This window comes from Georgenia alba (assembly GCF_042665525.1).
Lineage (GTDB): Bacteria > Actinomycetota > Actinomycetes > Actinomycetales > Actinomycetaceae > Allobogoriella > Allobogoriella alba.
This window is the reverse complement of the sequence record NZ_JBHTCQ010000004.1, coordinates 112,659-227,517: the sequence shown is the minus strand read 5'-3', so window position 1 is coordinate 227,517 and position 114,859 is coordinate 112,659. Positions and strand designations below refer to the sequence as shown.

The 114,859-nt window shown below is 72.1% G+C and carries 99 protein-coding genes and 2 tRNA genes (2 of these 101 only partly in view); 60 read left to right on the top strand and 41 right to left on the bottom strand.

Annotated elements, in window-relative coordinates:
- Positions 1–854: the beginning of an outer membrane protein assembly factor BamB family protein gene (locus ACFQQL_RS17035; RefSeq protein WP_382396355.1), read on the bottom strand. 856 nt of this gene lie to the left of the window's left edge; the window shows 854 of its 1,710 coding nt (coding positions 1–854); the start codon lies at positions 852–854; its stop codon lies off the left edge, out of view.
- A 153-nt stretch (positions 855–1,007) separates the two neighbouring features.
- Positions 1,008–1,096, bottom strand: a tRNA-Leu gene (locus ACFQQL_RS17030).
- 160 nt (positions 1,097–1,256) lie between these two features.
- On the opposite strand from ACFQQL_RS17030, the gene ACFQQL_RS17025 reads away from it, so the two are divergent.
- The 4 genes from ACFQQL_RS17025 to ACFQQL_RS17010 all read left to right on the top strand — a co-directional run bounded on the left by ACFQQL_RS17025 (position 1,257) and on the right by ACFQQL_RS17010 (position 6,565).
- Positions 1,257–3,083, top strand: a complete 1,827-nt coding sequence (locus tag ACFQQL_RS17025) for an outer membrane protein assembly factor BamB family protein (RefSeq protein ID WP_382396354.1) — start codon at positions 1,257–1,259, stop codon at positions 3,081–3,083.
- Positions 3,080–4,846, top strand: coding sequence for a hypothetical protein (locus tag ACFQQL_RS17020; RefSeq protein ID WP_382396353.1), 1,767 nt, complete (start codon positions 3,080–3,082; stop codon positions 4,844–4,846). Before ACFQQL_RS17025 ends, ACFQQL_RS17020 begins: the two co-directional genes overlap by 4 nt.
- Complete coding sequence (locus ACFQQL_RS17015) at positions 4,833–5,906, top strand: GNAT family N-acetyltransferase (RefSeq protein WP_382396352.1); 1,074 nt, start codon at positions 4,833–4,835, stop codon at positions 5,904–5,906. The genes ACFQQL_RS17020 and ACFQQL_RS17015 overlap by 14 nt, the downstream gene beginning before the upstream one ends.
- Before the next feature lie 119 nt (positions 5,907–6,025).
- Positions 6,026–6,565 carry a hypothetical protein gene (locus ACFQQL_RS17010; RefSeq protein WP_382396351.1) on the top strand — a complete coding sequence of 180 codons (540 nt, stop codon included), beginning with the start codon at positions 6,026–6,028 and terminating at the stop codon, positions 6,563–6,565.
- Between the two features lie 104 nt (positions 6,566–6,669).
- On the opposite strand, the gene ACFQQL_RS17005 is transcribed toward ACFQQL_RS17010, so the two are convergent.
- Entirely contained in the window at positions 6,670–7,032 is a 363-nt protein-coding gene (locus ACFQQL_RS17005) for a DoxX family protein (protein WP_382396350.1), read from the bottom strand.
- 91 nt (positions 7,033–7,123) lie between these two features.
- Between ACFQQL_RS17005 and ACFQQL_RS17000 the strand changes: the two genes are divergently transcribed.
- From ACFQQL_RS17000 to ACFQQL_RS16985, 4 genes are all read left to right on the top strand, one after another.
- Positions 7,124–9,250 carry a M3 family metallopeptidase gene (locus ACFQQL_RS17000; RefSeq protein WP_382396349.1) on the top strand — a complete coding sequence of 709 codons (2,127 nt, stop codon included), beginning with the start codon at positions 7,124–7,126 and terminating at the stop codon, positions 9,248–9,250.
- A gap of 61 nt (positions 9,251–9,311) precedes the next feature.
- Positions 9,312–10,094 (top strand): putative hydro-lyase, encoded by a 783-nt coding sequence (locus ACFQQL_RS16995; RefSeq protein ID WP_382396494.1) that lies wholly within the window; start codon positions 9,312–9,314, stop codon positions 10,092–10,094.
- A 53-nt stretch (positions 10,095–10,147) separates the two neighbouring features.
- Positions 10,148–11,023, top strand: coding sequence for an urea carboxylase-associated family protein (locus ACFQQL_RS16990; RefSeq protein ID WP_382396348.1), 876 nt, complete (start codon positions 10,148–10,150; stop codon positions 11,021–11,023).
- A gap of 10 nt (positions 11,024–11,033) precedes the next feature.
- Positions 11,034–12,368 (top strand): M20/M25/M40 family metallo-hydrolase, encoded by a 1,335-nt coding sequence (locus ACFQQL_RS16985; protein WP_382396347.1) that lies wholly within the window; start codon positions 11,034–11,036, stop codon positions 12,366–12,368.
- 1 nt (position 12,369) lies between these two features.
- On the opposite strand, the gene ACFQQL_RS16980 is transcribed toward ACFQQL_RS16985, so the two are convergent.
- On the bottom strand, positions 12,370–12,582 hold the full coding sequence (locus ACFQQL_RS16980) for a DUF5703 family protein (protein ID WP_382396346.1): 213 nt from the start codon (positions 12,580–12,582) through the stop codon (positions 12,370–12,372).
- A 128-nt stretch (positions 12,583–12,710) separates the two neighbouring features.
- Here ACFQQL_RS16980 and ACFQQL_RS16975 point away from each other — a divergent pair, with 128 nt between their 5' ends.
- Complete coding sequence (locus ACFQQL_RS16975) at positions 12,711–12,998, top strand: DNA primase (protein WP_382396345.1); 288 nt, start codon at positions 12,711–12,713, stop codon at positions 12,996–12,998.
- 33 nt (positions 12,999–13,031) lie between these two features.
- Here the strand turns inward: ACFQQL_RS16975 and ACFQQL_RS16970 are convergent, their stop codons facing one another.
- Positions 13,032–13,982 (bottom strand): aldo/keto reductase, encoded by a 951-nt coding sequence (locus ACFQQL_RS16970; RefSeq protein WP_382396344.1) that lies wholly within the window; start codon positions 13,980–13,982, stop codon positions 13,032–13,034.
- A gap of 183 nt (positions 13,983–14,165) precedes the next feature.
- Here ACFQQL_RS16970 and ACFQQL_RS16965 point away from each other — a divergent pair, with 183 nt between their 5' ends.
- Both ACFQQL_RS16965 and mshC read left to right on the top strand, forming a co-directional pair.
- Entirely contained in the window at positions 14,166–15,047 is an 882-nt protein-coding gene (locus ACFQQL_RS16965; RefSeq protein ID WP_382396343.1) for an undecaprenyl-diphosphate phosphatase, read from the top strand.
- A 73-nt stretch (positions 15,048–15,120) separates the two neighbouring features.
- Positions 15,121–16,392, top strand: a complete 1,272-nt coding sequence (mshC, locus tag ACFQQL_RS16960; RefSeq protein ID WP_382396342.1) for a cysteine--1-D-myo-inosityl 2-amino-2-deoxy-alpha-D-glucopyranoside ligase — start codon at positions 15,121–15,123, stop codon at positions 16,390–16,392.
- On the opposite strand, the gene ACFQQL_RS16955 is transcribed toward mshC, so the two are convergent.
- From ACFQQL_RS16955 to ACFQQL_RS16945, 3 genes are all read right to left on the bottom strand, one after another.
- Entirely contained in the window at positions 16,389–16,619 is a 231-nt protein-coding gene (locus ACFQQL_RS16955; protein WP_382396341.1) for a sulfurtransferase TusA family protein, read from the bottom strand. The two genes, mshC and ACFQQL_RS16955, sit on opposite strands and share 4 nt — an antisense overlap.
- Before the next feature lie 25 nt (positions 16,620–16,644).
- Positions 16,645–17,718: a YeeE/YedE family protein gene (locus ACFQQL_RS16950; protein WP_382396340.1), complete on the bottom strand. Its 1,074-nt coding sequence runs from the start codon at positions 17,716–17,718 to the stop codon at positions 16,645–16,647.
- A gap of 333 nt (positions 17,719–18,051) precedes the next feature.
- Complete coding sequence (locus ACFQQL_RS16945) at positions 18,052–18,993, bottom strand: PAC2 family protein (RefSeq protein ID WP_382396339.1); 942 nt, start codon at positions 18,991–18,993, stop codon at positions 18,052–18,054.
- Positions 18,994–19,025: 32 nt separating this feature from the next.
- Here ACFQQL_RS16945 and ACFQQL_RS16940 point away from each other — a divergent pair, with 32 nt between their 5' ends.
- Entirely contained in the window at positions 19,026–19,727 is a 702-nt protein-coding gene (locus tag ACFQQL_RS16940; RefSeq protein ID WP_382396338.1) for an HAD family hydrolase, read from the top strand.
- Between the two features lie 5 nt (positions 19,728–19,732).
- A complete protein-coding gene (locus ACFQQL_RS16935; RefSeq protein ID WP_382396337.1) occupies positions 19,733–20,296 on the top strand; it encodes a pyridoxamine 5'-phosphate oxidase family protein in 564 nt (187 codons plus the stop codon).
- 7 nt (positions 20,297–20,303) lie between these two features.
- Here the strand turns inward: ACFQQL_RS16935 and ACFQQL_RS16930 are convergent, their stop codons facing one another.
- Positions 20,304–21,179 (bottom strand): RecB family exonuclease, encoded by an 876-nt coding sequence (locus ACFQQL_RS16930; protein WP_382396336.1) that lies wholly within the window; start codon positions 21,177–21,179, stop codon positions 20,304–20,306.
- A gap of 79 nt (positions 21,180–21,258) precedes the next feature.
- Complete coding sequence (locus tag ACFQQL_RS16925) at positions 21,259–21,852, bottom strand: LysE/ArgO family amino acid transporter (RefSeq protein WP_382396335.1); 594 nt, start codon at positions 21,850–21,852, stop codon at positions 21,259–21,261.
- Positions 21,853–21,921: 69 nt separating this feature from the next.
- On the opposite strand from ACFQQL_RS16925, the gene ACFQQL_RS16920 reads away from it, so the two are divergent.
- Positions 21,922–22,809 carry a LysR family transcriptional regulator ArgP gene (locus ACFQQL_RS16920; protein WP_382396334.1) on the top strand — a complete coding sequence of 296 codons (888 nt, stop codon included), beginning with the start codon at positions 21,922–21,924 and terminating at the stop codon, positions 22,807–22,809.
- A gap of 11 nt (positions 22,810–22,820) precedes the next feature.
- Here ACFQQL_RS16920 and ACFQQL_RS16915 read toward each other — a convergent pair whose 3' ends face one another.
- The gene (locus tag ACFQQL_RS16915; protein WP_382396333.1) at positions 22,821–23,567 is read right to left on the bottom strand and encodes a FadR/GntR family transcriptional regulator; all 747 of its coding nucleotides are present in this window, start codon (positions 23,565–23,567) and stop codon (positions 22,821–22,823) included.
- A 134-nt stretch (positions 23,568–23,701) separates the two neighbouring features.
- Here ACFQQL_RS16915 and ACFQQL_RS16910 point away from each other — a divergent pair, with 134 nt between their 5' ends.
- From ACFQQL_RS16910 to ACFQQL_RS16865, 10 genes are all read left to right on the top strand, one after another.
- Positions 23,702–24,547, top strand: a complete 846-nt coding sequence (locus tag ACFQQL_RS16910; RefSeq protein WP_382396332.1) for a sugar phosphate isomerase/epimerase family protein — start codon at positions 23,702–23,704, stop codon at positions 24,545–24,547.
- Complete coding sequence (locus ACFQQL_RS16905; protein ID WP_382396331.1) at positions 24,544–25,401, top strand: prephenate dehydrogenase/arogenate dehydrogenase family protein; 858 nt, start codon at positions 24,544–24,546, stop codon at positions 25,399–25,401. The genes ACFQQL_RS16910 and ACFQQL_RS16905 overlap by 4 nt, the downstream gene beginning before the upstream one ends.
- 64 nt (positions 25,402–25,465) lie before the next feature.
- Entirely contained in the window at positions 25,466–26,920 is a 1,455-nt protein-coding gene (locus ACFQQL_RS16900; protein ID WP_382396330.1) for a GntT/GntP/DsdX family permease, read from the top strand.
- A 73-nt stretch (positions 26,921–26,993) separates the two neighbouring features.
- On the top strand, positions 26,994–28,130 hold the full coding sequence (locus tag ACFQQL_RS16895; protein WP_382396329.1) for a site-2 protease family protein: 1,137 nt from the start codon (positions 26,994–26,996) through the stop codon (positions 28,128–28,130).
- A gap of 50 nt (positions 28,131–28,180) precedes the next feature.
- Complete coding sequence (locus ACFQQL_RS16890) at positions 28,181–29,242, top strand: tRNA (adenine-N1)-methyltransferase (protein ID WP_382396493.1); 1,062 nt, start codon at positions 28,181–28,183, stop codon at positions 29,240–29,242.
- Between the two features lie 94 nt (positions 29,243–29,336).
- Positions 29,337–31,031 (top strand): proteasome ATPase, encoded by a 1,695-nt coding sequence (arc, locus tag ACFQQL_RS16885; protein ID WP_382396328.1) that lies wholly within the window; start codon positions 29,337–29,339, stop codon positions 31,029–31,031.
- Between the two features lie 44 nt (positions 31,032–31,075).
- Complete coding sequence (dop, locus tag ACFQQL_RS16880; protein ID WP_382396492.1) at positions 31,076–32,659, top strand: depupylase/deamidase Dop; 1,584 nt, start codon at positions 31,076–31,078, stop codon at positions 32,657–32,659.
- A 25-nt stretch (positions 32,660–32,684) separates the two neighbouring features.
- Positions 32,685–32,876, top strand: a complete 192-nt coding sequence (locus ACFQQL_RS16875; RefSeq protein ID WP_382396327.1) for a ubiquitin-like protein Pup — start codon at positions 32,685–32,687, stop codon at positions 32,874–32,876.
- On the top strand, positions 32,873–34,288 hold the full coding sequence (gene pafA, locus ACFQQL_RS16870) for a Pup--protein ligase (RefSeq protein WP_382396326.1): 1,416 nt from the start codon (positions 32,873–32,875) through the stop codon (positions 34,286–34,288). The genes ACFQQL_RS16875 and pafA overlap by 4 nt, the downstream gene beginning before the upstream one ends.
- 57 nt (positions 34,289–34,345) lie before the next feature.
- Positions 34,346–35,353: an FKBP-type peptidyl-prolyl cis-trans isomerase gene (locus ACFQQL_RS16865; RefSeq protein ID WP_382396491.1), complete on the top strand. Its 1,008-nt coding sequence runs from the start codon at positions 34,346–34,348 to the stop codon at positions 35,351–35,353.
- Between the two features lie 41 nt (positions 35,354–35,394).
- Here ACFQQL_RS16865 and ACFQQL_RS16860 read toward each other — a convergent pair whose 3' ends face one another.
- Both ACFQQL_RS16860 and ACFQQL_RS16855 read right to left on the bottom strand, forming a co-directional pair.
- Complete coding sequence (locus ACFQQL_RS16860) at positions 35,395–35,880, bottom strand: nitroreductase/quinone reductase family protein (protein WP_382396325.1); 486 nt, start codon at positions 35,878–35,880, stop codon at positions 35,395–35,397.
- A gap of 82 nt (positions 35,881–35,962) precedes the next feature.
- Complete coding sequence (locus ACFQQL_RS16855; RefSeq protein ID WP_382396324.1) at positions 35,963–36,550, bottom strand: nucleoside/nucleotide kinase family protein; 588 nt, start codon at positions 36,548–36,550, stop codon at positions 35,963–35,965.
- A gap of 75 nt (positions 36,551–36,625) precedes the next feature.
- Between ACFQQL_RS16855 and hisF the strand changes: the two genes are divergently transcribed.
- Both hisF and ACFQQL_RS16845 read left to right on the top strand, forming a co-directional pair.
- Positions 36,626–37,396 carry an imidazole glycerol phosphate synthase subunit HisF gene (gene hisF, locus ACFQQL_RS16850; RefSeq protein WP_382396323.1) on the top strand — a complete coding sequence of 257 codons (771 nt, stop codon included), beginning with the start codon at positions 36,626–36,628 and terminating at the stop codon, positions 37,394–37,396.
- 513 nt (positions 37,397–37,909) lie between these two features.
- Positions 37,910–40,210 carry an HNH endonuclease signature motif containing protein gene (locus ACFQQL_RS16845; RefSeq protein ID WP_382396322.1) on the top strand — a complete coding sequence of 767 codons (2,301 nt, stop codon included), beginning with the start codon at positions 37,910–37,912 and terminating at the stop codon, positions 40,208–40,210.
- Positions 40,211–40,541: 331 nt separating this feature from the next.
- Here the strand turns inward: ACFQQL_RS16845 and ACFQQL_RS16840 are convergent, their stop codons facing one another.
- Together ACFQQL_RS16840 and ACFQQL_RS16835 are read right to left on the bottom strand one after the other, a co-directional pair.
- Positions 40,542–42,887, bottom strand: coding sequence for a HelD family protein (locus ACFQQL_RS16840; protein WP_382396321.1), 2,346 nt, complete (start codon positions 42,885–42,887; stop codon positions 40,542–40,544).
- An 88-nt stretch (positions 42,888–42,975) separates the two neighbouring features.
- Positions 42,976–43,638 (bottom strand): TIGR03085 family metal-binding protein, encoded by a 663-nt coding sequence (locus ACFQQL_RS16835; protein ID WP_382396320.1) that lies wholly within the window; start codon positions 43,636–43,638, stop codon positions 42,976–42,978.
- Between ACFQQL_RS16835 and hisI the strand changes: the two genes are divergently transcribed.
- From hisI to ACFQQL_RS16760, 15 genes are all read left to right on the top strand, one after another.
- Positions 43,637–44,032: a phosphoribosyl-AMP cyclohydrolase gene (hisI, locus tag ACFQQL_RS16830; RefSeq protein WP_382396319.1), complete on the top strand. Its 396-nt coding sequence runs from the start codon at positions 43,637–43,639 to the stop codon at positions 44,030–44,032. The two genes, ACFQQL_RS16835 and hisI, sit on opposite strands and share 2 nt — an antisense overlap.
- The gene (locus tag ACFQQL_RS16825; protein ID WP_382396318.1) at positions 44,029–45,609 is read left to right on the top strand and encodes an anthranilate synthase component I; all 1,581 of its coding nucleotides are present in this window, start codon (positions 44,029–44,031) and stop codon (positions 45,607–45,609) included. Before hisI ends, ACFQQL_RS16825 begins: the two co-directional genes overlap by 4 nt.
- Before the next feature lie 44 nt (positions 45,610–45,653).
- The gene (locus tag ACFQQL_RS16820; RefSeq protein ID WP_382396317.1) at positions 45,654–46,226 is read left to right on the top strand and encodes a Trp biosynthesis-associated membrane protein; all 573 of its coding nucleotides are present in this window, start codon (positions 45,654–45,656) and stop codon (positions 46,224–46,226) included.
- 66 nt (positions 46,227–46,292) lie between these two features.
- A complete protein-coding gene (locus ACFQQL_RS16815; RefSeq protein WP_382396316.1) occupies positions 46,293–46,571 on the top strand; it encodes an HGxxPAAW family protein in 279 nt (92 codons plus the stop codon).
- A gap of 133 nt (positions 46,572–46,704) precedes the next feature.
- The gene (locus ACFQQL_RS16810; RefSeq protein WP_382396315.1) at positions 46,705–47,208 is read left to right on the top strand and encodes a hypothetical protein; all 504 of its coding nucleotides are present in this window, start codon (positions 46,705–46,707) and stop codon (positions 47,206–47,208) included.
- A gap of 151 nt (positions 47,209–47,359) precedes the next feature.
- Positions 47,360–48,175, top strand: a complete 816-nt coding sequence (trpC, locus tag ACFQQL_RS16805; protein WP_382396314.1) for an indole-3-glycerol phosphate synthase TrpC — start codon at positions 47,360–47,362, stop codon at positions 48,173–48,175.
- Complete coding sequence (gene trpB / locus ACFQQL_RS16800) at positions 48,172–49,521, top strand: tryptophan synthase subunit beta (RefSeq protein ID WP_382396313.1); 1,350 nt, start codon at positions 48,172–48,174, stop codon at positions 49,519–49,521. Before trpC ends, trpB begins: the two co-directional genes overlap by 4 nt.
- Positions 49,518–50,375: a tryptophan synthase subunit alpha gene (gene trpA / locus ACFQQL_RS16795; RefSeq protein WP_382396312.1), complete on the top strand. Its 858-nt coding sequence runs from the start codon at positions 49,518–49,520 to the stop codon at positions 50,373–50,375. The genes trpB and trpA overlap by 4 nt, the downstream gene beginning before the upstream one ends.
- Positions 50,376–50,390: 15 nt before the next feature.
- Positions 50,391–51,341 (top strand): prolipoprotein diacylglyceryl transferase, encoded by a 951-nt coding sequence (lgt, locus tag ACFQQL_RS16790; protein ID WP_382396490.1) that lies wholly within the window; start codon positions 50,391–50,393, stop codon positions 51,339–51,341.
- A gap of 225 nt (positions 51,342–51,566) precedes the next feature.
- Positions 51,567–56,231 (top strand): glutamate synthase large subunit, encoded by a 4,665-nt coding sequence (gene gltB, locus ACFQQL_RS16785; protein ID WP_382396311.1) that lies wholly within the window; start codon positions 51,567–51,569, stop codon positions 56,229–56,231.
- The gene (locus tag ACFQQL_RS16780) at positions 56,224–57,702 is read left to right on the top strand and encodes a glutamate synthase subunit beta (protein WP_382396310.1); all 1,479 of its coding nucleotides are present in this window, start codon (positions 56,224–56,226) and stop codon (positions 57,700–57,702) included. Before gltB ends, ACFQQL_RS16780 begins: the two co-directional genes overlap by 8 nt.
- 44 nt (positions 57,703–57,746) lie before the next feature.
- Positions 57,747–59,177 (top strand): pyruvate kinase, encoded by a 1,431-nt coding sequence (gene pyk / locus ACFQQL_RS16775; RefSeq protein ID WP_382396309.1) that lies wholly within the window; start codon positions 57,747–57,749, stop codon positions 59,175–59,177.
- A gap of 88 nt (positions 59,178–59,265) precedes the next feature.
- Positions 59,266–59,347: transfer RNA gene (locus ACFQQL_RS16770), tRNA-Leu, on the top strand.
- A gap of 257 nt (positions 59,348–59,604) precedes the next feature.
- Positions 59,605–60,222 carry an ANTAR domain-containing response regulator gene (locus tag ACFQQL_RS16765; protein WP_465254071.1) on the top strand — a complete coding sequence of 206 codons (618 nt, stop codon included), beginning with the start codon at positions 59,605–59,607 and terminating at the stop codon, positions 60,220–60,222.
- Between the two features lie 168 nt (positions 60,223–60,390).
- On the top strand, positions 60,391–61,644 hold the full coding sequence (locus tag ACFQQL_RS16760) for an ABC transporter substrate-binding protein (RefSeq protein WP_382396308.1): 1,254 nt from the start codon (positions 60,391–60,393) through the stop codon (positions 61,642–61,644).
- A 255-nt stretch (positions 61,645–61,899) separates the two neighbouring features.
- Here ACFQQL_RS16760 and ACFQQL_RS16755 read toward each other — a convergent pair whose 3' ends face one another.
- The 5 genes from ACFQQL_RS16755 to ACFQQL_RS16735 form a co-directional block, all read right to left on the bottom strand.
- Positions 61,900–62,709: an ABC transporter ATP-binding protein gene (locus tag ACFQQL_RS16755; RefSeq protein WP_382396307.1), complete on the bottom strand. Its 810-nt coding sequence runs from the start codon at positions 62,707–62,709 to the stop codon at positions 61,900–61,902.
- Complete coding sequence (locus tag ACFQQL_RS16750) at positions 62,706–63,602, bottom strand: ABC transporter ATP-binding protein (protein WP_382396306.1); 897 nt, start codon at positions 63,600–63,602, stop codon at positions 62,706–62,708. Before ACFQQL_RS16750 ends, ACFQQL_RS16755 begins: the two co-directional genes overlap by 4 nt.
- Positions 63,592–64,581, bottom strand: coding sequence for a branched-chain amino acid ABC transporter permease (locus ACFQQL_RS16745; RefSeq protein WP_382396305.1), 990 nt, complete (start codon positions 64,579–64,581; stop codon positions 63,592–63,594). The genes ACFQQL_RS16750 and ACFQQL_RS16745 overlap by 11 nt, the downstream gene beginning before the upstream one ends.
- Before the next feature lie 11 nt (positions 64,582–64,592).
- Positions 64,593–66,020, bottom strand: a complete 1,428-nt coding sequence (locus ACFQQL_RS16740; protein ID WP_382396304.1) for a branched-chain amino acid ABC transporter permease — start codon at positions 66,018–66,020, stop codon at positions 64,593–64,595.
- A 207-nt stretch (positions 66,021–66,227) separates the two neighbouring features.
- Positions 66,228–66,680: a PaaI family thioesterase gene (locus tag ACFQQL_RS16735; RefSeq protein WP_382396303.1), complete on the bottom strand. Its 453-nt coding sequence runs from the start codon at positions 66,678–66,680 to the stop codon at positions 66,228–66,230.
- An 18-nt stretch (positions 66,681–66,698) separates the two neighbouring features.
- On the opposite strand from ACFQQL_RS16735, the gene polA reads away from it, so the two are divergent.
- Positions 66,699–69,431: a DNA polymerase I gene (polA, locus tag ACFQQL_RS16730; RefSeq protein WP_382396302.1), complete on the top strand. Its 2,733-nt coding sequence runs from the start codon at positions 66,699–66,701 to the stop codon at positions 69,429–69,431.
- A 142-nt stretch (positions 69,432–69,573) separates the two neighbouring features.
- Here polA and ACFQQL_RS16725 read toward each other — a convergent pair whose 3' ends face one another.
- A complete protein-coding gene (locus ACFQQL_RS16725) occupies positions 69,574–70,014 on the bottom strand; it encodes a TIGR03668 family PPOX class F420-dependent oxidoreductase (protein WP_382396301.1) in 441 nt (146 codons plus the stop codon).
- On the bottom strand, positions 70,014–70,826 hold the full coding sequence (locus tag ACFQQL_RS16720) for a class I SAM-dependent methyltransferase (protein WP_382396300.1): 813 nt from the start codon (positions 70,824–70,826) through the stop codon (positions 70,014–70,016). The genes ACFQQL_RS16725 and ACFQQL_RS16720 overlap by 1 nt, the downstream gene beginning before the upstream one ends.
- Before the next feature lie 102 nt (positions 70,827–70,928).
- Between ACFQQL_RS16720 and ACFQQL_RS16715 the strand changes: the two genes are divergently transcribed.
- From ACFQQL_RS16715 to rpsA, 3 genes are all read left to right on the top strand, one after another.
- Complete coding sequence (locus tag ACFQQL_RS16715) at positions 70,929–72,338, top strand: hypothetical protein (protein ID WP_382396299.1); 1,410 nt, start codon at positions 70,929–70,931, stop codon at positions 72,336–72,338.
- A 46-nt stretch (positions 72,339–72,384) separates the two neighbouring features.
- Entirely contained in the window at positions 72,385–74,190 is a 1,806-nt protein-coding gene (locus tag ACFQQL_RS16710) for a hypothetical protein (RefSeq protein WP_382396298.1), read from the top strand.
- 265 nt (positions 74,191–74,455) lie between these two features.
- Complete coding sequence (gene rpsA, locus ACFQQL_RS16705; RefSeq protein WP_382396297.1) at positions 74,456–75,961, top strand: 30S ribosomal protein S1; 1,506 nt, start codon at positions 74,456–74,458, stop codon at positions 75,959–75,961.
- A 95-nt stretch (positions 75,962–76,056) separates the two neighbouring features.
- Here rpsA and ACFQQL_RS16700 read toward each other — a convergent pair whose 3' ends face one another.
- The gene (locus ACFQQL_RS16700; RefSeq protein ID WP_382396296.1) at positions 76,057–76,875 is read right to left on the bottom strand and encodes a TrmH family RNA methyltransferase; all 819 of its coding nucleotides are present in this window, start codon (positions 76,873–76,875) and stop codon (positions 76,057–76,059) included.
- A 22-nt stretch (positions 76,876–76,897) separates the two neighbouring features.
- Entirely contained in the window at positions 76,898–77,329 is a 432-nt protein-coding gene (locus ACFQQL_RS16695) for an OsmC family peroxiredoxin (protein ID WP_382396295.1), read from the bottom strand.
- 155 nt (positions 77,330–77,484) lie between these two features.
- Between ACFQQL_RS16695 and coaE the strand changes: the two genes are divergently transcribed.
- On the top strand, positions 77,485–78,837 hold the full coding sequence (gene coaE, locus ACFQQL_RS16690) for a dephospho-CoA kinase (RefSeq protein WP_382396294.1): 1,353 nt from the start codon (positions 77,485–77,487) through the stop codon (positions 78,835–78,837).
- On the opposite strand, the gene pntB is transcribed toward coaE, so the two are convergent.
- Both pntB and ACFQQL_RS16680 read right to left on the bottom strand, forming a co-directional pair.
- The gene (gene pntB, locus ACFQQL_RS16685) at positions 78,821–80,227 is read right to left on the bottom strand and encodes a Re/Si-specific NAD(P)(+) transhydrogenase subunit beta (protein ID WP_382396293.1); all 1,407 of its coding nucleotides are present in this window, start codon (positions 80,225–80,227) and stop codon (positions 78,821–78,823) included. The two genes, coaE and pntB, sit on opposite strands and share 17 nt — an antisense overlap.
- Positions 80,224–81,783, bottom strand: a complete 1,560-nt coding sequence (locus ACFQQL_RS16680; RefSeq protein ID WP_382396292.1) for a Re/Si-specific NAD(P)(+) transhydrogenase subunit alpha — start codon at positions 81,781–81,783, stop codon at positions 80,224–80,226. Before ACFQQL_RS16680 ends, pntB begins: the two co-directional genes overlap by 4 nt.
- A 156-nt stretch (positions 81,784–81,939) precedes the next feature.
- On the opposite strand from ACFQQL_RS16680, the gene uvrB reads away from it, so the two are divergent.
- Positions 81,940–84,036 carry an excinuclease ABC subunit UvrB gene (gene uvrB, locus ACFQQL_RS16675; RefSeq protein WP_382396291.1) on the top strand — a complete coding sequence of 699 codons (2,097 nt, stop codon included), beginning with the start codon at positions 81,940–81,942 and terminating at the stop codon, positions 84,034–84,036.
- Positions 84,037–84,276: 240 nt separating this feature from the next.
- Positions 84,277–85,371 carry a TerC family protein gene (locus ACFQQL_RS16670; RefSeq protein ID WP_382396290.1) on the top strand — a complete coding sequence of 365 codons (1,095 nt, stop codon included), beginning with the start codon at positions 84,277–84,279 and terminating at the stop codon, positions 85,369–85,371.
- Positions 85,372–85,511: 140 nt separating this feature from the next.
- Here ACFQQL_RS16670 and ACFQQL_RS16665 read toward each other — a convergent pair whose 3' ends face one another.
- The 7 genes from ACFQQL_RS16665 to ACFQQL_RS16635 form a co-directional block, all read right to left on the bottom strand.
- Entirely contained in the window at positions 85,512–86,696 is a 1,185-nt protein-coding gene (locus ACFQQL_RS16665) for a thiolase family protein (protein ID WP_382396289.1), read from the bottom strand.
- Positions 86,697–86,708: 12 nt separating this feature from the next.
- Complete coding sequence (locus tag ACFQQL_RS16660; protein ID WP_382396288.1) at positions 86,709–87,398, bottom strand: 3-oxoacid CoA-transferase subunit B; 690 nt, start codon at positions 87,396–87,398, stop codon at positions 86,709–86,711.
- A complete protein-coding gene (locus ACFQQL_RS16655; protein ID WP_382396287.1) occupies positions 87,395–88,090 on the bottom strand; it encodes a 3-oxoacid CoA-transferase subunit A in 696 nt (231 codons plus the stop codon). The genes ACFQQL_RS16660 and ACFQQL_RS16655 overlap by 4 nt, the downstream gene beginning before the upstream one ends.
- 80 nt (positions 88,091–88,170) lie before the next feature.
- Positions 88,171–89,151, bottom strand: coding sequence for a bile acid:sodium symporter family protein (locus ACFQQL_RS16650; RefSeq protein WP_382396286.1), 981 nt, complete (start codon positions 89,149–89,151; stop codon positions 88,171–88,173).
- A complete protein-coding gene (locus ACFQQL_RS16645; RefSeq protein ID WP_382396285.1) occupies positions 89,151–89,438 on the bottom strand; it encodes a YciI family protein in 288 nt (95 codons plus the stop codon). Before ACFQQL_RS16645 ends, ACFQQL_RS16650 begins: the two co-directional genes overlap by 1 nt.
- A gap of 32 nt (positions 89,439–89,470) precedes the next feature.
- The gene (gene pcaD / locus ACFQQL_RS16640) at positions 89,471–90,226 is read right to left on the bottom strand and encodes a 3-oxoadipate enol-lactonase (RefSeq protein WP_382396284.1); all 756 of its coding nucleotides are present in this window, start codon (positions 90,224–90,226) and stop codon (positions 89,471–89,473) included.
- Positions 90,227–90,243: 17 nt separating this feature from the next.
- Positions 90,244–90,927 carry an MBL fold metallo-hydrolase gene (locus ACFQQL_RS16635; RefSeq protein WP_382396283.1) on the bottom strand — a complete coding sequence of 228 codons (684 nt, stop codon included), beginning with the start codon at positions 90,925–90,927 and terminating at the stop codon, positions 90,244–90,246.
- Positions 90,928–91,104: 177 nt separating this feature from the next.
- Here ACFQQL_RS16635 and uvrA point away from each other — a divergent pair, with 177 nt between their 5' ends.
- The 12 genes from uvrA (at position 91,105) to ACFQQL_RS16575 (ending at position 106,065) form a co-directional block, all read left to right on the top strand.
- Positions 91,105–93,960 carry an excinuclease ABC subunit UvrA gene (gene uvrA / locus ACFQQL_RS16630; RefSeq protein ID WP_382396282.1) on the top strand — a complete coding sequence of 952 codons (2,856 nt, stop codon included), beginning with the start codon at positions 91,105–91,107 and terminating at the stop codon, positions 93,958–93,960.
- Positions 93,961–94,109: 149 nt separating this feature from the next.
- Positions 94,110–96,407 carry a glycoside hydrolase family 43 protein gene (locus ACFQQL_RS16625; protein ID WP_382396281.1) on the top strand — a complete coding sequence of 766 codons (2,298 nt, stop codon included), beginning with the start codon at positions 94,110–94,112 and terminating at the stop codon, positions 96,405–96,407.
- Between the two features lie 63 nt (positions 96,408–96,470).
- Positions 96,471–96,953 carry an OsmC family protein gene (locus ACFQQL_RS16620; RefSeq protein ID WP_382396280.1) on the top strand — a complete coding sequence of 161 codons (483 nt, stop codon included), beginning with the start codon at positions 96,471–96,473 and terminating at the stop codon, positions 96,951–96,953.
- A 45-nt stretch (positions 96,954–96,998) separates the two neighbouring features.
- Positions 96,999–99,086 carry an excinuclease ABC subunit UvrC gene (gene uvrC, locus ACFQQL_RS16615; RefSeq protein ID WP_382396279.1) on the top strand — a complete coding sequence of 696 codons (2,088 nt, stop codon included), beginning with the start codon at positions 96,999–97,001 and terminating at the stop codon, positions 99,084–99,086.
- Positions 99,087–99,090: 4 nt separating this feature from the next.
- Positions 99,091–100,065 (top strand): RNase adapter RapZ, encoded by a 975-nt coding sequence (rapZ, locus tag ACFQQL_RS16610; RefSeq protein WP_382396278.1) that lies wholly within the window; start codon positions 99,091–99,093, stop codon positions 100,063–100,065.
- Complete coding sequence (locus ACFQQL_RS16605; protein WP_382396277.1) at positions 100,062–101,075, top strand: gluconeogenesis factor YvcK family protein; 1,014 nt, start codon at positions 100,062–100,064, stop codon at positions 101,073–101,075. The genes rapZ and ACFQQL_RS16605 overlap by 4 nt, the downstream gene beginning before the upstream one ends.
- 20 nt (positions 101,076–101,095) lie before the next feature.
- Positions 101,096–102,076 carry a DNA-binding protein WhiA gene (whiA, locus tag ACFQQL_RS16600; protein ID WP_382396276.1) on the top strand — a complete coding sequence of 327 codons (981 nt, stop codon included), beginning with the start codon at positions 101,096–101,098 and terminating at the stop codon, positions 102,074–102,076.
- Between the two features lie 187 nt (positions 102,077–102,263).
- The gene (gene gap, locus ACFQQL_RS16595) at positions 102,264–103,268 is read left to right on the top strand and encodes a type I glyceraldehyde-3-phosphate dehydrogenase (protein ID WP_382396275.1); all 1,005 of its coding nucleotides are present in this window, start codon (positions 102,264–102,266) and stop codon (positions 103,266–103,268) included.
- An 84-nt stretch (positions 103,269–103,352) separates the two neighbouring features.
- Entirely contained in the window at positions 103,353–104,543 is a 1,191-nt protein-coding gene (locus ACFQQL_RS16590; RefSeq protein WP_382396274.1) for a phosphoglycerate kinase, read from the top strand.
- A complete protein-coding gene (gene tpiA / locus ACFQQL_RS16585) occupies positions 104,543–105,340 on the top strand; it encodes a triose-phosphate isomerase (protein WP_382396273.1) in 798 nt (265 codons plus the stop codon). Before ACFQQL_RS16590 ends, tpiA begins: the two co-directional genes overlap by 1 nt.
- Positions 105,341–105,461: 121 nt before the next feature.
- Positions 105,462–105,707 (top strand): preprotein translocase subunit SecG, encoded by a 246-nt coding sequence (secG, locus tag ACFQQL_RS16580; protein WP_382396272.1) that lies wholly within the window; start codon positions 105,462–105,464, stop codon positions 105,705–105,707.
- 10 nt (positions 105,708–105,717) lie between these two features.
- Complete coding sequence (locus ACFQQL_RS16575; RefSeq protein WP_382396271.1) at positions 105,718–106,065, top strand: RNA polymerase-binding protein RbpA; 348 nt, start codon at positions 105,718–105,720, stop codon at positions 106,063–106,065.
- Between the two features lie 132 nt (positions 106,066–106,197).
- Here the strand turns inward: ACFQQL_RS16575 and ACFQQL_RS16570 are convergent, their stop codons facing one another.
- The 8 genes from ACFQQL_RS16570 to ACFQQL_RS16535 all read right to left on the bottom strand — a co-directional run.
- Entirely contained in the window at positions 106,198–108,231 is a 2,034-nt protein-coding gene (locus tag ACFQQL_RS16570; RefSeq protein WP_382396270.1) for an HNH endonuclease signature motif containing protein, read from the bottom strand.
- Positions 108,232–108,362: 131 nt separating this feature from the next.
- On the bottom strand, positions 108,363–109,715 hold the full coding sequence (locus ACFQQL_RS16565; RefSeq protein WP_382396269.1) for an aminomethyl transferase family protein: 1,353 nt from the start codon (positions 109,713–109,715) through the stop codon (positions 108,363–108,365).
- A gap of 78 nt (positions 109,716–109,793) precedes the next feature.
- Complete coding sequence (locus ACFQQL_RS16560) at positions 109,794–110,939, bottom strand: MFS transporter (protein WP_382396268.1); 1,146 nt, start codon at positions 110,937–110,939, stop codon at positions 109,794–109,796.
- Positions 110,940–111,028: 89 nt separating this feature from the next.
- Positions 111,029–111,823 carry an IclR family transcriptional regulator domain-containing protein gene (locus ACFQQL_RS16555; protein ID WP_382396267.1) on the bottom strand — a complete coding sequence of 265 codons (795 nt, stop codon included), beginning with the start codon at positions 111,821–111,823 and terminating at the stop codon, positions 111,029–111,031.
- A 10-nt stretch (positions 111,824–111,833) separates the two neighbouring features.
- Positions 111,834–112,994, bottom strand: coding sequence for a 4-hydroxybenzoate 3-monooxygenase (locus ACFQQL_RS16550; RefSeq protein WP_382396266.1), 1,161 nt, complete (start codon positions 112,992–112,994; stop codon positions 111,834–111,836).
- Positions 112,991–113,866, bottom strand: a complete 876-nt coding sequence (locus ACFQQL_RS16545; RefSeq protein ID WP_382396265.1) for an ABC transporter ATP-binding protein — start codon at positions 113,864–113,866, stop codon at positions 112,991–112,993. The genes ACFQQL_RS16550 and ACFQQL_RS16545 overlap by 4 nt, the downstream gene beginning before the upstream one ends.
- Positions 113,863–114,693, bottom strand: coding sequence for an ABC transporter permease (locus tag ACFQQL_RS16540; protein WP_382396264.1), 831 nt, complete (start codon positions 114,691–114,693; stop codon positions 113,863–113,865). The genes ACFQQL_RS16545 and ACFQQL_RS16540 overlap by 4 nt, the downstream gene beginning before the upstream one ends.
- Positions 114,690–114,859 carry the final stretch of an ABC transporter permease gene (locus ACFQQL_RS16535; RefSeq protein ID WP_382396263.1) on the bottom strand. The gene runs 661 nt beyond the window's last position, so 170 of the gene's 831 nt are visible here — the last part of the coding sequence; the start codon falls outside the window, past its right edge; it ends in the stop codon at positions 114,690–114,692. The genes ACFQQL_RS16540 and ACFQQL_RS16535 overlap by 4 nt, the downstream gene beginning before the upstream one ends.

Here is a 114,859-nt window from a genome sequence, read left to right as displayed (position 1 = left end):
CGGACGTCGCCCGAGTCCGCGCCGAGCACGACCACCCTCGGAGGTGCCGGATGTCGGTCACCGGCCGCGGTGAAGAGGGCAGCGAGAAGACCACCTTCGGCGGAGACGGCCAGCGGGTTGCTGCTGTGCGCGAGGTCGGAGCGTCTCCATTCCCAGCGCCACTCGCCGGAGCCCGGGTCGAGCATCCGGATCCCACCGGGTGCCGCGGCCCCGAGCGCGAGGCCTCCTGAGGTCGCTGCCATCCAGGCACGACCGGCGTCGTGCGAGCCCCCGTAGGGCTGGCTCTGCCAGGCGACGTCCCCGGTGAGGGTGGAGGCGAGGTCTTGTGCCGGGACGGGGGCGCTGACACGGGTGTTGTGCCGGTGGACTCTGTCGTCCGCGTACGCGGGGAGCAGTGTGCCGGCCGCGGCCACGACGCCCACGGCAACGGCGGCCGGCAGGGCGCGGCGCCAGCCGAGCCGCACCGGCGGGCTCCGGTCGTCGGTGCTTCGTGCCGCGAGCACGGTGGTGGCAGCAACGAGCACCGCGCCGGCGGCCAGGAGAGCGGGCGCCATACCGCCGAGCGGTAGGGCGTTCGACATGGGGTCCTCGGTCTCGGGAGGCGCAGGGCGCTGCGTCCACGCGACCACCGCCGCCACACCGAGGACCCCGACGAGGACCCCGCCCACGACGCGCAGGCCGCGTGAGTCCAGCGCCCCGGGTGCCACGAGGCTCGCGAGCAGCGCCACCAGGACCGTCGGGATCGTCCACCGGACGTCCGCCGGCACGCCGTCCGGGGCGCGTCCGGCGAGCCACGCCACGAGTCCGAGGACCGCGGCGCCGGAACCGAGGCCAGCCAGCAGGGAACAGAGCATGGCCGCCCTGAAACGTGGTGCCCCCCGGTCCATGGCAGGGAACTCTAGCGCCGAAGGGGCGTCATCTCGTGATGCGAGTGGTCAGTCCGGGCAATCACGGATGACAGCGCAGGCCGACCATCGCGGTAAGAACCTCCGCGACTCCGATCTGGTTGGTGTCCGAGGGGGGACTTGAACCCCCACGCCCTATAACGGGCACTAGCACCTCAAGCTAGCGCGTCTGCCAATTCCGCCACCCGGACAGGTGGTGCTCCGCCAGGCCGAGAGAGGGTCTGACCGGGCTGGGCAACGCGAAAAAAGATAGCACGCGGACCAGGCGCCACTCGAACGGACCGAGGCACGTGCACACCTACCGTGAGCGAATCCACAGGATGGCCGGTCGGATTCGGCACAATGGCCCGCATGACGGCTGCCGTTGGCAGGCAGGGGGCCCCTTCTCCGGCACGTCGACCGACGTGGTCCGGCCATGCCCGGCCCGCGGTGGTGCGGACGCTCCGAGCGCTCGTCCCGGTCCTCGTCGTCGTCGCCGTGAGCGTCGCGATCTACCCCGCGGCCAGCCCGGCATCACGGAGCACCGAGCTCGTCAGCTACCTTCCGGCGGACAGCCGGGTGGACAGCGTCCGTCAGAGTCCGAGCGGCGAGATCTGGCAGGCCAGCCAGGCGCGAGTGCCGCCCGCCCAAGCCTGGGACGCCCTGGCACCCGACACTCGTGACGCACTCGGGTACCGCGACGACGCGGACGCACCCGAGCTCGCCGGCTCGTGGCTCGTCGTCGACATCCTTCCGCGCGCCGCGGTCGGCGATCTACGAACCACGGGCTTCCACGTCGGCCCGGACGCGATCACCCTGCAGTCGGCGGAGAACGCGCGCTCCTGGTCGGCCTTCAGCCCGGGACTGCCGGTGCTCACCACCGGCATGCTGCGGGGCGAGACCGTGGAGTGGTCCGGCCGGTTCCTGACCGCGCAGCGTGGCGGCGAACCGGCACGTCACCGCGCGACGGCCGAGGTCACGGCCCGTCGCGTACCGGACTCCCACGGTTGCGTCGAGACGAGCGCGAGGCTGGCCTTCCCCGATGGCAGCGTGCAGGACCGCACCCACCGCTGGTGCTCCGGCGCCGGAGCAGGATGGGCCGGCGAGGGCATCCAGGTGGGCTCCCGCGGACCGTCGTTGGTGCGCACCGACGAGCAGACGTCGAGCTCGAAGGACCAGCCCGCGGGTGCGGTGCCCCTGCCGCCCGACCTGACCGGCCGCGTCGCGGACGCCACGTTCTACCGCGAGGTCAACAGCACCTTCTACGTCGACAGCCAGGTCGGCCTCGCCGCGCTCGAGGCGCGGGAGAACATCGTCCTCATCGCGCGTGACGACGGCTGGGTCAGCCGGTGGGACCCCCTGCGCACAGACCAGGACGAGGATTCTGCGCGCTGGCTCGGCTGGCGTGCCATGCCCGGCGGCCACGTGACCGCGCTGGCCTCTGCCGGTCGCATGACCGTCGTCGGGACGACGGCGGATGCAGTGAGCGGGTACACCTCCGACGGCATCCGCCGGTGGCGACAGGCGACGAGCGACGTCGTCACCTGGATCGAGACGACCGACGAGACGGCGGTCGTGATCGACGCGTCCGGCACGGTCCAGCTCCTCGACGCGCGGACCGGTGAGCGCCGCTGGTCCCGGGCCTTCTCCTCCCGTGCGGTCGCCGCCGTCGCCGGCGGCCACGTCGCGGTGCACGACGGCGACGGGTTCACCGTGCTCGCCGCAGCGACGGGTGAACCGCTGTGGAGCCGCGGATCCGGCGACGAGACCTCGGACGTGGGGGTCGAGATGGTCGCCGACCTCGTGGTGACGAAGGCGGACGGCTGGCTCGTCGCCCGCTCCCGGGACGACGGAGCGGTGCGGTGGTGGCGGCGGGTCGACCCGATGGCGACGATCCGTGCGACGGACGAGCAGGTGCTGATCCTCGGGACGTCGTCGGCGGAGATGGTCGGGCCGGACGGCGAGCTCCGGTGGCGGGCCGCGCCGACCCTCGTCGCGCACCTGTCGGGCGAACGCGCCGTGCTCGCCTATCGCGACCACCTCGAGCTGTGGGACCGAGCCGGGCGGGTGGCCTCCTGGGAGTACCCGGCGGAGCTGGAGCAGCCCTCCGCATCCCCGCGCGCGATCGCCCTGACGCACCGCGGTGTCCTCGCCTACCAGACGGGTCTCGCCGGGTCGCGGTGGGTGGAGTACCGATGATCCGGATCGCCTCGGAGATCGTCGTCGAGCTCGTGCGTCACGTGCTCGTCGAGCCGGTGCGCGCCGGTCGGCTGCGCTCAGACGGATGGCCGCCCGGGGTGGCCGGTGTGGTGGCGGTCGGGGCAGCTCTCTACGTCGTCGCGCTGGTCGGGGTCGGGGGCGCGCCGTGGGTGCGAAGCCAGTTGCCGCACGACAACAGCGGCGCCTTCCCGCCGGCCCTGGTCCCGCTGCTCCTGGTCGGGACGGCTGTGGTGCTCGCTCTGCTCGTCACCGCGAGCCTGCACGCGCCCTGGTCGCTGCGTCTGCTGGGCCTGCTCCCCCCGCTGGTGGTGTCCGCCTACGTCACAGGGTGGCACGGCAGCGGGCCGGTCGTCGCCGCGCTCATGCAGCTGGCCTTCTGGCTCGTTCTCGTCGCGTTCGCGGTGTCTCGGTGGCAACGTCCCTTCGCCTGGTGGGAGTTCGCGGTCGTCCAGACGATCGTCGGTGCCGCGCTCGCCGCGGGTGCCTGGACCGGCCTGCGCAGCATGCTCGACGACGGCTTCAGCGACGAGCACGTCACCGCGGTCTACCTGCTGGGAGCGCTGGTGGCCTTCGCGGTGCCCGGACTCACCCTCGTCGGCATGGCGTTGTCCGAGGTGGCGTTCACCTCGTCGATCTGGCTGGTCGAGACCGTGTCCGTCCGCGTGCCGCCGCGCCTGACGAGCGTGCTGACCGCGCTGGTGGCCGTCGTGGCACTGGCGACCGCGGTTGTGCCCTGGTGGCGTGCAGGCGCGCCGGCCGTGCCGCAGCTCCATACCCACCTGACCGCCGCGGCGCTCCTGACACTCACCGGGCTGGGCTGGTGGGCCGTCGACGGGATCGCCGACTCGCGCGTCCCGTCCAGCACCAGGGTTCACCAGCTCGTGCCCCGTGCCAGGGTCGTCGGCGGCGTCGCCGCCGTCCTGGTGACCCTTCCCGTCGTGGCCGCCGTGATCTCGACGGTGGTGGGCAGCGGGACGTACCGCCTTCTCCGGGAGATCGGCGCGTCGGCGCTCGCCAGCTCCGCGGCCGAGAACGCCATCGGTGGCGAATACGCCGCGGATGTGCTCCTCTCGGCAGGGTGTCTCGGCACGGCCGTCGTGCTCCTGGCGTCCGCCGTCGTGATCGCCACCCGGGGTGGCCGCGGAACCGCGGAGCTCCTCATGGTCGTCGCGATCCTGTCCGCGGCGCGCGGCAGCGCGATCCTCGGCTGGCTGCCGGCCCCGTGGACGCTCGACGCCGTGGCCGCGGTCTGCATCGTCGCCGTCCTCGGGCTCGCCGGAGCCTGGCTCGTCCGCGGTCGACTCACCGCCCGGCGGACCGAGGCGGTGGCCGTGGCGCTGTTGATCGGGATCACCGTGAGCCACCGAGAGGTCATCTCCGACCCGGTCGACGTCCTCCTCGGCACCGGCGACTCGAGCGGGCTGCTCGTCCTCGGCCTGCTCTGGTTCACCTTCACCGACTTGGAGCTGGCGAACGGCCACTCGGCGCGCTTCCCTCGTGCCACGCGCGCGATCCTGGTCGTCGGTCTGCTGACCCTGGTCATGATGGTCTTCGCGTTCGACCGACTCACGGTGGACTCCCCGTTCGGCATCGAGGGCTACGTCGAGGTCGGTGCCACCATCCTGGGCACCGGCCTCCTGCTCGCCGGGCTGTGGGCGGTGCTCGGTGCCGCATGGCGCGACGAGGAGGTGATCGAGCCGCGCTCGCGACGCACTACGGTCGGTGCCCATGGAGCCGTATGAACTTCGGTCGGACGACGACGCGGTGCTGCTGTCCGCACCGACCGCCGAGGACGTCGACCGCATCACCGAGATCTGCCAGGACCCGGACATCCAGCGCTGGACCACCGTGCCCAGCCCGTACGCGTGGGCGGACGCCGAGGGCTTCGTCTCGACCGTGGTCCCGGGCGGGTGGCGGGACGGCTCACCGACCTGGGCGATCCGCGTCCCGGACGACGGCGGCACCCGGCTCGTCGGCATGGTCAGTCTCTCCGACGTCGCCGACGGCAAGGGCGAGGTCGGCTACTGGCTCGCACCCGACGCCCGCGGCGCCGGGGTGATGAGTGCCGCCGTCGGGCTGGTTCTCGACGAGGCGTTCGGTTCCCTCGGCCTGGACGTCGTGCAGTGGCGGGCCGACCTCGGCAACTGGGCGTCGTGGCGCGTGGTGTGGCGGCACGGGTTCCGCAAGGAGGGCACGGTGCGCGCGCTCAACCACTCGCGGGGGGAGTGGCTCGACGGCTGGATCGGCACGCTCCGCAAGGAGGACCCGCGTGAGCCCGTGGCACCGTGGGACGGCCCGACGGCGGAGCGCACGACCGGCACCGCAGCGGCGCCGCCCTCGCCCCGCGACCCGGAGGCGCTGGTGCGCCAGTTCCACGACACCTACGCCCTGCCGGTGGTCGAGGACCGGCCCGACGTGGACCGGAGCCGCATCCACATGCGCATGGCCCTGGTCGCCGAGGAGCTCGCGGAGCTCGTCGAGGCCGTCTACGGCGAGCAGGCGGGTGCGGAGATGTCCTCCGCCTTCACCCGCGCCGTCGCCGCGGACGACGGGACACGCGACACCGTCGAGGCAGCCGACGCCCTCGGCGACCTCGTCTACGTCGTCTACGGAATGGCGCTGGAGTGCGGCATCCCGTTGGCCGACGTGCTGGCCGAGATCCAGGCATCGAACCTCTCCAAGCTCGGCGCGGACGGCAGACCGATCTACCGGGAGGACGGCAAGGTCCTGAAGGGCCCGGGCTACTTCCCGCCCGACATCGCCCGCGTGCTCGCCGGCCACGGGCTCCGCCCACGCGGTTGACCCGCTGGGCCGTGGCCGTTGATGAGAGCATTCTCACACGGCGTTCATGCAGGGCTCACGGGTGAGCGCGACGCTCCTGCCGTCAGCGTTCGACACCTCCACACCCCTAGGAGCCCGCCATGTCCAGGATCGTCTCCCTGCTCGCCACCTTCGCGATGGCGATGGGCCTCGTCGTCGCGATGGGCGCGCCGGCCCACGCCGACGACCGCCGCTGTACCGGCACCATCCGCACCGTCAGCATCGACGGTGACGTCAACGTCCCGCGCGGCGCCACCTGCACCCTCGTCGGTACGAGGGTGGACGGCAACGTGAAGGTCAACGCCAACGCGACGCTGGTCGTGCGCGGCGCCAAGGTCGGCGGCAACATCCAGGCCGAGAACCACAACCGGGTGCGCATCCTGCCGCGCGAGGTCTCCGGCGGGATCAGCCGGACCACGGTCGGGGGCAGCATCCAGCTCAAGCAGGGCGGCGGTGGCGAGATCCGCCGCGCCCGGGTCAACGGCGACATCCAGCTGTTCAGCAACACGGACGGCGGCAGGTTCGCGGTCTACGGCAACACCGTCGGCGGCAACCTGCAGTGCAAGTCCAACACCCCGCGCCCCGTCGGTGACAACAACACCGTCAAGGGCAACAAGGAAGGGCAGTGCCGCGGGTTCTGACCCGCCGACCCCACAGGCCCCGTCGAGCTTCCCCCAGGCTCGGCGGGGCTCTGTGGTGCGGGCCGCGGCTGTGGTGAAAACCGGCAGGCCCTGCGAGCTGCTGCTCAGACCAGGAAGCAGAACACGGTTGTCGCCACGCAGATCAGCAGCATCCCGGTGGCGTTGACGAAGAAGTTCCGGCCGAAGTCTCGGGCCCGGACGTGGAACGTCATGGCGACGAGGAAGTAGGCCACCAGGGCGGCCGAGGTGACGAACGCCAGATACGGCACCCAGATCCCGAGGAGGAGACCGGCGGCCGCCGCGAACTTCAGCCATGCCGCCAGGCGCCAGTACCGGCGCGGGAAGTGCACGTCCTCGAAGCACTTCCGGATGAACTCCACCGGCTTGAGGCACATCAGCCCGTCGACCAGCGAGATCAGCGCCAGCACCACCACCGGCCACACGGGGTCCGGTGCGCTCAGATCCATCGTGTCTGCTCCTTCGACGCGGTCCAGTCTCTGTTCTCCAGGACGACGGAGCCACGGAAATTGTCAGTGGCCGCGGGGCACAATGGCGCGCATGTCCTCCGCGCCGGCCGAGACGGCCCCAACCGAGCTCGACCCGACCAACCCGTTCGCCGAGCCGTGGGACCTGCCCTACGGCCTGCCGGACTTCGGCGCGATCGAGCTCGACCACCTCCGGCCGGCCATCGCCGAGGGCCTCGCCCGGCAGCGGGCGGAGTGGGAGGCCGTCGCCTCCGACGCCGAGCTCCCCTCGGTCGCGAACACGCTCGAGGCACTCGAGCGCTCCGGCACGTTGCTGCGCCGTGTCCTCGTCGTCTTCCACACGCTGTCCTCGGCCGTGGGCGGCGATCAGATCGACGCGATCGAGACCGAGATCGCCCCGCAGCTCGCGGCCCACCGCGACGCCCTGTGGCTCGACCGTCGCCTGTTCGCCCGGATCGAGTCCCTCACGAACGCCGCCCCGCTGCTCGACCTCGACGACGAGACCCGCTGGCTGCTCGCCGAGTACCGCAAGCGCTTCGTACGGGCCGGCGTGCTCCTCGACGACGCCGACACCGCGCGGCTCCGGAGCCTCAACGCGCGGATCGTCACGCTCGAGACCGAGTTCAGTCAGCGCGTCGTGCGCGGGATGGAGTCCGGCGCCGTCGCGGTGAGCGACCCGGCGCGCCTCACCGGGCTCGACGAGGGCACGCTCGCCGGTCTCGCCCGCAACGCCGCAGACCGTGGCGCGGCGGACCGCGCCGGCCACCTCCTCACCCTCGGGCTGCCCACCCAGCAGCCGTTGCTCGCCCGCCTCGACGACCCCGACCTGCGGGCCGAGCTCCTCGCCGCGTCCGAGGCCCGGGGGACCGGCGTGGAGGACGCCTCCGACACCCGGGCCACGCTGCTGGAGCTCGCCCGGCTGCGTGCCGAGCGCGCCGCGCTGCTGGGCTACGAGCACCACGCCGCGTACGTCGCCGAGGAGGCCACCGCCGCCACCACCGCAGCGGTGAACGACCTGCTCGGCCGGCTCGCCGGGCCGGCCGCGCGGAACGCCGAGAAGGAGGCGGCCGAGCTGCAGGAGATGCTCGCTGCAGACCCGGCCGCCGGACCGGACGCCAGGCTGCGGGCGGCCGACTGGTCCTTCTACGCCGAGAAGGTCCGCAAGGAGCGCTATGCGGTCGACGACGCCGTGCTGCAGCCCTACCTCGAGCTCGACCGCGTCCTGCGCGACGGCGTCTTCTTCGCCGCGAACCAGCTCTACGGCCTGACCTTCCGCGAGCGCACCGACCTGGCCGGCTACGCGGACGGCGTCCGCGTATGGGAGGTCAGGGAGGATGACGGGACCGGCCTGGGCCTGTTCGTCGGCGACTACTACGCCCGCTCCGGCAAGCGCGGCGGCGCCTGGATGCACCACCTGTCCGACCAGTCCCACCTGCTCGGGACCCAGCCGGTCGTCGTCAACAACCTCAACATCACCGCCCCACCCGCGGGCGAGCCGACCCTGCTGACCTGGGACGAGGTCCGCACCTGCTTCCACGAGTTCGGCCACGCCCTGCACGGGCTGCTCTCGGACGTGCGGTACCCCACCCTGTCGGGGACGTCCGTGCCGCGGGACTTCGTGGAGTACCCCTCCCAGGTCAACGAGATGTGGATGGCGAACCCCGCCGTGGTCGAACGGTTCGCCCGGCACCACGTCACCGGCGAGCCGATGCCCGCCGAGCTCCTCGAGAAGCTGCTCGCGGCCGCCGAGTACGGCGAGGGCTTCGCCACCAGCGAGTACCTCGGCGCGGCCCTGCTGGACCAGGCGTGGCACCAGGTCCGGCCCGAGGAGGTCCCCACCGAGCCGGCCGACGTCGCCCCGTTCGAACAGTCGGCGCTGGAACGGGCCGGCGTCGGGCTGGACCTCGTGCCGCCCCGGTACCGGTCGACCTACTTCAACCACACCTTCGGCGGCGGCTACGACGCCGGCTACTACTCCTACATCTGGTCCGAGGTGCTCGACGCCGACACGGCCGAGTGGTTCACCACCGAGGGCGACATCGCCGGCGACGGCGGACTGAACCGCATGGCGGGCCAGAAGTTCCGCGACCGGCTCCTCTCCCGAGGCAACAGCCAGGACCCGCTGCAGTCCTTCCGCGACCTGCGCGGCCGGGACCCGCGGATCGAGCCGCTCCTGGCGAGGCGCGGCCTGCAGGAGTAGAACCGGAACCGTGGACGCCTCACCCCGGACCGCCCCGCAGAGCTCCGCCCCCGCCGTCCCCGTGGACGTCGCCCGCCTGACGCCCGCCGCGGCGCGTGCGCTCTTCCGGGACGGTCTCGTGCGCCCCACCGCCGGCTGGTGCCGTGGCTGGACCCAGGCGAACCTCATCGCGGTACCCCGGGACCACGCCTTCGACGCCCTGCTGTTCTTCCAGCGCAACCCGAAGCCCTGCCCCGTCCTCGGCGTGCTCGAGCCCGGGCAGGTGAACGGCCCGCTCCTGGCCGGTGGCGACATCCGCACCGACCTCCCCGCCTACACCGTGTACGAGGACGGGCGTCAGGTCGCCGAGGTCACCGACGCGCGGGACGTCTGGCGCGCGGACCTGGTGGCGTTCCTCGTGGGCTGCTCCTTCACGTTCGAGTCGGCCCTGCTCGAGGCCGGCATCCGCATCGCCCACCTCGACCAGGGCCGCAACGTCCCGATGTACCGCACCGCGCGACGCTGCGAGCCCGCCGGTGGGCTGTCCGGCCCGCTCGTGGTCTCCATGCGACCGATCCCCGCGGACCGGGTGGCGGATGTCGTGCGCATCACCGCCCGATACCCCGCGGTGCACGGCGCACCCGTGCACGTCGGCGACCCCGCGGCGCTGGGGATCCGGGACCTGGACGCCCCCGACTTCGGCGATGCCGTGCGCATCGGGCCGGACGAGACCCCGGTGTTCTGGGCGTGCGGCGTCACCCCGCAGGCGGCCGTCATGGAGTCCCGGCCGCCCCTCGCCGTCGGGCATGCGCCCGGACACATGCTGATCACGGACGCGCGGGACTCGGACTACCTGGTTCTGTGACCAGCCCGCGCCGGCCGGCGACCCGCCGCGGCGCCGTGGAGACGAGGAGGACCATGCCTGGCATCGGACGCGAACCCCGCCCCGACCTGACCGCAGCCGCCTACCAGGGCCCCGCGCTCGAGGTCGACCGCACCTTCTACGCGAGTGTCGGGCAGGAGGCCGGCCGCACGCTCGTGGAGTCCTTCGAGATCCCGATCCGCTCCGGTCGGGCCTGGGAGATCCCTGCGGGGCACGTGTGCCGCATCGTCGCGGTGGACGGGCCCCAGGTCGGGGACCTCAACATCTGGCACCGGCACAACCCGCGCGAGCGCTTCTGGGCGGCCCGGACACGGCAGCTCCAGGCGGCGCACGTGACACGGTTCGACCGGCTCTGGTCCACGCTGCCGTACCTGCGGCCGCTCGCCACCATCACCGCCGACACGCTGGAGGACTACGGCGTCGACGGCGAGGGCGGGCGGGTGCACGACACCCTCGGCACGAGGTGCGACCCGTACGTCAACCGGATGCTCACCGGCGAGGACTTCGACTACCACTGCCACTCGAACCTCACCCGCGCGGTGCGGCCTTACGGGCTCACCGAGTACGACGTCCACGACGTCCTCAACGTGTTCCAGTGCACCGGCCTGAACGATCGGGACCAGTACTTCATGAAGGCCTGCCCCGCCCGGCCAGGGGACTTCTTCGAGTTCTTCGCCGAGCTGGATCTCCTCGCGGCCCTGTCCACCTGCCCCGGTGGCGACCTCTCCGTCCCGCTGTGGGGCCCGGACGCCCGCGACCCCCTCGAGGTGTGCCGTCCGCTCGGCGTGGAGGTCTACCGGCTGGAGGACGCCGTGCTGGAGGGCTGGCAGTCGCCGACGGTGTCCGCGTACGCCGGCGCGCACGGTCTGCAGGAAGAGACGTGGCACCAGCGGGCGGGCCGCGCCGGTTAGCCTGCCGCTCATGACGTCAGCCGACCTGCCGCCCGCGTCCGTGCGACCCGAGGAGGAGGTGGTGGAGCTGTGCCGCGACCTCATCCGCATCGACACCTCCAACTACGGCGACGGGTCCGGGCCGGGGGAGCGGGAGGCCGCCGAGTACGTCATGGCGCGGCTGACGGAGGTCGGCTGGGAGCCCGAGCTCCTCGAGACCGAGCCGCGACGCGCGAACGTGGTGCTGCGCATCCCGGGCACCGACCCGTCCCGGCCGGCGCTGGTGCTGCACGGTCACACCGACGTGGTGCCGGCCGCCGCGGACGACTGGTCCGTCGATCCCTTCGCCGCCGAGGTCCGCGACGGCCTCGTGTGGGGCCGCGGCGCCGTCGACATGAAGGACATGGACGCCATGATCCTGGCCGTGGTCCGGGACATGGGCCGCACCGGCTGGCGCCCGCCGCGGGACCTGATCGTCGCGCTGTTCGCGGACGAGGAGAACGGCGGACGGCACGGCGCGCAGCGGCTGGTCCGGGACCGGCCCGACCTCTTCGAGGGAGCGAGCGAGGCCATCAGCGAGGTCGGTGGCTTCTCGGTGCAGATCGACGGCCGCCGCGCCTACCTGCTGCAGACCGCGGAGAAGGGCCTCGCCTGGCTGCGGCTCGTGGCAGACGGGACGGCCGGGCACGGGTCCCAGGTCAACACCGACAACGCCGTGACCGCGCTCGCCGGCGCCGTCCACCGCATCGGCGAGCACGCGTGGCCGCTGCACCTGACCAAGACCGTCACCCAGCTCCTCGACGGCGTCGCAGAGCTGACCGGCACCAGCTACGACCCGGACGACCTGGCCAGCATCGAGCCGCTCGTGGACGCGCTCGGACCCGCCAAGAAGTTCGTCGGGGCGACCCTCCGCACGGGCGCGAACCCCACCCAGCTCGAGGCCGGGTACAAGGCGAACGTCATTCCCGGCCAAGCGGTCGGCGCCCTCGACGTCCGCCCGATCCCGGGGGACGAGCCGCAGGTGATGGAGACCATCGCACGTCTCGCGGGGCCGGACGTCCGGGTGGAGGACATCCATCGGGACACGGGTCTTGAGGTGCCGTTCTCCGGCGACCTCGTCGACGCGATGGTGGGGGCGATCGACGCCGAGGATCCCGGTTCCGTGGTGCTGCCGTACATGCTCTCGGGCGGCACTGACAACAAGTCCCTCTCCCGGCTGGGCATCGCCGGCTACGGCTTCGCGCCGCTGCGCCTGCCCCCGGAGCTGGACTTCGCCGGGATGTTCCACGGCGTGGACGAGCGCGTCCCGGTGGACGCGCTACGGTTCGGCACGCGCGTGCTCGAGAGGCTGCTGCGGACCTGCTGAGCTACAGCGTGCTGGGCACCCGCATCGCCCGCCGCCGCAGCCACACCTTCCGGGTGCCGCCCACGTACAGGCGGGTGCGGGCGAGCTCCCAGCGCCCGTACTCGGCCTCGTCGGTGAGCAGCCGGCGCACGTCGCCGCGGCTGACGTTCCCCGGCAGGGTGACGGTGCGGTACTCGTAGTAGGCGGTGGATGCGCCCGGGCGACGCTTCCTCATGGTGCTCGTGCTGTGCTGACCCGGCATCCCCATATGCTCCCTCGCGTCCGCTCGCTGACCCAAATCGTTCACGTCGGCGCAGGTCAGGCCTGGCTGTGCGGCCGGGGCGGGGACGCTACCCTCGTGCCATGGCTAACGACCCGCGGGCCGCGCTCGACCGACTCATCGCTGCGTTCGAGGCACACTACGACGCAGTCGTCGCCGCGCGTGACAGCGACGCACCGGGTGTCGTCTCCGCGGCGAACACGTTGATGGACGCGTTCGACACCTACGACGACGCGCTCTTCACCGGGTACGGGGTCGACACGCCCTTCGACATCTACACCGATGATGACGACGATGACGACGATGAGGACGACGACGAGGACGACGACGACCTCGAGTTCGACGACGAGGACGACGACCGGCGCGCCTGAGCGCGCACCGTCGGGAGCTGCGCAGAAGACTGCTCAGAAGCGTTCGGGATACCCCAGGTCGAGGGCGGTCACCTCGTCGAGCACCTCCCGGATGGGCCTCGGCAGCTCCAGGTCCGCCGCCTCCAGCGCGCCGCGGAGCTGACCGGCGTGCCGGGCACCGGTGATGGCCGACGTGACGCCGGGAGCATCCCGCGCCCAGGCGAGGGCCACCTCCAGGGCGCTGCGCCCCAGCCCGTCGGCCGCCGTCGCGACGGCCTCCACCACGCCGTGCGAGGCGTCGGTCAGATACGGCTCGACGAAGGCCCGCAGGTGAGAGGACGCCGCCCGGGAGCTGGACGGGACCGTCGAGCGGTACTTGCCGGTCAGCACGCCCCGGCCGAGCGGGGACCAGGCGAGCACGCCCAGGCCCAAAGCCGTGGCGGCCGGCAGCACCTCCCGCTCGACGCCGCGCTGGAGCAGGGAGTACTCGACCTCGACCGCGGCCAGCCCTGGAGCGGGTCCGAGCGCGGTGGCGACCTGTGCCGTCGTCCACGCGGGGAAGTTCGAGATCCCGACGTACCGCGTTCGTCCGCTGCGGACCGCGAGCTCGAGCGCGCCGACCGTCTCCTCGAGCGGCGTGGCCGGATCCGGCCGCTCCACCAGCCACAGGTCCAGGTGGTCGGTGCCGAGGCGCGCCAGCGAGTCGTCGAGGTCGTCCAGCAGCGTGCCGCGTGAGGCGTCCGGGCGGCCGTGCCGCGTGCCGGCCTTGGAGACGAGGACGACGTCGCGGCGGTCGACGCCGGAGCCGAGCAGCCGGCCGAGGACGGCCTCGGCGGCGCCGCCGCCGTAGCTCGCCGACGTGTCGAGAAGCGTCCCGCCGGCGTCGAGGAAGACCTCGAGCTGCTCGGCCGCGTCATGCTCCTCGGTGTCACGTCCCCAGGTCATCGTCCCCAGGCCGATGCTCGAGACCCGAAGCCCCGTCCGGCCCACCCTGCGTTGCTGCATGCCGACCAACGTAGTCGGCCGCGTCCGGCCCACGGCACGCGCTGCGCCGCAGAATCGCCCGCCGGGTCCACCGGAAGGAGCAGGAGGACCAGCGCGGCGTCGTTCCCCGGTGGCACGGCGGGCCGGCACGATCAGCCCGTCGGTGGACGGTGCACGGCCCGTGGTGACCTATCGTTGCCTGCCGTGACCTTGTGGGAAGCGATCGTCCTCGGCCTCGTGCAGGGCCTGACCGAGTTCCTCCCGATCTCCTCCAGCGCGCACCTGAGGATCGTCGGGGAGCTGCTGCCGAGCGGTGCCGACCCCGGCGCGGCCTTCACCGCCATCAGCCAGATCGGCACGGAGACCGCCGTCGTCATCTACTTCCGCAAGGACATCGCGCGGATCATCGCTCGATGGTTCTCCTCGCTGCCGGTCGGGCCATGGAAGAACCGGGTCCCGACCTCCGACCCGGACGCGCGGATGGGCTGGTTCGTCATCGTCGGGTCCATCCCGATCGGCGTGCTGGGGCTGTTCCTCGAGGACCAGATCGACAGCACGTTCCGTAACCTGTGGATCACGGCCGGGATGCTGGCGCTGTTCGCGGTCATTCTCGGGATCGCCGACGCCACGGGGCGCCGGACGTTGACGCTGGACAAGCTGACCTGGCGCCACGCCCTGCTGTACGGCGGTGCCCAGGCGCTGGCGCTCATCCCGGGCGTCTCCCGGTCCGGCGGCACCATTACCGCGGGCCTGTTCATGGGCTACAGCCGCGAGTCCGCGGCCCGGTACGCCTTCCTGCTGGCCATCCCCGCCGTCATGGCGTCGGGCTTCTACAAGCTCTTCGACGACGTGATCCTCGGCAACGCCGAAACCTCCGGGCAGATGGCAGGAACCCACCTCGTGCTCGCGACGGCGATCGCGTTCGCCGTCGGCTACGCCACGATCGCCTGGCTGCTGCGGTACGTGTCCACGCACAGCTACGCACCGTTCGTCATCTACCGCCTCGTGCTCGCCGCCGTCATCGTGGTGCTCCTGCTCACCGGAGTGGTCGACGCCAACCCGGCCGGGCCGGTGGCCGGAGCCTGACCCGCCGCCTCCGGCGTACCGGGTGGTGGCCCCGCGACATACCGGACCTCGCGCGCCGGTTAGAGTCAGGAGCGTGCAGTCCTGGCCCGCCCCCGACCTCCCGTCGTTGCCCGGTCGTGGTGAGGTGGTGCATCTGCGGGACACCGCGGCAGCCGCCCTGGCACCGACGCGGGACCTCGCGGACGACGCCACGCTCTACGTCTGCGGCATCACCCCGTACGACGCCACCCACCTCGGCCACGCGAACACCTACGTCGCCTACGACCTGCTCGTCAGAGCGTGGCGGGACGCCGGCCGGCGGGTGACCTACGTGCAGAACGTCACCGACGTGGACGACCCGCTGCTGGAGCGTGCCACGCAGACCGGCGTCGACTGGCGCACCCTCGCGGAGGACCAGACGGACCTCTTCCGTGCGGACATGACGGCCCTGCGGACGCTCCCGCCCGACAGCTACATCGGCGTCGTGGAGGCGGTCGACATCGTCGCGGCGGCCGTCGAGCACATGCTCGAGGAGGGAACCGCCTACCGCGTCCCGCTGCCCGAGGGCGCCGGCGGCGACGCCCCGGAGCTCGGTGACGTCTACGCGGACCTGAGCGCCGACCCGCTGTTCGGGACGACGGCGCGGATGGACCACGAGGAGATGCTGCGCGTCTTCGCCGAGAACGGCGGGGACCCGGGACGGACCGGCAAGCGGGAGGCCCTCGACCCGCTGCTGTGGCGCCGCACCCGCCCCGGCGAGCCGGACTGGGACGGCGGTGTGCTCGGGCGCGGCCGGCCCGGCTGGCACATCGAGTGCGCCTGCCTCGCGCACGCCTATCTCGGTGCCCAGGTCGAGGTGCAGGGCGGGGGCCGGGACCTGATCTTCCCCCATCACGAGATGAGTGAGTCGCACCTGCGCATGCTGGGCGCCGACGCCGACCCGGTGATGCTGCACAGTCACACCGGCCTCGTCGGCTACGACGGCGAGAAGATGAGCAAGTCCCGTGGCAACCTCGTGCTGGTCTCCGAGCTGCTGGCCGACGGTGCGGACCCCATGGCCGTGCGGCTGGTGCTGCTCGGGCACCACTACGGGTCCGACTGGGAGTACGTCGACTCCGACCTCACCGCCGCGGCCGCCCGGCTCGACCGCTGGCGCCGGGCGTGCGCCACCGATGCCGGGCCCGACGGCGAGCCGGTCCTGCGCGAGGTGCGTGCCGCGCTGGCCGCGGACCTGGACGCGCCGCGCGCCGTCGCCGCGGTGGACGCGTGGGCCGACGCCACGCTGGCCGGTACCGGCGAGCAGGGGGAGGGCGCCGCCGACCTCGTGCGACGAAGCGTCGACGCCCTCCTCGGTGTCCGGCTCTAGGCCTTCTGGACGGTGATGGTCCAGCTGGCGTCGCCGCGCCGCGCGTAGTCGGTCACCGGGTAGCCGTTCTCGGCGGCCCAGCGCGGGATGGCCTCGGTCGCCTGGGTGCAGTCGAAGTCGATGACGAGCTCGTCGCCGGGCTGGAGGCCGTCCATGGCCTCCTTCGCCTCGACGAGCGGGAACGGGCAGACCTGCCCGTCGGTCTCCAGCACGGTCCTGGTCGGCATGGTGATCTCCTTGGGGGTCGGGCGGTCAGGCGGTGGCGGTCGTGGTCGGGGAGGTGGTGGCGACGGTCCGGGCGGCCGTGCGCGGGCCGTGCAGCACGAACCACCGGGTGCCGAGGCCGGCACCGAGCAGCATGAGGGCGAACGAGAGCCAGCCCTGGTAGGTGAACTGGGCCGTCTCCACCATCGCGTTGCCGATGGTGCAGCCGCCGGCGAGCGAGGCACCCACCCCCATGCCGACACCGCCGACGACGGACCGGGTGGCCTGCGTGGCGTCCGGCACCCGGACTCGGAACTCCCCGGAGGCCTTGGCCGCCACGAACGAGCCGAGCAGGATGCCGAGGACGAGGAAGACTCCCCAGTCCACGAGCTGCGGGTCCGCGGTCACCAGGTACGTGGCGAGGTTCGCCGACGGCGTCGTGATACCGAGCCCGGACTCGCGGCCGGTCGCGATCGACAACGGCCACGCGATCGTGGCCAGCACCCCGATCCCGACGGCGGTCGGGTACGCGCCCCACGAGCGCTCGGCGAGGAGGTGTGCCAGTCCCGTGCGACGCGGCGGCAGCGTGGCCACCGCCAGCCGCGGGGCGGCGGAGACGTTGCGGTGCACGAGAAGCGCGACGCCGGCGCCGAGCACGACGACGAGGACCCAGGGACTCAGGCCCAGGGTGCCGTGGATCGTCGTGGCCGGGACCGTGGCGGACCGGGCCCAGCCGGTGAGCTCGGCCAACGGCCCGTACTTCATCGCCCCGGCCGAGACGGCGTACGCGGCGAGCGCGATCCAGGAGCCGACGAGGCCCTCGCCGGCGCGGAAGTAGGTTCCCGTGGCGCAGCCGGCGGCCAGCACGATCGCGACACCGAAGATGAGTGCCCCGACGGCCGTGGCGGGCAGCGCGAGCGGCTCGGACGGGGCCGGGACGACGCCGGCGGTCTGCAGGATCGCCAGACCGAGGGCGTGGACGGCGATGACGAGGAGGAAGGCCGTGAGCCACCTCGTCGAGCGGGCGACGAACACGTCGCGGAACGCGGTGGTGACGCAGAAGCGGGAGCGCTGGAGGGCATATCCGAGCGCGGCGCCGAGGAGGAGTCCGGTGAGGAGCATGGGTCGTCCTGTCTGCTGGGCGGGCCCGGGTGCGGCCTGCGGATGCCGGACACGGGCTGGGGGATGCCGGTTGCGGGCGAGGTGGCGCCCGCAGCGCGGCGGACGACGGCGCAGGGCCGTCCGAGGATCGTCAGCAGGTCAGGCCGGACAGACGGCCGAGCAGGTGCGCTTGTAGTCCACGTGCCGGCGGCAGGTCAGCATCGGGACGGCGGCGTGCTGGTCGTGCACGGTCGTCTCCTCCCTGCGGCCTGGCGGACGGACGTGACCCACGCTAGCGCCGGGCACCGACACGGCGTGCGGTACGGCGGGGCCGTCTCGGACGGTGGACGCGGCTCAGATGCCGGTGGGACCCGGCGGTGCCGGTGGTCCGCCGTCGCCCTTGTCCTTCCCGCCGGGCAGGTCGCGGCGGCGCAGGTAACGCTCGAACTCCCGCGCGATGGCCTCGCCGGACGCCTCCGGGAGCTCGGCGGTGTCCTTGACCTCCTCGAGCTGCTGGATGTACTCGGCGACGTCCGGGTCCTGGCCGGCCAGCTCGTCGACGCCGGCCTGCCAGGCGCGGGCGTCCTCCGGCAGGTCTCCGACGGGCAACGGTTCGCCCACGAGCTCCTCCAGCCGCAGCAGCAGGGCGAGCGTGGCCTTGGGAGAGGGCGGCTGGGAGACGTAGTGAGGCACGGCCGCCCAGACGCTGAGGGTGTGCATGTCCTGCTCGCCGGCCAGGTGCGTGAGGACCCCGACGATGCCGGAGGGGCCCTCGTACTCCGACGCCTCCACACCCAGCAGCGCCTGGACCTGCGGGTCGTTCGAGGACGTCTGGACGGGGATCGGCCGCGAGTGCGGGACATCGGCCAGCAGGGCACCGATCCCGACGACGGTTCCCACGCCCAGCCCGCGTGCGACCTCGAGGATCTCGTCGCAGTAGTCGCGCCAGCGGAAGGACGGCTCGATGCCCTGGACCACCACGACCCGCCGGCCGGTGACCGGCGTGGTGGCGAGGGAGACCGTCGTGGACGGCCAGGTGAGGGTCCGGCTGCCGTCGCCGCTGATGCTCACGTGGGGCCGGTTGACCTGGAAGTCGTGGTAGTCCTGCGGGTCGAGCTCGTGGACGACCTCGGCGTCCCACGCGTCGGCGACGATCTCGAGCGAGTGGGAGGCGGCCGCGCCGGCGTCGTTCCAGCCCTCGAAGGCGGCGAGGAGGATGGCGGGCGGCAGCTCCGGGCGGTCCTTCCCGAGGTCGGGGGACGTCTCGGGGGAGTCGCTGTTGTCCGCACGCGTCATGCGCCCACAGTAGGCGGGGATAGGCTCCCTGCGTGAACGACAGAACACTTCCCGAGGCCGTGCTGTGGGACATGGACGGGACGCTCGTGAGCACCGAGCCCTACTGGATGGCCGCCGAGATCGCGCTCGCCGCGCGGCACGGCGCCAGCTGGTCCGAGGAGCAGGCGCTCGAGCTGGTCGGGAAGGATCTCGTCGCCGGCGCGGCGATCTACCAGGCGCGCACCGGGATCGGCGGGGCCCCCGAGGACGTGGCGGCCGAGCTGCAGGCCGCGGTGATGGAGCGTGCGGCCGTCAGTGGCGCGCCGTGGCGGCCGGGCGTGCTCGAGCTCCTGGCCCGGCTGCGGGACGCGCACGTGCCGTGCGCGGTGGTGACGATGTCCTGGACGAGCTTCGCGCACGCCGTCGCGGGTGCCGCGCCACCGGGTACGTTCGCGACGGTGGTGGCGGGAGACGAGGTCACGCACGGGAAGCCGCACCCCGAGCCCTACCTCACGGCGGCCGAACGCCTCGGGGTGGACGTCACCCGCTGCGTCGCCTTCGAGGACTCGCTCCCTGGGGTGGCCTCGGCGATGGCCTCCGGGGCCCGCACGATCGCCGTGCCGCTCGCGGTGGACGTGCCCGCGCAGCCCGGCCTGAGCCGGGTGGGCTCCGTCGAGGATGTCGACCTCGACACCCTCGCCCGGGTCGTCGCGGGAGAGGACCTGGACGCGCTGAGCCACGTCGGGACGGGATGAGGGTCATGGGCAAGGTCCATCCGGCGATCACGCCGCGCCTGCAGGAGTTCATCGCCGCCCAGCACGTCTTCTTCGTCGCGACCGCGCCGCTGACGGCCGACGGGCACGTCAACGTCTCCCCGAAGGGGGTCGCGGGCACCTCGCTGGTCGTCGACGAGCACACCTTCGCCTACCTGGACCTCACCGCCAGCGGCGCGGAGACCATCGCCCACCTGCGGGAGAACGGTCGCATCACGGTGATGTTCTGCTCCTTCGAGGACAAGCCCAACATCGTGCGCCTCCACGGCCACGGCCGCGTCTTGCTGGCCGACGACCCGCAGTACCCCGCCTGGGCGGAGCGGTTCGAGCAGGGCGCCTCGCCCGCCGCACGCGCCGTCGTGGTCGTGGACGTGGCGCGGGTGAGCGACTCCTGCGGCTTCGGGGTGCCGATCATGGAGTATCGCGGCGAGCGCGAGATCTTCCCGGGATACATGGAACGGCGGGGCCGCGACGGCATCCGCGCCTACCAGGCCGAGCGGAACGCCGCCTCCATCGACGGGCTGCCGGCGCTCGAGGTGCCGCCGGCCTGACCGCTCGTCAGACCGCCTGCACCGTGAGCAGGTGCGCGACGCCGTCGGCGGGCAGCTCCGGCGGCTCGCCACCGAAGGACGGGCAGTGCTGCTGGAAGGAGCACCACGAGCACAGCCGCGAGGTCCGCGGCTCGAAGCGCCCCGACCGTGCGGCGCCGGCGACCCGCTGCCACAGCGCCTCGAGGTCGCGCTCGAAGGTGACGAGCTCCTCCTCGGCCGGGTCGTGGGTCAGGGTGCGGCCGTCACCGAGGTAGACCAGCTGCAGCCGCGCCGGGACGCGCCCGTGCAGCCGCCAGAGCATGAGCGCGTAGAAGCGCATCTGGAACAGGGCCTCGTCCACGTAGCGCGGGTGCGGGGACCGACCCGTCTTGTAGTCGACGAGGCGGACCGCCCCGTTCGGCGCCACGTCCATCCGGTCGACGAAGCCACGCAGCAGGATCCCGGAGGCGAGCTCGGTCTCGACCAGCATCTCCCGGTCGGCCGGCTCCAGACGCGAGGGGTTCTCGAGCCGGAAGTACTGGCTCAGCAGGCTGCGTGCCTCCGCCAGCCACGCGGCGAGGTCCTCCGCTCCGGAGAACATCTCCACGACATCGGGCCGGTCTGTCCGCAACGCCTCCCACTGCGGGTCGAGCAGCTCCTGCGCGGCCTCCTCGGTCCGCCCGGCGGCCGGCAGGTCGAAGAGCCGCTCGAGCACGGAGTGCACCAGGGAGCCCTTGACCGCGGCCTGGCTGGGCGGCTCGGGCAACCGGTCGATGGCGCGGAACCGGAAGAGCAGGGGGCATTGCAGGAAGTCCTTCGCCCGCGACGGCGAGACCGCGGCCCGTCGGCGCTCCTCGTGCTCCGCCGTCGTGCCGGCGGGTGCCGCCACTGTCGTGTCCGTCATGCCGCCCACCGTAAGGACGGGTGCCGACACGGTGGGGAGGCGCGGCGGTGCCTGTGGACGACGCGGCAGCAACCGTGCCTCAGGGCAGCGCGAGCCGTATGGCCAGGCCGAGCATGACGAGGCCGATGAGAACGTCCAGCACGCGCCACGTGCCCGGTCGTGCCAGGTGCGGGGCCGCGGCGTGCGCACCCAGGCCCACGCCGGTGAACCACAGGAGACTGCCGAGCCACACCCCGCCGGCGAACCACCAGCGGTCGTCTCCGTAGGTGGTGGCGATCGAGCCGAGCAGGAGGATGTCGAGGTAGAGGTGCGGGTTGAGGTAGGTCAGGGCGAGGGTCGTCGTCACGACGGTCCGGCGGCTCGCGCGATGACCGGACGCGGCCTCGAGCCTCCCCGGCCTTCGGGCCCGCCACAGCGACACGAGGCCGTAGCCCGCCAGGTAGGCGACGCCCAACCACGTCACCACCGTGACCGCGGCCGGGTGCTGACGCACCAGCGAGCCGACGCCCGCGACGCCGAGGCCGATGAGCAGCATGTCGGAGAGCACGCAGATGGTGATGACGATGGCCACATGGTTGCGGGTCAGGCCCTGCCGCAGCAGGTAGGCGTTCTGCGCGCCGATGGCGACGATGATGGACAGGCCGGTGAGCAGGCCGGTGACGACGACTGGCACGGCACGACGCTAGACCGCGGCAGGTCTGAAGTGAAGCAAAGGTTCTTGAAGGAGCATTAGCATCTCTGCATGCAGATGCGTCCCGAGCAGCTCGCGGCGCTGGTCGCGATCGTCGACCACGGCACGTTCGACGCGGCCGCCCGCCACCTCTCGGTGACCCCGTCGGCGGTGAGCCAGCGGGTCCGCGCCCTGGAGTCGGAGGTCGGCCGGGTCCTGCTCGTACGTTCCACACCGGTCCGGACCACGGCCGCAGGGGCGGTGCTGCTCCGGCTCGCGCGGCAGCAGCTGCTGCTGGAGCGGGAGGCGCTGACCGAGCTCGCCGCAGGCGAGTCCGCGGGGGGTGCTGCACGGGTCGACCTTCCCCTTGCGGTCAACGCCGACTCGCTCGCCACCTGGTTCACGGCGGCGGTCCACGCCTGCGCCGCCTGGCCCGGCATCACCCTGCGCCTGCACGTCGAGGACCAGGACCACTCGGCCGCCCTGCTGCGTGCCGGGGCTGTGCTGGGGGCGATCACCTCCGACCCGGTGCCGGTGCAGGGGTGCGACGTCGAGCGGCTCGGCGTCATGCGTTACCTTCCGGTCGCGACCGCCGAGATCGCCGAGCGGCACAGCCGCGGCCGCGGGTACGACTGGGCGGAGATGCCGATGATCCGGTTCAACGACAAGGACGACCTGCAGCATCGCGTCCTGGCCGCGCACGGCGTCGACGCTGAGCCGCCCACCCACTACGTGCCGTCCTCGCAGGCGTTCGTCGACGCGGTCTACGCCGGGCTCGGCTGGGGGATGGTGCCGGAGGACCAGATGGGCGACGGCCTGGCGACTGGGCGGCTCGTCCGCCTCGGCGCCCGTGCGCGTGCCGACGTGCCGCTGTACTGGCAGCGGTGGCGGCTCCGGTCGACGCACGTGGAACGGCTCACCGGCACCGTGCGGGACGCCGCCCGGGTGCTGCGGCGATGAGCAGGCCCTCCTCAGTGCCCGCCGGCGCCGGACTCCCCGAGCACCCGCGCCCCGGCGGTGCGCATGTGGTCGGTCATGGCCTCGTGCGCGGCGCTGGGGTCGCCGGCCTCGAGGGCTGCGAGTACCCGCTCGTGCTCGGCGATCGCGTCGGTGGCCTCCTGCTCGCGGGTGACGCTCCGGTCCACCCAGATGCGCAGGAGTGAGCGCACGCTCTGCAGCATGCCGCTGAGCGCCTCGTTCCCGGCCATCGCGGCGACCTCCTGGTGGAAGTGCATGTCCGCCTCGACGAACTCCGGAAAGTCTCGGCGCCGCGAGCTCATCTGCTCGAGGTGCGCACGCAGCGCTCCCAGCGACTCCTCGCTCGCCCGCGTCGCGGCGCGCTCCGCGGCCAGTACCTCCAGCGCGGTGCGGATCTCGATGAGGTCACGGGTGTTCCGGTCGCCCAGCATCAGGCCCCAGCTGAGGGTCCGCGGAAGCAGCTCGGAGACACCCCCGCTCAGATAGGTGCCAGACCCCGGCCGGACGGTGACGACGCCGAGGATCTCGAGCGCCGCAAGTGCCTCACGCACCGCCGAGCGGCCCGTGCCGAGCATCTGCGCGAGCTGCCGTTCGGCCGGCAGCCGCGTTCCGGGCTCGACCCCGCCGCTGGTGAAGTACGTGAGCAGCTGCGCCGCGACGGCCGCGGTCGGGGTGCGTGCGGGGATGGGGGAGAGGGTCCCGTGCAGCTCGTCGGCGGGGTCGGTCAGGTAGGCCGGCATGTCTCGGATCCTATGTGTCGGAAGCACCGCTGCCGAAGCAATTGGTCAACCGGTTGACAGCTCCTCGTGCCGGGCCTACCGTCGGTGACCGCGCCGCTTGCCGCGGCCGGCACAGCGAAGACGGGAAGGTCGACGTGGACAGCGAGGTCCCCACCGGAGGGAGCGCCACCGGGACTGTCGGGCGACTCGGGCTGAGCACCTACGCCTACTTCTGGCGGTGGTCCGAGGCGAACCCGGAGCCGCTGTCCCTCGAGCAGATGCTCCGCGATACCCGGGACCTGGGCGGCGAGGTCTTCCAGATCTGCGACTACCCGCCGCTGGAGGGGTTCGGCGACACCGAGCTGGACCGGATCCGGGACCTGGCGGCCGACCTCGGGCTCGTCCTCGAGACCGGGACCCGTGGTGCCGCGCCCGACCATCTGCGCCGTCATCTCGCGATCGCCGAGCGTCTGGGCTCCCGGCTGGTGCGCTCGATGATGCGCACCGGCCCGGAGGAGCCCCCGCTCGACGAGGCGCCCGCCGTCCTCGCCGCCGTCGCGGCCGACTACGGGGACCGGGGCGTCGAGCTCGCTCTGGAGACCTACGAGCAGGTGCCCACGCCCGTGCTGGTCCGCCTGGTCCGCGAGGTCGACCACCCGGCACTCGGCATCGTCCTCGACCCGGGCAACTGCGTCGCAGCGCTGGAGATGCCCGCCGACGTCGTCGCCGCCACGGTCCCGTATGTGAAGAACCTTCACGTCAAGGACTTCGCGTTCAGCCGACGCGACGGCTGGGTGGGGTTCACCCTCGCCGGTGCTCGCCTGGGTGAAGGCCTCCTGGACTACGACGACATGGTGGCCCAGGTCCGACCACGCGAGCGCGGCATCAACCAGGTCGTCGAGCACTGGCTGCCCTGGACCGACGACATCGCCACCACCTGTCGCCTCGAGCGGCAGTGGGCCGAGCACAACCTCGACTACCTGAGGAGCAGGAACGCATGAACGTGGACGACCTGACGATCACCGTCATCGGCGCCGGCGGCAAGATGGGCCAGCGCGTGTCGAACAACCTCCGGACGACCGGAGCCACGGTCCACTACACCGACGCCTCGCCGGCCGGGCAGGAGCGCGTCCGCGCTCTGGGCCTCGAGGTCTCCGGGACCGATGAGGCGGTCGTCGACGCCGACGTCGTGATCCTGGCGGTGCCCGACGTCGTGCTGGGCACGGTCAGCGAGCAGGTCGTGCCTCGCCTGAAGGAAGGCGCCATCGTCCTCACCCTCGACCCCGCCGCCGCGTACGCCGGCCTGCTCCACCAGCGCGACGGGATCGAGTATGTGTGCGCACACCCGGCCCACCCCTCGATCTTCCTGGAGCGCACCACCAAGGAGGAGTACGCAGACACCTTCGGTGGCATCGCCGCCCCGCAGAACGCCGTCGCGGCCGTCGACTCGGGCAACGAGGCCGTCAAGGAGCTCGCCGAGGCGGTCATCCGCACCATCTACGCACCCGTCATCGAGGTGTACTGGGTGAGTGTCAAGCAGCTCGCCGTCCTCGAACCGACGCTCGTCGAGACGATCGCCTGCATGATCGGCGAGCTCCTCAAGGAGGCCCTCGAGGAGACCGTCAACAAGGTCGGCGTCCCCCGGCCCGCTGCCGAGGCGCTCTTCTTCGGCCACATCCAGGTCGCGCTGGCGAACGCCCTCCGGGGCGACAACCCGTTCTCCGACGCCTGCCACATCGCGATGGGCCACGGGCGAAGGATGATCGTCAAGGACGACTGGAAGCGCGTCTTCGACGACTCCGTGCTCGACGAGACCATCACCCAGATGCTGGGGATCGAGTCCATCCGGCGCTGAGACGACGGCTCTTCGGGCCGTAGCACAACCCTTCCGCTCGACGACGCACGGAAAGAGGACGTCCATGTCTCCGGTCTACCTCGGGATCGCCGCCGCACTGGCGATCGCCCTGCTGCTGTTCCTCGTGATGAAGGTCAAGCTGCCTGCCTTCGTCGCCCTGCTGCTGGTCGCTCTGGTCACCGCGCTGGCCACCGGCATGCCTCCGCAGGAGGTGCTCCCCACGATGATCGAGGGGATGGGCAGCACCCTGGGCAACGTCGCGCTCCTCGTCGGCCTCGGCGCCATGCTCGGCGCGATCATCGAGCAGACCGGCGGTGCCCACGTGCTCGCCGCTCGCTTCACCGCCCGGCTCGGGAAGGAACGCGTCGGCCCGGCTCTCCTGCTGGCCTCCGCCGTGATCGCGATCCCGATCTTCTTCGACGTCGCCTTCATCATCCTCGTCCCGATCATGTTCAGCTTTGCTCGGGCCGCCGGGCACCGCTCCCCGGTCTACGTGGGCGTCCCCATCGCGGGGCTGATGGTCTTCATCCACAATCTCGTCCCGCCCCACCCGGGGGTCACGGGCAGCAGCACGCTCCTGGGCGCCGACATCGGCCTGGTCACCGTCGTGGGCCTGCTGATCTCGATCCCGGTGGGCGTCCTCGCCTACGTGACGGGCAAGGTCATCACCTCGCGCCGGGACTTCCCGCTCGACCCGATGGTCCGCGCCAGGTTCGACGGCTCGGACACGACCCCGGACGAGCGTGCCGACGGCGGCGCACCCGCCGCCGTCCTGGGTGCCAGGTCCGATGCGGGTCACGGCGGCGTGGCCACGGCCACGAGGACGGCGACGGTCACCCGGACCACGCCCGGCCCGGGTGCCGTGCTGACGATGGTGCTCCTCCCGATCCTCATGATCTCCGTCGGCACCGTCGGTGGACTCCTCCTGGAGGAGGGGAGCTCGGCAGCCAACGTCGTCTCGTTGATCGGACAGCCCGGTCTGGCCCTCCTGCTCGCCGTCGCCCTGGCCATGTACGTCCTCGGCGTGCGGCACGGCTGGGGACGCGAGGACATCGGCTCCGTCATGGACCGCTCGCTCGCTCCCGCCGCGATCGTCGTCTTCGTCACGGGCGCCGGAGGCGTCTTCGCGCGCGTCCTCACGGACACCGGCATCGGTGACTCCGTGTCCGGGATGCTCGTCGACGCCGGCGTGCCGATCCTCGTGCTCGCGTTCCTCCTCGCGAGCGTGTTCAAGGTGGCGCAGGGCTCCGGCACGGTGGCGACGCTCACCTCCGCCGGCCTGATCCAGGGGACTGTCAGCGGTGGTGACTACTCGTCGATCCAGGTGGTGCTCATCGTGCTGGCCATCGGCTGCGGGTCGGTCGCCCTGGCCCACATCAACGACTCCGGGTTCTGGATCGCCTCCCGGTTCCTCGGGCTCTCGGTGGCCGACGGTCTCCGCACCTGGACGGTCATCGCGACCGTGCTCGGATGGGCCGGGATGCTCCTCGTCGGCCTGTTGTGGCTGATCGTGTCCTGACGCCACGATCCCGGGTCCGGTGCCGTACGGGCGCGCTGTCCACGACGCCCTCCGGTCCGCCTACGCTGGCCCGGTGACCAGCCCTCGCCCCCGCCTCGGTACCCGGGTGCGCTCCGGCTGGGTGGTCGGACGCGTCGGTGGCATCCCCGTGGTGCTCGGAGCCTCCTGGGTGCTCATCGCTGCGGTGCTGGTGCTCCTGTACTTCCCGCTCGTGCGCGACCTCGTGCCTGGTGCCGGCCTCGGGACCGTGGTGGCGACGACGGTCGCGTTCGTCGTCATGCTGTTCGTCTCGGTGCTGCTGCACGAGCTGGCTCACGGCTTCACCGCGCTGCGCTTCGGGGTCCGGCCGCGTGAGTACGTGATGACCTTCTGGGGCGGCCACACCTCGTTCGAGCAGGACCTGGGCCGACCCGGCGTGTCGGCGCTGGTCGCGATCGCCGGGCCGGCCGCGAACGCGATGCTGGCCCTTCTCGCGTGGCTCGCGCTGGAGACCCTGACGATCACCGGCCCGGGTGCCCTGCTCGTGTACGGGGCGCTCTTCTCCAACGGGCTCGTCGCCGCGTTCAACTTGCTACCGGGACTCCCGCTCGACGGCGGCCACGTGCTCGAGGCGATCGTCTGGGGAGTCACGGGCGACCGGACCCGTGGGACGGTGGCCGCCGCGTGGATCGGTCGGCTCGTCGTCGCCGGGATCGTCGTGGTCGTGCTGGTCGTCCCGCTCGTCCAGGGCCGGCGACCCGACCTGTCGGATGTGTGGCTGCTGCTCATCGCGTTTTTCCTGTGGACCGGTGCGGGCGAGGCGCTGCGCGCCGCCCGTGCCCGGCGGCAGGTGGCCTCGATCGACCTCGGCGCGCTCGCCGTGCCGGCGGTCGCCGTCGACGCCGGATCCTCGCTCGCGGACGCGGCCGGTTCCGCCGGTGAGGGCGCCCACGTCGTCCTGGTGGCGGCGGGCCGGCCTGTGGCGCTGCTCGACCCGGACGCGGCCGCCCAGGTCCCGGCGGAGGCCCGCGCTCAGACGCCGGCGACCGCGGTCGCCCGGACTCTCGCGCCGCAGCAGGTCGTCGTGGTCACCCGTGGCGCGGCCGCGCTCGAGGCCGTCGCCGTCGCGCAGCACCATGGATCGTTCGTGGTCCTCCTCGACGACGGCGAGGTCCGCGGCGTCGTCGACGTCGCCGCGGTGGCGCGCGCGATGCGTACGGCCCGCCCGTAGACTCGCCCGGCGTGACCAGCGAGAACCCGCCCGAGAGGCCCGGCGAGGGCATGACGCCCGGCGACGGCGAATCGCCCCTGCCCGGCGGTCCGGCACGACGCCGTGGCCCGTTCCGGGCGGGGGAGCGGGTGCAGCTCACCGACGTCAAGGGCCGGATGTACACGGTCGTGCTCACCCATGACGGGTTCTTCCAGAGCCAGCGCGGCTCGTTCCGGCACGCCGATCTCATCGGCAAGCCCGACGGCACCGTCCTCGACACCCCCACCGGGCACCAGCTGCTCGCCCTGCGCCCGCTGCTCAGCGACTACGTGCTGTCCATGCCGCGCGGCGCCGCTGTCGTGTACCCGAAGGACGCCGGGCAGATCGTGCAGATGGGGGACATCTTCCCCGGAGCCCGCGTGGTGGAGGCGGGCGTCGGGTCGGGCGCCCTGACCATGAGCCTGCTGTCCGCGATCGGTGAGCACGGGCACCTGCTCAGCGTCGAGCGGCGCGAGGACTTCGCGGACATCGCGATCGGGAACGTCGAGTCCTGGTTCGGCGGTCCGCACCCGGCATGGGAGGTCCGCACCGGCGACCTGGCGGACGTGCTGCCGGACGCCGTCGCGCCCGCCTCCGTGGACCGGATGGTGCTGGACATGCTGGCGCCGTGGGAGAACCTCGCCGTCGGCGCCGACGCCCTGGCGCCCGGCGGCCTGCTGCTCGCCTACGTCGCGACCACGACGCAGCTGAGCCGGTTCGCCGAGGAGCTCCGCGAGACCGAGCAGTTCACCGAGCCGCGTGCCTGGGAGTCGATGGTGCGCACCTGGCACCTCGAGGGCCTGGCGGTCCGGCCGGACCACCGGATGATCGGGCATACCGGCTTCCTGATCACCGCGCGCCGGCTGGCGCCCGGGACCACGCCGCCGAAGCGCACCCGGCGGCCGGCGAAGGGGGCCTACCCGGCCGACGCCGGTGAGGCCGGCGCCACCGGCGCCGTCGTCGAGGACTGGACGCCCGAGGCGCTCGGTGAACGGCCGGTGTCCGACAAGAAGGTCCGCCGGGTGCGCCGGGACGTCCGGCGCCGGGCCGAGATCGAGGAGACCGGACTGGCGAGCCGGCCGCCGGGGGAATGAACCTCGCGCCCGGGCCCGGCCGGACCGCGGACACCTGGGCAGGGGAGTGCCGCCCGGTCCTACGCTGGAGGCCGGTGACGAGGGAAGGACCGTGATGGCAGAGGCCGACGGCGAGGGCAGGACACGCGAGCTCGAGCAGCGGGCGATCTCGCTCGCGAGCAAGAACGAGCGTCTCGCGCAGGCCCTCGACGCGGCGCGGCAGCGGCTCATCCAGATGCAGGAGCAGCTGGACGCCGTCACCAAGCCTCCGGGCTCCTACGGCACGTTCCTCGCCGCGCACGTCGACGAGCGCGAGGCGGACGTCGTCGTCGGCGGACGGAAGATGCGCCTCGCCGTCTCGGCGGCGGTGCCCCTCGGGGCGCTGCGGCCCGGGCAGGAGGTGCGCCTGAACGAGCAGCTCCTCGTCATCGGCGCGGGGACGTTCGAGACCACCGGTGAGATCGTCACCGTCAAGGAGCTGCTGGACGGGGACCGGGTGCTGGTCCTGGCCCGCAGCGACGACGAGCGCGTCCTGCGGCTCGCCGGACCGCTGCTCACCTCCGGGGTCCGCGTGGGGGATGCGCTCACGGCCGACCTGCGCACCGGGTTCGTGCTCGAACGGATCGTGCGCTCCGAGGTCGAGGAGCTCCTCCTCGAGGAGGTGCCGGACACCCACTACTCCGACATCGGTGGCCTCGGGCCGCAGATCGAGCAGATCCGCGACACGGTCGAGCTGCCCTTCCTGCACCCGGAGCTGTACCGGGAGCACGGCCTCAAGCCCCCGAAGGGCGTGCTGCTGTACGGGCCGCCGGGCTGCGGCAAGACCCTCATCGCCAAGGCGGTCGCCACCTCCCTCGCCACGACGGCGGAGAACCGGGGGAGCGTCGCCGACCAGCCCGAGGCGACCGGCCACGGGGCGGCGGCGCGCAGCTACTTCCTCAACATCAAGGGGCCCGAGCTCCTCAACAAGTACGTCGGGGAGACCGAGCGGCAGATCCGGGTGATCTTCGCCCGCGCACGGGAGAAGGCCGCGCGCGGCATCCCGGTGGTGGTCTTCTTCGACGAGATGGAGTCGCTGTTCCGCACCCGCGGGACCGGCGTGTCCTCCGACGTCGAGACCACCGTGGTGCCGCAGCTCCTCAGCGAGATCGACGGGGTCGAGAAGCTCGAGAACGTCATCGTCATCGGCGCCTCGAACCGCGAGGACATGATCGACCCGGCGATCCTGCGTCCGGGACGCCTGGACGTGAAGATCAAGATCGAGCGCCCGGACGCCGAAGGGGCGCGGGAGATCTTCGCGAAGTACCTCACGCCCACCCTCCCGCTGCACGAGGACGAGCTCGCCCGGCACGACGGCGACCCCGCCCGCACGGTCGCCGCCATGATCGACGCCGTGGTGGATGCCCTGTACGCCACCGGACCGGAGACCGAGTTCCTGGAGGTCACCTACGCCTCCGGGGACAAGGAGGTCATGCACATGAGCGACTTCGCCTCCGGCGCCATGATGGCGAACATCGTGGATCGGGCCAAGAAGCGGGCCATCAAGGACCTGCTCTCGCACGGCGGTCGGGGGCTGCGGACCGAGCACCTGCTCGAGGCGCTCGCCGCCGAGATGCGGGAGAACGAGGACCTGCCGAACACCACCAATCCCGACGACTGGGCGCGAGTGTCCGGAAAGAAGGGCGAGCGGATCACCTACCTGCGGACCCTCGGCGGGCGCGGCGCCGCGAGCACGGGGAACGTCGCGCTCGCGGGACCCGCAGCGGGGGAGGACGTGGAGACGGTCACCCCGGCGCCGGGGTACCTGTGACAGGGCAGACGACGCAGGCCGGTGGCTCGTTCGTCCGGCGGCCGATGGGGATCGAGACCGAGTACGGCATCCTGGAACCGGGCAACCCGCGCGCCAACCCCGTGGTCCTGTCCACGCACGTGGTCTCCGCGTACGCCGCCCAGCACGCCGCGCCCGGGCAGCAGGTCGCCTGGGACTACGCCGGCGAGGACCCGCTGGCGGACGCCCGCGGATTCCGCATGGACCGGGCCGCGGCGGCCCCGTCACAGCTGACCGACGCGCCGGGCGGCCCGCTCTCCCACGACCAGACCTACGTCCGCCGGCCCACCGCGGCGGAGTCCGCGCTGCCCGCCGCGCACAACGCCGTGCTCGAGAACGGCGCCCGGCTGTACGTGGACCACGCCCACCCCGAGTACTCCAGCCCCGAGGTCACCACACCCCTGGACGCCGTCCGTTGGGACCGGGCCGGGGAGCTCGTCATGCGCACGGCGATGGACGCGGTCCGGGCGGTGCGGTTGCCGGACGTCGCCGAGGTCGTCCTCTACAAGAACAACGTCGACGGCAAGGGCGCGGCATACGGCACGCACGAGAACTACCTCATGGACCGCGACGTCGACTTCGGCGACGTCATCCGGTACCTCACGCCGTTCTTCGTCACCCGCCCGGTCATCTGCGGCGCGGGCCGGGTCGGCATCGGGCAGCGGTCGCAGACACCCGGCTTCCAGATCTCCCAGCGTGCGGACTACGTCGAGAACGACGTCGGGCTGGAGACCACCTTCAACCGTCCGATCATCAACACCCGCGACGAGCCGCACGCGGACGCCGAGCGGTACCGCCGTCTGCACGTGATCGGCGGCGACGCCAACCTGTTCGACGTCTCGACCTACCTGAAGCTGGGCACCACCTCGCTCGTGCTGTGGCTGCTCGAGCAGCGCGCCGTCCCGCTCGAGCTCGACGCGCTGATGATCGCGAACCCGGTGGCCGAGACGTGGGCGGTCAGCCACGACACCACGCTCACCCACGCCCTCACGCTCGCCGACGGTCGCGAGATGACCGCCCTGGAGCTCCAGCGCGCGTACCTCGAGGTGCTGGCGGACGCGGTGCGGCAGGCCGCTCCGCCGTCGGGCGTGGACACCGCGACGGCGGAGCTGCTGGACCGCTGGGGCGGCGTCCTGGAACGACTCGCCACGAATCCCGCGACCGCGGCCGGCGAGGTGGAGTGGGTCGCGAAGAAGCAGATCCTGGACGGGATGCGGCGGCGCGAGTCACTGCCGTGGGACCACCCGCGTCTCCAGGCGCTCGACCTGCAGTGGTCGGACCTGCGCCCGGAGCGCTCCATCGTCGCGCGGCTCGCCGCGGCGGGCCGCGTGGAGCGTCTCGTCGCCGAGGCGGACGTCGCCGAGGCCGAGCGCACCCCGCCGCACGACACCCGGGCCTGGTTCCGCGGGCAGGTCGTGGCCCGCTACCCGGGACAGGTCAGCGCGGCGGGCTGGCAGTCCGTGGTCCTGGACATCCCCGGCCGGGACCACCTGGTCCGGGTCCCGATGAACGACCCGCTGCGCGGCACGCGCGATCACGTCGGCGGCCTGCTGGACGCCTCACCGACGGCGGAGGACCTGCTGGCCAATCTCCGCAGACCACCGGCGTAGGATCGCACCAGGAGGGAGCTACGTCATGGCAGAGCAGGAACAGCGCCGGACCGAGCGGCGGGACGACCCGGGACCAGACCCGGTCGACCCGCCCGTCGCCGCCGCCGGCCAGGTGCGGACCCAGGACGTGGACGACATCCTCGACGAGATCGACTCCGTCCTGGAGGCCAACGCCGAGACCTTCGTCCAGGGCTTCGTCCAGAAGGGCGGGCAGTGAGCCGGCGCATCTTCGGCGTCGAGACCGAGTACGGCATCACCTGCGCCCCGCCCCCAGGGCGGGGCGCCGCCGTCGGGACCGACGACCCGGACACGGCGGCGCTCAGCGCGGACGACGCCGCGCGGTACCTCTTCCGCAAGGTCGTCGCCTGGGGGCGGTCCTCCAACGTCTTCCTCCGCAACGGCGCCCGCCTCTACCTCGACGTCGGGTCACACCCCGAGTACGCGACCGCCGAGTGCGACGACGTGCACCAGCTCGTCGTCAACGACCGGGCGGGCGAACGCATCTTGGACGGGATGACCGAGGAGGCGAACGAGCTCCTCGCGGAGGACGGCGTGCCGGGCACCATCCACCTGTTCAAGAACAACGTGGACTCGGCCGGGAACTCGTTCGGTTGCCACGAGAACTACCTCGTCCGCCGTCGCCGGGACTTCCAGGCGACGGCGGAGACCCTGGTGCCCTTCTTCGTCACGCGCCAGATCCTCACCGGGGCCGGCCACGTCCGGCCGCGGCCCGGTGGCGGCGCCTCCTACGCGTTCTCCCAGCGTGCGGACCAGATGTGGGACGCGCTGAGCTCGGCCACCACGCGCTCGCGGCCGATCATCAACACGCGGGACGAGCCCCTCGCGGACCAGGACAAGTACCGCCGGATGCACGTGATCGTCGGGGACTCCTCGGTCGCCGAGACCACGACCATGCTCAAGGTCGGCATGACGGACCTGGTGCTCGGGATGCTCGAGGACGGTGCGCGGGTCCGGGACCTGGACCTGGCCGAGCCCATGCGCGCGATCCGGGAGATCTCCCGGGACATGACCGCCACCACGCCCGTGGAGCTCGCCGACGGCCGGCGGGTCAGCGCGCTGGACGTCCAGACGGAGTTCCTCACCCGGGTCACCGGGTGGCTGGACTCCACCGGCCGGCGCGGCGAGCTGACCGACGTCCAGCGGCGGGTCCTGGACCTGTGGGAACGCGGCCTCCAGGCGCTGCGCGCCCAGGACCCGACGTCCGTGCAGACGGAGCTGGACTGGGCCATCAAGGCCCGGCTGCTCGAGCGGTACCGCGAGAAGCACACCCTGGGCCTGGACGACCCCCGGGTCGCGCGGCTGAGCCTGGCGTACCACGACATCTCCTCGACGCGCGGGCTGGCCAGGACCCTCGCCGCCCGCGGGCTCATGGCGCGGCTGACCACCGACGAGGAGGTGGACGCCGCCGTCACCGCGCCGCCGCCCACCACGCGGGCCAGGCTCCGCGGCGCGTTCGTGGCCGAGGCCCAAGACCGGCGCCGCGACATCACGGTCGACTGGGTGCACCTGAAGATCAACGACGCGGCACAGTCCACGGTGGTCCTGAAGGACCCGTTCTCCCCGGTCGACGAGCGGGTCGAGGAGCTCATGGCCGCGCTGCGCGCCTGAGAGGCTGGCCACAGGTGCGCCGAGTGCCCCGGCGGGCGACGTAGGCTGCTGGCCGTGATGCAGGTGGCAGCTGTCGGTGCGCGTCCGCGCACGCTCCGGGCGCTGGTCGCCGCGCTGCTGGCGACCCTGCTGCTGGTCGGCTGCACCGACGAGCCGGAGCAGCCCGAGGAGCCCCGGGTCGGGGTGTCCGGCAGCTTCGGCTCCGTACCGGTCGTGAGCTTCGACGCGCCCCTGCCGCTCGCCGAGGCCTCCGTGGAGACCCTCGTCGAAGGCGACGGCCGCGAGCTCGTCGCCGACCGGCCCGTGCTCCTGACCCTCACGGCCTACGACGGGAACTCCGGAGAGCTGGTCGAGGATCGTGAGGTCGGCGTCGCGCGCACGTTCATGCTCACCCCGGACGAGGTCGGCGAGGACCTGTTCCCGGTGCTGGAGGGTTCCCGCGAGGGCAGCCGGCTGCTGCTGCAGCAGCCCATCGAGGAGAACGGCAGGGAGCGCATGCTCGTCCTCGTCGTCGACGTGCGCTACAGCCAGGCCCAGGGCACCGAGGTCGACCCGGGATCGTTGCCGGACGGGCTGCCCGCCGTCACGCTCGCGGACGACGGCACGCCCCAGATCGAGGTGCCCGACTCGAGGCCGCCCAGCGAGCTGACGGTCGCGCCGCTCATCCGCGGCGACGGGCCCCAGGTCCGGCCGGGCCAGGAGGTCACCCTGCAGTACACGGGTGTCGAGTGGGAGTCCGGAGAGCCGTACGACTCCACCTGGGAGGGCGGCCAGGTCCCGCAGACGATCGTGCTCGACGAGACCTTCGAAGGGTTGCGGGACGGCCTCGTGGACCAGACTGTCGGCTCCCAGGTGCTCCTGGTCATCCCGCCGGCGCTGGCGCACGGCACCGACACGCTGGTGCTCGTCGTGGACATCCTCGCCGCCAGCGGTGGGAGCGGCGAGACGGTCGTCTCGACGCCGAGCGAGGATCCTCCGGACGCTCCCTCTGAGGCTCCCTCTGAGGCCCCGACCACCGACGGCGAGCCCACGACCGATGCCGAGACCGGGGCCGGCGGCGAGTAGCGCACGGGTGACCGCGGCGGCGTCAGTGGCCGTCCGCGTGGTCAGCGTGGCTCGAGCACGACGACCGGCGTCGGGCGAGAGCGCAGCGCGGCGTACCGGTCGAGCCCCTTGCCCCAGCCGCGGTAGGCCGCCAGCTCCGCCCAGAGGCGCTCCCGCTCGGGTCCGACCGCTTCGCGTCCGTGCACCCGACGCGGGCCGTCGACGGTGTCGACCTCGACATCCGGGTGTGCCAGCAGGTTGAGCCACCACGCCGGCGGCGGGTCCTCCCACCCGTTCATCGCGAGGGTGACGAAGTTCCTGCCGTCCTCCCAGTAGGCGAGGATGACCGCCCGCTCCTGCCCGGTGCGGCGCCCGACGGTGCGCAGCCGCAGCAGGCCGGAGGTCCGCCGCTCGGCGGAGGGACGGCTCAGCGGGTAGCGCCCGCCCGTCAGGCGATACATCCTGCGCTGGAACGCCCAGGCGGCGCGCTTGAACCACAACGGCGGGACCCAGGGCGGCTTGTCCTCGGTGCGCGCGACGTCTGCCATGGCGCGTCCTCTCAGCCGGCCGCCGCGAGCTCGGCGGCGCAGATCTCCACGGTAGATCGGTGGCACCGCCCGTAGAGGTGGTTCAGCCCCGGATCACGAGGTCGGCCGCGGCGCGGGCGTCGCGCGCCGCGAGCAACGCCCGTTCCTGCCGTGCCCAGGACTCCCACCGGTCCGCCCAGGAGCCGGCGTCCCGCGCCATCGCCCGCTTCCGCCTGACCTCCGCGGGAGTGTCCAGCCAGACGAGCACGTGCACGAAGGGCGCGCAGATCGCGGATCCTGCCCCGCAGCCCTCGACCACGAGCACGGCGGGGAGCTCGGTGCCCGGCGCGGGAACGTCGAGCCAGCCGCTGACCCGGTCCGCATGCCAGTCGTACCGGCGGACCCGGCCCGGCAGGCCCCGCGAGAGTGGCTCCAGCACGCCGGAGGCGACCGCACCGAGTCCGACGGCGAGGCCGTTCCAGCCGCGGTAGGCCTCCTCGAGCGCGAGGAGGCCGACGGCGTCACCCACGCCGGGTTCCGTTCGCAGGGCGGGCACGAGCGCGGCCGCGAGATCCGTCTTGCCCGACCCCGATCGGCCGTCGATCGCGACGACGAGCGGGCCGGGGCCGCGGTGACGGGACAGGGCGTCCCGGACGAGCGGCAGCACGGCGTCGACGGGCTGGACGGTCACCCGGGAACGGTAGCCGCCCGGCTAACCTCGAGGAGCGTCCGGACGGGCGCGCGGTCGACGCGAGGGGAGTGACAGATGAGTGTGGCGGTCCGGGTCATCCCGTGCCTCGACGTCGCTGATGGCCGCGTGGTCAAGGGCGTGAACTTCACCGACCTCCGGGATGCCGGAGATCCGGTGGAGCTCGCCCGCCGGTACGACGCCGAGGGGGCGGACGAGATCACCTTCCTGGACGTCTCGGCCTCCGCGGAGGCGCGGGACACCACCATCGAGGTCGTCTCGCGCACCGCCGAGGAGGTCTTCGTCCCGCTCACCGTCGGCGGTGGCGTGCGGTCCGTGGAGGACGTCGACCGACTGCTCAAGGCCGGCGCGGACAAGGTCGGGGTCAACACCGCCGCGATCGCCCGGCCCGAGCTGCTGGCCGAGATCGCGGACCGGTTCGGCCGGCAGGTGCTCGTGCTGTCGGTGGACGCTCGCCGGGTCACCGGGGAGACGACGACGCCGTCCGGGTACGAGGTGACGACGCACGGCGGGCGCCGCGGCACCGGGATCGACGCCGTGGAGTGGGCCGCCAAGGGTGCTGCGCTCGGGGCCGGCGAGATCCTCCTGAACTCGATGGACGCGGACGGGACGACCGACGGGTTCGACCTCGCGATGCTCGACGACGTGCGCGCCGTCGTGGATGTGCCGCTGATCGCGTCCGGTGGCGCCGGCACCCCCGAGCACTTCACGGACGCCGCCCGGCACGGCGCCGACGCCGTTCTCGCCGCCTCGGTGTTCCACTTCCGCACCCTGAGCGTCGGCCAGGTCAAGGACCATATGCGTGCCGCCGGACTCGAGATCCGCTGAGAAGTCGTGCGCCGCTCGGCGCGGGCGAGGGGGCGGTCGCGCGCGGCGTGGGCGAAGGCGCGGTCGCGCGCGGCGGGCTGAGTGGACTGACGAGACTCGGGCCGGAGGTCGTTCGCGTTGGGCCGTAGCGGAGTCCGCACAGCTGTGGGGGCGCGGTTGCGGAGAGTGCGCTGCGGAGGGAGCGCTTGAGCGCTCTCACTGGCGCTGGGTGGGCGCCGTCCGCGTGAGCGGGTTCTTGCGGGGGAGGCTTCGCGCGTCAGCGGGGTCTCGCGGGGAACCGCCTTGGCTCGCACGGTGCCATTCGTGCGCGCTCGCGTAGCTACTTCGTCTCGCGTGCAATGCGGCCCGGAGGTAGCTGTCTGGAAGTAACCGGCAGAAAGGCAATCGGTCGGGCGTGGCCGGTCGGGCGTGGCCGGTCGGGACTAGCCCGGCCCTTGGCTGGCGGGTGCCGGCTTGTCCACAGGATGTCTCCGGCCCGGGGTCCATGTCAGTGGTCGCACATATGTTTGAGTCATGGACAGGTCGGCACTGGTGGTCGCGGACAGCGGGTACTGCTGCGCGGTCGAGTCCGCCGGCGGGGTGTGCGGGCATGCCCGGGCGCTGGTGGCGGAGCTGGACCGGGAGGTCTGCGAGGCGGAGATCCGGTGCCTGCTCGACTCCGACGTCGAGGGCCTGTTCGGCGGGGACGCGGGGGGCCTGTTCGGCGAGGACGCCGAGACCACGCAGGGCGCCGGCACCGGGCGCGTCTCGTCCGCCGAGGCGGCCGCGCCCGCCGAGGGCCGCTTCGACGTCGATGGTGATGTCGATGGTGATGCGGTGCGGTTGGGGTTGACGGTGGCGGAGTTGGCGGTGATGGAGCCGGGTCCGGAGCTCGCGGCGGTGCTGGCTGGTGTTGATGTCGCTGGGTTGAGTCGGGCGGGGCAGGTGGAGGTGTTGGCGGCGGCGAAGCGGTTGGAGGCCTGGGCGGCGGGCAAGGCCGCCGCCACCGCCGGAGCACTGTCGCGAGGTTCGGAGCTGTTCACCCACCCGGAGCAGGTCGCCCGGGTCGCCGGCCGGGTCGTGAATCCGACGGTGGAGGAGGTCGCGATGCGGCTGGCGGTCTCCCGGGCGGAGGCGGGGATGTTGGTGCGGGTGGGTAGGGGACTGGCCGGGTCGTTCACCGACACCGCCGACGCCCTCGACAGTGGGCTGGTGGATTTTCGGAAGGCGGCCGCGATCGTGACCGGCCTGGATGGTTCACCGACCGAGGTGGCGTGGATGGTCGAGCAGGACGTGCTGCCGCAGGCTCCTGGGTTGCCGGCGGCGGAGATCACCCGGCGGGTGGCGGACCGGGTCGTGCGGGTGGATCCGGTGGAGGCCGCGGCGCGCCACGCCCGGGCCCGGGCCGGTCGGCACGTGACCCACACCAGGGTGCTGCCGGACGGGATGGGGTCGCTGACCGCGGTGCTCCCGGCCGAGGACTGCGTCCTGGTCGACCAGACCTTGACCACGGTGGCTGCCGCGGCCCGTAACGGCGGGGATGGCCGGAGTGTGGATCAGTTGCGGGCGGATGCGCTGGTGGCGTTGACCCGGGCTGGGATCCTGACCGGGGCCACCGGCCCGCACGCCGATCCCGAGACCATCCCCGCCCTCCGAGACACCAGCCAGGTGCTGTCCGTGCAGGGTGTGCTGCCGGGCCTGGACGCCCGCCCGGAAGCAGATCATCCCGACTCCACGGACGACGCAAAGACTCCGAGCACCGCGCCCGGTCCCGGCGCGGCCCGCGAGCCGAACGGCGCGGACGCGGGCTCGGCGGAGAGTTCCGGCGCGAAGGACGGGCTGCGCAGTGTCGATGTCGACACCGGGGGCGTGGGTCGGTGGGGTCGGCGGAAGCGGCAGACCATCCAGGGCCGTTTCCCGGACCTGCCCCACGGGCGGGTGCCGGAGGTCGCGGTGATCTCCCCGCTGCTGGCCGCACTGCTGCGCCACCACGACGACCTGGAGGACCTGCCGGTGGCCCGCCCGCGGATCAACGTCACCGTCCCCATCGACCTCCTTGCCCAGGCCCACGCCGCCCTGGCCGGCGAGACCCCACTCGGCGACCTGGGCACAGCCCTGCCCGGCGCCCCGGGGAGCAGTCTGTCCACGGACGAGAAGACGGCTCCGTCCGGGGAAGCGGGGAGAAGTCTGCCCGGCGATCCGGAGACGACGACCCGCGCCGCGGACACAGCCCTGCCCTCGAGCGTGGGGAGAGCTCTGCCCACAGGCGAGGGGACCGCTCTGCCCGGCGCTGGCACTGCTGTCGGCGGTGCGGAGGCCGCTGTGCCGTTCGAGGATGCTGCCGGCCCGGTCGGGACCCTGGGCGGGTACGGCGCGCTCAACCCCGCCCAGACCCTGGCGCTGGCGGCGGGTGGGACGTGGCGGCGGCTGCTGACCGACCCGGCCACCGGCACCGTCCTGGACGTGGGCCGGACCCGCTACCGGCCCCCCGCCGGACTGGCCGAGCATGTGCGGCTGCGGGACCGGACCTGCCACCGACCCGGCTGCACGGTCGATGCCGAGCACTGCGAGCTGGACCACACCATCGCCCGGTCCGCCCACGGCGCCACCGCCGCCGCGAATCTCGGCCCGTTGTGCGGGCGGGACCACGCGTTGAAGACCGTCGGCGCCATGCGCGTCACCCAACCCACCCCCGGCCTCTTCCAGTGGGTCACACCCTCCGGGCACACCTACCGCCGCGACACGACTGGGACCCTCACCTTCCTCGGCCTGACCACACCACCCCAGCAGCCTGGCGAGACGGAGACCGACGACTACGGCGACCCGCCCTTCTGACTCGACCGCTCCAGCGGACCACAAGCTCGGGGGACGAGGCCGGGCCCGCGGCACGGCGAACGATGTTCCCCTCTTGAGCCAGCCCCGACGGCGACGCACCATTCTGAGCTGGCCGGCTCCGCCGAATAGCGGACCATGTGCAGGGAGCCCCAGCGAGTACCGACCATGGGCAGGGAGCCCCAACGAGTACCGACGGGGATGGAGAAGGTCCCGACGAACCTTCGGGGACGTTCCGAGCCGGGGAGACCTCGAACGGCCAGCTAGACAAACGGCCAGTTAGACAGAGGATGCGCTGGACAGAAGAGACCAGATCGCCACCCCAGCCAGCTGGCTACTCGGGCACGAGGTGACTCAGCACATCCGGGACCTCGCCGGTATGTACGACCGTCAGTGTGCCGGTCGTGCGGGTCATCGCCACGTAGAGCTCGCCGAGACCTCGGTCACCGTCGAGGATCTCGGCTGGCTCCACCACGACGACGGCATCGAACTCCAGGCCCTTCGCCTCCACGGGGGTGAGCACGACGACGTCGCCCAACAGGTCGGTCCCGGCGCCGAGCACCGCACCCAGCTCGACAGCGACGTCCGGCGGCGCGATGACGGCGACAGCACCCTCGGCACGAGACTCGGCCACCACCTCGGTCACAGTGGCTGCGAGCTCGTCGGTCCGGCGTCGCACGGGCGACACTCCCGTCGACCGGACCGAGACCGGAACTCGTCCGTTCGGATCCAAGGCGGCGAGCACCGGCTCGGCGGCGGCCATGACCTCGGCCGGCGTGCGGTACCCCACCGTCAGCTCGCTCATCCGCACCCTTGCCGAGGTGTGCGGCTGCAGCGCCACCTCCCAGGTTGCGATCGCGGTCGGACCGCTGCCCTGGTGCACGTCACCCACCGCCGTCATCGAGCCTGCCGGGCAGCGACGGAACAGCGACCGCCAGGTCATCGCCGAGAGCTCCTGCGCCTCGTCGACCACCACGTGGCCGTACGTCCACGTCCGGTCCGCGGCCGCCTTCTCGGCGAAGGAGCGATGGTCCCGGGCCGCGTGGCGCTCGGCGAGCTCCTCGTCGTTGAGCAGGTCGGCCGGGTCCACGGCGCCGCCCTCGTCCGTCTCCTCGTCGAGGAGGTCGTTCGCCCGCAGCACGCGCCGCGCGAAGCGGGCGTGCTCGCGCCGGCGCGCAGCCTCCAGCGTGCGTGCGCCCGAATCGTCGACGCCGAGCAGCTCGGCAGCCTCGTCGAGTAGCGGCACGTCGGCGGCCGACCACCCCTCCTCGGCCGGCCCCCGGAACAGGACGGCTCGTTCGGTCTCGTCGAGCAGACCGCGCGACGCCGAGGTCAGTCGGTCCGTGTCACTGAACAGGTCGGCGAGCAGCTGCTCCGGCGTCAGCAGAGGCCACAGCGCCTCCAGCGCGGCAGCGACCTCCGGGTCTTCGAGCAGGTCCCGCTCAACGTGCGGCAGCTCGTGCACGGCCACCACCCCGTCCACCTCGGTGCCCGCGGCCTCGACGCGGCCCGGTACCTGGTCTGCGGTGCGGGACAGCGCGGAGTCGAACCGGTCCAGCTCGTCTTCCAGACCCTCCTCGACCTCCTGGAGCATTCGGTAGCTCGCTCCGATGACCTCCAGGGCGAGCCCGCGCACCACGTGCTCGCGAAAGACACGCCGCGCCTCGTTGTGCGTGCGGGCTGCGCGCCGGGCCTCCTCGGCCGCCGCACGCACCGCGGCCGCGGGCAGGCAGTGCGTGTCGCCGTCGAACCGGACCTCGAGGTCCGTCACCCGCTCCCGGTCGCGCACCGCCCGCGCGAGCACCTCGGCCATCACCGCCTCGCCCTTGAGCCGGGCGGCCTCAGGTTCCTCCGTCCTGGTCGGCTCGATACCTGGATACAACCGGTCCGGCGTCTGCAGCACCACCTGGGTCTCGCCGAGCGAGGGCAGCACCTGCTCGATGTAGTCCAGGAACGTGGAGGTCGGCCCGACGACGAGCACGCCCTGCCGGGCGATCTCCGGACGGGCGTAGAGCAGGTACGCGGCCCGGTGCAGCGCCACCGCCGTCTTGCCGGTACCCGGGCCGCCCTGGACCACGAGCACCCCGTCCCCGTGCGCGCGGACGATCGCGTCCTGCTCCGCCTGCAGGGTGGTGACGATGTCCCGCATCCGGCCGGTGCGCCGCTCGCCGAGCGCGGCCATCAGCGCGCCCTCGCCCTGCAGGCCGGAGGTGTCGCCGTCGATGTCGAGGAGCTCGTCCTCGAGGCCGGTCACCCGGCGTCGCTCGGTACGGATGTGCCGACGGCGGACCACGCCGTGGTCGTCGGCGGGCGTCGCGACGTAGAACGGCCGCGCGCCCGGCGCCCGCCAGTCCAGCAGCAGCGGTGTGCGCTCGGGCGCGGGGGAGCGCAGACCCGTGCGCCCCACGTACCGCACCTGCCCGTCGGCGAGGTCCAGCCGGCCGAAGCACAGGCCGTTCTCGGCGTGGTCCAGCACCGTGGACCGCTCGGTCAGGCGCTGCACCCGTGCCTCGCGCTCGACCAGGTCGCGCGCGGAGGACCCACGCTCGGCCAGCGCCCCGTCGAGGTCTTCCCGGATCTCCTCCCGAACGTCGTCCAAGCGGGCGTACAGCCGGTCGACGTAGGCCTGCTCCCGCTCGATCTGATGGTCCTGCTCCGCGTCCCCGTTGCGTCGTGCCATCCCTACCCCTCGTCGGCGCGACAAAGCTCAACGTCGAGGCCCTAGCCGCGTATTCCCGGAGCGGCGCTTCGAGCCGAGTCGCTTTCCGTCACACCACAGACTCGTCGTGGGCGGCGAAGAACGCCTCGACCGTCTCGGGCCGTCCCAGCACGTCCACGTCGGCGGCCTCCGTGCGGCCCAGCGCGTGCAGCGCCAGCTCGACCGGGTCGCCCCACACCACGACGGCGTCGGGCCGGCGGCGCACCACGCGGCGCGGGCCGCCCGGGACGGCGTGCACCACGCCGACCGGACTGCGTCGGTACGCCAGGCGTGCCAGCGTGCCCAGGCGATGCCACAGCGCCCGGACCATGTCGGTGGCCAGCACGCGAGGCTCGGCCTCGCTCGGCGCCGCGCGGCGGACGTCCTCGTGGTGGACGACGTACTCGACGAGGTTCGTCGCCTCCGGCGCCCACGCGAACGGCGTCCAGGCCGGCGGGCCGGACGCGAATCGCTCCAGCAGGTCCTGGTACGACGGCGCCCCGGGCCCCGAGATCAGGCCGGTGAGCTGCGGCTCGGCCCCGGCTGGGGCTCGCGCCGCCCCGGCGGCCAGGTCGGGGCGGCTCTCCCGGACCACCAGGTGCGCGAGCAGGCGGTGCACCGTCCATCCGGTGCAGAGGGTGGGTGCAGCGGGATCCGCCTCGCGTAACGTCTCCACGAACGCCGCACGCTCGACGTCCACCCAGGTGCCGTCCCGCTCCGAGATCGTGCTCATGAGACGATTCTGCGCTGTGGAGTCCACACTCGCCCCCGACATCGCCGCACGGCTCAAGCGCGACGAGCACGGCCTGGTGTGCGCCGTGGTCCAGCAGCACGACACCGGTGAGGTCCTCATGGTCGGCTGGATGGACGACGAGGCCCTGCACCGCACCCTCACCACCGGGCGCACCACGTTCTGGTCCCGTTCGCGCGGGGAGTACTGGCGCAAGGGTGAGACGTCGGGAAACACGCAGCACGTGAAGTCCGTGAGCCTCGACTGCGACGGGGACGCCGTGCTCGTCCGTGTCGACCAGGTCGGGCCCGCCTGCCACACCGGAACCCGCACCTGCTTCGACGCCGGCGGAGACCTCCGGGCCACGGTCGGGCACCGTCCGGAGGAGGGCGTATGACACTGACCGACGAGCCCGCCACCGGCGCCTCGGAAGCCGCCGAGCTGACGTGGGGCGAAACCTGGCCGGCGCTGCCCGAGTTCCGCACCATGGCGACCGACCGCCGGGTGATCCCGGTCGTCCGGCGCCTGCTGGCCGACGACGTCACACCGGTGGGCCTGTACCGCCACCTCGCGGCCGGTCGCCCTGGCACGTTCGTGCTGGAGTCCGCCGAGCACGACGGCGCCTGGTCGCGGTGGTCCTTCGTCGGCGTCGCGTCCCGCGCCACCCTGACCGCAAGGGACGGGCAGGCGGCATGGACCGGGGACGTCCCCGTGGGGGTGCCGACAGACGGCCCGATCATCGAGGTGCTCGCCGAGACGCTCGAGACGCTGCGCACCCCGGCGATTCCCGGGCTGCCGCCCCTGACCGGAGGCCTGGTCGGCGCCCTCGGCTGGGACGTGCTGCGCCAGTGGGAGCCGACGCTGCGGGCCCTCGCGCCGACCGAGCACGACACGCCCGACGTGGCGCTCTGCCTGGTCAGCGACATGGTCGCCCTCGACCACCACGACGGCTCGGCGTGGCTCATCGCCAACGCCATCAACGCCGACGACACCGACGAGCGGGTCGACGAGGCCCATGCCGACGCCGTCGCGCGGCTGGATGCGATGGCGGCCGCTCTGACCAGACCGGTCGCCAGTGCCGCCGCCGTCCACGAGCCGGCCGTGCAGCCCGAGATCAAGTACCGCACGTCCCGGGAGGACTTCGAGAGCGCCGTCCGAACCGCCAAGCAGGCCATCCGCGACGGCGAGGCGTTCCAGGTGGTCCTCTCCCAGCGGCTCGACATCGACTGCCCGGCGGACCCGCTCGAGGTCTATCGCGTGCTGCGCACGGTCAACCCGAGCCCGTACATGTACTACGTCCGCCTGCACAGCGGACCCGCGGGTGAGGACTTCGCCGTCGTCGGGTCCAGCCCGGAGACGCACGTCCGGGTGCAGCAGGGCCAGGTCACGATGTTCCCGGCGGCCGGCTCCCGTCCGCGTGGCGCGTCACCCAGCGAGGACAAGGCGCTCGGCGAGGAGCTGCTCGCCGACCCGAAGGAGCTCTCCGAGCACGTGATGCTCGTGGACCTCGTCCGCAACGACCTCATCAAGGTGTGCCGTCCGGAGACCGTGGAGGTCGTGGACTTCCAGGCGATCCACCGCTTCAGCCACATCATGCACATCGTCTCGACCGTGGTCGGTGAGCTCCGTCCCGGTGCCACCGCGCTGGACAGCCTGGTGGGGACGTTCCCCGCGGGAACCCTCTCCGGCGCACCGAAGCCCCGCGCGATCGAGATCATCGACGCCCTCGAGCCCGCCCGGCGCGGCATCTACGGCGGCGTGGTCGGCTACTTCGACCTCGCCGGGAACGCGGACCTGGCTATCGCGATCCGCACCGCGGTGATCTCCGGTGGGCGCGCCACCGTGCAGGCCGGGGCGGGCGTGGTCGCCGACTCCGACCCGGCCACCGAGTGGGTCGAGACCCGGAACAAGGCGGCTGCCGTGGTGCGGGCGATCAGGGTCGCGAACGGGCTGCGACCGGTCGCGTCGCCGTGACGGGCGACGACGTACGGCGCCCGGCCGTCACACGCTCGCGCGTCGTGCTGGCGGCGCTCGTGCTCGGCGCCCTCCTCGGCGCCGTGAGCGCGGTGCCCTGGGCGTCCGGAGCGGCGGGCACCGTGCTGGGCGAGCAGACGGTCGAGGTCTCCGGCGGCTCCGCGGCACCGGGCGTCGTCGGGGCGGCGTTCGTCGTCGGGGCGGCCGCGCTGGCCGTGGCGATCGGCCGCCGCGCCGGTGCGAGCGTCGGGGGTGTGGCGATGGTCGTCGGCGCCGTCGTGGCGGTGGTGGCCGTCGTGGGCTTCCTCGGGGACCCGGAGTCCGCGTTGCGCCAGGCGGCCGCCGAGCTGAGTGGCGTCCCCGAGCTCGTGGGCGACGCACGGGTGACCCTCTGGCCCTACGTCACGCTGGTGCTCGCGCTGCTCGCCGCCGCGGTCGGGCTGAGCGGTCTGGTGGCGGCGCGGACGTGGACGACGGCAGGACGCCGGTTCGAGCGGCCCGCGCGGCGGGGCAGCGCCGTGGACCGCGCGAGCGACGAGCGCACCCGGGCGATGGACGACTGGGATGCCCTGGGTCGCGGCGAGGACCCCACGGACGACGGCGAGTCACGTGTCTGACGTGCCGGCCCGGGGTCCGTGCGGACGCTAGGCTGGTCACCGCCGGTACGACCCAGGAGTGACGCGATGGCCCAGATCCCTCAGCCCGAGACCTACACGCTGCCCCCGACGGCGCCGTTCGACAACCACGGTCGCACGAAGGCCGCGTGGGTGCTGGTCTTCGGTGTGAGCCTCGGCGTGCTGGTGGGCGGCCTGGGGATGATCCTCGCGCGGCAGGAGCTCATGATCGCGGGTGCCGCGGTCACCGTGCTGTCCCTCGTGGTCAGCGCCGTGATGCGGGCCGTGGGGCTCGGACAGGCCGACGCGCGCAAGGCGAGGCAGACCGGGGACTGGTACAGCTCCTGACGGCCGGACGCGCTCACCGGGCGCCGTCAGCGTTCGTGTGACCCGTCCGCAGCGAGGCTGCCGAGGCGGCGACCGATACGGTACGTCCCACGCAACCACCGGCGCGCCCGTGCGCCGGTATGGAGGGGGACACATGAGCCAGCAGCCACCGACGCAGCCCGGTCAGCCGCCGTACGGGCACCAGCCCGGGCAGCCGCCGCAGGGGCCACCGCCGGGCCAGGCGCCATACGGCCAGCAGCCCGGGCAGGCGCCACAGGGCCCGCCACCGGGCCAGGCACCGTACGGCCAGCAGCCCGGCCAGCCGCCCTACGGCCACCCCGGAGCGTACGGAGCGATGCCCACCGGCGGCTCGGAGGAGCAGAACAAGCTGGCGGTCCTTTCGGTGGTGTTCACCGGCGCGGGCGTCCTCGTCCCGCTCGTCGTCATGTTCCTCGACCCGGCCGGCGGATTCCGGCCGTGGTTGATGGTGCTGGGGGCCGCCCTTGGCCTGAGCTTCGCCCGCAACGCGCGTCAGGCCGTGGCGCAGGGCCGCGCCAACAACGGCAGCCTCGCGATGGTCGCCTTCGTCCTCGCGATCGTCATCCTGGTGTTCGGGCTGCTCCTGTTCCTGTTCGCCGTCGGCCAGGGCCTCTTCTGAGGACCACCATCCGAACCAGGAGTGCCGCGCCAATCGCAGTAGGCGCGATCACCTGCCAAGGACCCCGCCCGGGGGCGGACACGTCATGAAGCACCCCCGCACGGGGCCTACGATGGACTGTCTGACCGACCAAGGGATTGGGGGGTGCGCTGTGACCGTGCTCGAGGACATCGTCGCGGGGGTCCGCGAGGATCTCGCCGAGCGACAGGCGCGGCGCCCGCTCGACGCCGTCAAGGAGGCCGCGGCGCGCCGCCCCGGCGCGCGTGACGGCGTGTCGGCGCTGCGCGGCGGCAGCGGCGCGGTCACGGTGATCGCCGAGGTCAAGCGCTCCAGCCCGTCCAAGGGCGCGCTGGCGTCCATCGCCGACCCGGCGGGCCTGGCCGCCGAGTACGAGGCGGGCGGTGCCGCCGTCGTCTCCGTCCTGACGGAGCGGCGTCGGTTCGGCGGCTCGCTGGAGGATCTCGAGTCGGTCGGTGCGGCGGTCGACATCCCGGTCCTGCGCAAGGACTTCGTGGTCACGCCGTACCAGGTGTGGGAAGCCCGCGCGAGCGGGGCCGACCTCGTCCTGCTCATCGTCGCCGCGCTGGAGCAGCAGGTCCTCGCCGGTCTGGTGGACCGCGTCCACTCGCTGGGTATGACCGCGCTCGTCGAGGCGCACGACCCCGAGGAGGCCCGGCGTGCGCTGGACGCCGGCGCCCGCGTGGTCGGCATCAACGCCCGGAACCTGCACACCCTCGAGGTGGACCGCGGCGTGTTCCCCGCGGTGGCCGAGGTCGTCCCCGACGACGTCGTGCGCGTCGCGGAGTCCGGTGTCCGGGGCCCGCACGACGTGCTCGAGTACGCCCGTTCCGGCGCGCATGCGGTCCTCGTCGGCGAGGCCCTGGTCACCGGCGGCGACCCGCGGGCGGCGGTCGCCGACATGGTCGCTGCCGGCTCGCACCCCTCGCTGCGGACGGCCCGCCGATGAGCGCCGGCCAGGTCAGCGGCCGGCGGCCCCTCCCGCAGCACCTCGCGGACGTCGCCGGGCCGTACTTCGGGGAGTTCGGCGGACGGTTCGTCCCCGAGGCGCTCATCGCGGCGCTTGACGACCTCACCGACGCCTGGGAGAAGCTCAAGGTCGATCCCGCGTTCCTCGACGAGATGGACCAGCTGAACCGGACCTACACGGGGCGGCCCAGCATCATCACCGAGGTGCCGCGGTTCGCCGAGCACGCCGGCGGTGCCCGCGTCATCCTCAAGCGCGAGGACCTCAACCACACCGGCTCGCACAAGATCAACAACGTCCTCGGCCAGGCCCTGCTGACCCGCACGATCGGCAAGAAGCGCGTCATCGCCGAGACCGGCGCCGGGCAGCACGGGGTCGCCACCGCGACGGCTGCGGCGTTGCTCGGGCTCGAGTGCACCGTCTACATGGGCGAGGAGGACGTGCGCCGTCAGGCGCTCAACGTGGCACGCATGCGGCTGCTGGGCACCGAGGTCATCCCCGTGACCACCGGCTCGCGGACGCTCAAGGACGCCATCAACGAGGCGTTCCGCGACTGGGTCACCAACGTGGAGACCACCAACTACGTCTTCGGCACCGCGGCCGGCCCGCACCCGTTCCCCGCCATGGTCCGCGACCTGCAGAAGATCATCGGTGAGGAGGCCCGCCAGCAGGTCCTGGACCTGACCGGCGCCCTCCCCGACGTCGTGTGCGCCTGCGTGGGCGGCGGGTCCAACGCGATCGGGATCTTCAACGCCTTCCTCGACGACGACGGCGTCCGTCTCCTCGGGCTCGAGGCGGCCGGTGACGGCGTCGCCACGGGGCGGCACGCCTCCTCCATCACCGGCGGGGACCCCGGCGTGCTGCACGGTGCCCGCACGTACGTGCTCCAGGACGAGGACGGCCAGACCAAGGAGTCCCACTCCATCTCCGCCGGGCTGGACTACCCGGGCGTCGGCCCCGAGCACTCCTGGCTGGCGGACATCCACCGGGCCGAGTACCAGCCGGTGACCGACGCAGAGGCGATGGACGCCTTCCAGCTGCTGTGCCGCACCGAGGGCATCATCCCCGCGATCGAGTCGGCGCACGCCCTCGCCGGCGCCATCCGCGTGGGCCGCGAGGCCCGGGAGGCCGGCGAGCCCGCGCCGACGATCCTGGTGAACCTCTCCGGGCGCGGGGACAAGGACGTGGAGACCGCCGCCAGCTGGTTCGCGCTGCTCGACGACGAGGCCACGCCCGACCTGCCGGACACGGCCGCACGCGATGACCCCGCCAAGACCGGGGCCGTCGACGAGGCCCCCTACGGCGCGACCGGGAGCGTCGAACGATGAACGAGACCACCACCAGCGCGCCGGCCGCGTCCCGCACGGGCGCCACGCTCGACGCCGTCCGCGGCCCGGGCCGCGCCGCGCTCGTCGGCTACCTGCCCGTCGGCTTCCCGGACGTCGAGACCTCGGTCCGCGCCGCCCGCACCCTGGTCTCCGCCGGCGCCGAGGTCATCGAGCTCGGCCTGCCGTACTCCGACCCGGGCATGGACGGCGTGGTCATCCAGCGGGCGACCCAGGCGGCGCTGGACCGCGGGGTGCGCACCGCCGACGTCCTGCGGGCGGTGGAGCAGGTGGCCCAGACCGGTGCCGCCGTGCTCGTCATGACCTACTGGAACCCGATCCACCGCTACGGCGTGGACCGCTTCGCGCGGGACCTCGCAGCCGCCGGCGGCGCCGGCCTCATCACCCCGGACCTCATCCCCGACGAGGCGGGGGAGTGGGTCGCCGCCTCGGACGCCCACGGCCTGGACCGGGTGTTCCTGGTCGCCCCCAGCTCCACCGACGAGCGCCTCGCGATGACCGCGGCCGCCAGCCGCGGCTTCGTCTACGCGGCCTCCACCATGGGCGTCACCGGTGCCCGGGGACGTGTCGACGCCGCGGCCCGGTCCCTCGTCGAACGCACGCGGAGCGCCGGCGCGGAGCGGGTCTGCGTCGGGCTCGGCGTCTCCACCGGACCGCAGGCCCGGGAGATCGCCGAGTACGCCGACGGCGTCATCGTCGGTTCGGCCTTCGTGCGGACCTTCCTCGACGGCGAGCAGGACCAGGAGGCGGCTCTCGCCGACCTCGCCGCGCTCGCCGAGGAGCTGGCCGACGGAGCACACGGCCATCCGTCGGACGTCACGTCGGCCCAGAAGTAGGCTCGTCGGGTGCCCATGCCGCTCGCCGTAGCCGCCACCCCGAACGGGATCCCCAGCCCACCGCAGGCCGAGTGGTTCCTCGGACCCGTCCCCGTGCGGGCCTACGCCATCTGCATCCTCGCGGGGATCGTCGTCGCGCTGTGGATCCTGGAGCGCCGCTACACCGCCAAGGGCGGCCCGCGGGAGACGTCGCTCGACGTCGCGTTCTGGATGGTGCCGGTCGGCATCGTCGGCGCACGGATCTACCACGTGATCTCCTCGCCGGACGCCTACTTCGGGCCGGACGGCGAGCTGGTCCGCGCGCTGTACATCTGGCAGGGCGGCCTGGGCATCTGGGGCGCCGTGCCGGCCGGTGCGCTGGCCGCCTGGCTGGTCCTGCGCCGCAAAGGCCTCCGGCTGGCACCGTTCGCCGACGCACTCGCACCCGGCCTGCTCGTCGCCCAGGCGATCGGCCGCCTCGGCAACTGGTTCAACCAGGAGCTCTACGGGGCGCCGACCACGCTGCCGTGGGGTCTTCAGATCGATCCCGCGCACCTCGTCGACGGCCACCCTCCGGGCACGCTGTTCCACCCGACGTTCCTGTACGAGCTGATCTGGAACCTCGCAGCCGCGGCCGTCCTGGTCCTGCTCGCGCGCCGGTTCGACCTCAGGCACGGCCGCGTCTTCTGGCTGTACGTCATGCTGTACACCGCCGGCCGTGTCTGGATCGAGATGGTGCGGATCGACGAGGCCGAGATGGTGCTCGGGCTGCGACTGAACGTGTGGACCTCGATCGCGATCTTCCTGCTGGCGCTCGTCGCGTTCGTCGTGATCGGACGGCGCACCCGCGGGCAGGAGGAGTCCGTGTGGCTGCCGGGCCGCGAGCCCGCCGCGGAGGACGACGAGGAGTTGCCCGACGGTGACGAGAGCACGGACGAGGAACCCAGCGTCGAGGAGACGGACAGGCCCGGCGCGACGACCGCGTGACGCGTACAGTGGCGGTCGCTTGACAGGGGGCGCGCGCGGCCCGTTCTCTGTTCTACGAGCCGTGTGAGCGCCAGCCGGGTGTCAAGAATGTGGACACAGCACGTTACGTAGTCGTCACCTGCGAGTAACATCTCGCCCTCAGCGGGACGACGACGACCCACCAGCACGAGCACGACGATGCGGAGCCGTCCCGTTGGGATCTCTCCGCGGTGAGGAAGTACGCGGATGGAGTCAGCGCAGCCGAGAAGTGGATCCTCGGTCTTTCCCGCGTTCCGGACCGCCGCGCACCAGGCGTCGGGCGGGCTGTACTCGCCGGAGCGTGATCACGACGCCTGCGGCGTCGCGTTCGTCGCGACGCTGCGCGGTACCCCCGGCCGCGACATCGTCGAGGCCGGCCTGACCGCCCTGCACAACCTCGACCACCGCGGCGCGGTGGGCGCCGAGGAGAACACGGGCGACGGCGCGGGGATCCTCACCCAGATCCCCGACGACTTCCTCCGGCACGCCGTCGACTTCCCGCTGCCGCCCGTCGGGCAGTACGCCGTCGGGACGGTGTTCCTGCCGGCCGAGGAGCCGGCGGAGGACCCCGCCGAGTCGGGGGACGACAACGCCGTCGAGCAACCGCTCGCGGCTGCCCACGCGGTGGAGGTCATCGAGCGCATCGCCGCCGAGGAGTCCCTGCGCGTCCTCGGCTGGCGCGACGTCCCGGTCGACCCGACCGGTATCGGCCCCAGCGCGCTGAGCACCATGCCCACCTTCCGGCAGCTCTTCGTCGCACCGGCGGAGGACCACGAGGCGGTCGGCGGTCTCGCGCTCGAGCGGATGGCGTACCGCCTGCGGAAGCGTGCCGAGCACGCCACCGGCGTGTACATCGCGTCCCTGTCCTGCCGCACGCTGGTCTACAAGGGCATGCTCACCACGCAGCAGCTCCGGCCGTTCTTCCCGGACCTGTCCGACGAGCGGTTCACGTCCGAGATCGCGCTCGTGCACTCCCGGTTCTCCACGAACACCTTCCCGTCCTGGCCGCTCGCGCACCCGTTCCGGCTGGTCGCGCACAACGGCGAGATCAACACCATCCGCGGCAACCGGAACTGGATGACCGCCCGCGAGGGCATGCTGGCCTCGGAGGTCCTCGGCGACCTGGAGGACCTGCTGCCGGTGTGCACCCCGGGCGCCTCGGACTCGGCGACGTTCGACGAGGTGCTCGAGCTGCTGCACCTGGCAGGCCGCCCGCTGCCCCACGCGATGCTCATGATGGTGCCGGAGGCGTGGGAGAACAACGACCAGATGGACCCGGACCTGCGGGCCTTCTACGAGTACGCCTCCACGATCATCGAGCCGTGGGACGGCCCGGCCGCCATCGCCTTCACCGACGGCACCCTCATCGGCGCCGTCATGGACCGCAACGGCCTGCGGCCCGGCCGCTACTGGGTCACCGACGACGGCCTCGTGGTGCTCGCCTCGGAGGCCGGCGTCCTGGACGTCGACCCAGCGCGGGTCTGCCAGAAGGGCCGGCTCGAGCCCGGCCGGATGTTCCTGGTCGACACCGGCGAGGGCCGGATCGTCGACGACGAGGACGTCAAGCGGTCCCTGGCCGACGCCCACCCGTACGAGGAGTGGCTGTCCGACGGCCTGGTCCACCTCGAGGAGCTGCCGCCCCGGGACCACGTGGACCACTCCCGGCTCTCCGTCGTCCGCCGCCAGCAGACCTTCGGGTTCACCGAGGAGGAGCTGCGCATCCTGCTCGCCCCCATGGCGGCCACCGGCGCCGAGGCGATCGGCTCGATGGGCACCGACACCCCGGTCGCGGTGCTCTCCGCCCGGCCCCGGCTGCTCTTCGACTACTTCACCCAGCTCTTCGCCCAGGTGACCAACCCGCCGCTGGACGCCATCCGCGAGGAGCTCGTCACCTCGCTGGCCAGCGCCATCGGGCCCGAGCCGAACATGCTCTCCGACTCCCCGAGCCACGCCCGCAAGGTCGTCGTGCCGTTCCCGGTCATCGACAACGACCAGCTTGCGAAGATCGAGAAGATCGGCCGCACCCCGGAGCAGGGCAAGGGCTTCTCCACCGTCACGATCGAGGGCCTGTACCGCGTCTCCGGCGGAGGTGCGGCGCTCAAGGCGCGGCTGGACGAGATCTGCGACGAGGTGGACAACGCGGTCGACGCCGGCGTGAGCTTCATCGTGCTCTCCGACCGCGAGTCGACGGCGGAGCTCGCCCCCATCCCGTCCCTGCTGCTGACCTCCGCGGTCCACCACCACACCCTCCGCAAGCACACCCGGACGAAGATCTCCCTGATCGTCGAGGCCGGCGACGTCCGCGAGGTCCACCACGTGGCTCTCCTCGTCGGCTACGGCGCCGCGTGCGTCAACCCGTACCTGGCGATGGAGAGCGTCGAGCACCTCGTCCGTGAGGGCGTGGTCACCGGCGTGACGCCCGAGCAGGCCGTCAAGAACGTCATCAAGGGCCTCGGCAAGGGCGTGCTGAAGGTGATGTCCAAGATGGGCATCTCCACCGTCATGTCCTACCGCGGCGCCCAGGTCTTCGAGGCGATCGGCCTCTCGGAGGACCTGGTGCACGAGTACTTCACCGGCACCCCCAGCCCGCTGGGCGGCGTGGGCCTCGACGTCATCGCCGCCGAGGTCGCCGCGCGCCACGCCACCGCCTACCCGCCCTCCGGCGTCGCCCCTGCGCACCGGACGCTGCGGATGGGCGGGGAGTACCAGTGGCGCCGCGAGGGCGAGCCGCACCTGTTCGACCCGGAGACCATCTTCCGGCTCCAGCACTCCACCCGGACCCGTCGGTTCGACATCTTCAAGAAGTACACGCACGGGGTCGACGACCAGGCCCGCCGCCTCATGACGCTCCGCGGACTCATGCGCCTGAAGACCGGCACGCGCGAGCCGATCCCGGTCGAGGAGGTGGAGCCCGTCAGCGAGATCGTCAAGCGGTTCTCCACCGGGGCGATGAGCTACGGCTCCATCTCCGCCGAGGCTCACGAGACGCTCGCGATCGCCATGAACCGGCTCGGCGCGAAGTCGAACACGGGCGAGGGCGGGGAGGACGCCGACCGCCTGCGGGACCCGGAGCGCCGCTCCGCGATCAAGCAGGTCGCCTCCGGCCGCTTCGGCGTGACCGCGGACTACCTCACCCACGCCGACGACATCCAGATCAAGGTCGCCCAGGGAGCCAAGCCCGGTGAGGGCGGCCAGCTGCCGGCCCACAAGGTCTACCCGTGGATCGCCAAGACCCGGCACTCCACGCCCGGGGTCGGCCTCATCTCGCCGCCGCCCCACCACGACATCTACTCCATCGAGGACCTGGCGCAGCTCATCCATGACCTGAAGAACGCCAACCCCTCCGCCCGGATCCACGTCAAGCTCGTCTCTTCCATCGGCGTCGGGACGGTGGCGGCGGGCGTCGCCAAGGCCCACGCCGACGTCGTCCTGATCTCCGGTCACGACGGCGGCACGGGGGCGTCTCCGCTGACCTCGCTCAAGCACGCCGGCGGACCGTGGGAGATCGGGCTCGCCGAGACCCAGCAGACCCTCGTGCACAACGACCTGCGCGACCGGATCGTGGTGCAGACCGACGGCCAGATGAAGACCGGCCGGGACGTCATCGTCGCGGCGCTGCTCGGCGCCGAGGAGTACGGCTTCTCGACGGCGCCGCTCGTCGTCGAGGGCTGCATCATGATGCGGGTCTGCCACCTCGACACCTGCCCGGTGGGCGTCGCCACCCAGAACCCGGAGCTGCGCGAGCGGTTCACCGGCCAGGCGGACCATGTGGTGAACTTCTTCGAGTTCGTCGCCGAGGAGGTCCGCGAGTACCTCGCCTCCCTCGGCCTCCGCTCCCTCGACGAGGCGATCGGCCAGGTGGACCTGCTCGACGTCACCGAGGCCGTGGACCACTGGAAGGCCTCGGGGCTCGACCTCGCCCCGCTGCTCACGAAGATGGAGCCGAAGCCCGGATCGGCGCTGCGGCAGGTCCGTGGCCAGGACCACGGGCTGGACCAGGCGCTGGACAACGAGCTCATCCGGCTCTCCGAGCCGGCGCTCGAGCGCGGGGAGCAGGTGCGCATCGATCTGCCGGTCCGGAACGTCAACCGGACCGTGGGGACGATGCTGGGCCACGAGATCACCAAGCGGCACGGCCCCGACGGCCTTCCGGACGGCACGATCGACATCACCCTGACCGGCTCGGCCGGGCAGTCCTTCGGCGCGGTCCTGCCGCGCGGCGTGACGCTCCGGCTCGTCGGGGACACCAACGACTACGTCGGCAAGTCGCTCTCCGGCGGCCGCGTCGTCGTGCGGCCCGACGACCGGTCCGTCTTCGCCGCCGAGGAGAACGTGGTCGCCGGCAACGTCGTCGCCTACGGTGCGACGTCCGGCGAGATCTTCCTTCGCGGCAAGGCCGGCGAACGGTTCTGCGTGCGGAACTCCGGCGCGATCGCCGTCGTGGAGGGCGTGGGCGACCACGCGGCCGAGTACATGACCGGTGGGACGCTCCTCGTGATCGGCAGCACGGGCCGGAACCTCGGCGCCGGCATGTCCGGCGGTACCGCCTACGTGCTCGACCTCGACACCGGCAAGGTGAACGGGCCCGCCCTCGCGAGCGGAGACCTCATCCTGTCCGGGCTGGACGCCGAGGACGTCTCGATCGTCGCCGACCTGCTGCACCGGCACCTGGAGCTGACCGGCTCGCCGGTGGCCGAGCGCCTGCTGGAGGACTACCACCAGGACTCCGCGGCGCTCGTCGCCCGGTTCACCAAGGTGCTGCCCCGTCAGTACGCCGCCGTCTCGGCCGCCCTGGTCAAGGCGACCGAGGACGGCCTCGACCCGGCCTCGCCCGATGTGTGGGCCACGATCATGGAGGCGTCCCGTGGCTGACCCCCAAGGCTTCCTGAAGTACCGCGAGCGTGAGCTGCCCAAGCGGCGGCCGGTGCCTGTCCGCATCCTCGACAACCGTGAGGTGTACACCCGCCGGGTCGAGGACTCCCCGGCGCTGGTGCGGCAGGCCGCCCGTTGCATGGACTGCGGCGTCCCGTTCTGCCACAACGGGTGCCCGCTCGGGAACCTCATCCCCGAGTGGAACGAGCTGACCCGGCGCGAGGACTTCGCCGGCGCCATCGAGCGGCTGCACGCCACGAACAACTTCCCCGAGTGGACCGGGCGGCTGTGTCCCGCCCCGTGCGAGACCGCCTGCGTGCTCGGCATCAACCAGCCGGCGGTGACGATCAAGCACATCGAGCAGTCGATCGCCGACAACGCGTTCGACCTGGGGCTGGTGGAGCCGCAGATCCCGGAGCGGCTGACGGGCCACACGGTCGCCGTCATCGGCTCCGGTCCGGCCGGGCTCGCGGCCGCGCAGCAGCTCACCCGGGCCGGCCACACGGTCGCGGTGTACGAGAAGGACGACCGCATCGGCGGGCTCCTGACCTACGGCATCCCGGACTTCAAGATGGAGAAGATCCAGGTCGACCGTCGGCTGGAGCAGATGGAGGCCGAGGGCACCCGGTTCCGTCCCGGCGTGGACGTCGGCGGCGAGGGCTCGCTGTCCGGCAAGGACCTGCGCGAGCGGTACGACGCCGTGGTCCTCGCGATGGGCTCGACCGTCCCGCGCGAGCTGCCCGTCCCGGGCCGTGAGCTCGGCGGCATCCACCCGGCCATGGACTACCTCGTCCAGCACAACCGCGTCGTGGCCGGCCAGGAGGTCGAGGACCAGATCCTGGCCACCGACAAGGACGTGGTCATCATCGGTGGTGGCGACACCGGCTCGGACTGCTACGGCACGGCGCTGCGGCAGGGTGCCCGGTCGGTGACCCAGATCGACATCAACCCGACGCCGGGGGAGGAGCGGCCGGAGGACCAGCCGTGGCCCACCTACCCGAAGGTGTACCGGGTCTCCACCTCTCACGAGGAGGGCGGCGAGCGGGTGTTCGGCGCGTCGACGGTCGAGTTCCTCTCGGACGGCTCGGGTGCGCCCGGCGAGGTGACGCACATCCGGCTGGTCGACGTCGTGCGCGAGCACGGTCACGCCGAGCCCATCGAGGGCACCGAGCGGGTCATCCCGGCCCAGCTCGTGCTGCTCGCGCTGGGGTTCCAGGGGGTGCCGCGCGACGGGCTCGTGCAGCAGCTGGAGGTCGAGGTCGACGAGCGCGGCCGGATCGTGCGGGACGAGAGCTACGCCACGTCGACGCCCGGGGTCTTCGTCGCCGGCGACGCCGGACGCGGCCAGTCGCTCATCGTGTGGGCGATCGCCGAGGGACGGGCGGCTGCCGCCGCCGTCGACCAGTTCCTGCTCGGCGAGACCGAGCTGCCGGCTCCGGTGCTGCCCTCCACCGTGGCCGTCTCGGCCTGAGGAGACGGTCCTGAAGGGGTCGGCGGACGCAATAGGGTTGGGGCATGCGTAGAGCGAAGGTTGTCTGCACGATCGGTCCGGCCACCGCCTCGGCGGAGAAGATCCAGGAGCTCGTCGACGCCGGCATGGACGTCGCGCGGATCAACCGTTCGCACGGCACCGCCGAGGAGCACGAGGTGGTGTACCGGCACGTCCGGGACGCGGCCCAGGCCTCCGGCCGTGCCGTCGCGATCCTGGTGGACCTGCAGGGCCCCAAGATCCGCCTCGGGACCTTCGCCGAGGGATCGGCCGAGCTGCACGAGGGTGACACGTTCACCATCACCACCGAGGACGTCCCCGGCAACGCCGAGATCGCCAGCACCACCTACCAGGGTCTGCCGGGCGACTGCGGGCCGGGGGACCGGATCCTCATCGACGACGGCAAGGTCGCCGTCCGCGTCCTGGAGGTCGACGGCCCCCGAGTGATCACGCGGGTCGAGGTGCCCGGGCCCGTCTCGAACCACAAGGGCCTCAACCTGCCAGGTGCCGCCGTGTCCGTCCCTGCGTTGTCCGAGAAGGACAAGGAGGACCTGCGCTGGGGCCTGCGCCTCGGCGCGGACTTCATCGCCCTGTCCTTCGTGCGCTCCGCCGAGGACGTCGAGGACGTCCACGCGATCATGGACGAGGAGCGGCGCCGCGTCCCGGTCGTCGCCAAGATCGAGAAGCCTCAGGCCGTGGAGAACCTCGCCGAGATCGTCGACGCATTCGACGCGATCATGGTGGCCCGCGGGGACCTCGGCGTGGAGCTGCCGCTCGAGCAGGTGCCGCTCGTGCAGAAGCGGGCGATCGAGCTCGCGCGCCGCAACGCCAAGCCCGTCATCGTCGCCACCCAGATGCTCGAGTCGATGGTCTCCAGCCCTCGCCCGACCCGGGCCGAGGCCTCCGACGTCGCCAACGCCATCCTCGACGGCGCGGACGCGGTCATGCTCTCCGGCGAGACGTCGATCGGTGACTACCCGATCGAGACGGTGCGCACCATGGCGCGCATCGTGGAGAACACGGAGGAGAACGGCGGGGAGCGCATCGCGCCCCTCGGCTCCACCCCGCACACCCGCGGCGGCGTCATCACGCGTGCCGCGAACGACATCGGCATCACGCTCGAGGTCAAGTACCTGGTGACGTTCAGCCAGTCGGGTGACTCGGCGCGCCGGATGTCCCGGCTGCGCTCGCCCTTGCCGCTGCTGGCGTTCACGCCGGACCCGGACACCCGCAACCGGCTCGCCGTCACGTGGGGCATCCAGACCTATCTGGTGCCCGAGGTCAGCCACACCGACGACATGGTCAACCAGGTCGACCAGGTGCTGCAGACCACGGGCATGGCGTCCGAGGGTGACCGGGTGGTCATCGTGGCGGGCATGCCGCCCGGGCAGGCCGGCTCCACGAACTCCATCCGCGTGCACAAGATCGGGGAGACCTACTCCCGGCTGTCGGGCTGAACGAAGGGCTCTCGGGCCGACCGGGGACGTCCGCCTCGATGGGCGTCCAGGCACGGGGAACCGCCTATCCTGTGTCGTCCGAGAACAAGCTCCTGTGGTGGAACTGGAAGACACGCCGCACTCAAAATGCGGTGCCTTCGGGCGTGCGGGTTCGAGTCCCGCCGGGAGCACTCCAGAGATGTGGTGCGAGGCTGCCGTCGTCTCGTCCCGTGCCGGGCACCCCGGATCTGTGCCCGTGCCCGGTCCGTACCGGTGGGCGACCACGTGACGATGGGCACACACCGCGTGAGGGCAGTCACGTCAGGGGATTCCCCGGTTCCTGCAGCGGGTGTGCGGGGTTAGGCTTGCGGCCGTGACCACGAACGAGAACGAGCGCGCGACCAGCGACGACATCGCGGACGACGCGGGCGCCAACGAGACGATCGACCTGCCGGGCCCCGAGGCGGGCGCCTCCGAGGACACCGGCACGCGGCGTCGTGTCGTCGTCGCCGAGGACGAGACCCTCATCCGCCTCGACATCGTCGAGTCCCTCAAGGAGGCCGGTTTCGACGTCGTCGGCGAGGCCGCCAACGGCGAGCAGGCTGTGTCGCTGGCCGAGGAGCTCGAGCCGGACGTCGTCGTCATGGACGTCAAGATGCCCGTCATGGACGGCATCACCGCGGCCGAGCGGATCATCGGCAACCGCACCTGCGCCGTCGTCATGCTCACCGCCTTCTCGCAGAAGGAGCTCGTGGAACGCGCGCGCGACGCCGGCGCCATGGCCTACGTCGTCAAGCCGTTCACGCCCGCCGACCTGCTGCCCGCCGTCGAGATCGCCATCTCCCGGCACGAGGAGATCACCTCGCTGGAGTCCGAGGTCGCCTCGCTGGCGGAGCAGTTCGAGACCCGCAAGCGGGTGGACCGCGCCAAGGGGCTGCTCATGACCAGGATGGGCCTGTCCGAGCCCGAGGCCTTCCGCTGGATCCAGAAGACCTCCATGGACCGCCGCCTCACCATGCGCGAGGTCGCGGACGCCGTCATCGAGCAGGTCGGCGCCAAGAAGTAGCGCCTCGGCGCGCCTCCCCACACCTGCTCGGTGCAACGCGACGCGACGGAATTGTGACCTTCTTGTTACGTCGCGGCTACGAGTCGTCATGACACCGACACACGGCGTGAATAGGTTCGTCTCCACGCACGCGGCCGTCCGGTTCGCGTACGGATCGAAGGAGACGTCATGAATCGCAGGACTGCAGTGCGTTCCCTCGCGCTGGTCGCCGCCGGGTCCCTCACCCTCGCGGCGTGTACCTCCGGAGGCGAGGAGCCGGGGGGCGGCGGTGGGGCCGAGCCGCTGCGCATCGGCAGCCTGCTGCCGCAGACCGGCTCGCTCTCGCAGCTCGGCCCGCCCGAGATCGCGGGAGTCGACCTCGCTCAGCAGGAGATCAACGAAGCCGGCGGCGTGCTCGGGTCGGACGTCGAGGTGACGCACACCGACTCCTCGGATGCCGACCACGCGGACGTCGCCACGCAGTCCGTGCAGGAGCTCCTCGGCGAAGAGGTCGCCGCCATCGTCGGGGCCGCCTCCTCGCAGGTCACGCTGAACGTCATCGACGACGTCGTCGGGGCGCAGACCCTCATGGTCTCGCCCGCCAACACGGCCACCGAGCTGTCGGGCTACGACGACTTCTTCTTCCGTACCGCCCCGCCCGACTCCGTCCAGGGCGACGTCCTGGGCAACCTCATCGCCTCGGACGGCAACGCGACCCTGTCCATCCTCGTCTTCAACGAGGCCTACGGCACCGGTCTGCGGGACGTCGTGCAGTCGACGTTCGAGTCGGCCGGCGGCACGGTGACCTACGGCGCAGCCGGCGACGAGTTCGACCCGACCGAGCAGAACTTCAGCTCGATCGTCTCCAACGCGCTCTCGTCCGACCCCGACGCGGTGGCCATCCTGGCGTTCACCACCCAGACCCCGCTCATCGTGCAGGAGCTGGTGAACCAGGGCTTCGACATGTCGAAGGTCTACTTCGTGGACGGCAACCTGCAGAACTTCGGCAGCGACTTCGATCCCGGCACACTCGAAGGCGCCCAGGGCACGCTGCCCGGCGCGTTCCCCTCCGACGAGTTCCGGGACCGGCTGCTCGGGGTCAACGACGGCCTCCAGGACTACTCGTACGCCGCGGAGTCCTACGACGCGACCATGCTGGTGGCGCTGGCCGCCGTGAAGGCCGGCTCGACCGCCCCGGTCGACATCCAGGCCGAGATGGCCGCGGTCTCCGGCGCCACCGACGGCACCGAGTGCACCGGCTTCGAGGAGTGCGCCGGCCTGCTGGAGGACGGCGAGGAGATCGCCTACCAGGCGGTCTCCGGCATCGGGCCGTTCAACGACAACAACGACCCGTCGGCCGCGAACATCGGGATCTACCTGTTCGACGGCGAGAACAACAACTCGTTCCAGCGCGCCGAGTTCGGCGAGGTCCCGGCCGGGTAGCACGCACCAGACGACCGGCCCCGCGGAGCGACCCGCGGGGCCGGTCGCTGCTTTCCGGTGGCACGGAGCCGCGCCGTACCGGCCGCGCGGAGAGGCGGATGTGTGGTGCCGGAGGCTGGCTGGGCCTGGCACGGAGCGAGGAGGAGCGAGGGACGAGCGACGACGAGCGGAGCGGACCGCCTCCGGCACCACACATCGGCCTCGTAGCCGCAAGGCACGACCGCCGTCGCCACGCGCGGAGGAGACGGTGACGCCCTACGGCTCCTCGTGCCGGCCCTCCGCCTCCTCCTTGGCGACGTCGGCCTCCAGGGTGCCCAGGTAGAGCTCGATGACGCGCGGGTCGTCCATGAGCTCGCGACCGGGACCGGAGTGGGCGTTGGAGCCCTGGTCGAGGACGTACGCCCGGTGGCAGATCTGCAGGCAGCGGCGCGCGTTCTGCTCGACGATGACGATCGAGACACCGGCCTTGTTGATCCGGCGGGTCCGCAGGAACGTCTCGTCCTGACGGACGGGGGACAGCCCGGCCGACGGCTCGTCGAGCAGCAGGACGGACGGGTTCATCATGAGTGCCCGCCCCATCGCCACCATCTGCCGCTCGCCGCCGGAGAGCGAGCCGGCCCGTTGTCTCGCCCGGGTGGCGAGCTCGGGGAACAGTCCCATGACGCGGTCGAACTGCGCCTCGAACTCCTTCGGCGCCTGGAACACGCCCATCTGGAGGTTCTCGGCGATCGTCAGGGACGGGAAGACGTTGTTGGTCTGCGGCACGAAGCCGATGCCTCTGCGCACGAGGTTGTCCGCCCGCAGGTTGGTGATGTCCTCCTCGCCCAGGGTCACCGAACCGGAGCGCACGCTCACCAGGCCGAAGAGGGCCTTCAGGAGCGTGGACTTGCCGGCGCCGTTGGGGCCGATGATGCCGACCAGCTCACCGGGGTGCAGCTGCAGGTTGCAGTCGTGCAGGATGTCCACCCCGGGCAGGTAGCCGGCGACCAGGTCGCGGGCCTCGAGCAGCGGCCGGCCGTCCGGGGCACCGGGATGCAGGTCATCGCGCTGGGTCGTGGTGGTCATGATCCTCGCTGCTCCGTCTCCGGCTGGTCCTGAAGAAGCGCGTCGTCGCCGAGGTCCGTGTCGTGATGGCTGCCCAGGTAGGCGTCGACGACCGCCTGGTCGTTCATCACCGAACGGGGCGGCCCCTCGGCGACGATCCTGCCCTCGGCCATGACGACGACCCAGTCGGAGATGTGCCGCACCATGTGCATGTCGTGCTCGACGAAGAGGACGGTCATGCCCCTGTCGCGGAGGTCGGTGATGTGCCCGAGCAGGGACTGGGTGAGGGCCGGGTTCACGCCGGCCATGGGCTCGTCGAGCATGATCATCTTCGGCTCGGTCATCAGCGCGCGCGCCATCTCGAGCAGCTTGCGCTGCCCGCCGGACAGGCTGCCCGCGAAGTCGTTCATCTTCGTGTCGAGCTTGAACCGGGCGAGCAGCTCCGTGGCACGAGCGGTCACCTCGGCCTCGCGCCCCGACCACATCCACGGCACCAGCGCCGGGCCGAGGCGCTCGCCGAGCTGGTCCTTGGCGCCCAGCCGCATGTTGTCCAGCACCGTCATCCGGCTCAGCGCCTTGGTCAGCTGGAACGTGCGGACCATTCCGGCCCGGGCGAGCCGCGCGGCCCCGAGCCTCTCCACCCGGCGGCCCTCGAACGTCCAGGTACCGCCGTCGGGCCGGTCGAACCCGGTGAGCAGGTTGAACAGGGTGGTCTTGCCGGCCCCGTTCGGCCCGATGAGTGCCGTGATCGCGTGGCGCGGGACCTCCAGGTGCCCGACGTCGACGGCGCGGACCCCGCCGAAGGTGCGGGTGACACCGTCGGCGACGAGGATCGGGTCCTCCTTGGCCGCGCCGGGCACGCGCTCCGTGCGCGAGAAGTCCGGATGGGGCAGCGCGCTCAGCTCAGCGGACATCGATCGCCAGCTCCTTCCGGTCACCGAGAATGCCCTGCGGGCGGAAGATGATGAGGACCATGAGCGTGACGCCCACGATGACCCACCCGAAGTTCTCGATCTGCGGGTCGGTCATGAACGAGGAGGGGACTACCATCTCCATGACGTTCGTGATGAGGCTCAGCGAGACCCAGAACAGCACCGCGCCGAGCACCGGACCCAGGACGGTGGCGGCGCCACCGAGGATGAGGATCGTCCACACGTAGAAGGTCACCGGCCGGCCGAGTGAGTCCGGCTGCACGGCCTGCGGAAGCACGAAGATGATGCCGCCCAGGGCACCCATGACGCCGCCGAGGATCAGGGCCTGCATCTTGTAGGCGAAGACGTTCTTGCCCAGGGATCGCACCGCGTCCTCGTCCTCACGGATGCCCTTCAGGACCCGGCCCCACGGGCTGGTGACGAGCCGCCACACGAGCAACGCCGCGAGCGCCACCAGGAGCCAGCCCACCAGCCGGAGCCACCAGCTGTTGGAGGCGCTGATGGCGTACGTCCACAGCCCGATCGTCAGGCGGCCCTCGCCGAACGGTGACGCGCCGATGAACGTGTGCTTGAAGGCGTTCCCCAGCAGCCCGTTGGAGGCGCCCGTGACGTCCGTCAGGGCGGTCGACCGGCCCACCAGCCGCACGATCTCGGCGGCCGCGATGGTGGCGATGGCGAGGTAGTCGCCGCGGAGCTTGAGGGTCGGGATGCCGAGGATGACCGCGAAGACGACGGCGGAGCCGACGGCGGCGAGGACCGAGGCCCACAGCGGCCACCCGGCGATGGTGGTGATCGCGAAGCCGTAGGCCCCCATGAGCATGAACCCGGCCTGACCCATGTTCAGCAGGCCGGTGAGGCCGAAGTGGATGTTGAGGCCGATGGCGGCGAGCGCGTAGGCGGCCGTGATGGGGGAGAAGATCTCGGCCGTGACCCGCGTGAAGAGCGTCTCGAACGTGTCCATGGGTGCCTCCGTCAGCCGATCCGTTCCGCTCGGCCGAGGATGCCCTGCGGCCGGACGAGGAGGACGAGGATGAGAATGACCATCGCGCTGGCGTAGCGCATGTCCTGGGGGATCACGAGCGTGGAGAGCTCGACCACGAGCCCGATGACCAGGGAGCCGACGAGCGCGCCGTACGCGGTCCCGAGTCCGCCGAGGGTGACGGCCGCGAACATGAGCAGGAGCAGCACCGTGCCCATGTTCCAGCGGGTGGCGTTGAGGTAGAGGCCCAGCAGGAGGCCGCCCAGCGCGGCGAGGCCGCCGCTGAGCGTCCACACCAGCCGCACCACGCGGTCGACGTCGATGCCGGACGCGGCCGAGAGCGCGGCGTTGTCGCTCACGGCACGGGTGGCTCGACCCACGCGGGTGGAGCTGAGGAAGACCGCCACCGCCACGAGCACCACGACGGCGATGACCACCGAGACGGCCGACTGGGCGGTGAGGATGATCGGTCCGAACCGCAGCACCGGCGGGTTGGAGGTGACGATCCGCAGGCTGTTGCCGCCGAAGAACATGTTGAACGCGAACTGCAGCGCCATGGCCAGGCCGATGGAGACGATCATCTGCTGCGTGATGCCGACCCGCCGGCTGCGCAACGGCCGCCAGAGGCCGACGTCCTGCAGGTAGCCGAAGAGCAGCCCGATCACGACGGCGGCGACACCGGCGAGCACCAGCGGCGCGCCGAACGTCTGGGTGAACAGGAACCCCATCAGTGCCCCGAACGTCACCATCTCGCCGTGCGCGAAGTTGCTCAGCCCGGTGGTGCCGTACAGCAGCGACAGACCGACCGAGGCGAGGGCCAGCAGCAGCCCGAAGATGAGGCCGGACACGGCGAGCTGCAGCACCCGCGTCCCGGTCGAGCCGCTCTGCGCGGCCGCGCTCTCGGCGCCGACGTCGGCACCGGCGTCGTCCGCGTCCTCCCCGGACCCGGTCTCACCTCCGGACCCGTCGTCCTCGCCCGTGCCGCCGGTGTCCCCGGTCGGGGCGCCCAGCGGGAAGAGCGCGCCCGCGCTGGAACCGAGCTCGACGACGACCGTGCGGGGGTTGCTGCCCGGATCCCGGAGCGTCTCGCCCTCGGGCAGGGTCGCCTCGTCGAGGCTCACCTCGTACTCGCCCGCGGCCGTGACGGCCACGCTCCACGCTCCGGCGTCGTCTGTCGTGGTCTCGTACGTCTCGCCCTGCCCCTCGACGGTGATCGCGACGCCGGCGGCCGGCTCGCCCCCCGCGGTCCGGATGGCGCCGCGGACACAACCGGTGGAGGTGTCCGGTGCGCACTCCTCAGGTGCCGCCGATGCCGCGGAGACCGGCCCGAAGACCGCGGTCAGGATGAGGAGCGCCGCCGAGAGCAGCAACGCAAGGCGGCCCCACGTGGGCGCGCTGAGAGGTCGGTCTCCAGGTGGCACCGGAGGCCCTCCGTCCTGTTCTGCTGTACCGGCCACGCAGCCGACCGGGCCCTGTGAGCGTAGGGCGGTCCTGTTTCGGCGGGGTTACCGCCGGGTCTCGACCACGCCACTGTCGTCGGTACCGGACGCGTGCGCGGTGACACTACCGTCCCGTCGCGCCGGGTGGAGGCCGTTCGCGTGCCGACGTCCCGGCGCGTCGCCGGCGGCTCAGCCCGGCGCGGCGGTCCGGTCGCCGAGGATCATGCAGGTCAGCCGCGCGGTGCAGAGCCGGCGATCGTCCTCGTCGGTGACGACGACGTCGTAGCTCGCGACGCGCCGGCCCTGGTGCAGGGTGGTGGTGCGGGCGGTGACGTGGCCGGTGGTCGCGGACCGGTGGTGGGTGACGTTGAGGTCCACGCCGACCACCGTCCGGTCCCGGCCCGCGTGCAGCCCCGCCGCGACCGAGCCGACCGTCTCGGCGAGGGCCGCCGTCGCCCCGCCGTGGAGGATCCCGTGGAACTGGGTGTTCCCGGACACCGGCATCCGGGCCACGACCCCGTCTGGGCCGGCCTCGAGGAACTCGATGCCGAGCCGCTCCACGAGCGTCCCGGCGGCGCGCGCGTTGAGCCAGCCGAGCAGGTCGCCGGCGGTGGGGTCGGGCACGTCCGTCACGTCAGTCATGGGCCATAGGGTGACACCGTGAGTCCAGCGAGCACAGCAGCGAGCACAGCACCGGGCCCGGAGTCGACGGACCGATCGCGACTTCTCCTGGTCGACGGTCACTCGATGGCCTTCCGCGCCTACTACGCGTTGCCCGTCGAGAACTTCTCCACCACGACCGGGCAGCACACGAACGCCGTGTACGGGTTCCTGTCGATGCTCATCAAGCTGCTCGACGAGGAGCGGCCCACGCACCTCGCGGTGGCCTTCGACATGGCGGGCGGCACCTTCCGTACCGAGCAGTACGCGGAGTACAAGGCGAACCGGGACGCCGCGCCGGCGCCGTTCGCCGGGCAGATCGACCTCATCCACGAGGTCATGTCGGCGATGAACGTGACCATCCTGGAGCGTGAGGGCTTCGAGGCCGACGACATCCTCGCCACGCTCGCGGTCTCCGCGGCCAGGTCGGGAATGGAGGTCCTCGTCATCTCCGGGGACCGCGACACGTTCCAGCTCGTCGACGACGACGTCACCGTGCTCTACCCGATCCGCGGTGTCTCGACGCTCACCCGGATGACGCCCGCAGCGGTCCTGGAGAAGTACGCCGTGGTCCCGTCCCGCTACCCGGATCTCGCGGCGCTGGTCGGGGAGACGAGCGACAACCTGCCGGGCGTGCCCGGCGTGGGCCCGAAGACCGCGGCGAAGTGGGTGAACCTGTACGACGGCCTGGACGGCGTCATCGCCAACGCCGACCAGATCGCCGGCAAGGCCGGGCAGAGCTTCCGCGACCACCTCGACCAGGTCATCCGGAACCGTCGTCTCAACGAGCTGCTCATCGACGTCGAGCTCCCGGTGGGTCCCGCCGACCTCGAGCGCCGCCCGGTGGACCGTGAGGCGGTGCACCAGCTCTTCGACACCCTCGAGTTCGACGTGCTGCGGGAACGGCTGTTCGCCACGCTCCCGGAGATCGCGGAGGATGCCGTCTCGCCCGGCGTGCAGGTCGACGTCGTCGCCGTCGGCGACCTGCCGGACGGCCTCGGGCCGTGGCTCGAGACGCACGTACCGGCCGGCACGCTCGCCGGGGTGGACGTGACCGGCACCGCGGCGCAGGGCGGGGGAGACGCGTGGACCCTCGCCGTCGCCTCGGTCGGGGGCCACGCCGTCACGATCGACCTCACGGACGTCGCGCAGACCGACGAGCAGACCCTCGCCGGCTGGCTCGCGGACGCCGACCGGCCGAAGGTGGTCCACGACGCGAAGGCGGCGTGGCACATGCTGCGCGGCCGTGGCCTGGAGCTGGCCGGGATCGGGTTCGACACGGCGCTCGCGGGCTACCTCGCCCACCCGGACCAGCGTCGATACGCCCTCGCCGACCTCAGCGTGCGGTACCTGCGGCGGGAGCTCGTCGAGACGGAGGAGAGCGGCGGCCAGGCCGTACTGGCGCTGGACGAGAACGCCGGCACGGCCGACACGGCGGCTGGGACCCGGGCCCAGGTGCTGGCCGAGCTCGCCGACGTCCTGGGCGCCGACCTTGAGCGGCGTGGCGGACGCCGCCTGCTGCACGACGTGGAGCTGCCCGTGCAGCGCGTGCTGCGCGAGATGGAGCGGGTGGGGATCTGCGCGGACACCGACAACCTCGAGGAGCTGCGTTCCGGGTTCGACGACGCCGTGGAGCGACACGCGGCCGCGGCGTACGAGGCGATCGGTCACGAGGTGAACCTCTCCAGCCCGAAGCAGCTCCAGGAGGTGCTCTTCGACGAGCTGGACATGCCGAAGACCAAGAAGACCAAGACCGGCTACACCACCGACGCCGACGCGCTCGCCGAGCTGTACGCGAAGACCTCGCACCCGTTCCTGGAGCACCTGCTGGCCCACCGGGACCAGATCAGGCTCCGCCAGACGGCCGAGGGACTGCTGAAGTCGGTCTCGCCGGACGGGCGCATCCACACGACGTTCCACCAGACCATCGCCGCGACGGGCCGGCTGAGCTCGACCGACCCGAACCTGCAGAACATCCCGGTCCGGACGGCGGACGGCCTGCGCATCCGGGAGGGCTTCGTGGTGGGCGAGGGCTACGGCGCCCTGATGACGGCCGACTACTCGCAGATCGAGATGCGGATCATGGCGCACCTGTCCGGCGACGCCGGGCTGATCGACGCCTTCCAGTCGGGCGAGGACCTGCACTCCTACGTCGCCTCCAGCGTCTTCGAGGTGGGCACCGACGAGGTCACGCCGGCGCAGCGAAGCAAGATCAAGGCGATGAGCTACGGCCTCGCGTACGGGCTCAGCGCCTTCGGGCTGTCTCGCCAGCTCGGCATCGAGGTGGCCGAGGCCCGCACCCTGATGGACGTGTACTTCGAGCGGTTCGGCGGCGTGCGGGAGTACCTCACCGGCGTGGTCGCACACGCCCGCCGGACGGGCTACACCGAGACGATCATGGGCCGGCGCCGTTACCTGCCGGACCTGACCAGCGACAACCGGCAGCGCCGCGACATGGCGGAGCGGATGGCGCTGAACGCGCCGATCCAGGGGTCCGCCGCCGACATCATCAAGATGGCGATGATCGGCACGGACCGGGCGCTGACGGAGGCGGGGCTCACCTCACGACTGCTGCTGCAGGTGCATGACGAGCTCGTGCTCGAGGTGGCACAGGGGGAGGAGCAGCAGGTCGACGAGCTCGTGCGGCGCGAGATGGGCGCCGCGGCCGAGCTGTCGGTACCCCTGGACGTCTCCGTCGGGACGGGCCGTTCCTGGCGGGACGCGGCGCACTGACGAGCCCGAGGCGGAGGCAGTCGCGAGGGACGAGCGGCTGGTGGAGCCGGAGGGTGAGGAGGTGCGTCATCGGGCACGGCGCACTGACGAGCCCGAGGCGGGGGCAGTCGCGAGGGACGAGCGGCGTCGGTGACGCGTGGAGTCAGGGACTGGCTGCCCAGCCCGTCCAGCGTGCGACCCGAAGGTGCACCACCGGCCCTTCCGGCGGACGACGCCGGTACTGCGGGTACTTCTCGACCAGCGCCGCCCGGGCGGCCGCCCAGCCGGCTCCGGACGCCTCGAGCGTGGTCGTGCCGTCGGCCCGCACCCACCACAGGGCCGTCCAGTCCTCGTCGTAGTGGTCCACCAGGACGGCGGCGCGGGGGTTGTCGGCGAGGTTGCGCAGCCGCTTCAGCGCCGTCGTCGTCTTCGGCTTGTGGTCGACGGCGGTGACGATCGCGGCCCCGGCCGGGGCGCCGGCGTCGGGCACGACGGCGAAGGCCACCGGGACGATGTGCGGCACCCCGGCCCCGTCCGCCGTCGCGAGGTGCGCCACCCGGGACCCCGCCAGCCGCTGCCGGCACGCGTCCGCGCCGAGCCGCATCAGGGGCGCCTCGTCACGACGATGGCGGTCCCGGGCAGCAGCCGGCCGCGCTCCGGGCCCCACCCGCCCCAGACGCGCTCGTGGCCCTCCGGCCACTCGGGCTCGATGAGGTCCCCGATCACCAGGCCCGCTGCGACGACGTCGCGGACATGGTCCCCGAGCGTGCGGTGGAACTCGGCGTAGGTCGGTCGCCCGGCCGCGTCGTGCTCGACGTACGGGGTGCGGTCGAAGTAGGAGCGTGTCGCCGTCAGGCCGTGGCGGGTCGGGTCGTCGGGGAACGCCCAGCGGATCGGATGGGTGACCGCGAAGACCCATCGTCCGCCCGGCCGCAGCACCCGCGCGACCTCCGCGTGCACGGCTCGGGCGTCCGGGACGAACGGGATGGCGCCGAACGCGGTGAACGCGACGTCGAAGGACTCCTCCGCGAACGGCAACCGGCGAGCGTCGGCCAGCACCGCGGTCACGGCGGTGCCGGTGGCGGCGTCCAGCTCGGCCGCCCGCCGGAGCATCCCGGCGGAGACGTCGGTGGCCACGACGTCCACGCCGTGCGCCGCCAGCCACCGCGAGCACTGTGCGGCGCCGCAGCCGATCTCGAGCACTCGGGAGGCGCGCAGCGACTCCGGCGGACCGAGCAGCCGTGCGTCCGCCTCGCGGAGGCCCTCGGGGCACCAGGTGAAGTCCGCGTCGCCGAGGAACGCGCCGTGCTCGGTGAGGTACTCCTCGGAGGTGTCCGACCACCACCGGGCGTTGGCGGCCGCGGCGGCCTGGCCGTCGACCTCCTCGTAGCCGGCCCGCGCCGGGTTGTCCGCCATACAGGCCAGTGTGGCCGATGCCGGCCGTGGGGAGGGGGCCCCATGGGGCGGGGCGCGGCCGGCCAGTACTCTCGCGTCGGACAAGTCGACGACGGGGGGAACGTGCGCGGACTGACCGTGGCGCTGTGCGGAGCTGCGCTGCTCCTGACCGCGGGGTGCGCGCCGGACCCCGAACCGGGGCCGAGTCCCGCACCGTCGAGTCCCGCACCGTCGAGTCCCGCACCGTCGAGCGACGACGGGCTCGTCACCTGGGTGACGGAGGTCGAGGCGCTCTACGGGGAGCCCACCGGCGCGGAGCTCCTCGCCTCGGTGGACGGCACCGGCGAGGAGACGTGGCTGATCGGCACGGGGGACACCTGGATCGCGCTCACCGGTGTGACGGGCGCGGACGAACCCGCCGCCGCGGCCGTCCACGTCCACGGCCTTCAGGCCGGCAGCGGGGCCGCACTGTGGTCCCGCGAGCTCGACGGCGCGCTGTGCGCCGACCAGCTGCTCGGCGGGTCGCTGTTCTGCGCCTCCGTGGTCGAGTTCGACACCGGGACCGGCGAGGGGTCGCGCTGGCGCCTGCACCTGATCGACCCGGAGACGGGGGAGGACCGGGCCACCGCGGAGATCGACGGCTGGGTCTCGGCGGTCCACGTGACCGCCGGGACGATCGTGCTGCTGGAGCAGCCGGAGATGGAGGAGAGCGTCCGTCTCCGCGGCTTCGCACCGGACCTGACGGAGGCGTGGACGCTCGACCTGGCCGGGCGGGACGGCGTGTCCCGGTTCTTCCCGTCCGCGGACGACTCGCGGTCGTCCCCGAGCCCGGTCCGGCCGACCCGGTGGACCGGTCCGATGCTCGAACGGATCAGTCTCGACGGCTTCGGGCCCGACGGCGGCGTCCTCGCCGCCGGAGCCGGGGCGGGTGCGGCCCTGGTGGACGTGACCAGCGGGGACCTGCTCGCCTTGCCCGCATGCGTGACCCTGGCCGACGACGGCGAGCGGCTGTGGTGCAACCGCGGCGGCCGGCACTTCGAGGTGTCGTCCTGGACGTATGCGGGCGAGCGCGAGGTGCAGGCCGAGCACGTCGAGATGATCTCGGCCCGCGCTCGTCCGGTCTTCGCCGACCGCGACGGGCACCTGGTCACGGTCGACGCGGAGACGGGTGAGGTCGGCCCGGCCTACGGCGAGCCGGTGGACAGCGCGTGGGCGTACACGACGGCGAGCGACCGGGAGACCTACACCCTCGTGACGACCGCGTTCGACGGGTCCGGCCTCGCCCTGCTCGGGCCGGACGCGGACGAGGTCGTGTGGCGCACCGACGACCTCCCCGAGCTCAGCACCGCATTCCCGCCCTACGTGCACGACGGCCGGATCGTCCTGGGCGGCGGGGAGGACCTCCTCCTGCTCTCCCCGGAGACCGGCGAGGTCGTCGAGTCCCACCAGGTGCCCGCCGCGCAGACGCTCCCCGTCGGTGACGGGATCGCCGGGGTCTCCTCGTACGCCGTCGCCGCGCTGGACCTCCGCTGAGCGCGGGATGGGACGCTAAGGTGCACCCGGTGAGCAGGGGGTCCAGGTGAGCGACGGTCGAGGTCAGGGCGGCGAGCCGCAGTACTACGGAGCGTACGGTGCGGCGCCGCGCCCCGGCGGAGGCTCCTCCGACGGTCCGTACGGGGATCTGGTGGCCCGGCTCGACGTCGACCAGTACATCGCCGGCCAGCAGGGTCGGCCGACACCCGTGGCGCAGCAGCAGGCGGAGGCACGGCAGGCGCAGCAGCAGGCCGCCCAGGCGCCGCCCCAGCACGCCCCGCAGCAGCCGGGAGCGGCCGGCCACACGGGTCCGTACGGGCCGCCCACCACGGGAGGCGGAGCTCCTCCTCCGACCTGGCCGACCGGTGCCCGGCCGGGCGCCCCCTGGGCCTCCCCGCGCCGGCCGGCCAGCCGGCACCGGAAGCGTTGGGTCGGGCTCGTCGTCGTGCTGGTGATCTTCGCGCTCTTCCGTGGCTGCGTGGCGATCCTCGAGGGTGTCACCGGGGCCGACGACAGCTCCGGGCCGCCGTCCGGCACCTCGGCGCCCGCGCCCACCTCCAGCGACGTGACCGCGACCTGGCAGCTGGCGGCCACAGACCTCCGCGAGGACCTGGGGGCACCGGAGCTCGTGGGCCACGTGGACGGTTCGTTCGACGGTCCGCCGTACCTCTCCCGCGCCGGCGGGACGTGGGTCGTGCTCACGGGCACCAGCGACGACGGCGAGATCGTGGCGCACGGCGTCGACCGGGCGAACGGGAACGAGCAGTGGGAGCGCGAGCTCGACGGTGCCCTGTGCGCGCCGGAGGCGATCGATGCCGGCCTCTTCTGCGCCTCCGTCCTGGAACGTGACCAGGCCACGGGTATCGGCACCCGGTGGCGCCTGCACCTCCTGGACCCCGCGACCGGGGAGGACCGCGCCACGGCCGACGTCGACGCCTGGGCGTCCGCGGTCCACGTCATCGACGACACCCTCGTGGTCCTCGAGGAGCGCGAGCCGAACCCCCACGCCGTCGTGCGCGGGTTCTCCACCGAGCTCGAGCAGGTCTGGTCCCGTGACCTCTCCAAGCAGGAGGGGCACGACGAGATGTTCTCCCGGAACCGGATCATCGGCCGGGACGGTGCGGGCGTGGACCGCGACGGCGTGGTGCTGGACCGCCCGAGGTTCCGCGAGGTCGGGCAGGACGGCGGCACGCTGGCGATCTGGGCCGGCTCACGCACCGCGTTCCTCGACCCCGCTAACGGCGAGCTGGTCATGATGCCGCACTGCTCCCGGCTGGTGGACGACGGCGAGCGGCTCTGGTGCAACGAGGGGAACGGCGTCGTCGCCTACTCCTACAGAGGCGAGCGGCTGCACGAGGTGCGCACCATCCGGCTGCTCTTCCCGGACACCGACGGCAACGGCGACACCGACGTGACCCGACCAGTCTTCGCGGACGACGACGGCCGGATCTTCTCCGTGGACCTCGACACAGGTCAGGTCAACGGCCCCTTCCAGGACCTCGGCACCGGCTCTGCGTTCGGCATGCCCGTCGCCCCCGCCGCCGGCACCTCTCAGGGCCACACGTTCGTCTCCGGGGAGAACGGCATTGTCCTCCTCGCCCCTGACGCGGACGAGGTGATCTGGCACAACCGCGACGTCGACCTCACCGACCCGCCGATCGTGCGGACCACCCCCGACGGGGACGTGCGCGACGTGCTCGTGGGATCGTTCGACACCCGTGCCCTGTCGATGGACACCGGGCAGGCGGTCGGTCCCGAGATCAACCAGCCGTACGGCATCTACACCGGCGCCGTCGGTGACGAGATCGTCGGCCGGGGCCCGGAGGTCCTCGCACTGCTGGACGTCCCGTGAGAGCCCACGACGAGAGGCATCTCACGCGCACCGCACGGACGGCACCACCCGATCGGTTGCCCGGCATGATGCGGCGTCGGTAAGATCATTCTTTGGCGCAGTACGGCCTCTCGCCGGTCCGACCGGTTCGAGCCGTCGGTGCCCGACGACTCGCGACGCCGGGACGGCCCCCTCGGGAACGTCAGCCGTCGCGAACAACACCATCCTGTCAACCCGTACGTGACGCACGTACCGAATCCCTGTCCGCATCGGAGTCCACCACTACATGACCACCACTACGCCCACCCAGCCGACGTCCCCCCAGGTGGCCGTCAACGACATCGGTTCCGAGGAAGAGCTCCTCGCCGCGATCGACGAGACCATCAAGTACTTCAACGACGGGGACATCGTCGAGGGCACGATCGTCAAGGTCGACCGGGACGAGGTCCTCCTCGACATCGGCTACAAGACCGAGGGCGTGATCCTCTCCCGCGAGCTGTCCATCAAGCACGACGTCGACCCCGACGAGGTCGTCTCCGTCGGTGACCAGATCGAGGCCCTGGTCCTCCAGAAGGAGGACAAGGAGGGCCGGCTGCTCCTGTCGAAGAAGCGTGCGCAGTACGAGCGGGCCTGGAGCACCATCGAGAAGATCAAGGACGAGGACGGCGTCGTCACCGGCACCGTCATCGAGGTCGTCAAGGGCGGCCTGATCCTCGACATCGGCCTGCGTGGCTTCCTCCCCGCCTCCCTGGTGGAGATGCGCCGCGTCCGTGACCTCCAGCCGTACGTCGGCAAGGAGCTCGAGGCCAAGATCATCGAGCTCGACAAGAACCGCAACAACGTCGTGCTCTCGCGCCGCGCCTGGCTCGAGCAGACCCAGTCCGAGGTCCGCTCCAACTTCCTGCAGACCCTGCAGAAGGGCCAGGTCCGCCCGGGCGTCGTCTCCTCGATCGTCAACTTCGGTGCGTTCGTGGACCTCGGCGGTGTGGACGGTCTGGTGCACGTCTCCGAGCTGTCCTGGAAGCACATCGACCACCCGAACGAGGTCGTCGAGGTCGGCCAGGAGGTCACCGTCGAGGTGCTCGACGTGGACATGGACCGCGAGCGCGTGTCCCTCTCGCTCAAGGCGACCCAGGAGGACCCGTGGCAGGCGTTCGCCAGGACGCACGCCATCGGCCAGGTCGTCCCCGGCAAGGTCACCAAGCTCGTCCCGTTCGGCGCGTTCGTGCGTGTCGAGGACGGCATCGAGGGCCTGGTCCACATCTCCGAGCTGGCGCAGCGCCACATCGAGGTGCCGGAGCAGGTCGCGAAGGTCGGCGACGAGGTCTTCGTCAAGGTCATCGACATCGACCTGGAGCGTCGGCGCATCTCGCTGTCGCTCAAGCAGGCCAACGAGGGCGTCGACCCCAACAGCGACGACTTCGACCCGTCGCTGTACGGCATGGCCGCGGAGTACGACGAGCAGGGCAACTACAAGTACCCCGAGGGCTTCGACCCGGAGACCAACGAGTGGCTCGAGGGCTACGAGGCCCAGCGCGAGGCCTGGGAGGCCGAGTACGCCAAGGCGCACGAGCGCTGGGAGGCCCACAAGAAGCAGGTGCAGGCCGCTATCGACGCCGACGCCGAGGCCGCGGAGACCGGCCAGACCAGCGGCGGCGGCGGTGGCGGCGGCGGTGGTGCGGCGGCTGCTCCCGCCGGTGCCACCAGCTACTCGTCGCCGGCCCAGGCCGGTGGCACCCTCGCCTCCGACGAGGCGCTCGCCGCGCTGCGGGAGAAGCTGACCGGCCAGTGACCCTGACCGGCCGCACGTCCGGCTGAACGAAGGCCCCGCCGCTCGAAGGAGCGTCGGGGCCTTCGTCGTGCCTGGCCTTCCGCCGCGCGGGGTGGCTACTGCGGCAGGCGCTGACGGCGCGCCTCGTACAGGGCGATCGACGCGGCGTTTGCGGCGTTGAGCGAGCTCGCCGACCCGGTGATCGGGATCTGCAGCGTGACGTCGGCCGCGTCCCGCCACGCCCGGGACAGCCCGGAGCCCTCGTTGCCCACGAGCAGCAGCACCGGGAGGGTCAGGTCGAAGTCGGCCAGGTCCGCGTCACCGTTCTCGTCGGTGGCGACGACGACGATCGGCGTCCCTGCCGCGCGGCAGGACTCGACCCAGGTGAGCACCTCGCGCTGGGAGGGCACCCGCACGACCGGCGTGGCGAACAGGGAGCCGGTCGAGGCGCGTACCGACCGGGGGTCGTACGCGTCGGCGCCGTGCCCGGTGGTGATCACGCCGTGCGCGCCGAACGCGTCCGCCGAGCGGACCACCGAGCCGATGTTGCCCGGCTGGCTCGGCCGGTCGAGCACGACGCCGAGGAAGTCGCCATCGACCGGCACGCGGGACAGGTCGTCCGGCGGCATGGCCACGACAGCCAGCAGCTCGACCTCGCCGTCACCCTTCTCACCGAGCTCGGCGAGCAGGGACGAGGACATCCGGACGTGCTCGGCGTCAGGCGTGCCGTCCAGGACCCGCCGCGCCCAGGTGGACAGTCGGCGGTCGCCGTCGTAGAGCAGCGACCTGACCTCCCACCCGTGCTCGACCGCCATCGTGATCGGGCGAACCCCCTGCACGAGGAACTCCCCGGCGCGGGTTCGCTTCGTGCGGTTGGTGAGCAGGCTCTGCAGGACCTGGAAGCGCGCGTTGCGCGTGGTGACCGTCAGCGGCATGGCGCCTGCCGTCCGCGGACGGTCAGGCGAGGGTGGCCTCGAGCGTGATCGGCACCGCCTGCAACGCCTGGCTGACCGGGCAGCCGGTCTTCGCGGCGTCCGCGATCCGGGCGAAGTCGTCCGCCGAGATGCCGGGCACCTCGGCGCGGCAGGTCAGCGCGATGCCGGTGATCCCCTCGCCCGCCACGAACGTCACCTCGGCCGAGGTGCTCAGCTGGGTCGGGGGAGTGCCGTTCTGGTCGAGCTCGTTGGACAGCGCCATCGAGAAGCAGGTCGCGTGCGCGGCGGCGATGAGCTCCTCCGGGTTCGTGGACCCGTCGTGCGCCTCGGCGCGGTTCTTCCACGCGACGTCGAAGGTCGCCAGGCCCGAGCTGTCCAGGTGGGTCGTCCCCGAGCCACCGAAGAGGTTGCCGTTCCAGGTCGTGCTGGCCTTGCTGACGAGCGGGTTGGGCATCGTGCACTCCTTCGGTCCGCGCCCGGTCCGGCCGGGCGCCCGGTTCGGTCACCGCCATCCTGCCGTGCCGGACCCCACCGTGCCCACCGCAGGCCGTAGGCTCGGCGTGTGCCAGCCCCGCTCGCCCGACCGGCCCTCCGCACCCGGGACGCGGCATGATCCGGATCGGACTGACCGGGGGCATCGCCGCAGGCAAGTCGGTTGCGACGCGCCGGTTCGCCGAGCGGGGCGCGACCGTCGTCGACCACGACCTGCTGGCCCGCGAGGCGGTCGCACCCGGCTCCGCGGGGCTGCGCCGCGTCGTCGAGACGTTCGGGGAGGACGTCGTGACGGCGGACGGCAGCCTGGACCGGCCCGCCCTGGCACGGATCGTCTTCGCGGACGAGGCTGCGCGGGAGCGCCTGAACGGCATCGTGCACCCCGAGGTGCGACGCCTGTCCGCCGAGCGCGAACGCGCGGCGGCGCAGGGCGGGGACGCCGTCGTCGTGCACGACATCCCGCTGCTGGTCGAAACCGCCCAGGCGGACCGGTTCGACCTCGTCGTGGTCGTGCACACGCCTGCCGAAGAACGCCTGCGGCGGCTCGCCGAGGGGCGCGGCATGACCGCGGAGGACGCTCGCGCCCGGATCGGCGCCCAGGCGTCCGACGAGGATCGTCTGGCCGCCGCCGACGTGATCCTCGACGGGTCCGGGAGCGAGGAGGGCCTGCGCCGCCAGGTCGACGACCTGTACGACCTCCTCGGGGCGTGGCGTGCCGAGGAGGTCGACCAGCCCGTGGGCTGGGACCTCTCCCGCGTGGCGTCCCGCATGCACGAGCCCGGCGAGCCCTGGGACCTCGAGGCCGTCTACCGCGAGGTGCTCGACGGTGCCCGCTCCGTCCTGGACATGGGCACCGGTGGGGGCGAGTTCCTGCTGCGGTTCCGTGACCACCTTCCCGCCGACACGGTCGCCACCGAGGGCTGGGAGCCCAACGTCGAGGTGGCGCGCGCTGCGCTCGGCAGGCACGGGATCGACGTCGTCCCGTTCGGTCAGCCCGAGGACCTCGCCGACCGGGCGGAGATGCCGTTCCCCGACGACCGGTTCGACGTGGTCCTCAACCGGCACGAGACGTACCACCCGGCGGAGGTGGCCCGCGTGCTGCGTCCCGGCGGCACCTTCGTCACCCAGCAGGTCGGAGGCGGTGAGTTCGCCGAGCTCCGCGCCCTCACCGGGACCCCGGCCTCCGTGCCCCAGATCGAGTACGCGGACTTCCGCGCCGCCCTCGACGGGGCGGGCCTGGAGGTCCTCGACGGCGCCGACGCCGTCGGCAGCTACGAGTTCCCGACCGTCGCCGACCTGGTCGCGTACGCCTCGGCGGTGCCGTGGCAGGCCCCCGCCGACTTCACGGTCGCGACCTACCTGCGGACGCTCGTGCGCCTGCACCGGGACGGTCCGGCGCTCGGTCACCCCGTGCGGATGACGCGGCGCCGCTTCTGGCTTCGCGCCCGGAAGGTCACAGCGCCTGGATGATCTTCTCCACCTGCTCCTTGGCGTCACCGAAGAGCATCGCCGTGTTCTCCTTGAAGAACAACGGGTTCTGCACGCCGGCGTAGCCGGTCGCCATCGAGCGCTTGAAGACGACGACCTCCTTCGCCCGCCACACCTCGAGCACCGGCATGCCCGCGATGGGCGACGCCGCGTCCTCCTGCGCGGCCGGGTTCACGGTGTCGTTGGCGCCGATCACCAGCACGACGTCCGTCTCGGCGAAGTCGCCGTTGATCTCCTCCATGCCGAGCACGACGTCGTACGGCACCTTCGCCTCGGCGAGCAGCACGTTCATGTGACCGGGCAGCCGCCCGGCCACCGGATGCACGCCGAACCGGACGTCGACACCACGCGTGCGCAACTTGTCGGCGAGGTCCGCCAGCGGGTACTGCGCCTTGGCCACCGCCATCCCGTAACCCGGGACCACGATGACCGAACGGGCGCTCTTGAGCTCCTCGGCCACCTCCGACGGGAACGTCTCGCGGTGCTCGCCCCCGGCGCCCTCCCCGCCCGCGGCCGCGCCGTCCTCGGCGCCGAACCCGCCGAGGATGACCGAGACGAACGATCGGTTCATGGCCTGGCACATGAGGTAGCTGAGGATGGCGCCCGAGGAGCCGACCAGCGCCCCGGTGATGATGAGCAGGTCGTTGCCGAGCATGAAGCCCGCGGCGGCCGCCGCCCACCCGGAGTAGGAGTTGAGCATCGACACGACGACCGGCATGTCGCCGCCGCCGATGGAGGCGACGAGGTGCCAGCCGAGGGCCAGCGCCACCACGGTCATGCCGAGCAGCGCCGGCAGGCCGGCGGCGGGGCCTCCACCGGCCGCGTTGAGATACCAGGCCAGGAAACCCGCCGCGACCAGCACCGCCGCGAGGTTCAGCCAGTTGCGTCCCGGCAGCATCAGCGGCGCGGACCTGATCCGCCCGGCGAGCTTGAGGTGCGCGACCACCGAGCCGGTGAACGTCACCGCACCGACGAGGACGCCGAGGTACACCTCGACGAGGTGGACCGTGTCCGGTTCGGGGTCGGTCAGGTAGGACCCGATCCCGACGAGCACCGCGGCGAGGCCGACGAAGGAGTGCAGGAGCGCGATCAGCTCGGGCATCTGGGTCATCTCGACCGTGCGGGCGCGCCAGGTTCCCACGGCCGCGCCGATCAGCAGGACCAGCACGATGAGCGCCGCGGTCTGCGGCCACGGCCGCTCGGAGCGCTCCAGGGCCAGCACGACCGTGGCGGCCAGCGCGAGCACCATGCCCACGATGCCCAGGACGTTCCCGCGCCGCGCCGCCTCCTGCTTCGACAGTCCCGCCAAGGACAGGATGAAGAGCACGGCCGCGACGAGGTAGGTCGCCTGCACGAGCGACGTGGCCGTCACGAGGGGCTCCCCCTGTGGAACATCTTGAGCATCTTGCGGGTGACCAGGAAGCCGCCGAAGACGTTGATGCTCGCCACCGACGCCGCGACGACCGCGAGCGTCGTGACCAGCCAGGACTCGCTGCCGATCTGCAGCAGCGCACCGACGAGGATGATGCCGCTGATCGCGTTCGTCTGGCTCATCAGCGGGGTGTGCAGAGCGTGGATGACGCTGGAGATGACATAGAAGCCGACGACGACGGCGAGCGCGAAGACGACGGCGTGGCCGGCGACGTCGGGCGGGGAGGCGGCGACCGCGAGCCCCACGAGCACGGCAGCCAGGCCCGCGAGGAGGTGGCGCCGTCGGGGCGATGGGACGGCGGCCGGGGCGGCCGGCTCGGCCTCGTGGGCAGGCTCGGCGGCCCCGCCGGGCGAGCTGGGCATGCTGGCTGTGACGGACACCGGCGGGGGAGGCCAGAGCACCTCGCCGTCGTGCGCGACCGTCATGCCGCGGACGACGACGTCGTCGAGGTCGATCTCGAGCGCGCCGTCGCGGCCGGGTGTCATGAGCGTGAGCAGGTTGGCGACGTTCGTGCCGATGAGCTGGGAGGTGTGTCGCGGCATGCGGGCCGGCAGGTCCGTCCAGCCCAGGATGACGACGCCGTTCTCCGTCACGACACGCTCGCCGGGCACGGTGGGCTCGGCGTTCCCGCCACCCGGCGCCGCCAGGTCCACGACGACCGAACCGGGCCGCATCGCGCGGATCGTCTCGTTCGTCAGGGTGCGCGGGGCGGTGCCGCGCACCAGCGCCGTGGTGATGACGATGTCGGCCTCGGCGCACTCGGCCGCGTAGAGCCGGCGCGTGGCCTCCTCCTGCTGCTCGGTGAGGGTGCTGGCGTAGCCGTCCGTGCTGACGTCCTGCCGCGCGTCGTCGTCGGCCTGGACGAAGGTGGCTCCCATCGACTCGACCTGCTCGCCGACCTCCGGCCGCACGTCGAACGCCCGCACCTGTGCCCCGAGGCTTGCGGCCGTGCCGATCGCCGCGAGGCCGGCGACCCCGGCGCCGATGACGAAGACCCGTGCCGGCGGCGTGGTCCCGGCGGCGGTGACCTGTCCGGCGAACATGCCGCCGAACTCCTCGGCCGCCTCGATGACCGCGCGGTACCCGGCCACGTTGGACAGCGCCGAGAGCACGTCGAGCGACTGGGCCCGCGAGATGCGCGGCACCGCGTCGAGTGCCAGGGCCGTGACACGCCGCCCGGCTAGGGCCTCGAGGAGGTCGGTGTGCGTGGCGGGGGAGAGCTGGCAGACCAGGACGGAGCCCGGGCGCAGGAGATCCTGCTCCTGCTCGCCGGGAGCGTGGACGGCGGTGACGACGTCGGAGCGCCAGACCTCCTCGGCATCGCCCAGGCTCGCGCCCGCCTCGACGTACGCCTCGTCGGGCAGGTCGGCCCGGTCACCGGCCCCACGCTCCACGATGACGTCGTGGCCCAGCCGGAGCAGCGTGCGCACCGTGGCGGGTGTCGCGGCCACGAGGCGTTCGCCGGGCGTGGACTCCCGCGGGACACCGATGCGCATGCGCCCTCCTCCACGACGACGTGTCCTCGCCAACGTAACGGGTCGACCGCGCCGCGACCGGTGAACCACGCCGCGCTCCTCGCCGCCCGCCGTGCCGCCGTGTGAGCCCTGCCGCTCGGCCCGCGCCGTGTGGGTGCCGCGCCGTACGGTAGATCCATGCGTCCAGTGACCGACCTGCAACGGACCGTCGCGCCGTTCGAGGTCGTCTCCGAGTACCAGCCGTCGGGTGACCAGCCGGCCGCGATCGCCGAGCTCGCGGCCCGCGTGAACGCGGGCGAGAAGGACATCGTCCTGCTCGGCGCCACCGGCACGGGGAAGTCCGCCACCACCGCCTGGCTGGTCGAGCAGGTCCAGCGCCCCACGCTCGTCATCGCGCACAACAAGACCCTCGCCGCCCAGCTGGCCACCGAGTTCCGCGAGCTGCTGCCGAACAACGCCGTCGAGTACTTCGTCTCGTACTACGACTACTACCAGCCCGAGGCGTACGTGCCGCAGACGGACACGTACATCGAGAAGGACTCCTCGATCAACGACGAGGTCGAGCGGCTCCGGCACAGCGCGACGAACTCGCTGCTCACTCGCCGGGACGTCGTGGTGGTCTCCTCCGTGTCCTGCATCTACGGCCTGGGCACCCCGCAGGAGTACGTCGACCGCATGGTCCAGCTGCACGTCGGCCAGCAGGTCGAGCGTGACGAGCTGCTCCGCAGGTTCGTGCAGATGCAGTACACCCGGAACGACATGGCGTTCAGCCGCGGCACCTTCCGTGTGCGCGGCGACACCGTCGAGATCATCCCGGTCTACGAGGAGCTCGCGATCCGGATCGAGATGTTCGGCGACGAGATCGATGCGATCAGCACCCTGCACCCGATGACCGGCGAGGTCATCCGCTCCGAGGACTGGGCACACCTCTTCCCGGCCAGCCACTACGTCGCCGGGCCGGACCGGATGGAGCGGGCGATCGCGGGCATCGAGGCGGAGCTCGCAGAGCGGCTGGCGGAGCTGGAGCGCCAGAACAAGCTCCTGGAGGCGCAGCGGCTGCGCATGCGCACCACCTACGACATCGAGATGATGCGGCAGATCGGCACCTGCTCCGGCATCGAGAACTACTCCCGTCACATCGACGGTCGCGAGCCGGGTTCCGCGCCGAACACGCTGTTGGACTACTTCCCGGAGGACTTCCTCCTCGTCATCGACGAGTCGCACGCGACGGTCCCGCAGATCGGCGCCATGTACGAGGGCGACATGTCCCGCAAGCGGACGCTGGTCGAGCACGGCTTCCGTCTGCCGTCCGCCGTCGACAACCGGCCGCTGCGCTGGGAGGAGTTCCTCGAGCGGATCGGCCAGACCGTGTACCTCTCCGCCACGCCCGGCGGCTACGAGCTCAGTCAGTCCGACGGCGTGGTCGAGCAGATCATCCGCCCCACCGGCCTGGTCGATCCCGAGGTCCTCGTCAAGCCCACCAAGGGACAGATCGACGACCTGCTCGGGGAGATCCACGAGCGGGTGGAACGGGACGAGCGCGTGCTCGTGACGACCCTGACCAAGAAGATGGCCGAGGACCTCACGGACTACCTGCTGGAGCGCGGCGTCCAGGTGCGCTACCTGCACTCCGACGTCGACACCCTCAAGCGGGTGGAGCTGCTGCGTGAGCTGCGGCTCGGCACGTTCGACGTCCTCGTCGGCATCAACCTGCTCCGTGAGGGGCTCGACCTGCCCGAGGTGTCGCTCGTCTCGATCCTCGACGCCGACAAGGAGGGCTTCCTCCGGTCGGGCACGTCACTGATCCAGACCATCGGCCGTGCGGCGCGCAACGTCTCCGGCCAGGTGCACATGTACGCCGACACCGTGACCGACGCGATGGCGCAGGCCATCGAGGAGACCAACCGGCGGCGCGAGAAGCAGCTGGCCTACAACGAGGCCAACGGGATCGAACCCCAGGCGCTGCGGAAACGGATCGCCGACGTGACCGACATGCTGGTCCGCGAAGACGTCGACACGCAGGAGCTGCTGGCCGGCGGGTATCGCGGTGCCGACAAGGGAGCGGGCCGTGCCGAACGGCGCAAGGCAGGCGAGTCGACCCGGGAACGGCTCGCCGGTGCGGCGTCGTCGGACCTGGCCGAGCTCATCCAGGAGCTCTCCGACCAGATGCATGCCGCGGCCGAGGAGCTCCAGTTCGAGGTCGCGGCCCGCCTGCGCGACGAGATCTCGGACCTCAAGAAGGAGCTGCGGCAGATGCGGGCCGTGAACTCCTGAGCCTCACCCCACGGTGCGGCGGAACTCACGGAGACGCGATGTCGTCGCACCCGTCGACGTGACGTATTGTGAGCCGCGGAGGGGAGTATTCCTCACACGGTGGAGTCGTCAGTACGGCGGGTCGGTCTCGCTCGGTTCCACCGGTCCAGACGCCGGACGTCCCGCGGGTGCGGCCCGCGGACCCTACGGCAGGGCGGAAGAGACCTCCGGTGCTGACCCCTACGTACCGGAGGACACTCGGTGGACGTTCCGCTCATCGCCTGGATCTCGCTGTCCGCGCTGATCGCCATCATGATCACGGTCGACATCGTCGGCCACGTCCGGACCCCGCACGCGCCGTCGCTGAAGGAAGCGGCGTGGTGGTCGGTCGCCTACATCGCCATGGCCCTGGTCTTCGGCGGCATCGTCTGGGCGATCTGGGGCCACCACCACGGCACTGACTACTTCTCGGGATATCTGCTCGAGAAGAGCCTCTCCGTCGACAACCTCTTCGTCTTCGTCATCATCATCGCGGCCTTCCAGATCCCGCGGAAGTACCAGCAGGAGGTCCTGCTGGCCGGCATCATCATCGCCATCGTGCTGCGCGGCATCTTCATCGCGATCGGTGCGCGGATCGTCGAGAACTGGTCGGACGTGTTCTTCCTGTTCGGGGCCTTCCTCATCTACACGGCGATCAGTCAGGCCCGTGAGGGCAAGATCGAGCCGGGGGAGGACGGCGAGTACAAGGAGAACGCCTTCGTCCGTCTCGTGCGCCGTTTCGTGCCCGTGACCGAGGGTTTCGTGGGTGGCAAGCTCGTCCACCGGCACCACGGCCGGACCATGATCACGCCGCTGCTGCTCGCCATCGTGGCCATCGGCAGCGCCGACCTCATCTTCGCCGTCGACTCCATCCCGGCGATCTTCGGGGTCACGCAGGAGGCGTACCTCGTCTTCGCGGCCAACGCCTTCTCCCTCCTCGGCCTGCGTCAGCTCTACTTCCTCATCGACGGCCTGCTCGACCGTCTGGTCTACCTGCACTACGGACTGGCCGCGATCCTCGCCTTCATCGGCGTCAAGCAGATCATCCATGCGCTGCACGAGACCGAGGTGGGCTTCCTGCAGTTCTTCGACTGGCACACGATCCCCGAGCCGGGACGCCTGGTCTCCCTCGGCTGGATCGTGGGCGTGCTGCTCATCACCGTGGTGACGAGCATGCGCCGCAACGCCAAGGACCGGCGCGTCGAGGCCGCCGAGCGGGCCATCCTGCGGCCCGGCGAGGAGTACGAGGACCAGCGGGCGCACCTGCCCCGGCCGGACGCCCCGTCGGCCGAGACCAGCGACCGTGGCGGGAGCTGACGCGCTCGCTCGTGCTCGTCAGGCCCGGTGCTGGCTGGTCGGCCTTCCTCGCACTCCGCTCGTACCTCGCTCGTGCTCGTCAGGCCCGGTGCTGGCTGGTCGGCCTTCCTCGCACTCCGCTCGTACCTCGCTCGTGCTCGTCAGGCCTCCAGGACAACGGCGAGGCCTTGGCCCACGCCGATGCAGATCGCGGCCACGCCCACGCCGCCTCCGCGGGCGGCCAGGGCGTGCGCCAGATGCCCGACGATCCGCCCGCCCGAGGCACCCAACGGGTGACCGATGGCGATCGCGCCGCCGTCGACGTTGACCTTCTCCGGGTCCAGCTCCGGCCAGAGCTTCAGGCACGCGAGCGACTGCGAGGCGAACGCCTCGTTGAGCTCGACGAGGTCCACGTCGGCCCAGGTGTGACCCGACCGTTCCAGGGCGACGTACGCGGCCTCGACGGGTCCGATGCCGAACACCGGCGGGTCGACGGCGGAGACGCCCCGGCCGGCGACGCGGGCCAGCGGCTCGCGGCCGAGCTCGGCACCGACTCGCTCGTTGCCCAGCAGGACCGCGGAGGCGCCGTCGTTCAGCGGCGAGGCGTTACCTGCGGTCACGGTGCCGTTCTCGCGGCGGAACGCCGGCTTCAGCGCGGACAGGGCCTCCATGGAGGAGTCGGCACGGATGTTCTCGTCCCGGTCGAGCTCGACCCCGGGCACGGCGACCTTCTCGGCGTCGTAGCGGCCCGCGTCCCACGCCTCGGCGGCGAGCCGGTGGCTGCGCAGGGCGAACGCGTCCTGGGCCTCCCGGTCGATCCCGTGCACGTCGGCGAGGATCTCCCCGCCCTCGCCGAGCGAGACCGTCCACTCCTCCGGCATCCGGGGGTTGACCAGGCGCCAGCCGAGCGTGGTCGAGACGAGGGTCTGGTCGCCGGCCGGGTAGGGTCGCGACGTCTTCGGCAGGACCCACGGCGCCCGGGACATGGACTCCGTCCCGCCGGTGAGCACCAGCTGGGCGTCCCCGGTCTCGATCGCCCGGGCGCCCTGGATGACGGCCTCCACGCCGGAGCCGCACAGCCGGTTGACGGTCACGCCGGGCACCGACGTCGGCAGCCCGGCGAGCAACGCGGACATGCGGGCCACGTTCCGGTTCTCCTCACCGGCGCCGTTGGCGTTGCCGAAGATCACCTCGTCGATCCGGGCGGGGTCCATGTCGGGGCTCCGCTCGAGCACCGCCGCGAGCACCGCCGCACCGAGGTCATCGGGGCGGACACCCGCCAGAGCCTTGCCGTAGCGGCCGAACGGCGTCCGGACGGCGTCGTAGACGAAGACGGAGTCGGTCATCAGATCCTCGCTTCAGCTCGTCGTGCCGGCCACGGGGCGCCCACCGGCGGCGCCGTCCACCAGGTCCAGCCCGGTCAGCTCCCGAAGGCTGTCGAGCGTGGTGTCGCCGTACGTCTCCAGCACGGAGACCGCGTCCTGGCCGATCTCGAAGAGGGCACGGTCGGTGTACACGCGTGACACGCAGCGAACACCCGTCAGCGGGTAGGTGCACGTCTCCACGAGCTTCGACGCACCGTCCCGGGTGAGCAGCTCCATCATCACGAACGTCTGCTTCGCGCCGATCGCCAGGTCCATGGCTCCGCCGACCGCGGGGATCGCGCCCGGCTTGCCGGTGTGCCAGTTGGCCAGGTCTCCGACCGCGGAGACCTGGAACGCGCCCAGCACGCACAGGTCCAGGTGACCGCCGCGCATCATCGCGAACGAGTCGGCGTGGTGGAAGTACGCGGAGCCGGGTAGCTCCGTCACCGGGATCTTCCCGGCGTTGATGAGCTCAGGATCGATCTGCTCGCCCTGCGCCTCCGGCCCCATCCCGAGCATGCCGTTCTCGGTGTGCAGCGTCACCTCGCGCTCGGGCTCCAGGTAGTCCGAGACCTTCGTCGGCATGCCGATGCCCAGATTGACGTAGGCGCCGGTCGGGATGTCCTGTGCCACGCGCCGGGCGATCCCGTCCCGGCTGAGCGGGTCGTTCGTGCTCGCGCTCACTGACCGACCTCCTGCTCGGGGACGCGGGCCACGGTGCGGGAGACCCGCACCACCCGGTCGACGTAGATGCCCGGTGTGATGACGACCTCCGGGTCGATCGTGCCCACGTCCACGACCTCACTCACCTGAACGACCGTCGTCGTGGCGGCGGCGGCCATGATCGGGCCGAAGTTGCGGGCGGTCTTGCGATAGACGAGGTTGCCCACCCGGTCCGCGCGCAGCGCCTTCACCAGCGCGACGTCGGCCCGCAACGGGTACTCCAGCACATAGTTGCGACCGTCGATCGTGCGCGTCTCCTTCCCCTCCGCGAGCAGCGTGCCGTAGCCGGTGGGGGTGAAGAACGCGCCGATCCCCGCGCCCGCGGCGCGGATCCGCTCGGCGAGGTTGCCCTGCGGGACCACCTCGAGCTCGATCTCGCCCGCCCGGTAGCGCTCGTCGAAGTGCCAGGAGTCCTTCTGCCTGGGGAAGGAGCAGATGATCTTGCGCACCCGGCCCTGCGCGATGAGCTGCGCGAGCCCGACGTCACCGTTGCCCGCGTTGTTGTTGACCACCGTCAGGTCGGTGGCGCCCTGCTCGATGAGCGCGTCGATCAGCTCGACCGGCTGGCCGGCCGTGCCGAAGCCTCCGATCATCACGGTGGCCCCGTCGGGTATGCCGTCGACGGCCTCGCGGACGTCCTCGGTGATCAGCATCGGTGCCGCTCACTTCCTGTTCGCAATGCGCACACCTGCGCGCTTGGGGAACTGATTCTCTCGGTCGGCACCACCGGGGGTCAAGAAGCGGCTTCGCTGCGCCGCGCGAGGTGCCGCGCGAGGAAGGCGCAGACGATGAGCTGCATCTGATGGAAGAGGATCACCGGGACCGCGATGACCGCGGCCGTGGCGACCGGGAAGAGCACGGCCGCCATCGGCAGGCCGGTCGTGAGGGACTTCTTCGAGCCGCACATGAGCATCGCGATCCGGTCGGCGCGGTTCAGCCGGAGCGCGCGCCCGCCCCACCACGTGCCGGCCAGCATGAACGCCAGGATCCCGGCGCACAGCAAGAGCAGAGCGACGAGCATCCGCCACGAGACCGCGGTCCACACGCCGTCAGCGGTGGCCTCGGTGACCGCGCCCAGCACGACGACGAGGATCGTGCCGCGGTCCACGAGCTGGGTGAGACGGCGCTGCGCACGCACCCACGCGCCGGTGAACGGCTGGAGCAGCTGCCCGAGGACGAACGGCAGGAGCAGATGCAGCAGCACGCTGCGCAGGCCGTCGAAGCCCACCGACCCCGCCTCCTCCATGACCACCAGCACCAGCAGCGGGGTGAGGACCATCCCGAGGACGTTCGAGATCGTCGCGGCCGCCAGCGCGCCGGCGACGTTCCCCCGAGCGATCGAGGTGAAGGACACCGAGGACTGCACCGTCGAGGGCAGCAGCGTCAGGTACAGCAGCCCCAGGGCCAGCGACGCCCCGAGCAGCGACTCGGTCACGGCGTACAACCCGATCCCGATCAGCGGGAAGACCAGGTATGTCGCCACGAGGATCGAGCCCTGCAGCCGGACGTTCCGCAGTCCGCCGAGCACCTCGCGGGTGGACAGGCGCATGCCGTAGACGAAGAACAGGATCGTGACCGCGACGTCACCGGCCACCGAGACGACCTCACGGGCGGGCGCCGGGACGGGAACGAGGACGCCGAGGACGAGGATCGCGACGAGCGCGACGACGAAGGGGTCGATCCAGGTCGTGACGAGGCCGAGGAGCCTCCGCATCAGGTGAGCGAGCCGATGACGGGCTGCCACGCACGCGCCGTGCGGCGCAGGATGAGGTGGGCCCGGTGGAACGGGTCGGCGTCCAGCAGATGGAGCACGTCGTCGTGGTTCTCGCCCTTGACGAGGAGCAGCGCGCCGGGCGCCGCGGCGTCCTCCCACGGGCCGGACGCGACCAGCTTGCCGTCGTCGTGCAGCCCCTGCAGGAACGCCCGGTGCTGCGGCCGCAGGGTGTCGAGATCCGCGGTGCGTGCCTGGTCGTAGACGTACTCGACGGCGAAGAGGGTCATGGCGCCAGGGTACCGACGGTGTGGCGCCCCGCTCACACGATGAAGTCCAGGACCGCGGCCGTGAACGGTGCCGCGGCCTCGACGTTGGAGATGTGCGCGGCCTCCAGCTCGAGGTAGCGGGCACCCGGGACGGTGTCCGCGATCGCGCGGGTGGCCGCCGGCGGGGTCGGTACGTCGCCCGTGCCGCCGATCGCGAGCGTCGGCGCGGTGATCCGGGAGATCTCCGCGCGAAGGTCGGCGGTGGCGAGCGCCTCGCAGGTGGCGGCGTAGCCGGCCGGGTCGGTGGTCAGCAGCATCTGCCTGAGCCAGGTGACCGTCTCCGGGTGCTTGGCGGCATGGTCGGCGGTGAGCCATCGCTCCACGACGCCGTCGGCGATGGCGGACATCCCCCGCGCCGTGACCACCTCGGCACGCTGCCGCCAGGTGTCCGGCTCGCCGATCCGCGGCGCGGTGTTCGCCACCACGAGCTTCCCGACCCGGTCCGGGTACCGGACGGCGAGGTGCTGTCCGGTGAGGCCGCCGATCGAGATGCCCACGACGTGCGCCCGCTCGACCTCGAGGTGGTCGAGCAGCTCGACGACGTCCGCCCCGAGGTCCTCGATCGTGTAGGGCCCGGGCGGCACGGGCGACCTGCCGTGCCCCCGGCTGTCGTAGCGGATGACGCGGAAGTCTTCGGAGAAGGCCTCGAGCTGGGGCTCCCACAGCTCGAGGGCGGTGCCGAGCGAGTTGGACAGCAGGAGCGCAGGGTTCCGAGGATCGCCGGTGACCTCGTGATGGACGACAGACATGGCGGTCACCGTAGCGGTCACCAGCCGCGAGCCCGCCACTCGGGCAGGTGCGGACGCTCGCGGCCGAGGGTCGTGTCGTCGCCGTGGCCCGGGTAGACCCGGGTGTCGTCGCCGAACCGGTCGAAGATGCGGGACTCGACGTCGGCAAGCAGCGCGGCGAAGTCCTCGGCCGACCAGGTGCGGCCGACGCCGCCCGGAAACAGCGAGTCGCCGGTGAAGAGGTGCACGCGTCCCGGGGAGGGGTCGCCGTCGCCCTCCCGCAGCGCGAGCGCCACCGATCCCGGGGTGTGCCCCCGGAGATGGATCACCTCGAGGTCGACGTCGCCGACGGCGATCGTGTCGCCGTGCGTGAGTCGCCGGGTGACGGGTACCGGGAGCTCGTCCGCGTCGTCGTCACCCGCGAGGACGGGGGCAGCGGTCGCCTCGACGACGGCCGCGAGGGCGCGGTGGTGGTCCCAGTGACGATGCGTCGTGACGACTGCCGAGAGGGTTCCGCTGCCTTCTCCGACGAGCCCGAGGACGCGGTCGGGCCGGTCCGCGGCGTCGACGAGGAGCTGTGTGCCGTCGCCGGCGGTGACGAGGTAGGCGTTGTTGTCCTGGTCCGAGACCGAGGCCTTGCGGACGGTGACCGTGCCGAGCCGGTGGACCGCGCTCGGACCGCCCGGCTCGACGTGCGCGTCGGCGAGGTCGTGCTCGCTCATGCCTGCTCCTTCCTCGGGGGTTCGGCGGTGGGCGTGGCCCGCCGGCCGCCTCCCCGTATCGTGGCAGGGTGGCGGCGAGGGCTGCCGCTCCCGGCGCGTGCCCGAGGGAGTGTTACGTCCGCCACGCCAGGCTCGAACGACTGTACGAATGTCGGTGACGCGACTTATCATCGCCGGGTGAGCGACCAGCTACTCGTGCGTGGCGCGCGCGAGCACAACCTCCGCAACATCAGCGTCGAGCTCCCACGCGACCAGCTCATCGTCTTCACCGGGCTGTCCGGGTCGGGCAAGTCGTCACTGGCTTTCGACACGATCTTCGCCGAGGGGCAGCGGCGGTACGTGGAGTCGTTGAGCTCCTACGCGCGGCAGTTCCTCGGCCAGATGGACAAGCCCGACGTCGACTTCATCGAAGGGCTGTCGCCGGCTGTGTCGATCGACCAGAAGTCGACGAACCGCAACCCGCGTTCCACCGTGGGCACGATCACCGAGGTCTACGACTACCTGCGACTGCTCTACTCGCGCGCCGGTACGCAGTACTGCCCGGTCTGCGGCGAGCGGGTGACCGCACAGACCCCGCAGCAGATCGTCGACCGGCTCCTGGAGATGCCGGAGGGCACCCGGTTCCAGGTGCTCGCTCCCGTGGTGCGGGGCCGCAAGGGTGAGTACGCCGACGTCTTCCGGGAGCTGCAGAGCCAGGGCTTCGCGCGCGCCCGGGTCGACGGCGAGGTCGTCCAGCTGACCGAGCCACCGGCCCTGGAGAAGAAGCTCAAGCACGACATCGAGGTCGTCGTGGACCGGCTCGTGGTCCGCGAGAAGGTCCGTCAGCGCGTCACGGACTCCGTCGAGACCGCGCTGCGGCTGGCGGACGGTGTGCTGCTCGCGGAGCTCGTCGACCTGGACGCGGACGACCCGGAGCGCGTCCGGCGCTTCTCCGAGAAGCGCGCGTGTCCGAACGACCATCCCCTCGCGCTCGACGAGATCGAGCCACGCACGTTCTCCTTCAACGCTCCGTACGGCGCGTGCCCGGAGTGCACGGGTCTGGGAACCCGCCTCGAGGTGGACCCGGACCTCGTGGTCCCGGACGAGGAGCTCAGCCTCGCGGAGGGGGCCATCGCCCCGTGGGCGGCGCAGGGCGACTATTTCGTCCGCCAGCTGACCGCCCTCGGTGACCAGCTGAACTTCTCCGTGGAGGTGCCGTGGCGGCAGCTGCCGAAGCGGGCCAAGGACGCCGTGCTGCACGGCAAGGACTACGAGGTGCGTGTCCGGTACCGGAACCGGTGGGGCCGGGAGCGCGCCTACACCTCGGGCTTCGAGGGTGTCGTCGACTTCGTCAAGCGGAAGCACGCCGAGACCGAGTCCGACTGGTCCCGGGAGCGGTACGAGGGCTACATGCGGGAGATCCCGTGCCCGGTCTGCGACGGTGCCCGCCTCAAGCCCGAGGTGCTGGCCGTGCGGGTCGGGCGGCTCAGCATCGCCGAGCTGTGCGACCTGTCTATCGCGGATGCCAAGGCGTACCTCGACGGCCTCACGCTCGGGACGCGCGAGGCGGCCATCGCCGGTCAGGTCCTCAAGGAGATCCACGCCCGGCTCGGCTTCCTGCTCGACGTCGGCCTCGACTACCTGACGATGTCCCGGGCCGCGGCGACCCTCTCCGGCGGCGAGGCCCAGCGCATCCGCCTCGCCACGCAGATCGGCTCCGGCCTGGTCGGAGTGCTGTACGTGCTCGACGAGCCCAGCATCGGCCTGCACCAGCGCGACAACCGGCGGCTGATCGAGACCCTCACCCGGCTGCGGGACCTCGGCAACACGCTCATCGTCGTCGAGCACGACGAGGACACGATCCGCACGGCCGACTGGGTCGTGGACATCGGTCCCGGGGCGGGGGAGCACGGCGGCAAGGTCGTGCACTCCGGGAAGCTCCCCGGGCTGCTCGAGGTCGAGGAGTCGGTGACCGGCGCCTACCTCTCCCGGCGCCGTGAGATCCCGACCCCCACGATGCGCCGTCCGGTGGACAAGAAGCGCAAGGTCACCGTCGTGGGGGCGCGCGAGAACAACCTCCAGGACATCACCGTCGACTTCCCGCTCGGCACGTTCACCGCGGTCACCGGGGTCTCCGGCTCCGGCAAGTCGACCCTGGTGAACCACATCCTCTACCGGGCGCTGGCGAACGAGCTGAACCGGTCCCGGAACGTCCCCGGCCGGCACAAGCGCGTGACAGGTCTGGACCAGCTGGACAAGGTCGTGCACGTGGACCAGTCGCCCATCGGGCGCACGCCACGGTCCAACCCGGCCACCTACACGGGCGTGTGGGACCACGTCCGCAAGCTGTTCGCCGAGACCACGGAGTCGAAGATCCGTGGCTACGGGCCCGGCCGGTTCTCCTTCAACGTCAAGGGCGGCCGCTGCGAGGCCTGCAAGGGCGACGGCACCATCAAGATCGAGATGAACTTCCTCCCGGACGTCTACGTACCGTGCGAGGTCTGCCACGGCGCCCGGTACAACCGGGAGACCCTCGAGGTCCACTTCAAGGGGAAGACCGTCGCCGAGGTGCTCGACATGCCCATCGAGGAGGCCGCGGACTTCTTCGCCGCCGTGCCGGCGATCACCCGGCACCTGCGCACCCTGGTGGACGTCGGTCTCGGATACGTCCGGCTCGGCCAGCCCGCACCCACGCTGTCGGGCGGTGAGGCGCAGCGCGTCAAGCTGGCGTCCGAGCTGCAGAAGCGCTCCAACGGCCGCACCGTGTACGTCCTCGACGAGCCGACGACCGGCCTGCACTTCGAGGACATCCGTAAGCTCCTCATGGTGCTCGACGGCCTGGTCGAGAAGGGGAACACGGTGATCGTCATCGAGCACAACCTCGACGTGATCAAGAGCGCCGACTGGATCATCGACATGGGGCCCGAGGGCGGCAACGGGGGAGGGACCGTCGTGGCGACCGGTACCCCCGAGCAGGTCGCCCGCGTCGGGGAGTCGTACACCGGCCAGTTCCTGGCGGAGACCTTCGAGCCGGTCACGGCTGCCGCAGTCTGACGGCGGGATCCGGCGCCGCGATCCGCGGCGCGGCACCCGAGGCGTCCGCGATGCCACCGACGGCGGCGGACGCCGCGTGCCTTGACGTTCTGTAATCGATTTGCGAGGCTCGGCGACGGCCCAGACGACGCTGTCCGAGAGGTCTTCCGATGATGGTCCCGCACCGCCCGCTGCCCAGACGCGTGCGCCGCTCCCTCGCGCCGCTGCTTGCCGTCCTGCTGCTGCTCGCCGCGACGCCCGCGGGTGCCGCGCCCGGCGACCCCGAGACCCGGGTGACGTACGAGAACCCGGTGACGGACGGCTTCTCGGACACGTACGCCGACCCCGCGGTGATCCAGGGCAAGGACGGCTGGTGGTACGTCTACGCCACCGCCGACCCGCTCGTCTCCGGGGGCGACTTCGGCCTCATGCACATGGCCCGCACCCGGGACTGGGTCGACTGGGAGTACCTCGGCACGATCTTCGACGAGTCGGACAAGCCGGGCTACGCAGCCCAGGACGCCCTGCTGTGGGCGCCCGACATCCGCTACGTCGACGGCCGGTACGTCCTGTACTTCACCGTGACCGACACGGTGCTCAACGACGGGCCGGACACGGCGATCGGCGTGGCGACCTCGCCCCGGCCGGAAGGCCCGTTCACCGTCGCGCCCGAGCCGATCGTCGAGCCGCGGCCGCGGGAGGAGGGCGAGGGATTCGTCGGCACCATCGACCCGGCCGGCTTCACCGACGCCGACGGTCAGAACTACCTGTACTTCGGTGCCTACGACGGCGGGTTCTGGGGTGCCGAGGTCAGTGACGACGGCCTGAGCGTCACCGGCGAGCACACTCGCCTCACGGTCGGCGACCGGTACGAGGGCGGCTACGTGGTGCGGCACGACGACTGGTACTACTTCATGGGCTCCTCGGCCAACTGCTGCGCGGGCCCGACCACCGGGTACACCGTCTCGTCCGGACGTTCGAGGTCCCCGCTCGGTCCGTTCGTCGACGACACCGGCCAGAGCCTGCTGGATCCCTACGTCGGCGGCACCAACGTCATCCACCAGAACGGGAACGAGTTCATCGGCGTCGGCCACCACGCGGTCGCGACCGACGTGACCGGCCGTGACTGGATGGTCTACCACGGCATCGACCGCGGCCGGCCGTGGCTCGAGGAGCCGTTCGGCGTGAACCGGCGGCCCACGCTGATCGACCCGATCGACTGGATCGACGGCTGGCCCCGGGTCCGCGCCGGGGCCGGCCCGTCCGCGGGACCGCAGGTGCCGCCGGTGACGGAGTCGGCCCTGGGCATCGTCTCCGACGACCCGGCGGCCGGCGGCACCCGGGGACTGGTCGCCGGACCGGCGGACCCGCTGGGTGGCGAGACCGCGCGTCTGCACGGCAGCGCCCGGACAGCCGCACGCGCACCGGAGGGCCGAGTCCGCGTCCGGCTCGACGTGACCCGGCTCGACCGGCCCGTCTCGGTGACGCTGGGAGCACGTCGCGACTCCGTCGTCGCGACGGTGGACCCCCGAGCGGGGACGCTCGCGGTGGCGACCACGAGCGGGCGGGCCACCGAGGTCGTGACGGACCGGTACGCCGTCGCACCCGCGTGGCAGACCCTCGTGCTCGAGGTCGACGGGCCCGAGGTGCTGGCGCAGGTCTCCGAGTCCGACCTGAGCGATCCGGCCGCCGAGGTCCGCGTGACGCGCGGCGGCCTCGACCTGCCGAGCGCACCGGTTCGGCTCCGCGGAGGCGGAGCGGTGCTCGACAACCTCACCGTGGCGGAGCCCGCGGTCGAGGCGACCGAGACGGTGCCCGTGCCGGAGCCGGGCGCCGAGATCCTCACCGAGGATTTCGACTCGACGGACCTCGAGGGCTGGAGCTGGGTCCGGCAGAACGCGGACGCCCGCGTCTCCGGCGGCGCGCTGAGCTGGCCGGTCGAGGAAGGGGAGCTCGTCGGCCCGGAGAATCCGGCCGGGGTGCTGCTGCGCGATGCGCCGAGCGACGAGGACTGGATGGTCGAGACGCGGCTCGAGCTCGACCTGGACGTGCGGGAGGAGCAGAACTTCCAGCAGGCCGGACTGGTCGTCTACCGGGACGACGACGACTTCGCCCGGCTCAGCAAGGTCGCCATCGGCGGCACCCGGCAGGTCGAGTTCGGACGCGAGCGGCCCGAGGCGGACGACCTGTCCTACGGCGGGTCCATCGTCGGCCGGCCGGGCCGGGACCAGACGTGGCTCCGGATCGCCCATCACCTGAACGCCGACGGCGAGCACCTGTACCGGGCGGCCACGAGTCACGACGGGGAGAGCTGGACCTGGGGTGCCGTCTGGACGTTCGAGCCGGGGGAGGCGCCACGGATCGGGCTGGTCTCGCAGGGAGGTGCGAGGCCCGAGGTCACGGCCCGGTTCGCGTACCTGCGCTTCCACGAGACCACGTGGCCGTCGAGCGAGGTGCCGCGCTCGTAGCGCCGTCGGCGACTCGCGGCCGGCCCTGGCGCGTGCGAGCCGGCCAGTCGCTACCGTTGCGTCATGGGTGCTCTCCAGACCTACAACGTCAACGTCGACTGGACCGGGGCGGACGAGCGCGGGACCGCGAGCTACACCAGCTACTCGCGGGACCACGAGGTGCGCGTCGAGGGCAAGCCCACGCTGCTCGCGACGTCGGACCTGAAGGTGCGCACCGACGTGAGCCGGTACCGCGCCGAGGAGCTGTTCGTCGGGTCCCTGTCCCAGGCCCAGATGCTGTGGTTCCTGCGCACCGCGGCGAAGCGCGACGTCGTCGTGGTGGGGTACTCGGACAAGGCGACCGGGACCCAGCGGGTCGAGGGTGCCGGGTCGGGCCCGTTCGTCGAGGTCGTGCTGCGTCCGCACGTGACGTACGCGGACCCGGGCGTCACCGAGGAGCTCGCCGCGCGGCTCCACCAGGAGGCGCGCGACCACAACCACCTGGCCCGCTCCGTCGGGTTCCCGGTGCACGTCGAGCCGGTCGCCGTGCCGCTGCCCACCGGCTGAGGGCAGGGCCCGCGGCACGTCGGCACCCTGACGTAACCTCGACGTATGGCCGACCCGTCCACGTACCGTCCGAGACCGGGCGAGGTGCCCGACCGGCCAGGGGTCTACCGGTTCCGCGACCAGCACGGCCGTGTCATCTACGTCGGCAAGGCGAAGAGTCTCCGGAGCCGGCTCGCGTCCTACTTCCAGGACCTCACGGCGCTTCACCCGCGGACGCAGCAGATGGTCACCACGGCGGCGTCGGTCGAGTGGACCGTGGTCAGCACCGAGGTGGAGTCCCTCGCGCTGGAGTACGCCTGGATCAAGGAGTTCGACCCGCGGTTCAACATCAAGTACCGCGACGACAAGTCCTACCCGTTCCTCGCGGTGACCATGGGGGAGGAGATCCCCCGTGCCCAGGTGATGCGCGGCGCGAAGCGGCGTGGCACCCGGTACTTCGGGCCGTACAGCCACGCCTGGGCGATCCGGGAGACGGTCGACCAGCTGCTGCGCGTCTTCCCGGTGCGCACCTGCTCACCGGGCGTGTACCGGCGTGCCCAGTCCTCCGGGCGCCCGTGTCTGCTCGGCTACATCGACAAGTGCTCGGCGCCGTGCGTCGGGCGCATCTCGCCGGAGGACCACCGCGCTCTCGCCGAGCAGTTCTGCGACTTCATGGAGGGCGAGACCGGACCGCACCTCAAGCGGGTCGAACGGGAGATGAGGGCCGCGGCCGCCGCCCAGGACTACGAGACCGCCGCCCGGCTGCGGGACGACGCCGCGGCCCTGAGGCGCGTGGTCGAGAAGAACGCGGTCGTGCTCCCGGACCGGACGGACGCCGACGTCTTCGGCCTCGCCGCGGACGAGCTCGAGGCGAGCGTCCAGGTCTTCCACGTCCGCGGCGGCCGGATCCGCGGTCAGCGCGGCTGGGTCGTGGAGCGCGTCGAGGACGTCGACGAGGCCGGGCTCGTCGAGCACCTGCTGCAACAGGTCTACGGCGACAACCCCACGACGACCGTGCCGCGGGAGATCCTCGTGCCGCACCTGCCGCCCGACGTCGCCGGCATGAGCGCCTGGCTGACCGGGCAGCGGGGTTCGAAGGTGAGCATCCGCGTCCCGCAGCGCGGTGACAAGCGGGCCCTAGCCGAGACCGTCCGCACCAACGCCGAGCAGGCTCTCAACCTGCACAAGACCCGGCGTGCCGGCGACCTGACGAGCCGATCCCAGGCCCTCTCCGAGCTGCAGGAGGCGCTGGATCTCGAGGAGTCACCGCTGCGGATCGAGTGCTACGACATCTCCCACATCCAGGGCTCCCACCAGGTCGGCTCGATGGTGGTCTTCGAGGACGGACTGCCGAAGAAGTCCGAGTACCGCCAGTTCGTGGTGCGGGGTGAGCACGGGGACGGAGCGGCGGACGACACCGCCGCGATGGACGAGGTGCTGCGTAGGCGTTTCAGCCGCTACGTGGCCGAGCGTGACGTCGCGGCGACCAGCGAGGAGGCGGCGGCGACGTCCGAGGGCTCCGATGCCGTCGCCGGTGTGGACGACGACGGTGTGCCGCTGCGCACAGGTCCGGTCGACCCCACGACGGGACGGGCCCGCAAGTTCGCCTACCCCCCGCAGCTGGTCGTCGTCGACGGTGGGCAGCCGCAGGTCGCTGCGGCGCAGCGCGTGCTGGACGACCTCGGCGTCGACGAGGTCGCGGTGGTCGGCCTGGCCAAGCGGCTGGAGGAGGTCTGGCTGCCCGGCGAGGACTTCCCGGTGGTGCTGCCGCGGACCTCGCCCGCCCTGTACTTGCTGCAGCACCTGCGCGACGAGTCGCACCGGTTCGCCATCACGCACCACCGGGCGCGCCGCGGCAAGGCCATGACTCGGTCGGTCCTCGACGACGTCCCGGGCCTCGGGCCGGCCCGGCAGGCCGCCCTGCTGAAGCGGTTCGGCTCGGTGAAGAACATCAAGGCCGCTCCGCTCGAGGAGGTCGCGGCCGTCAAGGGCATGGGTCCGCGCACCGCGCAGGCCGTGCTCGAGGCGCTCGGTGCCACGAGCGCGGCTGGCGAGCAGCCGACCGACGGCGACGCGGGCAGCGGCGCGGACCATGACACTGCCGAAAGGGACAGTGCGACCGGGGCGCGCGCCACGGGCGACCTGGCATCCTGAGACGATGAACAGAACGGACTCTGGGTCCGACGCACGGACACTCGACGACGGCGGACCACCGACCGTTCCCGAGGGCATCCCCGTCCTCGACGAGAGCACCACCCTCCCGCCGAACGATCCACCCGAGCTGCTCATCATCACGGGCATGTCGGGGGCCGGCCGGTCCCGCACCGCGGCCGCGCTGGAGGACCTGGACTGGTACGTGGTCGACAACCTGCCGCCGCGGCTGCTGGCGACCATGGCGCGGATGATGAGCCCGGGCGAGGGCGGCGTGCACCGCCTGGCCGCCGTCGTCGACGTCCGCTCCCGAACGTTCTTCGCCGAGCTGATCGACGTGCTCGACCAGCTCCGGGCGCAGGGGACCGAGTACCGCATCGTGTTCCTGGACGCGGCGGACTCCGAGCTCGTCCGGCGGTACGAGTCGGTCCGCCGGCCGCATCCGCTGCAGGGCGACGGGCGGCTGCTGGACGGCATCGCCGAGGAACGCGCGATGCTCACCCACCTGCGCCGCCGCGCAGACGTCCTCATCGACACCACCGACCTGTCCGTGCACGATCTCGCCCGGAAGGTCCGGGACGTGGTCGCCGGGAGCGGGACCGACCAGCGGCTGCGGCTCACGCTGGTCTCGTTCGGGTTCAAGTACGGCCTCCCGCTGGACGCGGACCACGTGGTCGACGTCCGATTCCTGGCGAACCCGTACTGGGTGAACGAGCTCCGCCACCTCACCGGACAGGACGAGGCGGTGTCGGACTACGTGCTCGGGCAGGACGGCGCGACCGCGTTCGCCGACCACTACGTGGACACGCTCGCCCCCGTCCTGGACGGGTACGTGAACGAGCTCAAGCCGTTCGTGACGATCGCCGTCGGCTGCACGGGCGGCAAGCACCGGTCGGTCGCGATGGCTGAGGCGTTCGCCCAGCGCCTGAGGGACCGCGGGCACTCCGTGCGGACGCTGCACCGGGACATGGGGCGCGAATGACCGTTCCCGCCGAGCTTCCGCCGTCGGTGCGTCGGCAGCCGGCGGGTCCCGCGGTGGTCGCCCTGGGGGGTGGCCACGGGCTCGCGGCGACCCTCGGCGCCCTGCGGCACCTGACGAAGCAGCTGACCGCCGTCGTCACCGTCGCGGACGACGGCGGATCGTCCGGCCGGCTCCGCGAGGAGCTCGGCGTCCTCCCGCCGGGCGACCTGCGCATGGCGCTGTCCGCGCTGTGCGACGACGGCGACTGGGGGCTCCTCTGGCGCGACGTGCTCCAGCACCGGTTCGCCACCGAGGGCCAGCTCGACAAGCACGCCGTCGGGAATCTCCTCATCGTCGCCCTGTGGGAGATCCTCGGGGACGAGGTCGCGGGCCTCGACATGGTCGGGCGCCTGCTCGGGGTCCACGGTCGCGTGCTGCCGATGGCGGCCGTCCCGCTCGAGATCGAGGCGGACGTCCATTCCGCGAGCGGGATCCACACGGTGCGCGGGCAGTCCGCCGTCGCCGTCGAGCCCGGACGCATCGAGGAGATCCGGCTGCTGCCCGACTCCCCGCCGGCCTGCCCGCAGGCCGTCGCGGCCGTACGGGAGGCCGAGTGGGTCGTGCTCGGCCCGGGCTCCTGGTACACGTCTGTGATCCCGCACCTGTACGTCCCCGAGCTCGGCGACGCCCTGCACACCACGCCCGCGCGGCGCGCGCTCACCGTGAACCTCTCGCCCCAGGTCGGCGAGACAGACGGGATGACCACGGCGGACCACGTCCGCACGCTCGCGCAGACAGCGCCCGACTTCCGGATCGACGTCGTGCTCGCGGACCCGAGCGCGGTCGAGGATCTCGACGACCTGGCGGACGCGGCGGCCTCGCTGGGGGCACGCGTCCTGCTGCGACAGATCAGGGTGGGGGACGGAACCCCACGGCACGACCCGCTGCGGCTGGCCGCGGCCTACCGTGACGCCTTCGAGGGCGTGCTGGGGGACGTCGGACCGAGCCGCGCGGGAAGGGGGAACCGGTGATGGGTGCGAAGATGTCCGGCATGTCGCTGACGTCCGCCGTGAAAGACGAGCTCGCCAGGGTCCACGTGGACAAGATCTCCGCACGCAAGGCCGAGGTGGCTGCCACCCTCCGGTTCGCCGGTGGGCTGCACATCATCTCGGGCCGCATCGTGGTCGAGGCGGAGCTGGACGCGGGCGTGGCCGCCAGGCGGCTGCGCCAGACGATGTTCGACGTCTACGGCCACCAGTCCGACGTGATCGTCGTCTCCGGCGGGGGACTCCGGCGCGGCAACCGGTATGTGGTGCGCGTGATCCGGGACGGGGAGTCGCTGGCCCGGCAGACCGGGCTGCTGGACAACCGCGGACGCCCGGTCCGCGGGCTTCCGCCGCAGGTGGTCTCGGCCGGCGTCGCCGAGGCGACGGCGGCCTGGCGAGGCGCCTTCCTGGCACACGGTTCGCTCACCGAGCCCGGTCGGTCCAGCTCGCTGGAGATCACCTGCCCCGGGCCGGAGGCGGCGCTCGCCCTCGTCGGCGCTGCCCGCCGGATGAACGTCGCGGCGAAGGCCCGCGAGGTCCGCGGGGTGGACCGGGTGGTGATCCGGGACGGCGACGCCATCTCGGCCATGCTCACCCGCATGGGCGCCCACGACGCCGTGCTGGTGTGGGAGGAGCGGCGCATGCGCCGGGAGGTGCGCGGCACCGCCAACCGGCTCGCGAACTTCGACGACGCGAACCTGCGGCGCTCGGCCCGCGCCGCCGTCGCCGCGGGTGCCCGGGTGGAGCGGGCGTTCGAGATCCTCGGCGATGACGTCCCGGAGCACCTGGTGGAGGCCGGCCGGCTGCGACTGGAGCACAAGCAGGCGAGCCTCGAGGAGCTCGGACAGCTGTCCCAGCCGCCGCTGACGAAGGACGCCGTCGCCGGACGGATCCGTCGCCTGCTGGCCATGGCCGACCGGCGCGCGCACGAGCTCGGCGTGCCCGACACCGAGGCGTCGCTCACGGCCGACATGCTCGACCTGTGAGAAGGCCCTGACACAAGGCCGGACCTCGCCTGGTGGCTCGCGCGCGCGTGGGTAGACTCGCATCTGCCGGTCCGGGGCAGCGGCATCGCGGTCGCACCGCACTCCTGCCACCGACCGGGAGCACCCTCGGGTGCTGACGACATCAGACGACTGCGTGCGCCCGACCGGCGCACTCCAGGAGGAAACTGTGACCATCCGCGTCGGCATCAACGGCTTCGGCCGCATCGGGCGCAACTTCACCCGCGCTGTGCTGGCCTCGGGGGCGGACATCCAGCTCGTGGGTGTCAACGACCTCACCGACAACAAGACTCTTGCGCACCTGCTGAAGTACGACTCGGTGTTCGGCCCGCTGAAGGAGGACGTCTCCTTCACGGAGGACTCCATCACCGTGGGGGGACAGTCCTTCAAGGCGCTCGAGGAGCGCGACCCGGCCAAGCTGCCCTGGGGCGACCTCGGCGCCGACATCGTCATCGAGTCGACCGGTCGATTCACCGACGCCACCGCCGCCAAGGCCCACATCGACGGCGGCGCCAAGAAGGTCATCATCTCGGCGCCCGCGAAGAACGAGGACGCGACGTTCGTCGTCGGCGTGAACCACACCGACTACGACCCGGCGAACCACCACGTCATCTCGAACGCGTCCTGCACCACCAACTGCCTGGCCCCCATGGCGAAGGTGCTGAACGACGAGTTCGGAATCGTCCGCGGCCTCATGACGACGGTCCACGCCTACACGGCCGACCAGAACCTGCAGGACGGGCCGCACAAGGACCTTCGCCGTGCACGGGCCGCCGCCCTGAGCATCATCCCGACCTCCACGGGTGCGGCGAAGGCCGTCTCCCTGGTGCTGCCGGAGCTGAAGGGCAAGCTGGACGGCTACGCCCTGCGTGTGCCGACGCCGACCGGCTCGGCGACCGACCTGACCTTCACGGCCAGCAGGTCGGTGACGGTCGAGGAGGTGAACGCGGCGATGAAGAGGGCGTCCGAGGGCTCGATGAAGGGCGTGCTCGCCTACACCGAGGACCCGATCGTCTCCGCCGACATCGCCGGCAACCCGTTCCAGAGCATCTTCGACGCGGGCCTGACGAAGGTCATCGACGACCAGGTGAAGTGCGTCTCCTGGTACGACAACGAGTACGGCTACTCCAACTCGCTGGTCAAGCTGGCCGAGTACGTCGGTGCGCGTCTCTGAGAGCACCACGTCGACGCCCGCGTGCGCCGAAGCGCACGCGGGCGTCCGTTCGTGAGCTGTGGGCCCTGAGCTGAGGAGCAACCCGTGAAGACCATCCAGGACCTGGGCGACCTGCGCGGCAAGCGTGTATTGGTGCGCTCCGACTTCAACGTCCCGCTCGACGGCGCGACGATCACCGACGACGGCCGCATCCGTGCCGCCCTGCCCACGCTGCAGGAGCTGCTCGCCGGCGGCGCCCGCGTCGTTGTCACGGCACACCTCGGACGTCCGAAGGGCGCACCGGACCCGAAGTACTCCCTCGCCCCGGTGGCGGCGCGGCTCGGCGAGCTGCTGGGCACCGAGGTGGCGCTGGCCAAGGACGTCGTCGGAGAGGATGCCCGCGCCGTCGTCGACGGGCTCGCGGACTCCTCGGTCGCGCTGCTGGAGAACGTGCGGTTCGACGCCCGCGAGACGTCGAAGGACGAGGGCGAGCGAGGTGCTCTGGCGGACGAGCTGGCCGCCTTGGCCGATGCGTTCGTCTCCGACGGGTTCGGCGTCGTGCACCGCAAGCAGGCGTCCGTGTACGACGTGGCGGAGCGGCTGCCACACGCCGCCGGGAAGCTCGTCCTCACCGAGATCGAGTCCCTGTCCCGCGCCACCGAGGACCCGGAGCGGCCGTATGCGGTGGTCCTCGGCGGGGCCAAGGTCTCCGACAAGCTCGGCGTGATCGCGAACCTGCTCGACAAGGCCGACCGGCTGCTCATCGGTGGCGGGATGGTGTTCACGTTCCTCGCCGCCAAGGGCTACGACGTCGGATCCTCGCTGCTGGAGGAGGACCAGATCGAGGCGGTCAAGGGCTACCTCACCCAGGCCCAGGAGAAGGGCGTCGAGATCGTCCTGCCCTCGGACATCGTCGTCGCCCCGGCGGTCTCCGCCGACGCACCCACCACGGTGGTGCCCGCCGACGGGATGCCGGCGGACCAGATGGGCCTGGACATCGGGCCCGCCGCGCAGGAGGAGTTCGCGGCCAAGCTCGCCGACGCCAGGACGATCGTGTGGAACGGCCCGATGGGCGTCTTCGAGATCGAGGCGTTCGCGGACGGGACGCGGGCGGTGGCCCGCGCGATGTCCGAGGCGGAGGGCTTCACCATCGTCGGTGGCGGCGACTCGGCCGCGGCCGTGCGTCAGCTCGGCTTCGACGAGACGACGTTCTCGCACATCTCCACCGGCGGCGGCGCCTCGCTCGAGTTCCTCGAGGGCAAGACGCTGCCGGGCATCCAGGTCTTGGAGGACTGATGGCCACCACGCGCACCCCGCTCATGGCGGGCAACTGGAAGATGAACCTCGACCACCACGAGGCCATCGCGTTCGTCCAGAAGCTCGCCTGGACGCTGGAGGACGCCAAGCACGACTACGCCGCCGTCGAGGTTGTCGTGCTCCCGCCGTTCACGGACATCCGGTCCGTGCAGACGCTGGTGGACGGGGACAAGCTGGACCTGAAGTACGGCGCCCAGGACGTCTCGGCGCATGCCTCCGGGGCGTACACCGGTGAGATCTCGGCGGCGATGCTCGCCAAGCTCGGCGCGAGCTACGTCGTCGTCGGTCACAGTGAGCGGCGCCAGTACCACGCCGAGGACGACGCGCTCGTCGCCGCCAAGACCACGGCGACGCTCGGGGCCGGCATGACGCCGATCATCTGCGTCGGCGAGGGTCTGGAGGTGCGCAAGGCCGGCGAGCACGTGGCGTACACGCTCGCCCAGGTCGACGGCGCCTACGAGGGCCTCGACGCCGAGCAGGCGGCCAAGACGGTGATCGCGTACGAGCCGGTCTGGGCGATCGGCACCGGTGAGGTCGCGACCCCCGAGGACGCGCAGGAAGTCTGCGCGGCGATCCGCGGCCGGCTCGCCGAGCTCTACGACGACGGCGTGGCCCAGACGGTTCGGGTGCTGTACGGCGGCTCGGTGAAGTCCGCGAACGTGGCCTCGATCATGGCCCAGGGCGACGTCGACGGCGCGCTGGTGGGCGGTGCGAGCCTGAAGGTCGAGGAGTTCGCGTCCATCGCCCGCTACCGGAACCACCAGGTCGGCCTCTGACGCCGCGGGCAGCTCGCCCAGGCCCGCGTGGTTCGGGACGAGCACGTGACGCCATCGCCTATCCTGGTTCGTGGCCGTGCCGGACGGACGGCCGAACCAGCGCAAGGTGAGGAACTGACCCTTGGACATACTCCGGATCGGACTGCAGGTTCTCCTGGTCATCGCGAGTGCCCTGATGGTCCTGACCATCCTCATGCACAAGGGCAAGGGCGGCGGGCTGTCGGACATGTTCGGCGGGGGCCTGACCAGCTCGGTCGGCTCGTCCGGGGTCGCGGAGCGGAACCTCAACTGGATCACCATCAGCCTCGCGACGGTCTGGGTGATCACGGTCTCGCTGCTCGGTCTGATCCAGAAGTTCGACGTCTGAGGGAGTGCACGTGGCTGGGGGAAGTGCTATCCGCGGATCGCGCGTCGGCGCGGGTCCGATGGGCGAGTCAGAGCGAGGCGAGTCCGCCCCTCGCGTCTTCGTGAGCTACTGGTGCTCGAACGGCCACGAGGTCCGGCCGAGCTTCGCCAAGGAGCCGGACATCGTGATCCCGGACGAGTGGGACTGTCCGCGCTGTGGCCTGCCGGCCGGCCAGGACCAGGAGAACCCGCCGCTCCCGCCCAAGAACGAGCCGTACAAGACACACCTGGCGTACGTGAAGGAGCGTCGCTCGGACGAGGACGGCGCCGCCCTGCTCGAAGAGGCCCTGTCCGCGCTGCGGGAGCGCCGCGGCGGCTGAGCTCGCGGTGCTGCGCGGTGGCGCTGTTGCCCGCGCAGCGCGGGGCTGAGCTCGCGAAACGTCATCTGACGGCGAGTTTCACGGCGACGCCGCGGCTGGCCGGTGTGACCGGGCTTGGTGTGGTCAGCGTGCTCAGAACGGCGGATCGTCAGGGTCGAGTCCGGGCGTGCCGCACGCCGCGCCGCCGGACATGTCGTCCCCGCAGGCTGGCGCCGGAGACGACGGCGCCGGGGTGGGTGGCAGCGTCGTTCCTGGACCGGCGTGCGTGATGGTGCCGCCACGTTCGCGTCGATAGGTGTGCCCGGTCGGTGAGGACCAGTCGAAGATCCCGCCCGGGTGCTGGGTGACGCGGAACCGGCCGAGCGTCTTCTGCCGATGGTCGGTCGCGCACAGGGCACCGAGGTTCCACACGGCGGTGGGTCCACCGTGGCTGAACGGAATGGTGTGGTCGAGCTCGCAAGCGGTGGCCCGGACATTGCACCCCGGGCGCACGCACGTCCCATCGCGCGCACGGATCAACTTGGCTAGGTTCGCGGGCGGCCGGTAACTGGTGCGGCCGACGTCGAGGACCGTGTCGCTCAGCGGGTCGGTGACCAGCCGCCGGAGCGTCGCGTCACCGGTGGCGATGATGGCTCGGCTGGTGGCCGGGTCGATCGGGCCGTACCCGTCGAGGTGGCCGGACTCGTCGCCACCCATCAGGGTGCTGAGCGGAACGGTGACGTTGACATGGACGGGCACGCCTCCGACGCGACCGAGGCGCCAGCCGGGCCGCGGTGGTGCGGAGGCCCGGTCCCGTCCGGCCTGCTCTCCTTCGGCCGCGTCGCTCGTGGCCGGCTGGTCCGCGGCGGCCGTGCACCCGGCAGCACTCAGGTCGCCGTCTGCCGTGTCCGGTCCGTCGGGTGGGCCGGCATGGTCGGGTGAGTGATCGCCGTCGGGTTCGCCGGAACCGTCGGACCAGGGGAGCTGGAGCTGCCCGTCGCCGGGTGTACCGACGCCGGGTGTACCGAGCCACCCGGTGGCGAGCGCGTTCGTCCCCACGCTGGCGAGGATGTCGGCCCGTAGCTGGTCGGTCGTGCGGGTCTCGCCGGATTCCTGTCTGGCCGTGACGGCGGCGGCCTCGAGCGCCGCGTCGAGCGCGACGGCGTCCTGGGCGGGCAACGTCGCCGACATGGTGGCCATGCCGTCCGGCAGGGCCCGCGGGTGGCTGACCCGACGGTTGCGGCGCGCGGCCGCGTGACGTTCGGTGGCCGACTCCGGGTCGCTCGTGCTGACGGCCTCGGCCACGTCCTTCGCGAGCTGGGGCGGTGTGCGGCGGTCGGCCTCGGGGAGCACCGCGTCCTCCACCTCGTGGACGACGGGCAGGGGCAGTCCGTCGAGCGCGCCGGCGATGATCTGGGCCTTGCGCGGCGTGATCCGGCCCTCCTCGAGTGCCTCGCCGGTGGCCGCCAGCGGTCCGTCGAGAAGCATCCCCGTGCGGACCATGGTCGCCGCGGCCTGCCGCGTGATCCCGAGACGCATTGAGACCTCGGTCGAGGCCATCGGCGTAGCAGAGACGCGCGAGCCGGGGTCCGCAGTCGTGCGCCGGGGCGCCGCCGGCTCGGGCAGCCCGTAGAGATCCTGGAGGCAGTGCTCCAACCGGGCCGCGGCGCGGCCCTGCATGGCGTCTGCCCACGCGGTGACCTTGCCCCAGAGGTGCACCGCGTCCACCGCGGAACCGGCGTCGAGCGTGTCGATGTCCGTGTTTGCCAACGCGGTGGCCAGCTCCAGGCCCACCAGGTCCGCCGCGCCGGTCAGCTCGTCGGAGCAGAGGACGTCGGTGCCGTCGGGGCCGTCGGGGCCGTCGGACGGCTCAGGCGGCTCGGACGGCTTCGATGCCTCGGACGCGTCCGCCTCGGTGGTGGACGGTGCCGGTTGCGCCGGCTCGCACGTGCCGGACGAGGCCTTGCCCGTGGTGGCGCGGTGGGTGAGAAGCGTCGGAGTGGCGCGCACGAGGTCGACGGTGACCGCACGGCGCGCGCCGGTGTGCGGGGCGGACGCGGCACGGGCGTCGAGCAACAGTCCCAGCAGGGCCAGCTCGAGGACGGTCGTGGCGGCCGGGGCGGCGTCATCGACCGCGGGCCGGGCAGCCCTTCCGGCGCCGTCGTCGCCACCACGTCTCTCGAACATGTGATCGACTCTAGTGCGACCCACTGACATGGAGGCTGGCGGCATGTCGGCAGGGCATCGCGGATCCGGCGCCGGCCCCGCCGGCCGGAGGGCTCGTGTGCCTAGACGGGCCCTCGCCGGAGGATTGTGTGTCAGCCCGGCGCGTTCGCCCGGTACGTCGTCCGGACGAAGTCGTGGTACGGCGCCGGCGCGATCGTGGCCCGGATCCGGACCTGCCGGTGCGGTTCGACCTGCGGCTTGCGCGAGACCGGGTCCTCGCCCCACAGCACCTCGACCTGCTGCCCGTCCTGGTACGCGCCGTCGATCGACGCCAGGGACATGTACTGCTGGTCGTAGGTGACGTAGCCCGAGTCCGTCGAGATCCCCACCTGACGGTCTCCGTCGAGGACGGCGTCGAACTGGTAGAAGGCGTACCGGGACTTCGGGAAGTCGAGGAACTTGGCCGGTGTGCCCGGCGTCACCTGCGAGCGCACCACCGACGCGACGTCGTCGGCGTCCCAGATCAGCGTGACCTTGCGGTTGCTGGGACGGTCCGCCATCCGCTGGAGCGCGTCCTTGCCCACGAAGTCGTGGTCGAAGCTCACCACCCGGCCCAGCCCGATGTCGTACGGCGTCAGGTAGTAGTCCTCGATGCTCGTGGAGTACATCGACCCGCCGAGCGACCCGACCCGGGCCAGCGGGAGCCACTCGCGGTACGCGTGGAACGGCTCGCCGAAGATCGCCGGGAACGGCGTCGGGATCCAGCCGGACTCCAACGGCGTGCTCGAGTAGCCCTTCGCACCCACCGGCAGGACGCCGAACTCCGCACCGGCCTCGAGGATCGCGCTGCGGACCCGCTCGCCCTCCGCGTACGGCCCGAAGAACTCGAACCCGGGCTCGCCGGCCATCCCGTGCCGAAGCCCGCGCACGGTGGTGCCCGCGAACCGGAACTCGTGGATGTGGAAGAACTTCACCGAGGGGACCGGCTCGCCGATCAGCTTCTCCACGACGTCGTTCGCCCGCGGTCCCTGCAGCTCGTAACGGTAGAAGACCGGGTCGCCGGAGCGCACGGCCGAGTTGCCGTCCAGGTGGGTGGTGATGTCCAGGCCGGACCGCTCGATGGTGTATCGCACCCAGTCCGAGAGGATGTGGTGCCCGACCAGGTCGAGCCGGTCGCCCAGGTGGAACAGGATCCCGTCGCCGATGACGTAGCCGTCGTGGTTCACCGCCACGAGCTGCTTCGCCACGCCCGGCCGGAAGTTGGAGAACGTGTTGACCGCCAGCCCCTCGAGGAGCTCGATCAGCCCGTCGCCGGACATGAAGAAGTCGGTCATGTGGTGCGACTGGTCGAACAGGGCCGCCGTCTCCCGCCACGACCGCTGCTCGGACCGCCAGTTGGAGAACTCCGGCGCGATCGGGAACGTGAACGCCGGATACTCGAGGTTCCGCAGCAGCTCGACCGGGTTGCCCACGCGTTCGACGGCGTGCTCGAGACTCTCGTCCATACGACCTCCTCGTCGTCCCGGCCGCCCGTCGGCGGCCCATTCGTGTACGGCCGCCTGCCCGGCGGCTCACCCACGAGGCTACGGTCCGACGGCGGCGCGCGTCCCGATGGGGCGTCCCTGACCGGCCCGCACGGCCGCGACGCACATCACCAGCCCGACGCCGACGCAGAGCCAGGACACCAGCGGCCAGCTGCCGGTCGCGCCGTGCACCCACCCGAGGACCACGGGGCCCGTCGCGGCGAAGGCGTACCCCACGGTCTGCACCATGGCGGACAGTCCGCGGCCGTAGTCGGCGTCCACCGGCCGGATCGCGATCAGGGTCAGGCCGAGCCCGATCCCCGCGCCCTGCGCAAGGCCGCCCACCACCATCCAGACCGGCCACAGGCCCGGTGCCAGCGCGAGGCCGGCGAAGAAGATCATCCACATCACGCCGAACGTGACGCCGGCGCCCACGCCGCCACGCAGCAGCCGCATGGCGAGCGGCACCGCGAGGGTCCCGGCGATCCCCACGAGGTGGAACACCGACGCCGCCGTACCGGCCAGCGCCTCCCCGAGGCCCGCGTCCTGGTCCAGCTGCGCCGGCAGCCACGTGCTCGTGCTGTAGAAGAGGCACGCCTGCATCCCGAAGAACACGGCGAGCCACCACGCGTCGACCTCGCGCCACACCCCGGTTCGTGACCCGCCCGCCGGGGCCAGGACGGCGCCCCCGCGGGCCTTCCGCAGACGCGCCACCCAGACCGCGAGGGCCACCACGACCGGCGCCGCGAGCAGGGTCACGGTGCCCCGCCAGCCGATCTGGTCCGCGACCGGCACGGCGCTCGCCACGGAGAGCGCGACCCCCACCCCGAACGCGCTGGTCGAGGCCGCCATCACCGCCGGAGCTCGCCGTCCCGCGTCGCGCCTGACCAGCACGGGCACGACGACGTTCCCCACCGTGATCGCGACACCCACCAGCGCCGTCCCCACCAGCAGCACGACGCCGGTGCCCCAGGGCCGGAGCGCCGTCGCCAGCGCGAGCAGCCCCAGCGCCGCGACGAGCGCACCGTCCGGACCGAGCCGGCGGGCGAGCGGTGCGACCAGGGGCGAGACGAGGGCGAAGCACAGCACCGGCAGCGAGGTCAGCAGCCCGGCCGCCGTCGGGGTCAGTCCGAGGTCGGCCGAGATCGCCGGGATGAGCGGCGGCACGCCGACGATCGGCGCGCGGAGGTTGAGACCGACCAGCACGACCGCGAGGACAAGTGCGGCGAGGCCGGTGCAGCGCCCCGACGGCCCGGCCTGCCCCGAGGGTCCAGCCTGCCCTGACGGCCCCTCGGTCAACGGCTCGCGGCGAGGTCGTCGGTGATCGCCGTGGCCGCCTCGCGCAGGTGGGGGAGGACGTCGTCGACCATGGTGGTCACCGAGCCCCGGCGCGCAGCCGTCGAGACGTTCACGGCGGCCACCACCGCGCCGGTCCGGTCCCGGACCGGCGCCGCCATGGATCGCAGGCCCTCCTCGAGCTCCTCGTCGACGATCGACCAGCCCTGCTCCCGGACCCGCTCGAGCTCGGCGAGCAGGTGGGACCGCTCGGTGATCGTGTACCGGGTGAGCGGCGCCAGATCGCCGAGATGGTCCTCCAGCTCCGCCTCGGGCAGGCCCGCCAGCAGCACCCGGCCCATCGAGGTGGCGTAGGCCGGCAGCCGTGTGCCCACCCCGAGGTCCACGCTCATGATCCGCTGCGCGGCCACGCGGGCCACGTAAGTGATGTCCGTGCCGTCGAGCACGGACGCGGACGCGGACTCCCCGAGGACGGCGGCGAGCCGTTCCAGGTGCGGTCGGGCGATGTCGGGCAGCCCGAGCGCGGAGAGGTAGGCGTAGCCGAGCTCCAGCACGCGCGGCCGCAGCGTGAAGAGCCGACCGTCGGCGTCGACGTACCCGATGTCCACCAGCGTGTGCAGGAACCGGCGCGCGGCCGCTCGGGTCAGGCCGGTCCGCCGCGCCACGTCGCTCAGGGTCAGCCGCGGGTGCTCGGCGTCGAACGCCCGGATCACCGCCAGCCCGCGCTCGAGCGACTGCACGTACCCCGCCGACCGGCCGGCCGCCGCCGCGGTGCTGCTGCTCGCCTCCGTCATCGTTCCCCCCTCAACCCACGTACGCCTCGGCCAGCGCGGTCGAGTGCGCCTGCGAGGTGACCACGCTGCGCAGCTGCGCGGTCTGCACCCGCCGGTCGAACGCGTCGCCCTCGAAGCGGTGGAGCATCGTCGTCATCCACCAGGAGAAGTACTCGGCGCGCCACACGTCCCGCAGGGCCCGCTCGGAGTAGGTCCGCAGCCCGGACTCCTCGCCGTCGCGCAGCTGGGCCGCCAGGGCCGGTGCGAGCAGCGAGACGTCCCGGATGGCCAGGTTCATGCCCTTCGCGCCGGTCGGCGGCACGATGTGCGCCGCGTCGCCGGCGAGGAAGAGCCGGCCGCGCTGCATCGGTTCGCCCACGTAGCTGTGCAGCGGCGCCAGGGACCGCTCGAAGATCTCGCCACGAGTGGGTTCCCACGGCTCGCCGCCGAGGCTGAAGCGCACCGCGAGCTCCTCCCAGATGCGGTCGTCCGGCCAGTCCTCCAACCGGTCGGAAGCGGGCACCTGCAGGTAGAGCCGGGACACCTCGTTCGAGCGCATCGAGTACAGCGCGAACCCGCGCTCGTGGTTGGCGTAGACGAGCTCGGTGATCCGCGGCGCCGCGTGCGCGAGGATGCCGAGCCACGCGAACGGGTACTCCTTCTCGACCGGCGCCGCGCCGAGGGCGACCCGCCCTGCGCCGTGCGCGCCGTCGCAGCCGACCACGAAGTCCGCCACGATGCGCTGCCCGACGCCGCCCACCTCGTAGGTGACGGACGGCTCGGGGCCGTCGACGTCGTGGACCTGGGCCGGTCCGCACGCGAACCGCACGTCTCCGCCGTCGGCGAGGCGACGCTCTGTGAGGTCGCGCACCACCTTCTGCTGCCCGTAGACGGTGATGTGCCGGCCGGTGAGGTCGGCCATCGGGATGCGGTGGCCCTCGCCGTCGAACCGGAGCTCGATGCCGTCGTGCGGCAGCCCCTCCCGGTCCAGCCCGTCGCCGACCCCCGCCTCCCGCAGGATCTCCGCCGCTCCGTGCTCGACGACGCCGGCGCGCACCCGCGCCTGCACGTACTCCTGGTCACGCGCCTCGACCACGACGGAGCGGACCCCGGCGAGGTGCAGCAGGTGGGAGAGCAGCAGTCCCGCCGGGCCCGCGCCGAGGATGGCGACCTGGACCCGTTCGGTGGTCATGAGTCCCGGCCGGCCCTGTGTGCCACGGCCGTCGCGTCGGCGTCCGGCCGCTCGCCCTTCTTGGCCTTCTGCACCAGCTCGTACACATGCTTGCGGTGGCGCGCGAACTCCGGGTCCGAGCGGGTTGTGAGCTGGTCACGCTCGTCGGGCAGGTTGATCTGGACGTCCTCCATGATCACCGTCGGCCGGTGGGACAGGACGACCACCCGCTGCCCGAGGTAGACGGACTCGTCGATGTCGTGGGTGACGAACAGCAGCGTCAGCCCGAGGCGCTTCCACAGGTCCCGCACCAGGTCCTCGAGGTCGGCCCGTGTCTGCGCGTCGACGGCGGCGAACGGCTCGTCCATGAGCAGGATGTGCGGCTCGTACGCCACCGCCCGGGCGATGGCGACGCGCTGCTGCATGCCGCCGGAGAGCTGCCACGGGTAGGAGTCCGGGACGTCGCCGAGTCCGACGGCGTCGATGGCCTCCTGGACCTTGGGTCCGCGCTCGGACTTCGACAGGCCCTTCTCCTTGAGCGGCAGCTCGACGTTCTGCGCCACCGTCAGCCAGGGGAAGAGGGACCGGGCGTACTCCTGGAAGACCATCGCCATGCCCTTGGGTGGGCCGGTGACCTGCTGCCCCTCGAGCGTCACGGTGCCGCCCGACGGCGGGAGCAGGCCGGACAGGCACCGCAGCAGCGTGGTCTTGCCCGCGCCGGAGGGGCCGACGATGCAGACCATCTCACCGGCCCGCACGGAGAAGGTGAGGTCGCGGATCGCCTCCACGTCGCCCTGGGCCGAGTGGTACGTCTTGTTCAGCCCGGCGACCTCGAGCATCTCCGCGCCGGGTGCCGGGCGGCCCGAGGGCTGGGTCGTGGCGGTGGTGGTCATCGGTTGCCTCCTCGTTGGGACTGGCGCAGCCCGTGGTACCAGGCGAGGACCGGTCGCTCGACGGCCCGGAAGATGAGCGAGAGCACGACGCCCACGAGACCGAGCAGGATGATGCCGGTCCACATCTGCGGGATCGCGAACGAGCGCTGGAACTGCACGATGGTGAAGCCGAGGCCGTTGCTGGCGGCGAACATCTCCGAGATCACCATGAGGATGATCCCGACGGAGAGCGCCTGCCGGGCCCCGGTGACGATCTGCGGGGACGCGCCACGCAGGATCAGGGTGCGCAGCACGGTGATCCTGCGGAGCCGGTACACCGAGGAGGTGTCCCGCAGGACCTCGTCGATCGCCCGGACGCCCTCGATGGTGTTCAGCAGGATCGGCCACAGGCAGCCGGTGGCGATGACGAAGATCTTCATCGGGGTGTAGATCCCGAGGAACAGCATGAGGATCGGGATCATCACCGGCGGCGGGATCGCCCGGAAGAACTCCAGGGGCGGCTCGCAGAACGCCCGCAGCCTGGGGGAGAGGCCGATCGCCACGCCGAGCGCGATGCCGACGACGAGCGCCGCCGCGTACCCGACGAGCAGCCGGTACACCGACGGCAGCACGTCCGCCGTGAGCCGCCCCTCGAACCACGTGGACGGGAAGGCCTCGACGATCGTCTGCAGCGGCGGTGCGTAGTAGTTCTCGCTGCCGGCGGACAGGAACCACCAGGCGAGCAGGAGGACCACGGGCAGCCCCAGCACCGTCAGGACGCGGCGCACCAGCGAGCCGCGGCGGGCACGCCGGACCGCGCCGACTGTGGTCGCGGCGGTCGAGCTCATGAGGCTGTCTCCCGTCTGACGGAGGGATGCCACCGCAGGATGCGGCGCTCCAGGGCGCGGGTCGCGAGATTCACGACGACGCCGAGCAGGCCGATCACGATGACGAGCGCGTACATGGAGGCCACGGCGCCCGAGGACTGGGCGACACCGAGGATGTTGCCCAGCC

What these genes read in the sequence shown, in the direction of transcription:
- ACFQQL_RS16900 (WP_382396330.1), top strand. Translation starts at nt 25,466, where the DNA reads ATGTCTCCGGTCTACCTCGGGATCGCCGCCGCACTGGCGATCGCCCTG.
- ACFQQL_RS16890 (WP_382396493.1), top strand. Translation starts at nt 28,181, where the DNA reads ATGACGCCCGGCGACGGCGAATCGCCCCTGCCCGGCGGTCCGGCACGA.
- ACFQQL_RS16860 (WP_382396325.1), bottom strand. Translation starts at nt 35,880, where the DNA reads ATGGCAGACGTCGCGCGCACCGAGGACAAGCCGCCCTGGGTCCCGCCG.
- uvrC (WP_382396279.1), top strand. Translation starts at nt 96,999, where the DNA reads ATGGCCGACCCGTCCACGTACCGTCCGAGACCGGGCGAGGTGCCCGAC.
- ACFQQL_RS16810 (WP_382396315.1), top strand. Translation starts at nt 46,705, where the DNA reads ATGAGCCAGCAGCCACCGACGCAGCCCGGTCAGCCGCCGTACGGGCAC.
- ACFQQL_RS16550 (WP_382396266.1), bottom strand. Translation starts at nt 112,994, where the DNA reads ATGACCACCGAACGGGTCCAGGTCGCCATCCTCGGCGCGGGCCCGGCG.
- hisF (WP_382396323.1), top strand. Translation starts at nt 36,626, where the DNA reads ATGAGTGTGGCGGTCCGGGTCATCCCGTGCCTCGACGTCGCTGATGGC.
- ACFQQL_RS16570 (WP_382396270.1), bottom strand. Translation starts at nt 108,231, where the DNA reads ATGTTCGAGAGACGTGGTGGCGACGACGGCGCCGGAAGGGCTGCCCGG.
- gltB (WP_382396311.1), top strand. Translation starts at nt 51,567, where the DNA reads ATGGAGTCAGCGCAGCCGAGAAGTGGATCCTCGGTCTTTCCCGCGTTC.
- ACFQQL_RS16750 (WP_382396306.1), bottom strand. Translation starts at nt 63,602, where the DNA reads ATGTCCGCTGAGCTGAGCGCGCTGCCCCATCCGGACTTCTCGCGCACG.
- ACFQQL_RS16980 (WP_382396346.1), bottom strand. Translation starts at nt 12,582, where the DNA reads ATGAGGAAGCGTCGCCCGGGCGCATCCACCGCCTACTACGAGTACCGC.
- ACFQQL_RS16540 (WP_382396264.1), bottom strand. Translation starts at nt 114,693, where the DNA reads ATGAGCTCGACCGCCGCGACCACAGTCGGCGCGGTCCGGCGTGCCCGC.
- ACFQQL_RS16695 (WP_382396295.1), bottom strand. Translation starts at nt 77,329, where the DNA reads ATGCCCAACCCGCTCGTCAGCAAGGCCAGCACGACCTGGAACGGCAAC.
- arc (WP_382396328.1), top strand. Translation starts at nt 29,337, where the DNA reads ATGGCAGAGGCCGACGGCGAGGGCAGGACACGCGAGCTCGAGCAGCGG.
- rpsA (WP_382396297.1), top strand. Translation starts at nt 74,456, where the DNA reads ATGACCACCACTACGCCCACCCAGCCGACGTCCCCCCAGGTGGCCGTC.
- ACFQQL_RS16845 (WP_382396322.1), top strand. Translation starts at nt 37,910, where the DNA reads ATGGACAGGTCGGCACTGGTGGTCGCGGACAGCGGGTACTGCTGCGCG.
- ACFQQL_RS16930 (WP_382396336.1), bottom strand. Translation starts at nt 21,179, where the DNA reads ATGACGGACACGACAGTGGCGGCACCCGCCGGCACGACGGCGGAGCAC.
- ACFQQL_RS16635 (WP_382396283.1), bottom strand. Translation starts at nt 90,927, where the DNA reads ATGAGCGAGCACGACCTCGCCGACGCGCACGTCGAGCCGGGCGGTCCG.
- ACFQQL_RS16955 (WP_382396341.1), bottom strand. Translation starts at nt 16,619, where the DNA reads ATGCCGACCAGGACCGTGCTGGAGACCGACGGGCAGGTCTGCCCGTTC.
- ACFQQL_RS17005 (WP_382396350.1), bottom strand. Translation starts at nt 7,032, where the DNA reads ATGGATCTGAGCGCACCGGACCCCGTGTGGCCGGTGGTGGTGCTGGCG.
- lgt (WP_382396490.1), top strand. Translation starts at nt 50,391, where the DNA reads ATGCCGCTCGCCGTAGCCGCCACCCCGAACGGGATCCCCAGCCCACCG.
- ACFQQL_RS16555 (WP_382396267.1), bottom strand. Translation starts at nt 111,823, where the DNA reads ATGACGGAGGCGAGCAGCAGCACCGCGGCGGCGGCCGGCCGGTCGGCG.
- hisI (WP_382396319.1), top strand. Translation starts at nt 43,637, where the DNA reads ATGAGACGATTCTGCGCTGTGGAGTCCACACTCGCCCCCGACATCGCC.
- ACFQQL_RS16655 (WP_382396287.1), bottom strand. Translation starts at nt 88,090, where the DNA reads ATGCTGATCACCGAGGACGTCCGCGAGGCCGTCGACGGCATACCCGAC.
- coaE (WP_382396294.1), top strand. Translation starts at nt 77,485, where the DNA reads ATGATCCGGATCGGACTGACCGGGGGCATCGCCGCAGGCAAGTCGGTT.
- ACFQQL_RS16840 (WP_382396321.1), bottom strand. Translation starts at nt 42,887, where the DNA reads ATGGCACGACGCAACGGGGACGCGGAGCAGGACCATCAGATCGAGCGG.
- ACFQQL_RS17025 (WP_382396354.1), top strand. Translation starts at nt 1,257, where the DNA reads ATGACGGCTGCCGTTGGCAGGCAGGGGGCCCCTTCTCCGGCACGTCGA.
- ACFQQL_RS16665 (WP_382396289.1), bottom strand. Translation starts at nt 86,696, where the DNA reads ATGACCGACTCCGTCTTCGTCTACGACGCCGTCCGGACGCCGTTCGGC.
- ACFQQL_RS17000 (WP_382396349.1), top strand. Translation starts at nt 7,124, where the DNA reads ATGTCCTCCGCGCCGGCCGAGACGGCCCCAACCGAGCTCGACCCGACC.
- ACFQQL_RS16725 (WP_382396301.1), bottom strand. Translation starts at nt 70,014, where the DNA reads ATGCGGCTCGGCGCGGACGCGTGCCGGCAGCGGCTGGCGGGGTCCCGG.
- ACFQQL_RS16875 (WP_382396327.1), top strand. Translation starts at nt 32,685, where the DNA reads ATGGCAGAGCAGGAACAGCGCCGGACCGAGCGGCGGGACGACCCGGGA.
- whiA (WP_382396276.1), top strand. Translation starts at nt 101,096, where the DNA reads ATGTCGCTGACGTCCGCCGTGAAAGACGAGCTCGCCAGGGTCCACGTG.
- ACFQQL_RS16545 (WP_382396265.1), bottom strand. Translation starts at nt 113,866, where the DNA reads ATGACCACCACCGCCACGACCCAGCCCTCGGGCCGCCCGGCACCCGGC.
- ACFQQL_RS16565 (WP_382396269.1), bottom strand. Translation starts at nt 109,715, where the DNA reads ATGGACGAGAGTCTCGAGCACGCCGTCGAACGCGTGGGCAACCCGGTC.
- ACFQQL_RS16700 (WP_382396296.1), bottom strand. Translation starts at nt 76,875, where the DNA reads ATGCCGCTGACGGTCACCACGCGCAACGCGCGCTTCCAGGTCCTGCAG.
- ACFQQL_RS16745 (WP_382396305.1), bottom strand. Translation starts at nt 64,581, where the DNA reads ATGGACACGTTCGAGACGCTCTTCACGCGGGTCACGGCCGAGATCTTC.
- ACFQQL_RS16915 (WP_382396333.1), bottom strand. Translation starts at nt 23,567, where the DNA reads ATGCCGGCCTACCTGACCGACCCCGCCGACGAGCTGCACGGGACCCTC.
- trpB (WP_382396313.1), top strand. Translation starts at nt 48,172, where the DNA reads ATGAGCGCCGGCCAGGTCAGCGGCCGGCGGCCCCTCCCGCAGCACCTC.
- dop (WP_382396492.1), top strand. Translation starts at nt 31,076, where the DNA reads ATGGGGATCGAGACCGAGTACGGCATCCTGGAACCGGGCAACCCGCGC.
- ACFQQL_RS16605 (WP_382396277.1), top strand. Translation starts at nt 100,062, where the DNA reads ATGACCGTTCCCGCCGAGCTTCCGCCGTCGGTGCGTCGGCAGCCGGCG.
- ACFQQL_RS16755 (WP_382396307.1), bottom strand. Translation starts at nt 62,709, where the DNA reads ATGACCACCACGACCCAGCGCGATGACCTGCATCCCGGTGCCCCGGAC.
- ACFQQL_RS17015 (WP_382396352.1), top strand. Translation starts at nt 4,833, where the DNA reads ATGGAGCCGTATGAACTTCGGTCGGACGACGACGCGGTGCTGCTGTCC.
- ACFQQL_RS16760 (WP_382396308.1), top strand. Translation starts at nt 60,391, where the DNA reads ATGAATCGCAGGACTGCAGTGCGTTCCCTCGCGCTGGTCGCCGCCGGG.
- pcaD (WP_382396284.1), bottom strand. Translation starts at nt 90,226, where the DNA reads ATGTCTGTCGTCCATCACGAGGTCACCGGCGATCCTCGGAACCCTGCG.
- ACFQQL_RS16865 (WP_382396491.1), top strand. Translation starts at nt 34,346, where the DNA reads ATGCAGGTGGCAGCTGTCGGTGCGCGTCCGCGCACGCTCCGGGCGCTG.
- ACFQQL_RS17010 (WP_382396351.1), top strand. Translation starts at nt 6,026, where the DNA reads ATGTCCAGGATCGTCTCCCTGCTCGCCACCTTCGCGATGGCGATGGGC.
- ACFQQL_RS16815 (WP_382396316.1), top strand. Translation starts at nt 46,293, where the DNA reads ATGGCCCAGATCCCTCAGCCCGAGACCTACACGCTGCCCCCGACGGCG.
- tpiA (WP_382396273.1), top strand. Translation starts at nt 104,543, where the DNA reads ATGGCCACCACGCGCACCCCGCTCATGGCGGGCAACTGGAAGATGAAC.
- ACFQQL_RS16720 (WP_382396300.1), bottom strand. Translation starts at nt 70,826, where the DNA reads ATGGCGGACAACCCGGCGCGGGCCGGCTACGAGGAGGTCGACGGCCAG.
- ACFQQL_RS16620 (WP_382396280.1), top strand. Translation starts at nt 96,471, where the DNA reads ATGGGTGCTCTCCAGACCTACAACGTCAACGTCGACTGGACCGGGGCG.
- uvrB (WP_382396291.1), top strand. Translation starts at nt 81,940, where the DNA reads ATGCGTCCAGTGACCGACCTGCAACGGACCGTCGCGCCGTTCGAGGTC.
- ACFQQL_RS16935 (WP_382396337.1), top strand. Translation starts at nt 19,733, where the DNA reads ATGGGCAAGGTCCATCCGGCGATCACGCCGCGCCTGCAGGAGTTCATC.
- ACFQQL_RS16920 (WP_382396334.1), top strand. Translation starts at nt 21,922, where the DNA reads ATGCAGATGCGTCCCGAGCAGCTCGCGGCGCTGGTCGCGATCGTCGAC.
- ACFQQL_RS16985 (WP_382396347.1), top strand. Translation starts at nt 11,034, where the DNA reads ATGACGTCAGCCGACCTGCCGCCCGCGTCCGTGCGACCCGAGGAGGAG.
- ACFQQL_RS16905 (WP_382396331.1), top strand. Translation starts at nt 24,544, where the DNA reads ATGAACGTGGACGACCTGACGATCACCGTCATCGGCGCCGGCGGCAAG.
- ACFQQL_RS16650 (WP_382396286.1), bottom strand. Translation starts at nt 89,151, where the DNA reads ATGCGGAGGCTCCTCGGCCTCGTCACGACCTGGATCGACCCCTTCGTC.
- ACFQQL_RS16835 (WP_382396320.1), bottom strand. Translation starts at nt 43,638, where the DNA reads ATGAGCACGATCTCGGAGCGGGACGGCACCTGGGTGGACGTCGAGCGT.
- ACFQQL_RS16680 (WP_382396292.1), bottom strand. Translation starts at nt 81,783, where the DNA reads ATGCGCATCGGTGTCCCGCGGGAGTCCACGCCCGGCGAACGCCTCGTG.
- ACFQQL_RS16735 (WP_382396303.1), bottom strand. Translation starts at nt 66,680, where the DNA reads ATGACTGACGTGACGGACGTGCCCGACCCCACCGCCGGCGACCTGCTC.
- ACFQQL_RS16975 (WP_382396345.1), top strand. Translation starts at nt 12,711, where the DNA reads ATGGCTAACGACCCGCGGGCCGCGCTCGACCGACTCATCGCTGCGTTC.
- ACFQQL_RS16990 (WP_382396348.1), top strand. Translation starts at nt 10,148, where the DNA reads ATGCCTGGCATCGGACGCGAACCCCGCCCCGACCTGACCGCAGCCGCC.
- ACFQQL_RS16945 (WP_382396339.1), bottom strand. Translation starts at nt 18,993, where the DNA reads ATGACGCGTGCGGACAACAGCGACTCCCCCGAGACGTCCCCCGACCTC.
- ACFQQL_RS16625 (WP_382396281.1), top strand. Translation starts at nt 94,110, where the DNA reads ATGATGGTCCCGCACCGCCCGCTGCCCAGACGCGTGCGCCGCTCCCTC.
- ACFQQL_RS16950 (WP_382396340.1), bottom strand. Translation starts at nt 17,718, where the DNA reads ATGCTCCTCACCGGACTCCTCCTCGGCGCCGCGCTCGGATATGCCCTC.
- pyk (WP_382396309.1), top strand. Translation starts at nt 57,747, where the DNA reads ATGCGTAGAGCGAAGGTTGTCTGCACGATCGGTCCGGCCACCGCCTCG.
- ACFQQL_RS17020 (WP_382396353.1), top strand. Translation starts at nt 3,080, where the DNA reads ATGATCCGGATCGCCTCGGAGATCGTCGTCGAGCTCGTGCGTCACGTG.
- ACFQQL_RS16645 (WP_382396285.1), bottom strand. Translation starts at nt 89,438, where the DNA reads ATGACCCTCTTCGCCGTCGAGTACGTCTACGACCAGGCACGCACCGCG.
- rapZ (WP_382396278.1), top strand. Translation starts at nt 99,091, where the DNA reads ATGAACAGAACGGACTCTGGGTCCGACGCACGGACACTCGACGACGGC.
- trpA (WP_382396312.1), top strand. Translation starts at nt 49,518, where the DNA reads ATGAACGAGACCACCACCAGCGCGCCGGCCGCGTCCCGCACGGGCGCC.
- ACFQQL_RS16970 (WP_382396344.1), bottom strand. Translation starts at nt 13,982, where the DNA reads ATGCAGCAACGCAGGGTGGGCCGGACGGGGCTTCGGGTCTCGAGCATC.
- ACFQQL_RS16825 (WP_382396318.1), top strand. Translation starts at nt 44,029, where the DNA reads ATGACACTGACCGACGAGCCCGCCACCGGCGCCTCGGAAGCCGCCGAG.